Origin of the sequence: Ensifer sp. NPDC090286 (assembly GCF_044769565.1) — a bacterium.
Lineage (GTDB): Bacteria > Pseudomonadota > Alphaproteobacteria > Rhizobiales > Rhizobiaceae > Ensifer.
In genome coordinates, this window is record NZ_JBIVYF010000001.1 from 835,165 (window position 1) to 947,005 (window position 111,841).

At 63.0% G+C, this 111,841-nt stretch carries 108 protein-coding genes and 1 riboswitch (2 of these 109 running past the window's edge); of the genes, 55 read left to right on the top strand and 53 right to left on the bottom strand.

The genetic code is table 11. From position 1 onward, the window contains the following. Positions 1–719: the 5' portion of an ABC transporter ATP-binding protein gene (locus ACIQUG_RS04120; protein WP_402317674.1), read on the bottom strand. Its footprint begins 100 nt before the window's first position; the window shows 719 of its 819 coding nt (coding positions 1–719); it begins with the start codon at positions 717–719; its stop codon lies off the left edge, out of view. A 13-nt stretch (positions 720–732) separates the two neighbouring features. Further along, positions 733–1,860: an MlaE family lipid ABC transporter permease subunit gene (locus tag ACIQUG_RS04125; RefSeq protein ID WP_402320562.1), complete on the bottom strand. Its 1,128-nt coding sequence runs from the start codon at positions 1,858–1,860 to the stop codon at positions 733–735. Between the two features lie 260 nt (positions 1,861–2,120). Here ACIQUG_RS04125 and dgcA point away from each other — a divergent pair, with 260 nt between their 5' ends. Beyond that, the gene (dgcA, locus tag ACIQUG_RS04130) at positions 2,121–3,104 is read left to right on the top strand and encodes an N-acetyl-D-Glu racemase DgcA (RefSeq protein WP_402317676.1); all 984 of its coding nucleotides are present in this window, start codon (positions 2,121–2,123) and stop codon (positions 3,102–3,104) included. Here the strand turns inward: dgcA and ACIQUG_RS04135 are convergent. Both ACIQUG_RS04135 and ACIQUG_RS04140 read right to left on the bottom strand, forming a co-directional pair. Beyond that, on the bottom strand, positions 3,056–4,276 hold the full coding sequence (locus ACIQUG_RS04135; protein WP_402317679.1) for an MFS transporter: 1,221 nt from the start codon (positions 4,274–4,276) through the stop codon (positions 3,056–3,058). The two genes, dgcA and ACIQUG_RS04135, sit on opposite strands and share 49 nt — an antisense overlap. Positions 4,277–4,373: 97 nt before the next feature. Next, the gene (locus ACIQUG_RS04140; RefSeq protein ID WP_402317681.1) at positions 4,374–5,213 is read right to left on the bottom strand and encodes a UDP-2,3-diacylglucosamine diphosphatase; all 840 of its coding nucleotides are present in this window, start codon (positions 5,211–5,213) and stop codon (positions 4,374–4,376) included. A 171-nt stretch (positions 5,214–5,384) separates the two neighbouring features. Between ACIQUG_RS04140 and ACIQUG_RS04145 the strand changes: the two genes are divergently transcribed. The 4 genes from ACIQUG_RS04145 to ACIQUG_RS04160 all read left to right on the top strand — a co-directional run bounded on the left by ACIQUG_RS04145 (position 5,385) and on the right by ACIQUG_RS04160 (position 10,722). Further along, positions 5,385–7,697, top strand: a complete 2,313-nt coding sequence (locus tag ACIQUG_RS04145; RefSeq protein ID WP_402317684.1) for an NADP-dependent malic enzyme — start codon at positions 5,385–5,387, stop codon at positions 7,695–7,697. A gap of 270 nt (positions 7,698–7,967) precedes the next feature. Further along, a complete protein-coding gene (locus tag ACIQUG_RS04150; RefSeq protein ID WP_402317687.1) occupies positions 7,968–8,705 on the top strand; it encodes a LuxR C-terminal-related transcriptional regulator in 738 nt (245 codons plus the stop codon). 140 nt (positions 8,706–8,845) lie between these two features. Next, on the top strand, positions 8,846–9,487 hold the full coding sequence (locus tag ACIQUG_RS04155) for an acyl-homoserine-lactone synthase (RefSeq protein WP_402317689.1): 642 nt from the start codon (positions 8,846–8,848) through the stop codon (positions 9,485–9,487). 152 nt (positions 9,488–9,639) lie between these two features. After that, positions 9,640–10,722: a DUF2865 domain-containing protein gene (locus ACIQUG_RS04160; protein WP_402317691.1), complete on the top strand. Its 1,083-nt coding sequence runs from the start codon at positions 9,640–9,642 to the stop codon at positions 10,720–10,722. 12 nt (positions 10,723–10,734) lie between these two features. Here the strand turns inward: ACIQUG_RS04160 and bluB are convergent, their stop codons facing one another. From bluB to ACIQUG_RS04175, 3 genes are all read right to left on the bottom strand, one after another. After that, a complete protein-coding gene (gene bluB / locus ACIQUG_RS04165; protein WP_402317693.1) occupies positions 10,735–11,430 on the bottom strand; it encodes a 5,6-dimethylbenzimidazole synthase in 696 nt (231 codons plus the stop codon). Positions 11,431–11,475: 45 nt separating this feature from the next. Beyond that, positions 11,476–11,689, bottom strand: a riboswitch (cobalamin riboswitch). 82 nt (positions 11,690–11,771) lie between these two features. Beyond that, entirely contained in the window at positions 11,772–12,584 is an 813-nt protein-coding gene (locus ACIQUG_RS04170; protein WP_402317696.1) for an SDR family oxidoreductase, read from the bottom strand. A gap of 89 nt (positions 12,585–12,673) precedes the next feature. Continuing rightward, complete coding sequence (locus ACIQUG_RS04175) at positions 12,674–13,867, bottom strand: phytanoyl-CoA dioxygenase family protein (protein WP_402317699.1); 1,194 nt, start codon at positions 13,865–13,867, stop codon at positions 12,674–12,676. A 103-nt stretch (positions 13,868–13,970) separates the two neighbouring features. On the opposite strand from ACIQUG_RS04175, the gene ACIQUG_RS04180 reads away from it, so the two are divergent. Then, complete coding sequence (locus tag ACIQUG_RS04180) at positions 13,971–14,990, top strand: LacI family DNA-binding transcriptional regulator (protein ID WP_402317701.1); 1,020 nt, start codon at positions 13,971–13,973, stop codon at positions 14,988–14,990. A 26-nt stretch (positions 14,991–15,016) separates the two neighbouring features. On the opposite strand, the gene ACIQUG_RS04185 is transcribed toward ACIQUG_RS04180, so the two are convergent. From ACIQUG_RS04185 to ACIQUG_RS04205, 5 genes are all read right to left on the bottom strand, one after another. Beyond that, a complete protein-coding gene (locus tag ACIQUG_RS04185; RefSeq protein WP_402317703.1) occupies positions 15,017–16,519 on the bottom strand; it encodes a diguanylate cyclase domain-containing protein in 1,503 nt (500 codons plus the stop codon). Between the two features lie 235 nt (positions 16,520–16,754). After that, positions 16,755–18,491 (bottom strand): ankyrin repeat domain-containing protein, encoded by a 1,737-nt coding sequence (locus tag ACIQUG_RS04190; protein WP_402317706.1) that lies wholly within the window; start codon positions 18,489–18,491, stop codon positions 16,755–16,757. Positions 18,492–18,656: 165 nt separating this feature from the next. Beyond that, a complete protein-coding gene (locus ACIQUG_RS04195; RefSeq protein WP_402317709.1) occupies positions 18,657–19,484 on the bottom strand; it encodes a TolB family protein in 828 nt (275 codons plus the stop codon). 23 nt (positions 19,485–19,507) lie between these two features. Then, entirely contained in the window at positions 19,508–19,843 is a 336-nt protein-coding gene (locus tag ACIQUG_RS04200; protein WP_402317712.1) for a hypothetical protein, read from the bottom strand. A 3-nt stretch (positions 19,844–19,846) separates the two neighbouring features. Further along, on the bottom strand, positions 19,847–21,529 hold the full coding sequence (locus tag ACIQUG_RS04205; protein ID WP_402317714.1) for an NAD+ synthase: 1,683 nt from the start codon (positions 21,527–21,529) through the stop codon (positions 19,847–19,849). A gap of 268 nt (positions 21,530–21,797) precedes the next feature. Between ACIQUG_RS04205 and ACIQUG_RS04210 the strand changes: the two genes are divergently transcribed. The 5 genes from ACIQUG_RS04210 to ACIQUG_RS04230 all read left to right on the top strand — a co-directional run bounded on the left by ACIQUG_RS04210 (position 21,798) and on the right by ACIQUG_RS04230 (position 28,007). Further along, positions 21,798–23,729, top strand: coding sequence for an LTA synthase family protein (locus tag ACIQUG_RS04210; protein WP_402317717.1), 1,932 nt, complete (start codon positions 21,798–21,800; stop codon positions 23,727–23,729). A gap of 187 nt (positions 23,730–23,916) precedes the next feature. Continuing rightward, complete coding sequence (locus ACIQUG_RS04215) at positions 23,917–24,465, top strand: DUF1003 domain-containing protein (RefSeq protein ID WP_402317719.1); 549 nt, start codon at positions 23,917–23,919, stop codon at positions 24,463–24,465. 285 nt (positions 24,466–24,750) lie between these two features. Continuing rightward, positions 24,751–25,173, top strand: coding sequence for a TadE/TadG family type IV pilus assembly protein (locus ACIQUG_RS04220; protein ID WP_043616402.1), 423 nt, complete (start codon positions 24,751–24,753; stop codon positions 25,171–25,173). 1 nt (position 25,174) lies between these two features. Next, a complete protein-coding gene (locus ACIQUG_RS04225) occupies positions 25,175–26,908 on the top strand; it encodes a TadG family pilus assembly protein (protein WP_402317722.1) in 1,734 nt (577 codons plus the stop codon). Between the two features lie 181 nt (positions 26,909–27,089). After that, the gene (locus tag ACIQUG_RS04230) at positions 27,090–28,007 is read left to right on the top strand and encodes a hypothetical protein (protein WP_402320564.1); all 918 of its coding nucleotides are present in this window, start codon (positions 27,090–27,092) and stop codon (positions 28,005–28,007) included. Between the two features lie 3 nt (positions 28,008–28,010). Here ACIQUG_RS04230 and ACIQUG_RS04235 read toward each other — a convergent pair whose 3' ends face one another. The 3 genes from ACIQUG_RS04235 to ACIQUG_RS04245 all read right to left on the bottom strand — a co-directional run bounded on the left by ACIQUG_RS04235 (position 28,011) and on the right by ACIQUG_RS04245 (position 30,597). Next, a complete protein-coding gene (locus tag ACIQUG_RS04235) occupies positions 28,011–28,409 on the bottom strand; it encodes a GFA family protein (protein ID WP_402317724.1) in 399 nt (132 codons plus the stop codon). Positions 28,410–28,594: 185 nt separating this feature from the next. Further along, complete coding sequence (locus ACIQUG_RS04240) at positions 28,595–29,968, bottom strand: class II 3-deoxy-7-phosphoheptulonate synthase (RefSeq protein WP_043616467.1); 1,374 nt, start codon at positions 29,966–29,968, stop codon at positions 28,595–28,597. Positions 29,969–30,333: 365 nt separating this feature from the next. After that, positions 30,334–30,597 (bottom strand): hypothetical protein, encoded by a 264-nt coding sequence (locus ACIQUG_RS04245; RefSeq protein WP_402317727.1) that lies wholly within the window; start codon positions 30,595–30,597, stop codon positions 30,334–30,336. 153 nt (positions 30,598–30,750) lie between these two features. Between ACIQUG_RS04245 and ACIQUG_RS04250 the strand changes: the two genes are divergently transcribed. Next, positions 30,751–31,614, top strand: coding sequence for a LysR family transcriptional regulator (locus tag ACIQUG_RS04250; protein ID WP_402317730.1), 864 nt, complete (start codon positions 30,751–30,753; stop codon positions 31,612–31,614). A 6-nt stretch (positions 31,615–31,620) separates the two neighbouring features. On the opposite strand, the gene gor is transcribed toward ACIQUG_RS04250, so the two are convergent. From gor to rpiA, 3 genes are all read right to left on the bottom strand, one after another. Further along, positions 31,621–33,009, bottom strand: coding sequence for a glutathione-disulfide reductase (gene gor, locus ACIQUG_RS04255; protein ID WP_402317732.1), 1,389 nt, complete (start codon positions 33,007–33,009; stop codon positions 31,621–31,623). Positions 33,010–33,201: 192 nt separating this feature from the next. Continuing rightward, on the bottom strand, positions 33,202–33,750 hold the full coding sequence (locus tag ACIQUG_RS04260; protein ID WP_043616419.1) for a DUF2059 domain-containing protein: 549 nt from the start codon (positions 33,748–33,750) through the stop codon (positions 33,202–33,204). Between the two features lie 120 nt (positions 33,751–33,870). Further along, a complete protein-coding gene (gene rpiA, locus ACIQUG_RS04265) occupies positions 33,871–34,566 on the bottom strand; it encodes a ribose-5-phosphate isomerase RpiA (protein WP_402317735.1) in 696 nt (231 codons plus the stop codon). A 225-nt stretch (positions 34,567–34,791) separates the two neighbouring features. Between rpiA and ACIQUG_RS04270 the strand changes: the two genes are divergently transcribed. After that, positions 34,792–35,466, top strand: a complete 675-nt coding sequence (locus tag ACIQUG_RS04270; protein ID WP_402317738.1) for an HAD family hydrolase — start codon at positions 34,792–34,794, stop codon at positions 35,464–35,466. Positions 35,467–35,506: 40 nt separating this feature from the next. Here the strand turns inward: ACIQUG_RS04270 and ACIQUG_RS04275 are convergent, their stop codons facing one another. Continuing rightward, positions 35,507–37,399, bottom strand: a complete 1,893-nt coding sequence (locus ACIQUG_RS04275; protein ID WP_402317740.1) for a murein L,D-transpeptidase — start codon at positions 37,397–37,399, stop codon at positions 35,507–35,509. Positions 37,400–37,909: 510 nt separating this feature from the next. Here ACIQUG_RS04275 and fumC point away from each other — a divergent pair. Continuing rightward, on the top strand, positions 37,910–39,301 hold the full coding sequence (fumC, locus tag ACIQUG_RS04280) for a class II fumarate hydratase (RefSeq protein ID WP_402317743.1): 1,392 nt from the start codon (positions 37,910–37,912) through the stop codon (positions 39,299–39,301). Positions 39,302–39,493: 192 nt separating this feature from the next. Beyond that, entirely contained in the window at positions 39,494–40,564 is a 1,071-nt protein-coding gene (locus ACIQUG_RS04285) for a GGDEF domain-containing protein (RefSeq protein WP_034795108.1), read from the top strand. A gap of 85 nt (positions 40,565–40,649) precedes the next feature. Here ACIQUG_RS04285 and ACIQUG_RS04290 read toward each other — a convergent pair whose 3' ends face one another. The 3 genes from ACIQUG_RS04290 to ACIQUG_RS04300 all read right to left on the bottom strand — a co-directional run bounded on the left by ACIQUG_RS04290 (position 40,650) and on the right by ACIQUG_RS04300 (position 43,121). After that, positions 40,650–41,435, bottom strand: coding sequence for a M15 family metallopeptidase (locus ACIQUG_RS04290; RefSeq protein ID WP_402317746.1), 786 nt, complete (start codon positions 41,433–41,435; stop codon positions 40,650–40,652). Between the two features lie 54 nt (positions 41,436–41,489). Then, entirely contained in the window at positions 41,490–42,098 is a 609-nt protein-coding gene (locus tag ACIQUG_RS04295) for a pyridoxamine 5'-phosphate oxidase family protein (protein WP_402317749.1), read from the bottom strand. Between the two features lie 114 nt (positions 42,099–42,212). Further along, positions 42,213–43,121 (bottom strand): alpha/beta fold hydrolase, encoded by a 909-nt coding sequence (locus ACIQUG_RS04300; protein ID WP_402317752.1) that lies wholly within the window; start codon positions 43,119–43,121, stop codon positions 42,213–42,215. 47 nt (positions 43,122–43,168) lie between these two features. Here ACIQUG_RS04300 and ACIQUG_RS04305 point away from each other — a divergent pair, with 47 nt between their 5' ends. After that, complete coding sequence (locus ACIQUG_RS04305; RefSeq protein ID WP_043616440.1) at positions 43,169–43,651, top strand: MarR family transcriptional regulator; 483 nt, start codon at positions 43,169–43,171, stop codon at positions 43,649–43,651. 47 nt (positions 43,652–43,698) lie between these two features. On the opposite strand, the gene ACIQUG_RS04310 is transcribed toward ACIQUG_RS04305, so the two are convergent. Continuing rightward, on the bottom strand, positions 43,699–44,073 hold the full coding sequence (locus ACIQUG_RS04310; RefSeq protein WP_402317754.1) for a gamma-butyrobetaine hydroxylase-like domain-containing protein: 375 nt from the start codon (positions 44,071–44,073) through the stop codon (positions 43,699–43,701). A 215-nt stretch (positions 44,074–44,288) separates the two neighbouring features. Here ACIQUG_RS04310 and moaA point away from each other — a divergent pair, with 215 nt between their 5' ends. Further along, positions 44,289–45,338, top strand: coding sequence for a GTP 3',8-cyclase MoaA (moaA, locus tag ACIQUG_RS04315; protein ID WP_402317757.1), 1,050 nt, complete (start codon positions 44,289–44,291; stop codon positions 45,336–45,338). Positions 45,339–45,606: 268 nt separating this feature from the next. On the opposite strand, the gene ACIQUG_RS04320 is transcribed toward moaA, so the two are convergent. After that, the gene (locus ACIQUG_RS04320) at positions 45,607–48,150 is read right to left on the bottom strand and encodes a methyl-accepting chemotaxis protein (RefSeq protein ID WP_402317760.1); all 2,544 of its coding nucleotides are present in this window, start codon (positions 48,148–48,150) and stop codon (positions 45,607–45,609) included. Positions 48,151–48,600: 450 nt separating this feature from the next. On the opposite strand from ACIQUG_RS04320, the gene ACIQUG_RS04325 reads away from it, so the two are divergent. The 3 genes from ACIQUG_RS04325 to mobB are packed head-to-tail and all read left to right on the top strand — an operon-like array spanning position 48,601 to position 50,708. After that, positions 48,601–49,509, top strand: coding sequence for a DMT family transporter (locus ACIQUG_RS04325; RefSeq protein ID WP_402317763.1), 909 nt, complete (start codon positions 48,601–48,603; stop codon positions 49,507–49,509). A 9-nt stretch (positions 49,510–49,518) separates the two neighbouring features. Then, positions 49,519–50,184 (top strand): molybdenum cofactor guanylyltransferase MobA, encoded by a 666-nt coding sequence (mobA, locus tag ACIQUG_RS04330; RefSeq protein ID WP_402317766.1) that lies wholly within the window; start codon positions 49,519–49,521, stop codon positions 50,182–50,184. Further along, on the top strand, positions 50,181–50,708 hold the full coding sequence (gene mobB, locus ACIQUG_RS04335) for a molybdopterin-guanine dinucleotide biosynthesis protein B (RefSeq protein WP_402317769.1): 528 nt from the start codon (positions 50,181–50,183) through the stop codon (positions 50,706–50,708). The genes mobA and mobB overlap by 4 nt, the downstream gene beginning before the upstream one ends. Positions 50,709–50,736: 28 nt before the next feature. Here the strand turns inward: mobB and ACIQUG_RS04340 are convergent, their stop codons facing one another. The 3 genes from ACIQUG_RS04340 to ACIQUG_RS04350 all read right to left on the bottom strand — a co-directional run bounded on the left by ACIQUG_RS04340 (position 50,737) and on the right by ACIQUG_RS04350 (position 55,709). Next, positions 50,737–52,338 carry a tetratricopeptide repeat protein gene (locus ACIQUG_RS04340; RefSeq protein ID WP_402317772.1) on the bottom strand — a complete coding sequence of 534 codons (1,602 nt, stop codon included), beginning with the start codon at positions 52,336–52,338 and terminating at the stop codon, positions 50,737–50,739. Positions 52,339–52,545: 207 nt separating this feature from the next. Continuing rightward, on the bottom strand, positions 52,546–53,289 hold the full coding sequence (locus tag ACIQUG_RS04345) for a polysaccharide deacetylase family protein (RefSeq protein ID WP_402317775.1): 744 nt from the start codon (positions 53,287–53,289) through the stop codon (positions 52,546–52,548). 113 nt (positions 53,290–53,402) lie between these two features. Continuing rightward, positions 53,403–55,709, bottom strand: coding sequence for an OmpA family protein (locus ACIQUG_RS04350; protein ID WP_402317778.1), 2,307 nt, complete (start codon positions 55,707–55,709; stop codon positions 53,403–53,405). Between the two features lie 418 nt (positions 55,710–56,127). Between ACIQUG_RS04350 and ACIQUG_RS04355 the strand changes: the two genes are divergently transcribed. From ACIQUG_RS04355 to ACIQUG_RS04370, 4 genes are all read left to right on the top strand, one after another. Beyond that, the gene (locus tag ACIQUG_RS04355) at positions 56,128–56,910 is read left to right on the top strand and encodes an ABC transporter substrate-binding protein (protein ID WP_034795139.1); all 783 of its coding nucleotides are present in this window, start codon (positions 56,128–56,130) and stop codon (positions 56,908–56,910) included. Between the two features lie 169 nt (positions 56,911–57,079). Beyond that, on the top strand, positions 57,080–57,883 hold the full coding sequence (locus ACIQUG_RS04360; RefSeq protein WP_043624130.1) for an ABC transporter permease: 804 nt from the start codon (positions 57,080–57,082) through the stop codon (positions 57,881–57,883). Then, a complete protein-coding gene (locus ACIQUG_RS04365) occupies positions 57,880–58,710 on the top strand; it encodes an ABC transporter permease (RefSeq protein WP_043624134.1) in 831 nt (276 codons plus the stop codon). The genes ACIQUG_RS04360 and ACIQUG_RS04365 overlap by 4 nt, the downstream gene beginning before the upstream one ends. Before the next feature lie 165 nt (positions 58,711–58,875). Then, positions 58,876–59,142, top strand: coding sequence for an usg protein (locus ACIQUG_RS04370; protein ID WP_043625476.1), 267 nt, complete (start codon positions 58,876–58,878; stop codon positions 59,140–59,142). Between the two features lie 67 nt (positions 59,143–59,209). Here the strand turns inward: ACIQUG_RS04370 and ACIQUG_RS04375 are convergent, their stop codons facing one another. Then, positions 59,210–59,935: a DUF2270 domain-containing protein gene (locus ACIQUG_RS04375; protein WP_043625474.1), complete on the bottom strand. Its 726-nt coding sequence runs from the start codon at positions 59,933–59,935 to the stop codon at positions 59,210–59,212. Positions 59,936–60,139: 204 nt separating this feature from the next. On the opposite strand from ACIQUG_RS04375, the gene ACIQUG_RS04380 reads away from it, so the two are divergent. From ACIQUG_RS04380 to ACIQUG_RS04390, 3 genes are all read left to right on the top strand, one after another. After that, a complete protein-coding gene (locus ACIQUG_RS04380; RefSeq protein ID WP_402317784.1) occupies positions 60,140–60,967 on the top strand; it encodes a methyltransferase in 828 nt (275 codons plus the stop codon). Positions 60,968–61,079: 112 nt separating this feature from the next. Beyond that, a complete protein-coding gene (locus ACIQUG_RS04385; RefSeq protein ID WP_402317787.1) occupies positions 61,080–61,949 on the top strand; it encodes an NAD(P)-dependent oxidoreductase in 870 nt (289 codons plus the stop codon). Further along, positions 61,946–62,641, top strand: a complete 696-nt coding sequence (locus tag ACIQUG_RS04390; RefSeq protein ID WP_402317790.1) for a DNA alkylation repair protein — start codon at positions 61,946–61,948, stop codon at positions 62,639–62,641. Before ACIQUG_RS04385 ends, ACIQUG_RS04390 begins: the two co-directional genes overlap by 4 nt. Positions 62,642–62,654: 13 nt before the next feature. On the opposite strand, the gene ACIQUG_RS04395 is transcribed toward ACIQUG_RS04390, so the two are convergent. The 3 genes from ACIQUG_RS04395 to ACIQUG_RS04405 form a co-directional block, all read right to left on the bottom strand. Continuing rightward, a complete protein-coding gene (locus ACIQUG_RS04395) occupies positions 62,655–63,143 on the bottom strand; it encodes an Lrp/AsnC family transcriptional regulator (protein ID WP_034795162.1) in 489 nt (162 codons plus the stop codon). Positions 63,144–63,208: 65 nt separating this feature from the next. Continuing rightward, positions 63,209–63,847, bottom strand: coding sequence for a uracil-DNA glycosylase family protein (locus tag ACIQUG_RS04400; protein WP_402317792.1), 639 nt, complete (start codon positions 63,845–63,847; stop codon positions 63,209–63,211). Then, complete coding sequence (locus tag ACIQUG_RS04405; protein WP_402317795.1) at positions 63,840–64,427, bottom strand: thermonuclease family protein; 588 nt, start codon at positions 64,425–64,427, stop codon at positions 63,840–63,842. Before ACIQUG_RS04405 ends, ACIQUG_RS04400 begins: the two co-directional genes overlap by 8 nt. Positions 64,428–64,733: 306 nt before the next feature. On the opposite strand from ACIQUG_RS04405, the gene ACIQUG_RS04410 reads away from it, so the two are divergent. Both ACIQUG_RS04410 and ACIQUG_RS04415 read left to right on the top strand, forming a co-directional pair. Then, the gene (locus ACIQUG_RS04410) at positions 64,734–66,269 is read left to right on the top strand and encodes a HAMP domain-containing sensor histidine kinase (RefSeq protein ID WP_043625480.1); all 1,536 of its coding nucleotides are present in this window, start codon (positions 64,734–64,736) and stop codon (positions 66,267–66,269) included. A gap of 3 nt (positions 66,270–66,272) precedes the next feature. Beyond that, complete coding sequence (locus ACIQUG_RS04415; protein ID WP_402317798.1) at positions 66,273–66,830, top strand: GNAT family N-acetyltransferase; 558 nt, start codon at positions 66,273–66,275, stop codon at positions 66,828–66,830. Here ACIQUG_RS04415 and ACIQUG_RS04420 read toward each other — a convergent pair. Beyond that, positions 66,820–67,233 (bottom strand): diacylglycerol kinase, encoded by a 414-nt coding sequence (locus ACIQUG_RS04420; protein ID WP_043625459.1) that lies wholly within the window; start codon positions 67,231–67,233, stop codon positions 66,820–66,822. The genes ACIQUG_RS04415 and ACIQUG_RS04420 overlap by 11 nt on opposite strands. A 228-nt stretch (positions 67,234–67,461) precedes the next feature. Continuing rightward, on the bottom strand, positions 67,462–68,478 hold the full coding sequence (cobT, locus tag ACIQUG_RS04425; protein ID WP_043625456.1) for a nicotinate-nucleotide--dimethylbenzimidazole phosphoribosyltransferase: 1,017 nt from the start codon (positions 68,476–68,478) through the stop codon (positions 67,462–67,464). Positions 68,479–68,724: 246 nt separating this feature from the next. On the opposite strand from cobT, the gene ACIQUG_RS04430 reads away from it, so the two are divergent. The 4 genes from ACIQUG_RS04430 to ACIQUG_RS04445 are packed head-to-tail and all read left to right on the top strand — an operon-like array spanning position 68,725 to position 71,215. Next, positions 68,725–69,513, top strand: a complete 789-nt coding sequence (locus ACIQUG_RS04430) for an adenosylcobinamide-GDP ribazoletransferase (RefSeq protein WP_402317803.1) — start codon at positions 68,725–68,727, stop codon at positions 69,511–69,513. Between the two features lie 35 nt (positions 69,514–69,548). Beyond that, positions 69,549–69,770: a DUF1289 domain-containing protein gene (locus ACIQUG_RS04435; protein ID WP_402317806.1), complete on the top strand. Its 222-nt coding sequence runs from the start codon at positions 69,549–69,551 to the stop codon at positions 69,768–69,770. Next, positions 69,767–70,468, top strand: coding sequence for a TIGR02281 family clan AA aspartic protease (locus ACIQUG_RS04440; RefSeq protein ID WP_402317809.1), 702 nt, complete (start codon positions 69,767–69,769; stop codon positions 70,466–70,468). Before ACIQUG_RS04435 ends, ACIQUG_RS04440 begins: the two co-directional genes overlap by 4 nt. A gap of 57 nt (positions 70,469–70,525) precedes the next feature. Further along, a complete protein-coding gene (locus ACIQUG_RS04445) occupies positions 70,526–71,215 on the top strand; it encodes a permease (protein ID WP_402317812.1) in 690 nt (229 codons plus the stop codon). 13 nt (positions 71,216–71,228) lie between these two features. Here the strand turns inward: ACIQUG_RS04445 and ACIQUG_RS04450 are convergent, their stop codons facing one another. The 8 genes from ACIQUG_RS04450 to ACIQUG_RS04485 all read right to left on the bottom strand — a co-directional run bounded on the left by ACIQUG_RS04450 (position 71,229) and on the right by ACIQUG_RS04485 (position 79,016). Continuing rightward, the gene (locus ACIQUG_RS04450; protein WP_192446301.1) at positions 71,229–71,990 is read right to left on the bottom strand and encodes an ABC transporter permease; all 762 of its coding nucleotides are present in this window, start codon (positions 71,988–71,990) and stop codon (positions 71,229–71,231) included. Further along, positions 71,987–72,913 (bottom strand): ABC transporter ATP-binding protein, encoded by a 927-nt coding sequence (locus tag ACIQUG_RS04455; protein WP_402317816.1) that lies wholly within the window; start codon positions 72,911–72,913, stop codon positions 71,987–71,989. Before ACIQUG_RS04455 ends, ACIQUG_RS04450 begins: the two co-directional genes overlap by 4 nt. Positions 72,914–73,019: 106 nt before the next feature. Further along, positions 73,020–73,505, bottom strand: a complete 486-nt coding sequence (locus tag ACIQUG_RS04460; RefSeq protein WP_402317819.1) for a DUF6691 family protein — start codon at positions 73,503–73,505, stop codon at positions 73,020–73,022. Next, positions 73,502–73,909, bottom strand: a complete 408-nt coding sequence (locus tag ACIQUG_RS04465; RefSeq protein ID WP_402317822.1) for a YeeE/YedE family protein — start codon at positions 73,907–73,909, stop codon at positions 73,502–73,504. The genes ACIQUG_RS04460 and ACIQUG_RS04465 overlap by 4 nt, the downstream gene beginning before the upstream one ends. After that, on the bottom strand, positions 73,906–74,238 hold the full coding sequence (locus ACIQUG_RS04470) for a metalloregulator ArsR/SmtB family transcription factor (RefSeq protein WP_043626019.1): 333 nt from the start codon (positions 74,236–74,238) through the stop codon (positions 73,906–73,908). Before ACIQUG_RS04470 ends, ACIQUG_RS04465 begins: the two co-directional genes overlap by 4 nt. Positions 74,239–74,851: 613 nt before the next feature. Beyond that, positions 74,852–76,090: an extensin family protein gene (locus ACIQUG_RS04475; RefSeq protein ID WP_402320568.1), complete on the bottom strand. Its 1,239-nt coding sequence runs from the start codon at positions 76,088–76,090 to the stop codon at positions 74,852–74,854. A gap of 322 nt (positions 76,091–76,412) precedes the next feature. After that, positions 76,413–76,964 (bottom strand): Kazal-type serine protease inhibitor family protein, encoded by a 552-nt coding sequence (locus ACIQUG_RS04480; protein ID WP_402317826.1) that lies wholly within the window; start codon positions 76,962–76,964, stop codon positions 76,413–76,415. Between the two features lie 237 nt (positions 76,965–77,201). Beyond that, positions 77,202–79,016 carry a methyl-accepting chemotaxis protein gene (locus ACIQUG_RS04485; protein WP_402317829.1) on the bottom strand — a complete coding sequence of 605 codons (1,815 nt, stop codon included), beginning with the start codon at positions 79,014–79,016 and terminating at the stop codon, positions 77,202–77,204. Between the two features lie 272 nt (positions 79,017–79,288). Between ACIQUG_RS04485 and ACIQUG_RS04490 the strand changes: the two genes are divergently transcribed. The 3 genes from ACIQUG_RS04490 to ACIQUG_RS04500 all read left to right on the top strand — a co-directional run bounded on the left by ACIQUG_RS04490 (position 79,289) and on the right by ACIQUG_RS04500 (position 81,036). Then, the gene (locus ACIQUG_RS04490; RefSeq protein ID WP_043626011.1) at positions 79,289–79,678 is read left to right on the top strand and encodes an acyl-CoA thioesterase; all 390 of its coding nucleotides are present in this window, start codon (positions 79,289–79,291) and stop codon (positions 79,676–79,678) included. A gap of 11 nt (positions 79,679–79,689) precedes the next feature. Continuing rightward, positions 79,690–80,280 (top strand): hypothetical protein, encoded by a 591-nt coding sequence (locus tag ACIQUG_RS04495; protein WP_192446308.1) that lies wholly within the window; start codon positions 79,690–79,692, stop codon positions 80,278–80,280. A gap of 120 nt (positions 80,281–80,400) precedes the next feature. Then, on the top strand, positions 80,401–81,036 hold the full coding sequence (locus ACIQUG_RS04500) for a TerC family protein (RefSeq protein ID WP_402317834.1): 636 nt from the start codon (positions 80,401–80,403) through the stop codon (positions 81,034–81,036). Between the two features lie 102 nt (positions 81,037–81,138). On the opposite strand, the gene ACIQUG_RS04505 is transcribed toward ACIQUG_RS04500, so the two are convergent. Next, positions 81,139–81,492 carry a DMT family protein gene (locus ACIQUG_RS04505; RefSeq protein ID WP_402317837.1) on the bottom strand — a complete coding sequence of 118 codons (354 nt, stop codon included), beginning with the start codon at positions 81,490–81,492 and terminating at the stop codon, positions 81,139–81,141. A gap of 484 nt (positions 81,493–81,976) precedes the next feature. Between ACIQUG_RS04505 and ACIQUG_RS04510 the strand changes: the two genes are divergently transcribed. Next, positions 81,977–82,420 (top strand): TIGR02594 family protein, encoded by a 444-nt coding sequence (locus ACIQUG_RS04510; RefSeq protein WP_402317840.1) that lies wholly within the window; start codon positions 81,977–81,979, stop codon positions 82,418–82,420. A 66-nt stretch (positions 82,421–82,486) separates the two neighbouring features. Here the strand turns inward: ACIQUG_RS04510 and ACIQUG_RS04515 are convergent, their stop codons facing one another. Further along, on the bottom strand, positions 82,487–83,002 hold the full coding sequence (locus ACIQUG_RS04515) for a GNAT family N-acetyltransferase (protein WP_402317843.1): 516 nt from the start codon (positions 83,000–83,002) through the stop codon (positions 82,487–82,489). A 72-nt stretch (positions 83,003–83,074) separates the two neighbouring features. Beyond that, positions 83,075–83,572, bottom strand: coding sequence for a GNAT family N-acetyltransferase (locus tag ACIQUG_RS04520; RefSeq protein WP_402317846.1), 498 nt, complete (start codon positions 83,570–83,572; stop codon positions 83,075–83,077). Positions 83,573–83,828: 256 nt separating this feature from the next. Between ACIQUG_RS04520 and ACIQUG_RS04525 the strand changes: the two genes are divergently transcribed. After that, the gene (locus ACIQUG_RS04525; RefSeq protein ID WP_402317849.1) at positions 83,829–85,583 is read left to right on the top strand and encodes an adenylate/guanylate cyclase domain-containing protein; all 1,755 of its coding nucleotides are present in this window, start codon (positions 83,829–83,831) and stop codon (positions 85,581–85,583) included. A 6-nt stretch (positions 85,584–85,589) separates the two neighbouring features. Further along, positions 85,590–87,761 carry a CHASE2 domain-containing protein gene (locus ACIQUG_RS04530; RefSeq protein ID WP_402317852.1) on the top strand — a complete coding sequence of 724 codons (2,172 nt, stop codon included), beginning with the start codon at positions 85,590–85,592 and terminating at the stop codon, positions 87,759–87,761. Between the two features lie 167 nt (positions 87,762–87,928). Here ACIQUG_RS04530 and ACIQUG_RS04535 read toward each other — a convergent pair whose 3' ends face one another. Further along, entirely contained in the window at positions 87,929–88,936 is a 1,008-nt protein-coding gene (locus ACIQUG_RS04535) for a FecR domain-containing protein (protein ID WP_402317855.1), read from the bottom strand. Positions 88,937–89,188: 252 nt separating this feature from the next. Here ACIQUG_RS04535 and uvrB point away from each other — a divergent pair, with 252 nt between their 5' ends. From uvrB to tyrS, 4 genes are all read left to right on the top strand, one after another. Further along, entirely contained in the window at positions 89,189–92,158 is a 2,970-nt protein-coding gene (gene uvrB / locus ACIQUG_RS04540) for an excinuclease ABC subunit UvrB (protein WP_402317858.1), read from the top strand. A 206-nt stretch (positions 92,159–92,364) separates the two neighbouring features. Further along, on the top strand, positions 92,365–93,642 hold the full coding sequence (locus ACIQUG_RS04545) for an AAA family ATPase (protein WP_402317861.1): 1,278 nt from the start codon (positions 92,365–92,367) through the stop codon (positions 93,640–93,642). Further along, positions 93,642–94,481, top strand: coding sequence for a DUF4435 domain-containing protein (locus ACIQUG_RS04550; RefSeq protein WP_402317864.1), 840 nt, complete (start codon positions 93,642–93,644; stop codon positions 94,479–94,481). The genes ACIQUG_RS04545 and ACIQUG_RS04550 overlap by 1 nt, the downstream gene beginning before the upstream one ends. Positions 94,482–94,774: 293 nt before the next feature. Next, complete coding sequence (gene tyrS, locus ACIQUG_RS04555; protein WP_402317866.1) at positions 94,775–95,569, top strand: tyrosine--tRNA ligase; 795 nt, start codon at positions 94,775–94,777, stop codon at positions 95,567–95,569. Between the two features lie 38 nt (positions 95,570–95,607). Here tyrS and ACIQUG_RS04560 read toward each other — a convergent pair whose 3' ends face one another. Next, the gene (locus tag ACIQUG_RS04560; RefSeq protein WP_402317869.1) at positions 95,608–97,239 is read right to left on the bottom strand and encodes an arylsulfatase; all 1,632 of its coding nucleotides are present in this window, start codon (positions 97,237–97,239) and stop codon (positions 95,608–95,610) included. A gap of 180 nt (positions 97,240–97,419) precedes the next feature. Here ACIQUG_RS04560 and ACIQUG_RS04565 point away from each other — a divergent pair, with 180 nt between their 5' ends. Continuing rightward, on the top strand, positions 97,420–98,397 hold the full coding sequence (locus tag ACIQUG_RS04565; protein ID WP_402317872.1) for an AraC family transcriptional regulator: 978 nt from the start codon (positions 97,420–97,422) through the stop codon (positions 98,395–98,397). On the opposite strand, the gene ACIQUG_RS04570 is transcribed toward ACIQUG_RS04565, so the two are convergent. Beyond that, positions 98,342–98,848 (bottom strand): winged helix-turn-helix transcriptional regulator, encoded by a 507-nt coding sequence (locus ACIQUG_RS04570; RefSeq protein WP_402317874.1) that lies wholly within the window; start codon positions 98,846–98,848, stop codon positions 98,342–98,344. The two genes, ACIQUG_RS04565 and ACIQUG_RS04570, sit on opposite strands and share 56 nt — an antisense overlap. 162 nt (positions 98,849–99,010) lie before the next feature. Here ACIQUG_RS04570 and ACIQUG_RS04575 point away from each other — a divergent pair, with 162 nt between their 5' ends. Continuing rightward, positions 99,011–99,892, top strand: a complete 882-nt coding sequence (locus ACIQUG_RS04575) for an NAD(P)-dependent oxidoreductase (protein ID WP_402317876.1) — start codon at positions 99,011–99,013, stop codon at positions 99,890–99,892. Between the two features lie 248 nt (positions 99,893–100,140). On the opposite strand, the gene ACIQUG_RS04580 is transcribed toward ACIQUG_RS04575, so the two are convergent. Further along, positions 100,141–100,728, bottom strand: a complete 588-nt coding sequence (locus ACIQUG_RS04580; RefSeq protein ID WP_192446325.1) for a J domain-containing protein — start codon at positions 100,726–100,728, stop codon at positions 100,141–100,143. Between the two features lie 622 nt (positions 100,729–101,350). On the opposite strand from ACIQUG_RS04580, the gene ACIQUG_RS04585 reads away from it, so the two are divergent. Continuing rightward, on the top strand, positions 101,351–101,563 hold the full coding sequence (locus ACIQUG_RS04585; protein WP_034788487.1) for a cold-shock protein: 213 nt from the start codon (positions 101,351–101,353) through the stop codon (positions 101,561–101,563). Positions 101,564–101,796: 233 nt separating this feature from the next. On the opposite strand, the gene dusA is transcribed toward ACIQUG_RS04585, so the two are convergent. Continuing rightward, entirely contained in the window at positions 101,797–102,894 is a 1,098-nt protein-coding gene (dusA, locus tag ACIQUG_RS04590; protein ID WP_402317881.1) for a tRNA dihydrouridine(20/20a) synthase DusA, read from the bottom strand. Between the two features lie 383 nt (positions 102,895–103,277). On the opposite strand from dusA, the gene ACIQUG_RS04595 reads away from it, so the two are divergent. Beyond that, positions 103,278–104,033, top strand: a complete 756-nt coding sequence (locus ACIQUG_RS04595; protein ID WP_402317884.1) for a hypothetical protein — start codon at positions 103,278–103,280, stop codon at positions 104,031–104,033. A 115-nt stretch (positions 104,034–104,148) separates the two neighbouring features. Here ACIQUG_RS04595 and ACIQUG_RS04600 read toward each other — a convergent pair whose 3' ends face one another. Further along, on the bottom strand, positions 104,149–104,949 hold the full coding sequence (locus tag ACIQUG_RS04600; protein WP_402320571.1) for a glycosyltransferase family 25 protein: 801 nt from the start codon (positions 104,947–104,949) through the stop codon (positions 104,149–104,151). Positions 104,950–105,344: 395 nt separating this feature from the next. Between ACIQUG_RS04600 and ACIQUG_RS04605 the strand changes: the two genes are divergently transcribed. The 7 genes from ACIQUG_RS04605 (at position 105,345) to ACIQUG_RS04635 (ending at position 108,900) form a co-directional block, all read left to right on the top strand. Next, the gene (locus ACIQUG_RS04605) at positions 105,345–105,467 is read left to right on the top strand and encodes a hypothetical protein (protein WP_402317887.1); all 123 of its coding nucleotides are present in this window, start codon (positions 105,345–105,347) and stop codon (positions 105,465–105,467) included. 185 nt (positions 105,468–105,652) lie between these two features. Then, the gene (locus tag ACIQUG_RS04610; protein WP_060520646.1) at positions 105,653–106,045 is read left to right on the top strand and encodes a hypothetical protein; all 393 of its coding nucleotides are present in this window, start codon (positions 105,653–105,655) and stop codon (positions 106,043–106,045) included. 104 nt (positions 106,046–106,149) lie between these two features. Then, on the top strand, positions 106,150–106,386 hold the full coding sequence (locus ACIQUG_RS04615; protein WP_246765000.1) for a hypothetical protein: 237 nt from the start codon (positions 106,150–106,152) through the stop codon (positions 106,384–106,386). 196 nt (positions 106,387–106,582) lie between these two features. After that, positions 106,583–106,819 carry a DUF982 domain-containing protein gene (locus tag ACIQUG_RS04620; protein WP_082006202.1) on the top strand — a complete coding sequence of 79 codons (237 nt, stop codon included), beginning with the start codon at positions 106,583–106,585 and terminating at the stop codon, positions 106,817–106,819. Between the two features lie 326 nt (positions 106,820–107,145). Beyond that, the gene (locus ACIQUG_RS04625; protein WP_043625188.1) at positions 107,146–107,352 is read left to right on the top strand and encodes a hypothetical protein; all 207 of its coding nucleotides are present in this window, start codon (positions 107,146–107,148) and stop codon (positions 107,350–107,352) included. 255 nt (positions 107,353–107,607) lie between these two features. After that, complete coding sequence (locus tag ACIQUG_RS04630) at positions 107,608–108,294, top strand: fumarylacetoacetate hydrolase family protein (protein ID WP_402317892.1); 687 nt, start codon at positions 107,608–107,610, stop codon at positions 108,292–108,294. Positions 108,295–108,369: 75 nt separating this feature from the next. Then, the gene (locus tag ACIQUG_RS04635) at positions 108,370–108,900 is read left to right on the top strand and encodes a gamma carbonic anhydrase family protein (RefSeq protein WP_205238647.1); all 531 of its coding nucleotides are present in this window, start codon (positions 108,370–108,372) and stop codon (positions 108,898–108,900) included. A gap of 50 nt (positions 108,901–108,950) precedes the next feature. On the opposite strand, the gene ACIQUG_RS04640 is transcribed toward ACIQUG_RS04635, so the two are convergent. Genes ACIQUG_RS04640 through ACIQUG_RS04650 form a run of 3 tightly spaced genes read right to left on the bottom strand, consistent with a single transcriptional unit; the run spans position 108,951 to position 111,074 of the window. Further along, positions 108,951–109,346, bottom strand: coding sequence for a Fur family transcriptional regulator (locus ACIQUG_RS04640; protein WP_192446335.1), 396 nt, complete (start codon positions 109,344–109,346; stop codon positions 108,951–108,953). Next, complete coding sequence (znuB, locus tag ACIQUG_RS04645) at positions 109,346–110,176, bottom strand: zinc ABC transporter permease subunit ZnuB (protein WP_205238646.1); 831 nt, start codon at positions 110,174–110,176, stop codon at positions 109,346–109,348. Before znuB ends, ACIQUG_RS04640 begins: the two co-directional genes overlap by 1 nt. After that, the gene (locus ACIQUG_RS04650; protein ID WP_402317897.1) at positions 110,169–111,074 is read right to left on the bottom strand and encodes an ATP-binding cassette domain-containing protein; all 906 of its coding nucleotides are present in this window, start codon (positions 111,072–111,074) and stop codon (positions 110,169–110,171) included. Before ACIQUG_RS04650 ends, znuB begins: the two co-directional genes overlap by 8 nt. A 185-nt stretch (positions 111,075–111,259) precedes the next feature. On the opposite strand from ACIQUG_RS04650, the gene znuA reads away from it, so the two are divergent. Continuing rightward, positions 111,260–111,841 carry the 5' portion of a zinc ABC transporter substrate-binding protein ZnuA gene (gene znuA / locus ACIQUG_RS04655; protein ID WP_402317900.1) on the top strand. 393 nt of this gene lie beyond the right edge of the window, so 582 of the gene's 975 nt are visible here — the first part of the coding sequence; the start codon lies at positions 111,260–111,262; its stop codon lies beyond the right edge, outside the window.

Consider the following 111,841-nt stretch of genomic DNA (forward strand, 5'->3'; position numbering starts at 1 on the left):
ACCAGAACCTTCTTCTTGCCGAGAACCGCGATCCGGTCGCAGACCGAAAAGAGGCTATCGAGGTCGTGAGTCACCATATACACGGTCAATCCCAGCGTGTCGCGCAGCTTGGCGATCAACTCGTCGAACTCGGCCGCCCCGATCGGATCGAGCCCCGAAGTGGGCTCGTCGAGGAAAACCAGGTCCGGATCGAGCGCCAGTGCGCGCGCAAGTGCGGCGCGCTTGATCATGCCGCCGGAAAGCTCCGATGGATATTTTTCCGCCGCCTCCGGCGCAAGACCGACCAGCTCGATCTTCACCCGCGCCAGCTCGTCCATCAGGCTTTGCGGCAGGTCGAGATATTCGCGCATGGGCACCTGGATGTTCTCGCGCACCGTCAGCGCCGAAAACAGCGCCCCGTGCTGGAACAGAACGCCAAGGCGCATGTCGAGCGCGATGCGCTCCCCCTCGGTGATGTTGTCGTAGTCGGCGCCAAGGATTTCGATCTTGCCGGACCGCTTGGCAAGCAGCCTCAGGACGGTGCGCATCAATACCGATTTGCCCGTGCCCGATGCTCCGACGAAGCCGAGGATTTCGCCGCGGTAGATCTCGAGGTTCAGCTTGTCGAGCACGATGTTGGACCCGAAACCGACCGTCAGGTCGCGAACGGAAAGCACCGTTTCCCGCTCGTTCGCCTCGGTCGGCTGGTATTCCTCGTGCCTCTTTTCGACTGGGTTCACGCTGTTCTCCGCATCAGAAATCAATGGCCGCGTAGAACATGGCGAACAGCCCGTCGATCAGGATCACGACGAAGATCGACTTGACCACGGAAGACGTCACGTGGCGGCCGAGCGACTCCGCGCTGCCGCCCACCTTCAAGCCCTCGACGGCTGCCACGACGCCGATGATCAGCGCCATGAACGGCGCTTTGATCATGCCGGCGGCGACGGACGAAAAATCGACGGCCTCCTGCAAGCGGGCAAGGAAGGTCGGGATCGTGATGCCGGAATAGCCCCAGGCGACAAGCGCCGCGCCGACCAGGGCTGCGAAGTTTGCGATGATCGTCAGGAGCGGTAGCGCGACGGTCAGCGCCACGAGGCGCGGGAAGACCAGAACGCCGACCGGGCTCAGTCCCATCACCTTCAGCGCATCCACCTCTTCGCGCATCTTCATCGAGCCGATTTCGGCGGTGATGGCGCTGCCGGAGCGGCCGGCGATCATGATCGCCGTCAGGAGCACGCCAATTTCACGCAGCTGCAGGATGCCGACGAGATCGACCACGAAGACTTCGGCGCCGAAATAGCGCAGCTGGAACGCGCCCTGCTGGGCGATGATGGCGCCGATCAGGAACGACATCAGCGTGATGATCGGAACCGCCATCACGCCCATGCGGTCGATCTGGTGAACGATCGCCGCCGGCGAGACGCCACTGTGCCGTCCAAGCTTCAGCTGCGCGCCGCGCACCGCGGAGCCCAGAATATACATCGCCGCGACGATATCTTCCCACGTCGCCGCCATGACCTCGCCGATCGGGGCGAAGATGCGCTGGAACAGCGGCAGCCGTTCGCCGCTCTTGTCCGGCGAGCGCAGTTCCGCCGGCAGGGCGTCGATCAACTCGACATAGCGCTGCCCGCCCTCGGCGAAATGAACGTTGTCGCGCGACGGGCCAACGATGCGGGTCATGAAGCGGCGGATGATCCAGGCGCCTGCGGTATCCATCGCCGTCACGCCGGACAGATCGAACTGGGCTGCCCCGTCGCCCTTGCGCGCAAGGCCATCGAGCTTTGCCGCCATCGCCTCGGCGGTCTCGTGCCGCCAGGCGCCGGTAAAGACATAGCTTCGCCCGCTGCCACTCTCGGACAGCGCGACATCGGCGGTCATCTTGCGGGCGGCTTGCGACACGTGTCTTCTGTTATCCCGATTTGCCCCTGCAAAACTCGTCCGATCTCGATAGATTTGAGGACAAGATTGTGCAGCAGCCCTAAAGTGTTACCGCGAGCGTTGCGCGTCCGACCGGAGGCAACGACTGTGTAAAGATTCGTAAATCCTTCCACCGTCATAACGGCTCGCACCTTTGCTGTCACCCGAACGTTGCGGCGCTATGACGCCGGGCCAACAGATTACCTGCCGGAGACGCTTTCATGTCACTTTCCCTCGATGCCGCCGTGGAACATTTCCCGATTGCGGGCACGTTTACGATCTCGCGCGGCTCCAAGACGACGGCAAGCGTCGTCACCTGCCGCATAGGCGATGGCGTCCATACCGGCTCCGGCGAATGCGTTCCCTACGGCCGCTACGGCGAAACGCTCGACACGGTGCTGGCCGAAATCGCAGCCATCCGTCCCCGCATCGAGGCCGGGCTTAGCCGCGCCGACCTGCAGCGCGAGATGAAGCCGGGTGCCGCCCGCAACGCCGTCGATTGCGCCCTGTGGGACCTGGAAGCAAAGCAGAAAAACCAACTGGCCCATGTTCTTGCCGGCATTTCTTCACTGGAAGCATTGACCACGGCCTATACGCTTTCGCTTGCCGAACCCGACGCGATGCGTGAGCAGGCAGCTAAGTACGCCCACCGCGCGCTCCTCAAGGTCAAGGTCGGAACGACAGATGATGCCGCCCGGATCCGTGCGGTGCGCTCCGGTGCACCGGAAAGCCGCATCATCCTCGACGCCAACGAAGGCTGGACGCCCGAGACCCTCGCCTATCACTTCGCGCTCTGCGCCGAGGAACGGATCGACCTGATCGAGCAGCCGCTGCCGGCCGGACGAGACGAGGCGCTGGCAACGGTCGCCCGCCCCGTTCCAATCTGCGCCGATGAAAGCGTGCATTCGACCGAGGACCTCGCAGCCCTCGTCGGCCGCTACGATGCAGTCAACATCAAGCTCGACAAGACCGGAGGGCTGACCGAGGCGCTGCGCATGCGCGCGCAGGCAGATGCGCTCGGACTCAAGATCATGGTCGGCTGCATGGTCGGCAGTTCGCTTGCGATGGCTCCGGCGATCCTGGTGGCCCAGGGCGCGGATTTCGTCGATCTCGACGGACCGCTGCTGCTTGCCGAAGACCGTAAGCCCGGCCTGCGCTACGAGGCGTCGCTCGTCTTCCCGCCGGAGCCGCGCCTCTGGGGCTGAAGATACCAGGCGGTTACGGCAAAGCAGCAGCCGGCAAAGGCGACGACCGACATGGAATAGAAGCCGTTGACCCCGTACCAGTTATAGAAATAGCCGGACAGGAACGTGAAGATCGCCGTGAAGATGCCGGTATAGAAGAAGTAGAGCCCCTGGGCCGACGCTTCCTGCGATTCCACCACCCGCTCGACCAGCTTGTGCTGCATGCCGGTGTGCATGATCGCATAGGTGAAGGCGTGGAAGCACTGCAGGATGAAGTATCCGCTGAAGCCGAGATCCATCGGGAAGATGATCCAGCGCACCACCGCGAGAAAACAGCCGGACAGGATCATCACCCAGACGCTGAAACGGCGGCTGATCGCCTTGGCGAAGATGAACATCGTCACCTCGGCCGCCACGCCCGCGCTCCACAGCAGGCCGATCTCGGTACCGCTGTAGCCGATGTGCTGCCAGTAGATCGCCGAGAAGGCGAAGAGCATCGCATGGCTGGCGTTGACCAGCGTCACCCCGATGAGCAGCAGTTGAAGGTCGAGCTGCCGGAGCGACTTCGGCGGCGGCTCGGTCAAGGCCGTGATCGGTGACGGCCGCCGCGGCTTGCCGACCCGTGGCGCGGCATAGGCCATCACGATCGTCAGGCCAAAGCCGGTCGCCATCGCCGGAAGCACCATGTCGCTGCCGAAAATGCCGACCATCCAGCCGCCGAGCATCGTCGCGCCAATGAAGGCGACCGAACCCCAGAGCCGCATATGGGCATAATCGAAGCCCCAGCGCCGCACGCCGGACAGAGCGATCGCCTCGACGATCGGCACATAGGGCGAATAGACGGCCGACTGCAGCGTGTAGATGACAAGCACCGGCCAGAATTCACGGAAGTAGAACAGCACCAGCGCCGTTGCGAGCGACAGAAAACCGGACCAGATCAACACGATCGCCCGCTCGCCGAGCCGATCGGCGATGACGCCGGCGATGGGCGCGGTGATGACGCGCACGAACATCGGCAGCGCCAGCACGACGCCGATCTCGAAGTCGCTCATCGATAGCGTGCTCAGCCACATCGGGAAATACGGCATCGCGAAGCCGTTGACGATCAGCGGCGCACAGAAGAGCAAAGCAATGCGAAGCGCAAAATGGCGCGGCGGAGGGCCCACATAGGCGGGCGCTTGGGAGGGAATCATCGTCTGACCTGATGGCTGTGCCCACTCTCTAGCACGAGCCGGGCGCGCCTCGCCATAACCTAGTTTTCGCGACAGGACTTTCGGCGCGGCGCGACGATCAGGCCGCGCGCTGGGTCAGCAGTTGGGCAAGCAGCTTGTCCGCTTCGCCGGATGCTTCGCCTTCGCTGGCGCCGCCGCGCATCTGGTGCCAGGTGATCAGTTCCATCGTGCCGTCGTGGTGCTCGGCGATCGCCGTGCAGCTTTCGACCCAGTCGCCGGTGTTGATGTAGCGGATGTCGCCGATCTCCTCGATCACGGCATGGTGGATGTGACCACAAATCACGCCCTGAGCATCGTGGCGGCGCGCCTCCTCGGCGACCACCTTCTGGAACTCGCCGATGAAGTTGACGGCGTGCTTGACCTGGAGCTTCGCCCAGGACGAGAACGACCAGTAGGGCATGCCGAGACGCCTGCGGACCGCCGCAAGGCCGATATTGATGGCAATCGCCGTGTCGTAGGCCCAGTCGCCGAGATAGGCGAGCACGCGGGCGTTGCGCACGACGACATCGAATTCGTCGCCGTGCAGCACGAGATACTTACGGCCGTCGGCCCCCGCGTGCATGTAGCGCTGCGCCACCTCGATACCGCCGAAATGCACGCCTGGAAAGTCGCGCAGGAACTCGTCGTGATTGCCGGGGATATAGACGATGCGGGTTCCCTTGCGCGCCTTTCGCAGGAGCTTCTGCACCACGTCGTTGCAATTCTGCGGCCAGTACCAGCTGCGCTTCAGCCGCCATCCGTCGACGATGTCGCCGACCAGAACGATCGTCTCCGCTTCATGATGCCGCAGGAAGTCGAGCAGATAGTCGGTCTTGGCCGCCTTGGAGCCGAGATGGACGTCCGAGATGAACAACGTCCTGAGCTTTCGTACGGAGTTGTCTTGCTGCGCCGCCATCATGCCAGCCTCGTCTCTGGTTACGCTTCGTGCCTTCGTGAAACCAGACTCGTGTTTCAAGAAGATGACATCAACATTGCGTTGCCGGTCTGCCGCCGAAATCAGCACTGCAAAACTGTACCTCGCTTCGAATTCATGCCAAAAGGCACGACCACGAATGAGGAATGTGAGAGCATGAATACGGGCGACAAGACGAAATCCCATACCGGTCCGGCCAGCGGCGACATCGACCAGCAGGCCCTTTTCTTCCACCGTTATCCCCGCCCGGGAAAGCTCGAAATCCAGCCCACCAAGCCGCTCGGCAACCAGCGCGACCTGGCGCTGGCCTATTCGCCTGGCGTTGCCGCCCCTTGCATCGCGATCCGCGACAACCCGGAGCAGGCCGCCGATTTTACCGCCCGCGCCAACCTGGTTGCGGTCATTTCCAACGGCACGGCCGTGCTCGGCCTTGGCAATATCGGCCCGCTGGCGTCGAAGCCGGTCATGGAAGGCAAGGCGGTTCTCTTCAAGAAATTCGCCGGCATCGACGTGTTCGACATCGAAATCGATGCGTCGAGCATCGAGCGTATGGTCGACGTCATTTCGGCGCTGGAGCCGACCTTCGGCGGCATCAACCTTGAAGACATCAAGGCGCCGGAATGTTTCGAGGTCGAACGTCGCCTGCGCGAAAAGATGCAGATCCCGGTCTTCCACGACGACCAGCACGGAACCGCGATCATCGTCGCCGCTGCCATCCTCAACGGCCTCGAGCTCGCCGGCAAGGACATCGCCAAGGCGAAGATCGTTACCTCGGGCGCAGGTGCTGCCGCACTTGCCTGCCTCAACCTTCTCGTGACGCTCGGTGCCAAGCGCGAAAACATCTGGGTCCATGACCTCGAAGGCCTCGTCTACAAGGGCCGCGAGGTGCTGATGGACGAATGGAAGTCCGTCTACGAGCAGGATAGCAGCAACCGCGTGCTCGCCGACAGCATCGGCGGCGCCGACGTCTTCCTCGGCCTCTCGGCCGCCGGCGTCCTGAAGCCGGAACTTCTGGCGCAGATGGCCGAAAAGCCGCTGATCATGGCGCTCGCCAACCCGACGCCGGAAATCATGCCGGAAGCCGCCCGCCAGGCCCGTCCGGACGCGATGATCTGCACCGGCCGCTCGGACTTCCCGAACCAGGTCAACAACGTTCTCTGCTTCCCGCATATTTTCCGCGGCGCGCTCGACTGCGGCGCAAGCACGATCAACGAAGAAATGAAGATGGCAGCCGTGCGCGCCATCGCCGGCCTTGCGCGCGAAGAGCCCTCCGACGTTGCCGCCCGCGCCTATTCCGGCGAGACCCCGGTCTTCGGTCCCGATTACCTGATCCCCTCGCCGTTCGATCAGCGCCTGATCCTGCGCATCGCGCCGGCGGTTGCCAAGGCCGCCGAGGAAAGCGGCGTCGCCACCCGTCCGATCCAGGACTATGACGCCTATCTCGACAAGCTGAACCGCTTCGTCTTCCGCTCGGGCTTCATCATGAAGCCGGTCTTTGCCGCCGCCAAGAACGCCCAGAAGAACCGGGTAATCTTTGCCGAAGGCGAAGACGAGCGCGTGCTGCGCGCCGCCCAGGTGCTGCTCGAAGAAGGCACCGCCCGCCCGATCCTGATCGGTCGTCCGCAGATCATCGAGACGCGCCTGCGTCGCTATGGCCTGCGCATCCGCCCGGATGTCGATTTCGAAGTGGTCAACCCCGAGGGCGATCCACGCTACCGCGACTATGTCGAGGACTACTTCGCCCTCGTCGGCCGTCTCGGCGTCATCCCGGAAGCCGCACGCACGATCGTGCGCACCAACACGACCGTTATCGGTGCGCTCGCCGTCAAGCGCGGTGAAGCGGATGCGCTGATCTGCGGCGTCGAAGGACGCTACAGCAAGCACCTGCGCGACGTATCGCAGATCATCGGCAAGCGCGACGGCGTGCTCGATTTCTCGGCCTTGAGCCTGTTGATCTCGCAGCGCGGCGCAACCTTCTTCACCGACACCTATGTGAGCTACTGCCCGAGCGCCGAAGAGATCGCCCAGACGACGGTCATGGCGGCACAGGAAATCCGCCGCTTCGGCATCACCCCGCGCGCAGCTCTCGTCTCGCATTCGAACTTCGGTTCGCGCGATTCGGAGAGCGCAACCAAGATGCGCACGGCGCTGCAGCTCGTGCGGGAACTTGCGCCCGACCTTGAGGTCGACGGCGAAATGCACGGCGATGCGGCGATCTCGGAAGCGCTGCGCCAGCGCGTCATGCCGGACAGCAGCCTGACGAGCGAAGCCAACCTCCTGGTCTTCCCCAATCTCGATGCCGCAAACATCACGCTCGGTGTCGTCAAGACCATGACTGACAGCCTGCATGTCGGCCCGATCCTGCTCGGCTCGGCGCTTCCGGCCCATATCCTGTCGCCGTCCGTCACCTCGCGCGGCGTCGTCAACATGGCAGCTCTGGCGGTCGTCGAAGCCAGCCATCCGGGTTGAGATGGCAACGCGGAGATCGCCACCGGTCTTCGCTTTAATGGGGCGCCATGCCGGCGCCGGCAAAACCGTATCCGGATGTCGCGCCTGCCACAGGCGCGGCATCGCCGGTTTTACGCATCGCCTGCGAATCAGCCTCCCTCACGCGGCCGATCGGCAGTCGCAATCAAGGCGTGCACAATTGGTATTATACACCAATCGGGAAAGTTTGCGCTGGACAAAAGGTGAACCTCTAACCATGCTGGGGCCTCGGACGAGATTCGGTGTTGTGGCATGACTGAGCAGCAAGCTGTCCTCGACATGCTGGAAATCCTGGAATGCGGCGGCTGCGTAGAGCCCGCTCATTTCTTCACATTGATGCGTCGAACCTTCCGCATTGCCCATCTGCTCTATCTCGAAGCCGAGCCCTATGCGGACGAGCTCAAGGTCTGCCGGCTGCATCACACCTTTGGCGCTTATGCCGCCGAGATCTACCGCGCCCGCAGCCTTCACCGGATCGATCCGATCCTGAAGCTGGCGCTTGGTGGCGTGCGGCCGGTGGAATGGACGATGGCGCGGCATCGATTCCCGGAATGCGAACCGCTGTTCCAGGCGGCCCAGGAAATCGGCATTTCCACCGAGGGCGTCGCCCTGCCGTTGCCCTCGCCTGCCGGGCGCATGGCGCTGCTGGCCATCAACGTCAACATGTCGGCCGGCGAATGGACGACCTATCGCCGCCATCACCTGCGTGATTTCCAGCTGGCCGCCAATCTCTTCCATGCCGCCATGCTGGAGCACGGCGCCATGGCCGGCAGCATTTCGACCCGCGAGATGCGGTTGACCGGGCGCGAGACCGAGGTCCTGACCTGGGCTGCCGCCGGCAAGAGCTATTGGGAGATCGCCACGATCCTCGGCATTTCCGAGCGCACCGTGCGCTTCTTCATGACCAATGCGCGGCGCAAGCTGAATGTCGTTTCCAACACCCAGGCCGTGGCACAGGCCGTACGGCACGCGCTGATCCCCACCGTTTGACACCCGACAACACACCTCCACCGAAACCCCTCGAAATCTAGTGGCAAATATCGCGCATTTGAACTGTCGCTAGCGACAGTTACGCAACCGCCGCGAGCCTGACAGCATCGCCCCATCCCCAAACTCGGATGGAGAAAACGATGATCAGGATCCTGAACGGAAAGACCCGCGCACAACAGCCAGAGGCGGCCGACGACATGTTCCGGCTGCGCAAGCGCGTCTTCCACGACTTCCTGAAATGGGACGTGCAGACCGAAGGCGAGTGGGAAATCGACAACTACGATAAGGCAAACCCGCTCTACGTGCTGTCCTACGCCCCGGATGGCCGCCTGCGTGGATCGCTGAGGCTGCTCCCGACGCTCGGTCCGAACATGCTGGACGACACCTTCCCGATCCTGCTCGGCGACAATCCGGAAATCCGCAGCGCTTCGGTCTGGGAGTCCAGCCGCTTCTGCATCGAGCCGGAGATTTCGCAGGACCGCGCTTCGAACCAGGTGACGGTCGCGGCTGCCGAGCTGATGTGCGGCGTCGGTGAGCTTGGCCTTGCTTCCGGCATCAGCCACATCGTCACCGTGACGGACGTGTTCCTCGAGCGCATGTTCCGCCGCATGGGATGCCCGGGCGAGCGCATCGCCGAACCGCATCGCATCGGCTCGGTCTTCGCGGTTGCCGTTGCCTGGGAAGTGACCCCGGATCTGCTTTCGCGGATGAAAGCGGTCGCTGCAATCGAAGGCACCGTTCTCGACCGCCCGATGTCGCTGGAAACCGCCCGCGCCGCCTAAGCGCGTCCGTCGATCGGCACTGTTAACGCAAACCGTCGCTTGTCGTTGCACGATCACCGACAAGCTCTATGATGGAGGCGAAACAGGAATGCCGCTGGCAGCCACCCGCAGAAGTTGGCGCCGACCTGGCAACAGGAAGAGACTTACGCCCCGTGTTCACGCGCCTGAAACACGTCGCTGCGGCCCTTGTGCCTTTGGTTCTGATCGGTGCCGGTCCGTCACTGGCATCGACGGCCTGCGACCGACTGAACGCCCGGCTCGCGCAACTGCCTGACTACGTCGCCAGCAATGCCGATGCCCGCGACTATGCAAGCGCAATCTCACGGCAGAACATCGAACTGCGGCGGGCGAAGAACGACCGCCGCCGCGCCGGGTGCGGTGGCGGCAACGCCATCGGCTACGACGGCGGCGACCCCGACACCTGCAGCGGGCTCAACGGTCTCATCGCCGAGATGGAAGACAATCTGCGCATGCTGAAGTCCGAGCGCGAGCAGATCGTCGCCGGCGGCAGCGACGACAGCCGGCGCCGCATCCTCGCTGCACTTGAGATCAACGGTTGCTATGGCGACCGCGAGGAGTTCGCAAGCGTCGAGCCGGACGTGCCGGAAAGCCACCGCAACATCGTTGCCGACCTACCGCCGGACGACGCCTACGGCCCGATGCTCGGACACGGCGAAGACGGCTACGCGCCGCAGGAGCGCTACTATAGCGGCACGCTCAGAACCATGTGCGTGCGCACCTGCGACGGCGCCTTCTTCCCGATCTCGTCCGATGCGACGCCGGCCGATTTCCCACGCGACGAACAGGCCTGCCGGGCCCGCTGCCCAGGGGCTGAGACGGAACTCTATTTCCACGAGCTCAACACGGAAGAGAGCGACAGGATGGTCTCGGCCGTGACCGGCCGTCCCTATACCGAAATGCCCAACGCCTTTGCCTATCGCACCCGCGCCGTCGGCAAGCCCGGCCAGTGCGGCTGCCAGATACCGCAGACCGCCGCAACCACGCCGAAGACGACAGGAACGAAGATCGGCGACGACCAGTCGTCGATCATCGTCATCGAGACGAAGAAGCCGGAAGCGGCGGGCGAGACCGCCAAGGCGCCGCCCGAAGAGCGGCCCTATGATCCGTCGAAGAACAAGGTGCGCGTCGTCGGCCCCACCTACCTGCCGCAGGAAGAAACTGCGATCGACCTCAAGCATCCGAAGGGACCGGCCTATCAGCCGGTCCAGAATTGATCGGGCGAGGCCTTACGCCTTCTCCTTGCTGCATCCCCATCCTTCTTCGAAAACCAGGCCCTCGAGCGGAAGGCGCTGGCGCCAGCCCTTCACGGCGAGTTCCGGCTGCTGATAGAGGCGGTCGACATAGCCGAGGCAGAGCCAGGCGACGATCTCGATATGGTCGGGGATGCCGAGGATCGCCTTGATCTCGGCCTCGTGGAAGATGCTGACCCAGCCGACACCCACCCCTTCGGCCCGCGCTGCAAGCCAGAGGTTCTGCACGGCGCAGACGGTGGAATAGACGTCCATCTGCGGATTGTGGGTACGCCCGAGCACGACAGTGCCGCCGCGCGTGCGGTCGCAGGTGACGCAGATGCTGAGCGGCGCCTTGCGAATGCCTTCGAGCTTCAGCGCGCGATACTTTCCCTGCTGTTCCGCCTCGAACATCAGCGCGGCCTCGTCATTGGCGCGGCGAAACGCCTGCCAGACCCGCTCGCGCGTTTCTTCCGCCCGCACCAGCACGAAGTTCCAGGGCTGCATGAAGCCCACGGACGGGGCGCTGTGCGCCGCCGCCAGCAGACGCCTGATCAGATCATCCGGCAATGGCTCGGGCAGGAATTCATCGCGCACGTCTCGACGTGTCTCGATCGCACGGTAGACGGCCTCCCGCTCTTGCAGCGAAAAGGCACCGGCAGCCGCAAGGCCGCCCTTCGGTTCAGTCAGCATCGTTCGATCCCCAACAATGCGAAAACCTCCCGCCGTCCACGCGGGGTTCGGTCTATCTCGCCAGGCCGGTCTTCTGACTTCGGTTCAACCGATCGCCTCACCTTCCCAGATCGATTGAAGATCCAGTGGCAAAACCTTGAATCAATTCAAGGCTCTCTTAGACGCGATCGTCCCCGTCACAGCGTTGGGCACGTTCCGGAATATCGACCGGATTCCCGATTCTCCCGCTTTCGCGGGCACCTGACGACGGCACTAAGTGCACAGGGAATTGAGAAAGACAAGCGGCGCCAACCGGGCGAAACCGGACGCGCCGCTTTCCACCTGCTTCTTTCTGCCTCGCCTCAGAGCGGAGCGACCGGATGCGGCGAGCCGTCATAGGCGCCCCAGATCGACTGGTCGAAGCAGATCACCGATCCGGTCATCAGCCCGGATTCGGCCGACGACAGGTAGGCGCAGGCACGCGCCACCTCGGCCGGATCGACGAGCCGGCCGAAAGGCTGGCTGGCCGCCGCCTTTTCGAGCCAATCGGCAGCCGCGCCGTGAAACTCGCGCTGTATGCGGTCTTCGCCTTCGGACGCCATCCAGCCGATATTCAGCCCGTTGACGCGGATGCGGTTGCGCAGCAGCGCATAGGCCGTGTTCTTGGTCAGCGTTTCGAGCGCGCCTTTCGACGAGCAATAGGCGGCGATGAAGGGCTGGCCGGCCATCGCCGACATCGAGCCGATGTTGACGATCGTGCCTTCGGTCTTCTCGCGCCGCATGACTTTCACCGCTTCCTGCATCAGGAAGAACGGTGCGCGCACGTTGATCGCGAACATGCGGTCGAAGAGTTCGGGCGTGGTATCGAGGATCGTGCCGCGGTCGGTGATGGCCGCGGCGTTGACCAGCGCATCGACCCGGCCGAATTCGGCGTCGCAAGCGGCGACCACCTTGCGGGCGTCGTCCACCTTCTCCAGATCGGCCTCGACATAGACGACTTTCGCGCCATGTGCCGTGCCGATCTGCTCGGCCCTCGCCCGTCCCTTGGCGGCGTTGCGTCCGCATATGACGATACCCTTGGCGCCGCGCTCGGCGAAAAGGCCAGCAATCGTCGCGCCCAGCCCCTGCGTACCACCGGTAACGATGGCGATCTTGCCCTGCAATTGTCCACTCATCGAATTTCTCCCTCGGAAATGTTCGTTTGAAACGGCTGCGGCACCCGGGTGAAACCACGCCGGGAGCCTGTCAAATGGTAGCCCGCGCGTCAGCTCAGCTTGCGCTTCGCCTGCGCCTCAAGCACCGCTAGAAACTCCTCCTCGCCCGTTCCCGCAGTGAGCGCCTCGCGCATCAATTGCGCCTGCGTCTTCGGCGCCAGCCCGCCGATTGGCGGGTCTCGGTCAAGATTGGTCGGGAACGAGTAGCCTTCGGCACAGGAGGCGATGGCATTGGCCGCTTCCGCCTGCGTCAGCTTGCCGTCCGCCAGCAAGGCCTTCAAGGCCGGATAGAGCGTCGCGCTCATCGTCAGTCGATCGACGGTTTCCATGGCGCGGCCGAAGGCCGAATTCACCTGCAGCAGGTTCGCGACGCGCCGAATATCCTGCGAGCGGTTGGTGCCGGCGGCATGGAAGAGCGCCGGATTGAAGAAGACGACATCGCCTTTTTCGAGCGGTAGCTGCACGTGGTGTGCGTCGAAATAGGCGCGGAACTCCGGCCGGTTGAGCGCCAGATAGCCCGGCACATAGGTTTGGCTATAGGGCAGGAAGAGCGTCGGTCCGCTTTCGAGCGGCATGTCGCAATGGGCAACCGCCCCCTGCAGCGTCAGGACAGGCGAGAGCTTGTGGACATGCGCCGGATACTGCTCGATCACGGCCGCGGTCTGGAAGCCGAGGTGATAGTCCCGGTGCGCCGATTGCGCAGCACCGCCCGGATTGACCCGGTTGACCTGCGCCGTCATCTGGTAGTTCGGCCCGAGCCAGGCCTCGCTGACGAGCGCGATGATGGCATTGCCGTAATAGGCGGCGAAATTCTCCGGTGCGTTCAGGCAGTGCTTTTCCAGCGAGTTCCAGATGCGGTCGTTGGCGCCGGGCTTGGCGAAGTGATCGCCGCCACCGCTGTTGCTGCGATGTTGCTCTTCGATGATGGCGTCGAAGACCCCGCTCGCGACGTCGATTGCCGCCGTATCGGCATAGGCGCGTTTGAAGACCGCGACGCCGGGGCCCGTTGCCAGCACCTCGCAGATTTCCGCCAGAACCGAACGCCGCTCCTCGGCATCGCCGCACGCGGCAATCAGCGCGGCGCTGTCATAGATCAGGACGTTTTTTTCGCAGCCGGAGGCATGGGGATAGTCGGACAGATTGGTCTGGCGTTCGACTTCCGCCCGGAACGCCTCGAGATCACAGGCCTCCTCGGTGAGCCAGACACGGTCGATCCGCTGGCGCGCTTTGTTGTCGGTCTTCATCGCGTTTCCTCCTCTGGAACATCCTGATGAACACGACTATAGGCGGCGGAAAAACATGATATAGAGCAAGAATCCATCAAAAATCCATCAGGAGCACGCAACGATGGCCCATCCGTTTCTGGTCAAGGACATCGCCTTTCAGGCCGGACTCAGCACCGCGACCGTCGATCGTGTGCTCAACGAGCGGCCAGGCGTGCGCCGCCAGACGGAGGCCCGGGTTCGCGCAGCCATCGAGGAACTGGAAAAGCAGCAGGCCGGCCTCGACATCCAGGGACGCAAGTTCGCGATCGATATCGTCATGGAGTCGCCGCAGCGCTTCACCGATGCGGTGCGCCATGCGTTCGAGAGCGAGGCGCTGACCTTCGCGCCCACCGTCTTTCGTTGCCGGTTCCACTTTGCAGAGACAATGCGCCCGCAGGACATCGTGCAACTGCTCGACCGGATCCGGCTGCGCGGAACCGACGGATTGGTGCTGAAGGCGCCAGATGTACCCGAGATCGTCGCCGCCGTCGCCCGCTTCGAGATGGGCGGCACGCCCGTCGTGACGCTGGTAACCGACCTGCCCCATTCGCAGCGGACGGCCTATGCCGGCGCCGACAACCGGGCAGCGGGCGAAACGGCCGCCTACCTCCTCGGCGAGCGCTTTTGCCGAGCGCCGGCAACCGTGCTGGTGACCCTTTCGAGCGGCCGTTTTCGAGGTGAGGAAGAACGAGAGATCGGCTTTCGCCGGGTGCTGCGCGAGCACTATCCGGCAATCCGGATCGTCGAGATCAGCGAAGGCCACGGCCGCGACAGTGAAACCGGGCTCCTGGCCCATGCAGCGCTTTCGGCCAATCCCGATATCAACGCGGCCTATTCGATCGGCGGCGGCAACCGCTCCGTGCTTGCAGCCTTCGAGGGCCTCGAACGCTCCTGCGCGCTCTACATCGCCCATGATCTCGATGAGGACAATCTGGCGCTGCTGCGCGAACGGCGCATTCACTTCGTGCTGCATCACGACCTCCGGACCGATGCACGCACCGCCTTTCGCACGATGATGCTGCGGCCGGGCGCCCAGGCGCCGGCGATCGGCCCGCAGCTCTCCGCCGTGGTGGTGATCACGCCCTATAATGTTCCGGAGTAGCGCGACAGCCAGCCGCCGTTGACCGTTCAGGCGGCCGTCTGGCCGTCGTTCTTCTCGGCCGGCAACACCATGTCGTCGGCCGTTTCAAAGCGATTGCGGCCGCGCCGCTTGGCGAGATAGAGCGCTTCGTCGGCAGCCAGCAGCAACTGGCGCGCCGTCTGTCCGTGCCGCGGTGCAAAGGCAATACCGGCACTGCCGCCGACGACGAGCATCTGACCGTTGAAGGCGACCGGCGTCTGCGCGTCGGCAATCAGGCCGGCCGTCAGGCTGCGGGCGTCGGCCTCGCTACAATCGCCGAGAATGACCGCAAATTCGTCACCTCCGAGCCGGGCGACCGTTCCCTTGGGCCCGGCGCGATTGCGAAAGCGCTCGGCCATAGCCACCAGTACGGCGTCGCCGGCGGCGTGGCCGTGGCGGTCGTTGACCTCCTTGAACTGGTCGAGATCGGCATAGACGAGCGTGAAAGGGTGGGTATTCGCCCGCAGAAGCGCCGCTGCCAGCATGTCGTCGAAGCCGCTGCGGTTCATCAGTCCCGTCAGGCGATCGTGCTTGGCCAGGTGCCGGTTCAGCGCTTCGCTTTGCTGCAGGGCGGCAAAGAGCGTCGAGAAGCGCAGCGCCACGAAGGCCATCAGCAGGGCTGCGACGATCGCCATGATGATGACGCTCGGCAACAGTTCCGCGCGCACGAACCCGCCGGGCGATTTCGGCACCCAGGCGGCCACGAGACAGGACGAATCGGTGCAGCGCCCGACGGACGCATAGGCGCTGCCTGCTGGCCGCTCGTTGAGCGGAACAAAGGCCAGTCCTCGGATACCCAGCCGCGCCGCGATCTCGCGCGTCATCTTCGGCGTGACCGGTCGAACGGCGACCATCAGCACCGGATCGCGCCGTTCCGCCGGAACCACTAAAGTCTCCGGGATGACCGCCTGCACCACCGCAACGCTCATGCGCCCGTCGATCTCGCGCAGGTCCACCGCATGGATGCCGGGCACCGCCGGCATGACGGATTGCGGATCCGGCGTCGTGACATCGAGTTTATAGGTGCCGCCGTTGTTCCTGAGCGCATTGTCGTAGCGGCGCTTGGCCTCCTCCACGAGATCGTCGACCTCGTCGAGCGGTACGCGCGCCACCCCGGCCGGGACCGACACGCCGTCCTTGAGCGCCGTCGAAACGTTGCGCGCCGGATCAGTGAAGATGGTCCAGGAGAAGCCGTAGTCTTCCCAAAGCCAGCCCGAAAGCTCGTCGGTGACGAAACTGTCGCTGGCATGCCCGCTCGCCAGTTCCTCGTAGGTCTTGTCCCAGAAGGACACCTGCGCCTGGAACTGAACGACGGCATCCATCTGGTGGCGCAGTTCGTTTGCGACGAGCCGGCGCTCGGCCGAAAGTCCGAAACGATCGGCCTCGGTGACGGACCGGTCGAGCACATAGATGAGGCTTGCAATGATCAGGACCGCGACCAAGGTACAGGCGGCATGGATCGCCCAGACCGTCTTGTCCCGTTTTGCCTGCCGCAACGCCTTTTCCACCACGCCAGTCCCCCTCGTCCGCACCGGCCATGCCGGGCATTCTAGCACTTGTGGAGGTGCGATGCGCAACGATGGCAGCGGATACTGAGGGCACCCTAGCGGCCAATATCGAAGTTTGGCTTAAATAAGCTGGTGATAAAATACTTAACGATTTCAACCGACTGAATCACCCGACAATCAGCGGTCGCAGCGGAGTTCTGGAGGTGCGGGCAGTCGCCCGCGCCTCCTTCTGCACGGCCTATTGCGGAGTGGCGGCCGAAGCGCGCAGCAAGGCGATGATCTCCGCATTGCCTTGCTCTACGGCAAGATCGCGTATCGATGGACCTGCGGCGCCATCCCGCAGGCGCGCATTCGCGCCCCTCTCGAGAAGCAGCCGCGCCGTTTCCGCCTGCCCGTTGATCACCGCGAAGGCCAGCGGCGTCATCCAGTCGTGCTGCGGCTCCGGCCGGCCGCGGCCGCGGAACGTGCCGAATGGCGTTTCGATCAGATCCGGCTGCCGGTCGAGGATATCGGCGAGGCGCGCAGTCACACCGAAGGACGCGGCTGCGAAGACATCGAGCGGCTGATCCTTCAGGAAGGCGACCATCTCGTCCTTGCCGTTGTACTTGGCCCAGCCGATCGGCGGCGCATGATGGTAGGGATCGCGGGCCGAGGCATTGGCGCCGTGATCGAGCAGGCGCCGCGCCATCGCGACATGGCCGTGCAGCGCCGCCTCGTGCAACGGCGTGCGCGAGGTCATGCGGTTGACGTCGAAGCCGAGCGACAGCATCAGCGCCACAGCATCGTGCCGGTCCTCGCCCGCCGCCTCGTGCAGGATAGCCGGGTGCGCGGCCTGGGTTCGGGCCACAAGCGTCGGATCCGCGTCCACGAGTTCCCTCGCCTCATCCGCCTTCTCTTCGCCGATGGCACGAGCCAGCCGGTCGACATCTTCCAGCGGTGCTTCGGTCGCGCCGCGCGACACGAGGTATTGTGCCAGCGCCGGATCGCCGCCGAGCTCCGCCCATTGATAGGGCGTGCGCCCCTTGATCGGGCGATTGACGTCGGCACCGTGCGCGACGAGCAGCCGGACGCGATCGGACATCCGCTTTTCCAGCGCCCAGGCAAGCTGATAGTCGAAGACGCGCTCGCCGTTTTCGACGAGGCCGCCATCGTTGCGCACCAGCCAGTTGTTGCGGTCGTCGGCATTGAGGCCATGATCGAGAAGCAACTGGAGGCAGGAATTGTCCGGCTCGAACATCCGGTTGTAGAGGGCCTGGCTGTCATTGGCCCGGGCACCGGCATTCAGCAGCAGCCGCGCAAAGGCAAGGCAATCCGGGTGCGGCGGCTGCCGCTCCGGCCCTGCCTCGCCCTCACCAAAAACGCCCGTCAAAGCCGTGAAACGATACTGGCCGTCGTCGAGCCAGTAGGCGTTCGGATCGGCACCACGCGCAATCAGGCGATCGGCCGCCGGCAGCGACGAGCGGCCGGGAACGCGGGCATAGGCAGCGTAGAGCAACGGCTCCCAATCGAACGGACCGCCGCGCTTCTCTGCAAGTTTCGGGTCGCCATCGAGAAAGCGGTCGATCGCCGCGGCGTCGCCGAGTGCGGCGGCCACGTGAATGCTGTCCCCGGCAATCTCAGGATGGTCCTTGAGCAGGTCGAGCGCCTGAGCGAACCGCTCGGGATCGGCGGCGATGTCGCCGAAATAGGAGACCGTCGCCAGAGCGAGAAAGCGGTTTGCGACCTGTTCGGTCGACGGCGTGCCGCTCTCGGCCTTCTCCAGATGCCGCTTCAGCCGCGTCCAGCTGGCAAAGCCGAATTCGCGGGCCAGCACCAGCTGGGCATCCTGAAGGCCCATTGCGGTCGGTTCGGAGAAATAGGGAAACGCCCGCTGCCTTGCGCTGGCATCGCCAGCCTTGACGGCCTTCAAAAAAGCCTTGGCCTGCTTGCGGATCGTATCGAGAGTAATGTTCGCGGAAAGATCGCGCGTGATCATGAAAGACCTCCTTTCATTCACGTCCGGTATCCGCGCCCACAGACTGAAAAGAGGTGTGGCAACCAAGTTCAGTGAGACAGGTGGGCCTTGCCCTTCCCGCGGATCGGATGCGCCCTGCGAACGACCGCATGGCTAGCATGGTCCCGATATACTTGTCCAGCGCGGTCAGCTTTCCGGTTCGTAGCGGACGAAGGCGAAACGATCGCTCGACGGCGCCCAGTTCGGAACATTGATCGTTCCCTGCCCGCCAAAGAGCGCGAACAGGATGCGGGCATTGCCGCCGTCCGTGTCCATCAGCCTCAAGCGAACATCGAGGTCTCTTGGGTGATCGAAGACATCGCCGTCATAGGAAAGCACCAGCAGGTGCTTACCATCAGGCGACGGATGCGGGAACCAGTCGCCATAGGGGCTGTCGGTGATCCGCGTGACGTCGCTGCCATCAGGGCGGATCCGCCAGATCTGCATCTGTCCGGTACGGCTGGAGTTGAAATAGATCCATTCGCCATCGGCCGACCAGTCCGGCCCGTCGTTGCGGCCCTCGCCATGGGTCAGCCGCCGCTCCTCGCCGCCATCGACGGAGATCGTATAGATGTCGAAGACTTGGTCGCGGATCCCGCAATAGGTCAGCGTTTTCCCGTCGGGCGACCAGCCGTGCCAATAGGACGGCAGGTTGCGGGTGACGAGCCGCGGCGTGCCGCCTTCGGCCGGCAGCAGGTAGATCGCCGACTTTCCGAACTCGGTCTTGTCGCTGATCGCGATCGTCGCACCATCCGGCGAGAGGCCGTGATCGTTGTTGCAGAGCGTGGCAAAGCCGGTATCGATCTCCACCGGCTCGGAGCCATCAAGATCAAGCCGATAGAGCCTGCCGTCGCCATTGATGATCAGGTGCGAACCGTCGCGCGACCAGTTCGGCGCCTCGACCAGCCTGTCCGTCTGCCAGACAACCCGCGTCTCGCCGGTCACGATGTCATGGATTTCGACCGAACTGCGCATGCTCTTCTCCCCGGACGAGGCCGCTATCTCTTGTCTTCACCGACAGGCACTGTCGCCAATACCTTGGAACAGACCGATTGCATCAGGATGGAATCGTGCCGATCCCGCCAAGTGGTGAGCAGACCCCAGGCCAACAGGAGCAGGATGCAGATGAAGGCAACGCCGACGAGCGTGAGGCTCCCCGTCGCAAGGCCATAGATCCCGAAGATCGCAGGCGTCGCGAAATAGCCGACCTGCGCCGAAAGCTGCCGGCCGGCCGAAACGTCGCTCGCCGACCACAGTCGAAGGAGCCGGATTTCCTCCTCCGTAAATTCTGGACGGCCCTGTCGGCCGTCCGTCTCTTCGGAGCGGGTTTCCACTTCCTAGCCCCGATCGCGGAAGCGATTGGTGATCGGGTAGCGGCGGTCGCGGCCAAAATTCTTCTTGGTGATCTTGACGCCCGGCGCCGATTGCCGGCGCTTGTATTCGGCGATGTAGAGCAGATGCTCGACCCGGTGAACGGTCGCTTCGTCATGGCCGCGGGCGACGATCTCGTCCGTTCCCATTTCCTTTTCCACCAGGCATTCGAGAATGTCGTCGAGCACCGGATAGGGCGGCAGCGAATCCTGGTCCGTCTGGTTGGGGCGAAGCTCGGCCGAAGGCGCCTTGTCGATGATGTTCTGCGGAATGACGATGCCGGAAGGACCGAGCGCGCCCGGAGGAACCGTGGTGTTGCGCCAGCTCGATATCGCGTAGACCTGCATCTTGTAGAGGTCCTTGATCGGGTTGAAGCCGCCGTTCATGTCGCCATAGAGCGTGGCGTAGCCGACCGACATCTCCGACTTGTTGCCTGTGGTCACCACCATCGAGCCGAACTTGTTGGAGATCGCCATCAGGATGGTGCCGCGCGTGCGGCTCTGCAGGTTCTCCTCGGTGATGCCGGACTCCGTACCTTCGAACGTATCGGACAGTGCGCTGAGGAACCCTTCGACCGGCTCGGAGATCGGCACGATATCGTAACGGCAGCCAAGCGCCGCGGCGCATTCCTTGGCGTCCTTCAGCGATTCCTGCGAAGTGTAGCGGTAGGGCAGCATGACCGTGCGCACCCGCTCCTCGCCGAGCGCATCGACGGCGAGTGCCGCGCAGATGGCGGAGTCGATGCCGCCGGAAAGGCCGAGCACCACATTCTTGAAGCCGTTCTTGTTAACATAGTCGCGGAAGCCGAGCATGCAGGCGCGGTAGTCCGCTTCCTCCCGTTCCGGCAGGCGCGACTTCAGGCCGTGCTCGCAATGCCAGCCGCTGTCGCCCTTCTTCCATTCGACGATCGAGATCGCCTCCTCGAACTGGCTCATCTGGAAGGCCAGCGACTTGTCGGTGTTGAAGGCGAAGCTGGCACCGTCGAAGACCAGTTCGTCCTGGCCGCCGAGCTGGTTGGCATAGATCATCGGCAGGCCCGTCTCGATCACCTGCTTCAGCACCACCTGATGGCGCACGTCGACCTTGCCGCGATAGTAGGGCGAGCCATTGGGCGACAGCAGGATTTCAGCACCGCTTTCGGCCAGCGTCTCGCAGACGCCGAGATCGCCCCAGATGTCCTCGCAGATCGGGATGCCGATGCGCACGCCGCGGAAATTGACCGGCCCCGGCATCTCGCCCGGATCGAACACGCGCTTCTCGTCGAACTCGCCGTAGTTCGGTAGGTCGACCTTGTCGCGGACCGCGATCACCTTGCCGTCGTCGAGCACGGCTATCGAATTGTGCCGGCCGGTATTTGCCAGCCGCGGGAAGCCGATAATGACGCCTGGGCCACCATCCGCCGTCTCGGCAGCAAGCTTTTCGACGGCCTGGAGACACGCCTTCAGAAAGGCCGGCTTCAGAACGAGGTCTTCCGGCGGGTAGCCGGAAATGAACAGCTCCGTCAAAAGCAGGAGATCGGCGCCCTGGCGCGCCGCGTCGGCGCGCGCCTCACGCGCCTTGGCCAGGTTTCCGGCGATGTCGCCCACGGTCGGATTGAGCTGGGCAATGGCGATGCGAAGGAGCGAGGGGGCGTTTTTATGGGCGGTCATGAGCGGGCCTGTCGGTCTGTCCTGAACGATTGCAGCTGACTTTCGCAATGTTCTTTAGCGCAATCTGCGGGAAAATACCCACAGGCAATCGCAACGACACGAAAAAAACCGAAAAATTCTGTTTTTCCCGGTCCTTATACTGGGCTGTTCGCGCGGCTTCACGCCACGAAAAGCCACCCTCCATTCCCGTTAAGAAACCATTCATCCCCTGTTCAAAATGACGGGCGTATGACAGTTACACGACGCATTTATGAAATTGGAGAATATGTTGGCCAGTATCGATTCCGCGGTTGCGAGAGGCTCACGTGTCTATGTCGATAGACCGGGCTTCGCCACACGGCACGCCAAGACGCTCGCGGCCACCCGCAGCGCATTCTTCTCCCTCTTCGTCGCAGCCGGTCTGGTATTCCTCGTCGAACTGATCGTGCGTCAGTCGCTTGCCGATAGCATCGCCTACATGCTCGATCCGACGCGCCCGGCGCTGACGACCGTTGGCGCCTTCTTCCTGATCCTGCTCGCTGTCGACGGCATTTTCGGTCGCGAACACAAGTCGGCCGTGGTGATTGCGCCGCTTGCCATCATCCCCGCCGTCGTCTGCCAGCAGAAGCAGGTATTCCTGTCCGACCCGCTCTATCCGACCGACTTCCTGTTCGGCCGCCAGATCATGGAACTGATGCCCGTTCTGGTGAAGGACCGTCCGTGGACGGCCGTCGGCATCGCTGTCGGCCTGGTCGTCGCCGTCGTTGGCATCGCCCTTCTGCTGCGCTTTGCCTGGCGCACCTTCCCGAAGCTCACGACCCGCGAGCGCATGGCCCGCCTCGCCTTCGCGCTGCCGCTGCTCGTCGCCTTCTGGAACATCATGGATTACAACCAGTTCTCCTGGATCCGTGATCGCCTCAAGGTCATCCCGATCATGTGGGACCAGACCGAGAACTATAAGCACAACGGCTTTGCGCTCGCCTTTGCCATCAACCTGCCGATGGCCAACGTCAGCGCGCCCGCCGGCTACATGGCCGACGCGATCGACCGCATCCCGGTGAAGCCGCTTCCGGCCGGCACCTCGCACCGCGGCAAGCCCGACGTCATCGTGCTGATGAGCGAATCCTTCTGGGATCCGACCCGCCTGCCGAACGTCAAGCTGTCGCCCGATCCGATGCCGACGATCCGCGAAATGCAGTCGGGCAACGTCTTCTCGCCGGAATTCGGCGGCATGACCGCCAACGTCGAGTTCGAGGCGCTGACCGGCTTCTCCAACGCGTTCCTGCCCTATGGCAGCATCCCGTACCAGCAGTACATCCGCAATCCGATCCCGTCGCTTGCCACCTTCTTCCGTGGCGAAGGTTATGTCTCGCGCGCCATCCATCCGTTCCAGAGCTGGTTCTGGAACCGGACCGCCGTCTACAAGGCCTTCGGCTTCGACATGTTCAAGTCGGAAGAGAACATGCCGCCGATGCAGAAGCGCGGCATCTTCGCCTCGGACGAATCTCTGACCGACGAGATCATCCGCCAGGCCGACGCGATGGACGATCCGTTCTTCTTCTTCGCCGTCACGCTCCAGGGCCATGGCCCCTATGAGGCCAACCGCTACGCCAACAACACCATCAAGGTCGAAGGCGACCTGCCGGAAGCCGACCGCCAGGTGCTTGCCACCTATGCCCAGGGCATCAAGGAAGCCGACGACAGCCTGAAGAAGCTGATGGACTGGGCCAAGAACCGCGACCGCGAAACGGTCATCGTGCTCTTCGGCGACCACCTGCCGCCGCTCAACACCGTCTATACCAGCACCGGTTTCATGAAGGGTGTGACGGCGGAACGCAAAGGTTCGAAGGAACAGATGAAGGCGCAGCATGAAACGCCGCTCGTCGTCTGGTCGAACAAAACCGGTCCGAAGAAGAACGTCGGCACCATCAGCCCGGCCTTCCTCTCCTACCAGATCCTCAAGCAGTCCGGTTACGAGCACCCCTACTACACCGGTTTCCTCGGCAAGGTGTACGACCAGTACCGCGTTGTCGACCGCTACATGCTGATCCGCAAGAACGGCAAGGAAGTCGCCGAATGGTCGCGCCAGCCGAAGGTGCCGGCACTGCTGCGTGACTACCGCTTCCTGCAGCACGACATGATGTTCGGCGACCGATTCTCGACCGACCGGTTCTTCAAGTCGCACGCGGACCTGTTCGCAAGCGCTGCCGAAACCCACTGACACAAGAAGCCGGACCGGTCGTCGCACCTGGTCCGGCTTCGCGCCTTCCGCCATGGCGGTATTGGCTGACGCCTGAATTCCCCCCACGCCTTAAGCCTTTGATCGTTCGCACGCGGGCAAAGCAGAACCGCTGCGGACTTTTGCGCGACATGCCCTAGATTTCACCCGGCCAACACCGGAGATCCCCATGCCGCATTTCAACGACATTTCGAAACAGCTTTTCGGCAAGCCGATCAGCGAGCTTGGCGAGATCGAGGCCCGCATCCTCGCCCACGCCCGCGATCGCCGCACGCTTTCCACGGATTCCCACGCGGCGTTTGCGGCCGGGCTCTCCTTCGGCGACAGGCTTGCGGACAATATCGCCCGCGTCGGCGGCTCCTGGAGCTTCATCATCGGCTTCTGCGGCTTTCTCGTTGTCTGGGTTCTGGTCAATTCGGTGCTGCTCATCACCGGAGCGTTCGATCCCTACCCCTACATCTTCCTCAACCTGGTGCTTTCGATGCTCGCCGCGCTGCAGGCGCCGGTGATCATGATGTCGCAGAACCGCCAGGCCGAACGCGACCGCTTCGCCGCGTCGAAGGATTACGAAGTCAATCTCAAATCGGAGGTCGAGTTGATCGCGCTGCATCACAAGGTCGATGACGTGCTGCTGCGCGAGATCTCCGAGCTGCGCGCCGACCTGGCGGCGCTCAACCGTCAGCTCGAACATTACCGCGCGCCGCCCGCACAGCAGTAACCGGATACGGGCCCAAGCTGCACTCACTGCCGGCGAGATAACCGGCAGCCTTTGCGCGCATCTCAGAGCCCGCACAAGGCGCGCGCGCAGGCGTCGCAGCAGGGCGAAAACTAGCTCATCTTCATAAACCCTAATTCAACTGTGAATACACATTTTGCAACAATCGCGAAATGCATTGGGATTCAACAACTTATCGGAGTATGAAAAAATTAATATTTGAGGATCACGTTAGGGGTGCAGGGACATTCGAAAAATACAGCAACGTGGGTACGCGGAGATGCTGCAATGTCCAATTTCAAGCGCCTGTTAGGTGGCCGAGACGGGGCCGCTGCGATCGAATTTGCAATAATAGCACCGCTCTTCTTCATGTGCGTGCTGACCCTGATCGCATACGGCGTCTACCTGAGTGCCGCCCATTCCATTCAGCAGATCGCCGCCGATGCCGCCCGCACGGCCATTGCCGGCCTCTCCGAAACCGAGCGTGAACGGCTCGCGACCGACTATATCCGTCGCACGACGATGGATCAGGCCTTCATCAAGTCGTCGCGCATGACCGTCACCGTCAAGGACGACGCCAACAACGCAAACCAGTTCACCGTCCGGATCAAATACGACGCCGGCGACCTGCCGATCTTCAACCTTTTCACCTTTGCCATGCCGAGCGAACAGATCGAGCGCTTTGCAACCATCCGCATCGGAGGGGTCTGATATGCTGTGGAATCCCATGCGCTCCCTCGCCCGTGCCCGTAGCGGCAACATCGGCGTCTCGGCCGCCTTGGCCATGCCCTTGGTCATCACGTCCATGGCGCTGGCGATCGACTACGGCTACCTCACCGTCCAGAAGCGTGAAATGCAGTCGACGGTCGATCTCGCCGCGATCGCGGCCGCGGCCAACGTCTCGTCCGCCGAGAAGGCCGTGCTCAACCACTTCGCCAACAATGGCCTGAACTACGGCGTGTCGACGCCGAACGGTTTATTGACCATCGATGGTAAGACCTTGCCGCCCGGTGACATCAACACCGCCAAGCTTGACGGTGTCGCAACCGTGACGCGCGGGCGCTACGTTCCCGATCCGTCGGTCGATGCCGGCCAGCGCTTCATCAAGGACGCAACGCCCACGGACGCCGTGCAGGTCATGCTCGAAAGGAAGGGCGACATCTTCCTCGCCTCGATCTTCACCAAGGCGCCGGACCTCAGTGTCTACGGCACGGCAGCCAGTTCGAAGATTGCCGCCTTCTCCGTCGGCTCACGCCTTGCAAGCCTCAATGACGGGCTGCTCAACTCCATCCTCGGGCAGATGCTCGGAACGACGATCTCGCTCAAGGTCATGGATTACCAGGCGCTCATCGACGCGGACATCGATATCCAGCCGTTCCTGAAGATCATTGCGACCAGGCTCAACCTCACGGCAGCCTCCTATGAAGACGTGCTCAAGGCAAACCTGACGATGCCGCAGCTGCTTGCCTCCATGCGGCTCGTCCAGGGCCTGTCCGGAACGGTCACGGCCGCACTCAAGAGCATCGAGCTTTCGACCTCCAGCAACAAGCGCACCTTCACGCTCGCGCAGATCCTCAACCTCGACCCGAAGAAGAGCCTGCAGATCGACGCCGGCTCCGATTGGGCGATGCGAGTGAGCGCGCTGCAGATCGTCTCCGCCGCAGCCGCAATTGCAAACGGCGAAAACCAGATCGCGCTGAGTGCAGTGGCTGGCCTGCCCGGGATCGCATCTGCCAAGGTCAAGCTCGCGATCGGCGAGCCGCCGATCGAAACGCCAAGCCATCGCCTCGGAACGCCCGGTGCGGCCGTACGCACGGCCCAGACCCGCCTTGCCGTCGAAGTCAACGTCGACGGTCTGGCTGCCCTTGCCGGCATTCGCATCCGCCTGCCGATCTATGTCGAGCTCGCCTATGCGGAAGCCAAGCTCGCCGATATCCGGTGCTATGGCGGTACGCCCGAAAATGCCTCGGTCAGCGTCGACGCAGTCCCCGGCATTGCCGAAATCGCTATCGGCGACGTCGATCCGGCCGTCTTGTCCAACTTCTCGTCCGACGCCCGGGTGCAAAGAGCCAAGCTCGTCGACGCGCTGGTGGTCAAGATCGATGCACTCGCCCATGTCGAGGCGCAGAACCTCAAGCCGACGCGCCTGAGCTTCAGCCCGTCCGAAGTTGCGGCCCGGTCGATCAAGACCGTCTCGACCAAGGACATCCTGACCTCGACGACGCAAACGCTCCTCAACAATCTCGACCTGAACATCCAGGTCCTGTTCCTGACGCTCGGCAGCCCGACCATCGTGCAGCAGGCACTGGCCCAGACGCTCGGAGCCGTCACCAAGCCGGTCGACGATCTGCTCTACAACCTTCTGCTGCTCGTCGGGGTGCGGGTCGGCGAGGCCGATGTGCGCGTCACCGGCGTCAAGTGCCAGTCGCCGGTGCTGGTGCAGTAGTCTCTTCAACGGGGCGCTCGGCGGCAACCGTCAACGCCCCGTTGAACAAATTCAGTTGCTGACACGTTATGCACAAGGTAGCCCTGCTAGAAGGGTACAGCTGAGTGGCAGCTGGCCGGCGGGGTTCCTGGAGTTCCCTGCCCTCGGCGAGCCGCGCGAGCATTGGGGGTGTGCGCAGCAGATGCGGGTGGTGGCAGAGCAGGAAGGTGCTGCGCAGGATGGCTCGCTCACCTTCACAGCGGAAGGTTTTCTTCGTCATCCGGAATTACGCAACGTGCTCCAGGCGAGCGCGCGCGACCTGATGGCCGCCTACGACACGTTTCCCCGTATCGCCCGCCTTGTTGCCTCCCACCAGAAATGGACCCTCAGCCAGGCTGTCTATGCCCTTCACCTCGAGCGCGAGCCCGGCAATCCTGAATCCGGGATCACGACCGCACGCCTCCTCAAGTTCATCCACGAGACCGGCGGCGCCAGCCGCAACACCGCCGCGGCCTTCATCGCCGAACTCCTGACCTACAAGCTTCTGCGCGATGCGGATGGCGGGCGGGCGCGCAAGAAGATCCGTCCGCTGGAGCCGACGGAAATCAGCGAAGGCGCGATGTTGCGCTGGTTCATGAGCCAGATGGGAACGCTCGATCGGTTCGACGGCCAATGCCGCGTCGCGCGCGTCGACGCCGACCGCACGGTTTTCGAGCGGGCTCAGCCGATCGCCGCCCGCTTGCTGCTATCGGACCGCCGGTGGACCGAACCGCCGGAAGGGGTGGCGGCGTTCGTGTGGACCGAGTGCGGCGGCCTTCTGCTCGACGATCTGATGGCGCGGCCGGAGAGTCTCGACTCGGTGGACGGCAAGGTGTGGCTGGAGGCAAACCTCTCGGACCTCGCCACGCATTACATGATCTCGAACACCCATATTCGGCGCATCTTCACCCGCGCCCAGGACCTGGGCCTCCTTGGAAGAGCCGATGAAGGGCAGCGCGGCCTGTTCTGGCTGAGCGAGCGGCTGATCGCAGAATATTGCCAGTGGCAGGCGGTCAAGCTTGCAGGTCTTGCCAACGGCTTCGAACAGGCCGAGCGGCGAGCGGCAAACCCGCCGGCCTGACCTTCAGACGCGGCCGGCCGCGAATTTCGGCAGGTCGTCCTTGATATCGTAGAAATCGCCCTGGTCTTCACAGAAGATATGGTAGCCGGGCTTCAGCATCGTCGGCTTGTCGAAGGTGCCCGCGAGGATCGAGGTATAATCCGAACCGTCCGCCTTCCAGAACATCGCCGACCCGCAGTGCCGGCAAAAGCCCCGGCTGGCGCTGTCACTGGCCCTGTACCAGGTTACGTTCTCCGCCCCCTCCAGTTCGAAGTCCTGATCTAAAACGTTGGTTGCGGCGTAATAGAGCCCGGTCTGCTTCCGGCATTGGCTGCAGTGGCAGAAGATCAGTTCGCGCAGCTCGCCGCGCGCCTTGAAGCGAATGGCACCACAAAGGCAGCCCCCGTGATGAATGTCCTGCATGGCCCCTCCTGAAGATCACGATCCCTCGATCGTGCCATGGAGCGTGCCGACGCAAGCGACAGCCCGCGCCGCGCCCTGCTCCAGACACGAAAATGCCGGGCCAACTTCTAGAGCCGGTCCGGCATTGTCAAATTCAAAGCATCCAAGCGACGTTCAGAAAACCTGAACGATGCCAGAGATTTAGATCAGCCGTTGACGACCATCTTCTTCTCGTCGCGACCGCCCTTCATGCGTTCGGCGAGCAGGAAGGCGAGTTCCAGCGCCTGGTCCGCGTTGAGGCGCGGATCGCAATGGGTGTGGTAGCGGTCGGCGAGATCGTCGCCCGAAAGCGCACGCGCACCGCCGGTGCATTCCGTCACGTCGTTGCCGGTCATCTCGATATGGATGCCGCCCGGGTGCGAACCCTCGGCACGGTGGATCTGGAAGAAGCTTTCGACTTCCGACAGGATCCGCTCGAACGGACGGGTCTTGTAGTTGTTGAGCGTGATCGTGTTGCCGTGCATCGGGTCGCAGGACCAGACCACCTTCTTGCCTTCGCGCTCGACTGCACGGATGAGGCGCGGCAGGTGCTCGGCGACCTTGTCATGGCCGAAGCGGCAAATGAGCGTCAGGCGGCCGGCTTCGTTGGCCGGGTTGAGCAGGTCGATCAGCTCCAGCAGGCCATCGGCCGTCAACGACGGGCCGCACTTGAGGCCGAGCGGGTTCTTGATGCCGCGGCAGTATTCGATATGCGCATGGTCGGGCTGGCGGGTACGGTCGCCGATCCAGATCATATGGCCGGAGGTGGCGTACCAGTCGCCCGAGGTCGAGTCGACGCGCGTCAGCGCCTGCTCGTAGCCGAGCAGCAGCGCCTCATGGCTGGTGAAGAAATCGGTCTCGCGCAGGCTCGGATGGTTTTCCGAGGTGATGCCGATCGCCTTCATGAAGTCCATGGTTTCGGAGATCCGGTCGGCGAGCTTGCGGTAGCGCTCCGCCTGCGGGCTGTCCTTGACGAAACCGAGCATCCACTGGTGCACGTTGTCGAGGTTGGCATAGCCGCCCATCGCAAAGGCGCGCAGGAGGTTCAGCGTCGCGGCCGACTGGCGGTAAGCCATGATCTGGCGTTCCGGGTTCGGAATACGCTCTTCCTCGGTGAACTCGATGCCGTTGATGATGTCGCCGCGGTAGGACGGCAGCGTCACATCGCCCTGCTTTTCGACGCCCGAGGAACGGGGCTTGGCGAACTGGCCGGCGATACGGCCGACCTTCACCACCGGCTGCTGTGCACCGAACGTCAGGACGACGGCCATCTGCAGGAAGGCGCGGAAGAAGTCGCGGATCGTGTCGGCGCCGTGCTCGGCAAAGCTCTCGGCGCAGTCGCCGCCCTGCAGCAGGAAGCCGCGGCCTTCGGCAACATTGGCAAGGGCACTCTTCAGACGACGGGCTTCGCCCGCAAACACCAGCGGCGGATACTTCGCGAGGCGCGCTTCGGTCGCCTCAAGCGCTGCCAGGTCCGGATATTCCGGCACCTGCTGGATGGGTTTCTGCCGCCAGCTGTTTGGAGTCCAAGTCTGTGCCATTTCGATCACCTGTTGTCTGCCGCGGATCCAACCGCGCGGGTCACGCCCTGACGGCCAATGCGGCCGCCCGGTATTCTGAAATTTCACTCACCATCCGCGCGCCCTGCTCCGGTCACTTGGTCAAGCCTCGTGCCCGCCCAGCCGGAAACGCCGCGGAATGCGGGCTTATAGACGTTAAGGAAACGCTTGGAAAGCCATCCTACCAGAATTCATTGCTTTGCAGGGCGCCCGGCGCGCAACGATATGTCCTGGGGGCGCACGATCCCGAAAGTCCTGCTCCTTATATCGAAAGAACGATGCGCAGTTTCAATGGGATAGTGGCATCTCGAATACGACAGCCGCCGCGAAAATAGGCGACGGTCTGTTCAGCGATCATGCCCGGCGGCTTGCGGCCGGCAATGGCTGGCCCTCGCGTCCCAGCGCGCGCCTGTGCGTCCAGTGAGTGTCGCATCGGAACGCGTCAGGCGCGCGCCCGATCTGCGCCGGTTAAGCAGGAAAGAGAAGACCGGCAGCACCCAGTGCAGGCCGCGCCACTCCGGTCCGTCGAGCGGATCATCCAGGCCGTTGCGTGACCCGCGGCGACGTTCGCGCTGCAGCACCGTCCACATGACTGCCCAATGTTCAAACATGGTCTCGCCTCCTTTGCCTTGAGACAATCGGAGACCTAATGTCTTTGCCGGCAGCGTTGTAGGCGCACCGTTGAAAGACGTCTTTCATCCGCGAATGGAAGCCAAGGCGGATGCTCCGCGTTAGGACGAGACAGTAACCTCCATGGAGGACTTATGGCTGAGGCAGCCTGGGACGATTTGAAACTGTTCTATCACGTTGCGACCGAGGGCGGCTTGAGCGGGGCTGCCACGCGGACGGGCCTGAGCGCGCCGACCATCGGCCGGCGCATGCTCGCACTCGAGCGAGCGACCGGAAGGGTACTCTTCATCCGCAGCCAGCAAGGCTATCGCCTCGCTCACGACGGCCAGATCCTTCTCGAACATGTCCGCGCCATGCAGAATGCCGCCGAGAACATCTCCGACTGGCACCGCGACGCCTTTGCCCTGCCGATCGTGTCGGTCGCCAGCGATGCCTGGCTCGCCGGCTTCGTCGCCGATCATTCAACCGACATCCGCGCCTCGGGCGACGGTTTTCGCTTCTGCTGCAAGCACGCGCATCGCGGCCTCGACCTGACTTTCAGAGAGGCCGACGTCGCCGTCCTGCACGAAAAGCCGCACTCGGGTAACGTAGCAGTGCGCCGCTCGGTCAACATCGCCTATGCCGTCTATCGCGCCGGCAACATGCCGGAGCGCGAGGACTTCCCCTGGATATCGATTGGCACCGAAGTTGCCAGCTCGCCGGCGGAAAGATGGGTCTTTGAAAACCGCGAGCAGCAGATCCATACGTGGACCGACAGTGCCGCGCTTCTCGTGCGGCTGATCCGCAACGGCGCCGGCCGCGGCGTCCTGCCTGCCTTTGTCGGCGAAGGTGATCCATTCCTGAAGCGCGAAGGCGACTTGATCGAGGGTCTGACGCATCCGTTGTGGATCGCGGCAAACGACGACGACCGACGCCGTCCGGAGGTCCGGACGGTCATCGATCGTCTCGCCGATCTTTTTAAACGCGAGGAGGCGCGGTTTGCGGGAGCGTCTGCCTGAGGCGGCTCAGACCCGCTCGCCCTTGCGGATGCGATAGGACGGCGAATACATCGTCACCAGCTCTTCGGCTGCCGTCGGGTGCACCGCCATCGTCCGGTCGAAGTCGTCCTTGGTGCAGCCGGCCTTCAGCGAAATGCCGAGCAGCTGCGCCATTTCGCCCGCGTCATGACCAAGGATATGAGCGCCGAGCACCTTGCGGTCGGCGGCATTGACGATCAGCTTCATGATCATCTTTTCCTTGCGGCCGGAAAGCGTCGCCTTCATCGGCCGGAACTCCGCACGGTAGACTTCGAGTTCGTCGAACCGGCGCGCCGCGTCCTCTTCGGTCAGGCCGACCGTACCGATTTCCGGCTGCGAGAAGACCGCGGTCGCGATCAGGTCGTGGTCCGGCGACACCGGATTGTTCTTGTACTCGGTCTCGATGAAGCACATCGCCTCATGGATCGCGACCGGCGTCAGTTGCACGCGGTCGGTCACGTCGCCAAGCGCATAGATGCCGGGCGCGCTGGTGCGCGAGAAGGCGTCGACCACGATGGCGCCGCGCTCGTCCGTCTTCACGCCGGCGGCCTCCAGGCCGAGGCCCCTGGTGTTCGGCACGCGGCCGAGCGCCAGCATCACCTGGTCGGCGGCGATGTCGCCGTGCTTCATCGTGTGTGCGACGCGCTTGCCGTCGGCGTCGAGCGTGACGGACTGAATGATGTCCTCGCAAAGGATGCGGATGCCCTTCTCTTCCATCGCCACATGCAGCCCACGGCGCAGGTCATGGTCGAAGCGCGACAGGATTTCCTTGCCGCGATAGATCAGCGTCGTCTCGACGCCGAGGCCGTGGAAGACATTGGCGAACTCGACGGCGATGTAGCCGCCGCCGGCGATCAGGATCGACTTCGGCAGCTCGGCAAGGTCGAAGGCTTCGTTGGACGAAATGCAGTGCTCGTGGCCCGGCAGCGCGTCATGCGGGGTCGGATGACCACCGACGGCAATGACGATGCGTTCGGCCGTTACCGTCTTACCGCTGTCGAGCAGGCGTACCGTGTTGGGGCCGACGAGCTCGGCGCGGGTATGCAGGATTTCGGCGCCGGCATTGTTGAGGCCCTTCTGGTAGAGCCCTTCGAGCCGGGTGATTTCCTGCTCCTTGGCGGCGACCAGCTTCTTCCAGTCGAACGTGCTTTCGCCGACCGTCCAGCCGAAGCCGGCTGCGTCTTCGAAGTGCTCGGAAAACTGAGACGCGTAGACATAAAGCTTCTTCGGCACGCAGCCGCGAATGACGCAGGTGCCGCCATAGCGAAACTCTTCCGCGATAGCGACCTTCTTGCCGAGGCTTGCGGCGAGCCGCCCGCTGCGCACGCCGCCCGAACCGCCGCCGATTACGAAAAGGTCATAGTCGAAAGCGGGCATGGGCAGTCTCCTGAAAGCAAGCGGGCCGAAATGGCGATCCTGAAAAGCGGGCCGAACGAACCTTGGCCGACACGCAACCGGGCGCAGCCGATGGCTGCGTCGCAGGCACATATAGTGGAGCCTCCGGGCAAAAGAAAAGCCCGGATCGCTCCGGGCTCCTCGAAACGTGATGAAGGCGCCAAGCGCTACAGCTTATTGGGCCGGCGCCTGAACGGCGCCTTCGGCTGCTGCCGGCTGAGCGGAGCCGACCTTCTCGTCGAGCGACTTGGTGGCTTCCTGGGTCAGGTCGCGCGATACGCCCGATGCCCAGATGTCGGCGGCCTTCAGGAGTTCGCGCGAGGCGATCGGGCCGTCGTTCAGGAGCTTCTTGCCGGCGGCCGAGTTGTAGAACTCGGTGATCGCGTTCAGCTCTTCGAGCGAAAAGGTCTTGGCGTAGATCGTCGCGGCTTCGTTCTCGAGATCGGCGCGGCGGGCGGCAAGGCTAAGCGCCTTATCGTCGACGGTCGCGGTGATCAGTTCCTGATGGTTCGGCGATGCCTGGATCAGCGTGTTCTTCAGGCGCTCGGCCAGGTTCGGCAGAATGTTGTCGAAGCTGTTGGTTACGCCGAGAGCAGCGATCGTCGCGCGCGCCGCCTTGATCTGGTCTTCGGAGACGTCCTGGGCCTTGACCGCCGGAACGGACGCGGACAGCAGAACCGCGGTGGCAGCGAAAGTGCGGACAAGACCTGCGAGTTTGTTCATTTTTACCCTTGCTCCTGTGTTTGTCGCATGCTGCCCGGGCGATTGCCGCCGCCAGGCCCGCATGTATGGAAACCTGTTGTCTTCACCGCTCCTGCCCCTCATGGGGGCAGCGAAGCCGGCTCAGGACGCAGTCAGCGTGCGTGCCCCTTGCGGCCCGGCAATGATTGCCAGCGAAGCGATGCCGATGAAAAGCCCGTGCTCGACGACGCCGGGAATGGCATTCAGCTCCCCCGCGAGCGCATCTGCATCAGGAATACGGCCAAAAGATGCATCGAGAATGAGGTGCCCGCCGTCCGTCAGGAAGGCGCCGTCATGGGACTGGCGCACAGCGATTTCGCCGGAAAGTCCGAGGCGGGAGGCCACCTTTTCGATCGCGATCCGCGTTGCCACCTGACCGAAGGGATTGACCTCGATCGGCAGCTTGAAGGCGCCGAGAACGTCGACCACCTTCGTCTCGTCGGCAATCACGATCATACGGTTGGAGGCGGCCGCAACGATCTTTTCGCGCAGCAGCGCGCCGCCGCCGCCCTTGATCAGCCGCAGCTGGCCATCGACCTCGTCGGCGCCGTCGATCGTCAGATCCAGTTCCGGCAATTCGTCGAGCGACTTCAGCGAAACACCGAGTTCGAGGCAGAGCCGCGCCGTGCGCTCCGAGGTGGGAACGCCTTCGATGCGAAAGCCCGCTGCGACCTTCTCGGCCAGGAGCCGCACAAACTCCTCGGCCGTGGAACCCGTGCCGATGCCGAGACGCATGCCGTCTTCGACATATTCCAGCGCCGCGGCCGCGGCTTTGATCTTCATTTCGCGGGCGTCCATGCGCCGGTCGCTCCCTTGTGATTCGCACGGGCAGCAGACCGCAATCAGCGAACGGCCGCCCGTTTTTCCGCTGTGACACTTACACGCCCCACGGCGCAAACAAAAGTCAAAATGAAATCAGCACTCAGGATTCCGCGTGCTTTGCCGCGCCCGCTTGCCATTGCAATCGCCGATGAGTTCGCCTACCCGATCAGCAACGGTTTTCAGCGCCAAGAGGTTTTCTCCTTGTCTTCTCCCATTGTCGTCTTCGATCTCGACGGAACGCTCGTCGACACGGCGCCAGACCTGGTCGCCAGCCTCAACCATGCGGTTACCCAGGCCGGCGTCGAGCCGGTCACCTACGGCGACCTTACCCATCTCGTCGGCCACGGTGCCCGCGCCATGATCGAGCGCACCTTCGCGATGCGGCAAAAGCCGCTCGCCGAAGACGTGCTGGAATGGCAGCTGAAGGAATTCGTCGATTTCTACCACGGCTCGATGCCGGGCGATTCGCTGCCCTATCCGGGCCTCGTCGACGCGCTCGACCGCCTGTCCGGTGCCGGCTTCAAGCTCGCCGTCTGCACCAACAAGCCGGAAAAGCTCGCCACGCGCCTGCTCGAACGGCTCGGCCTGATCGAGCGCTTCGCCGCGATATCCGGCGGCGACACCTTCGAAGTACGCAAGCCGGACGCCGCGCACCTGCTGCGCACGGTTTCCAATGCCGGGGGCCTGGCGACCCGCACCGTGATGGTCGGCGACAGCCTCAACGACTTCCTCGTCGCCCGCAATGCTCAGGTGCCCTCGATCGCCGTTCCCTTCGGCTACTCCGATGTTCCGGTCGAAAGCCTCGATCCCACCGTCGTCATCAGCCATTTCGACGAGCTGACCCCGGATCTGGTCTCGGGCCTGTTTTCCAAATAGCAGACAAGAAAAAGGCCGCTCGAAGCGGCCTTTTTCTTGCTTATCCTTCCGCCCGGCGCGCGCCGCGCGTCGCGTCGAAGGCCCGGTTCATGTACATGTCGCGGTCGTAGACGTCGTTGAAGTACTCGACCACGCCGTCCTTGTTCGGCCAAGCCGTGAAGTAGGCAACGTAGACCGGAACCTTCACCGGAACCTGCAGCGCCTTGTTGCGGCCGCCGGCGATTTCCTTGCCGACATCGTCGACGCTCGTGCCGAGCACGGCTGCCGCCATCAGGCGCGGATCGGCAAGCCGCACGCAGCCGTGGCTGAGCGCGCGGTTGTCACGCTTGAAGAAGCTCTTCGACGGCGTGTCGTGCATGTAGATCGCGTGGCTGTTGGGGAACAGGATCTTCAACTCGCCAAGCGCATTGTCGCTGCTCGGCGGCTGACGCACGGCAACCGATGCGGTCGAGCCGTTCCAGTTGACCGATGCGGACGGGACCGGGCGGCCACCGACTTCGACCTGGTAGCCCATGCGATCGAGATAGTTCGGGTCGCTCCTAAGCTTCGGCAGCATCTCGTTGACGATGATCGACTGCGGCACGCCCCAGTAGGGATTGACCTCGACCGTCTGGATCTCGTCCTGGAAGAAGTAGGTCTGGTTCGCCTTGGAGCCGACGACGACGCGCATCGAGAATTGCTCGGCGCCCTTGTCGGCGTAGGTGGCGGTAAAGGCCGGCTGGTTGATGAAGACGTAGCGGTCGCCGAGACCATCCGGCAGCCAGCGCGCCTGCTCCATGGCAATCTCGAGCTTATTGATCCTGGCTGCAACCGTGTCGCCACCCGTCAGGATGCGCAGCGAAGCCTGGCCGACAACACCGTCGGCCTTGAGCCCGTGCTCCTGCTGGAACGCCTCGACCACAGTGACCAGCTCCGGCGTGTATTCCGGGGTGCCCTGGTAGGCGGCAAGAACCGTAGCATGGTCGGTTTTCAGCTTTTCCGAACCCTTGAGCCGGATACCCGCGATGATGTTTGCGAGTTCGGGATTGCTCTGGCCCGGCTTCAGCAACGTGCCGGGCGCGATCTCGACGCGTTGCTCGACACCCTGTTCGGCGCGCAGTTTTGCGAGTTCCGCGGAAAGAGCGGCAAACTGCGCACTCTTCGGGCTCTGCTCATTCAAAAGCGCGGCAACGTCGCTGCTCGCCGACATCTTGTCGAGAAGCGGCAGCAGTTCCACCGTCTTGCGCTTGAAGTCGTGGTAGCCGGAGATCTTGTTCGGATCGATGCGGCCGCGCACGGTGTCCTGCGCGTAGCTGAGCGTCGCGGCCGAAAGCGCGATCTCGAACTGCACCAGCTCCTTTTCGCGGGCGATCATGTCGCCGCGGTCGAAGGTGTCGGAGGGCACGCTGACGGCATAATCCTGGGGATCGAGGCCGACCTTGGCAGCGTCAGCCAGAACGGCAACCGCTGCCTTCGCCTTGGCGTTGACGCCTTCAGCGCCGATCCAGATGTAGTCCATGCGGGCGCCGTAATGGGCTTCGACCGCCTTTGCGACATCGCCCGAGGCACGGACGTTGATGCCCGGAAGGAACTGGCGCGCGTCGGCCAGCGGCGTACGCAGCATCGGCGGCAGCGCGTCGTTGCGCACGGAACCGGTAACCAAGGGATCGAGCAGCTTGTCGGTTGCGATCCGGCGCAGCGGCTCGGCCTTGTAGGTATAGTATTTCGGGCCAGTGATTTTCGGCAGCGGCTTGGCTGCCTGCTGCTGCGGATCGACCATCGCGCCGACGCCGGGAAGCGCCTCGTTGGTCGGGGCCTGCTGTGTTTCCGGCTTCTTCCGGCCTGCCCGGATGAAATCGCCAAGTGTGAAGGCCGAAGCCGGCCGCGCGTCCATGGTCGCGATCGCACAGCCGCTCATGAGCGCTACGATCGCTGCCGTCTTAAGAACTCTCATATGAAACTACGTCCCCGTATCGCGTTGTCGCCGAATTCGGCTGAAGCCAGATTCTCGCCACGCCCTCGTGCGCTAAAAGTTATAGAAAAGGATGGTGAATGAAAAGGAAACGCGCCGGCACTGATCGCCATCGGACCTCCTGTCGAAATCTCCCGAACGCCTCATTTTAAAGACGTGCGGAGAGCGATAAAAATTTGATCCCAATGGATTTTATTTCGGCATGCGCGCTTGCGCCGGCAGCAGCAGGCGATCGTCACCGGAAAAGAAGATGGCGTCTGTGACCGAAACATCACAACGCTGCCGGAGGCCCGGCAAAGACCGAATCACGGTGGCGCAGCGTGGACCCGCCACGCCCATGGGGTTTCAAACGATTGTAGCATAGCCAGCCCGGGCCCGCCCCTTTACAAGCTCCGGCCGTCGGGGCAGAGAGAGGCCCGGCACCCTGGAGAGATCCGCCACACGGCCCCTCGCCCAGGCTTCATGAACCGCATGATCAAGGCAGGTATCACGATGACATCGACGCGCACGGAAACAGATACGTTCGGCCCCATCGAAGTGGCGAACGACCGCTATTGGGGCGCTCAGGCCCAGCGTTCGCTCGGCAACTTCAAGATCGGTTGGGAAAAGCAGCCGGCTTCGATCGTCCGGGCGCTCGGCATCGTCAAGCAGGCGGCCGCCCGCACCAACCAGGCACTCGGCCGCCTCGACTCGACCGTCGCCGATGCGATCGTCAAGGCTTCGCAGGAAGTGATCGACGGCAAGCTCAACGACCATTTCCCGCTCGTCGTCTGGCAGACCGGCTCCGGCACCCAGTCGAACATGAACGCCAACGAGGTCATCTCGAACCGCGCCATCGAACTCATGGGCGGCGTCATGGGCTCGAAGAAGCCGGTGCATCCGAACGACCACGTCAACATGAGCCAGTCGTCGAACGACACCTATCCGACGGCCATGCACATCGCCTGCGCCGAGCGCGTCATCCATGACCTGCTGCCGGCGCTGAAGCACCTGCACAAGGCGCTCGAAGCCAAGGTCAAGGCCTTCGACCACATCATCAAGATCGGCCGCACCCACACGCAGGATGCAACCCCGCTGACGCTCGGCCAGGAATTCTCCGGCTACGCGGCGCAGGTCGCCTCCTCGATCAAGCGCATCAAAATGACCCTGCCGGGCCTTTGCGAACTCGCGCAGGGCGGCACGGCCGTCGGTACCGGCCTCAATGCACCTGTCGGCTTTGCCGAAAAGGTCGCCGAAGAGATCGCCAAGATCACCGGCATCGCCTTCACGACCGCGCCGAACAAGTTCGAAGCGCTCGCCGCCCATGATTCCATGGTCTTCAGCCACGGCGCGATCAACGCGACGGCCGCTGCCCTCTTCAAGATCGCCAACGACATCCGTTTCCTCGGCTCCGGCCCGCGCTCGGGCCTTGGCGAACTGTCGCTGCCGGAAAACGAGCCCGGCTCGTCGATCATGCCGGGCAAGGTCAACCCGACCCAGTGCGAAGCGCTGACCCAGGTCTGCGTGCAGGTCTTCGGCAACCACGCCGCGCTCACCTTCGCCGGCAGCCAGGGCCATTTCGAGCTCAACGTCTTCAACCCGCTGATGGCCTACAACTTCCTGCAGTCGGTTCAGTTGCTCGCCGATGCGGCCGTGTCCTTCACCGACAATTGCGTCGTCGGCATCGAGGCACGCGAAGACAACATCAAGGCAGCGCTCGACCGCTCGCTGATGCTGGTGACGGCGCTTGCTCCGAAGATCGGCTACGACAACGCCGCCAAAATCGCCAAGACCGCGCACAAGAACGGCACGACGCTGCGCGAAGAAGCCGTCGGCGGCGGCTATGTGACGAACGAAGAGTTCGACGCGGTCGTTCGTCCGGAAACGATGATCAGCCCAGCCTGATCCATTTTGATACACCACGGCGCCTCCACGGCGCCGTGGCCTTGATGTCGCGAACGCACTGACGATCGGCAAAACCTGCCGCGATCGATCACGATGCGGTGGCGCGACGGCGGCAAATATTAAGACTTCGCAAATCATTTGCCCCTAAAAATAATGACCGATAAGCAGCGTTTCATATTAGGGGGTTTGCACATGCAAACGGCAAGCTCGGGCAAGGCTCAGACGCCCGATATCGCAGCGCAGGTAACCCATGCGATGCGCATGATGGGCGTGGCGCCCATCCCCCGCAATTACGAGCTCTATTACGAAGCCTATCTCGGCTCCAATCCGCAATTGTCGAAGGAACTGGCCGCACTCGGCAGTCGCGCGACCCAGGAAGAGCTGGACGCGATCGGGGCGCAGTATTTCAGCCACATCCATCGCTCCACCGGCATCGAGCGCGCCCACACCACGCTTGCGGCCAAGCTTGCCGAACTCGTGACCCTGTTGCGCGACGAGCAATACGCCCTCGAGAACTACAACAAGGTTCTCGACGAAGCCTATGTCAACATCGTCAGCAAGAGCGCATCGAGCGCCGATATCCTGCGCCACGCGATCGGCATTCTGACCGATGCAACGGCCGAGACGATGAGCCAGGGCAAGGAACGCGTCGAGACCGTCGTGCAGAAGTCCTTCGAGATGGAGGTCATCCGGCAGGAACTCGACGAGTACAAGCGCATCGCCAACACCGATTCCTTGACGCGGCTCGCCAACCGCCGTGCCTTCGACGACAATCTGGCGGCTGTCTACAACAACGAGCACCTGAGAAACTTCACCGGCCTGCTCGTTGCCGACATCGACCACTTCAAGAAGGTCAACGACACCTTCGGCCATCCCGTCGGCGACAAGATCCTGGCGACCGTCGGCGGCGTGCTGCGCGCCAATCTGCGCCGGGAGGCTTTCGTCGCGCGCACCGGCGGCGAGGAATTCGCGATCATCCTCGGCGACAGCAGCCAAGAAGAATGCCTCCAGATTGCCGATCGCATCCGCACCGTGCTGGCCGCGACGCCCTTCCGAAACTCCAAGACCGGCGTCAATTACGGCCCGATCACGCTGTCCGTCGGCGTCTGCATGGCGACGGCTGCCGAAGACCCGGTCGACCTCTACAACAAGGCCGACATCGCGCTCTACTCGGCCAAGAACGCGGGGCGCAACAAGACGGTTCTTTTCGAAGACGGCATGCGCAAGGAATCCGGCCGCAATTGGCTGATCTATCGCCGCTGAGAAGGCGGGGTCTTCCTGAGACAAAACCGACAACGGGCGCCCTTCGCGGGCGCCTTTTGCGTTTCATGGCGAGTACCTGCTGGGACTACTGGCGACACGCATCGGCGCCTGCGGCGCGAGCGATTGCGATCATCTCCGGCCGGTATTCGAAATGCATCGTGTCGAAGTGATACCAACGGCCGCCCCAGACGAAGCCGTGTTTCTCGAAGGCTTGAACGATGCCCAGCGGGTAGCGGTTGCGATAGCCGCCGCGGGCCTTGCCGGCCCAGCGCCAATAGTCGGCAAAGCGCGTGTTGATATCGATGGCCGCACCGAAACTGTGCACCGACAGCGTCGCGGTGCCCGCAATCGGCCGCCAGTTGAAGGTGCCGGCACTCGGGCTGAGATAGCGCCTGAGTGCGGCTTTTCGCGAAAGGTCCGCGGCAACAGCCTTCAGCGCCGCCGCCATCCCGTGCTTCCTCGTTACCTGCAGCCGCTGGCCGAACCAGTCCACGCCAACGAGATCCCGCCGGACGGCTGTGGCGCTGCCGCCATAGAGGCGTTTCAGAAGCGCTTCGCTGCGTATGCGCCCCGGGTCGAAATCGACCGGCGGCGGCGTCGCACAGGCACCGAGCGGATAAATCTGCGACAGGCTGTCCTCGACGTCCCCCGCAGCGAGTTTCTCGGCATGGCTTTTCGTTCGGCCGTCGTCGATGACGATTGGCGGCCCGCCATCCCCAAGGATCAAGGCATTGCCGTCGATGCGCGCGATGGCATCCGGGTAGCTTGCAGCCAGCAGATTGAGCCTTTCCGCCAGCGACGGCTCACCGGCAGACGCCTGGCCGGCCAGGAGGGCGAGCAGGAACGCACCTGTCAGAGCTTGCTGCCGCACCCTCGCCTCCAGCCTCTGTGCTTGCCTGATCGCGCCGATCAGCCGGGGCGCAGCTTACCACATGGTCTTGGCGGCGCGCTCCGGCCATTCGCGGTCATAGGTCTCGCGGTCGAAATCCGCCTTGGCGGCCTTCAGCAGCGTGCCGGGCGTCGGCAGCAATGCCGGATCGAGGAAGCGGTCGGGGTTCCAGAGCTGGGCGCGCATGACGGCGCGGGCGCATTGGAAATAGACCTCGCCAATCGTCACGACGATGACGCTGCGCGGGTGCTTGCCGTCGACCTCGAAGCTTTCCGTCAGGGCGGGATCGACGCTGAGCACCGCCGTGCCGTTGATGCGCATCGTCGTGTTCGAACCGGGGATCAGGAACATCAGCGCCACGCGCGGATCGCGCACGATATTGGCAAGCGAATCGACGCGGTTGTTGCCGCGCCAGTCCGGCAGAAGCACGGTCTTGTCGTCGCCGATCCGCACGACGCAATCGTCGTCGCCGCGCGGTGAGCAATCGAGACCCTCCGGGCCGACGGTCGCAAGCGCGCAGAAAGGCGATGCCTCGATCATCAGCCGGTATTCGGCCGTCAGCGTCTTGGTGACCTTGGCCACCGACGCTTCGCTGACGCCGCCATAGAGCGTGTTGAGTTCCTCGACCGAGGTGATGATCGACATGCCGTCCTCCAATGCTGCCAAAAATCCCGGGAGCAATCTGGATACAGAGAATCCCGGGCCAGCGACCCTTCGGCCGATAGCATGACAGACTGATGACGCGGTCAACGAAAATAGTCAGGCGGCGGCTTTCTGATCTTCCGCGTGTATGAAGGCGTTGATCCGCGCGATCACCGGTGCGGCCGAAACAATGCGCCGGTGGCCAAAGCCGTTTGCCCAGTGCATTTCGACATTCGGCCCGGCCGCCGCATAACGGCGCGCATGGTCGGCGGAGACTTCCTTGTCGTCTTCCGCATGGATGACGAGCGTCGGCACGGCGCGCGCCTGGATCACGTGGGCAGCATCGAAATCCTGAAGTCGGCGGCCGGAGAGACGTTCGACAACGCCTTCGAAGGCCACCTGTGCCTTCGGAGAAAGGCGAAGAATTCTCCCGAAGCCTTTGAAAAGCCAAGTCATCTCGCTTGGCGCACCGATCAGCACCAGCTTCTTCGGCATATGGCTGTGCACGTCGCAGACGATGCCGCCGGCAGCGCAGGCCAGGCTGCCGCCGCCGAAGGAGTGGCCGACACAGACGTCGAAATTGCCGAAGTGCCGCCAGGCCGCGTCGATCGCCCGAACCGCTGCCGGCATGGTCAACGTGCGTCCCGGCGAGCCGCCGTGCCCGGGCCAGTCGAGCGTCACCACCTCGGCGCCGCCCTTGACCAGGCCGTCGATCATCGCTGCCAGATAGTCGCTGCGCGATCCCCAACCGTGCACGAGGAGAATGCGCTTGGTGTTGGCGGCCTCGCGCGGCGCCGCGAACCGGCGCGCCAGCACCCAGCCGCCGGCATAGGAGAGCGTCACCGGCTGGCCCCTGGTGATAACAGGAGCGGCAGCGGCGAGTGCCGCCTTTTCCTTGGCGTTCTTCGGCTTTCTGCCGGGCGTGAGGGTGAACAGCCTGAAAGCGAGCCGCCCGGCCGCCTCGGGTGAAAACGCGTCGACGCCCTTCAGCGCGTTGCGGATGACCTTGATCGCAAAGGATGCCATAGTGGGAATCTCTTGTTATGTTCAATGCTGAACATAATTGTACAACGTTGAACAAAAATCAAGTGACGAGCGAACATCATTTTCCCTGGGACCACCCCCGCTTCCGCAGCTGGATCGCGGTTGCCCGCGCCTGCCAGTTGATGCAGCAGACGGTGACGCGCGAGATCGCCCATCTCGACATCAAGCCGCCGCATCTTGACATCCTCATCAACCTCTATCGCTTCGAAGGCATTTCGCAGCAAGAACTGGCTCGCAAGCTGCTGGTCGGGCGCTCGAACATGAGCATGCTTCTGCCGCACCTGGAAAAGCGCGGGCTCATCCTGCGCCGCGGTGACGAGAAGGATAAGCGTATACTGCGCCTGTCATTGACAGCTGAAGGCCGGACGCTCACCGAGGCGGCGATGGAGATCCATACGGCGCTGATCGAGCGATTGCTGGACGATGAATCGCTGGATGATTGCCTGGTGGTCACCCGATCGATGGAGCGGCTGATTGGCATGCTGCTGAAGGAAGAGAACGAGCTGGCCTGACGAGTGCTGATTTTGCGCGTCTGATGAGACGCGAGGCGCGGTCTTGGTCAGCGCGGCTTTTCCGCCTTGTCTCGCGACATGCCCTTGTCGGCAAGTTCCTGCTCGTAGGCGGCAAAGAGCTCCGCGCCCTTTTCCCCCAGTTCATGCAGATAGCTCCAGGTGAAGATGCCGGTGTCGTGGGTATCATCAAAACCGATGCGCACCGCATAATTGCCGGTCGGCTGCACCGAGATGATCTGCACATTGCGTTTGCCGGGCACCGTCACCCGCTGGCCGGGACCATGGCCCTGCACTTCGGCGGACGGCGAAAGCACCCGCAGCATCTCCGCCGAGAGATCGAAGGACGCTCCGTCGTTGAACGTCACCACAAGCCGGTGGCGATCCTTCGACACCCGCAATTCCGTCGGCCAGAATTCGCTCATTTCGCTGCTTCCTTTCGCGTACGACAAACCGGATGCCGCCCATTCGCCGTAATCTGCGTCCCCCGATGCGGCCTTATTCTGAAGGACGACAATGCACTAGCGCAGAAATCGGCGCGCGAGAATTACCCGTGTCTTCCGATCAACACTTTGCGACAGTATGCGCCTTGACGCGACCATCTTCGACGACGACATTGAAGGGGCTGGGAGAAAGACGTTTGAACACAGCAACGATAGACAGATTTGGCGCTCTGCCGCTGGAGCAGAAGACGGCCCCGATGATCGACCCCTTCGGGCGGGCGATCACCTATCTGCGCGTGTCCGTCACCGACCGCTGCGATTTCCGCTGCACCTATTGCATGGCCGAGCACATGACCTTCCTGCCGAAGAAGGATCTGCTGACGCTCGAAGAATTGCAGCGTCTCTGTTCCGCCTTCATCGGCAAGGGTGTCCGCAAGCTCAGGCTCACCGGCGGCGAACCGCTGGTGCGCAAGAACATCATGTTTCTGGTGCGCGAACTCGGTCGCGAGATCGAGGCCGGCCGGCTCGACGAACTGACGCTGACGACCAATGGTTCGCAGCTCGCAAAATACGCCGCCGAACTCGCCGACTGCGGCGTCAAGCGCATCAACGTCTCGCTCGATACGCTCGATCCGGCAAAGTTCCACCAGATCACCCGCTGGGGCGATCTCTCCAAGGTCATGGAAGGCATCGACGCCGCACAGGCCGCCGGCCTCAAGATCAAGATCAATGCGGTGGCGCTCAAAGGCTTCAACGATCAGGAGATCCCGGACCTGATGCGCTGGGCCCATGGCCGTGGCATGGACCTGACGCTCATCGAAACCATGCCGATGGGCGAGATCGAGGAAGACCGCACCGACCACTACATGCCGCTGTCGGAAATGCGCCGACAGCTGGAAGAACAGTTCACCTTCTCCGACATTCCCTATCGCACCGGTGGCCCTGCCCGTTATCTCGAAGTGGCGGAAACCGGCGGAAGGCTCGGCCTGATCACGCCGATGACCCATAATTTCTGCGAGAGCTGCAACCGCGTCCGTCTCACCTGCACCGGCACGCTCTACATGTGCCTCGGCCAGAACGACGCGGCGGACCTGCGCACCGCGCTGCGCGCCTCCGAAGACGACGCCTATCTCAGCCAGGTGATCGACGAGGCGATCGGCCGCAAGCCGAAGGGCCACGACTTCATCATCGACCGCGAGCACAACCGCCCGGCCGTTGCCCGCCACATGAGCGTTACCGGCGGCTGACCTTTCATCAGGATACCAATCTTGGAAAAACAACCGGCAGGCGGCCCCTCAACCGCCTGCCGGCACCTTCTCCACGCAGATGGGGAGAAGGGAATGTGGGGCACATTTTCATGTCCCCACGTACTCCGCGTGTCAGTGGATAGCGCCTGCATCAGACCTCACCGGCAGGCGGGCACGATCTCCGTGCCCGCCTGCCGGTGAGGTCTGGTCCCCGGATTGACTCCGAGGACATTGAGCTAGCAGAGAGACCAGCCACTCGCTCAGAGGCTCAAGCCGCGTAGCTTCGATGCCCCTGGCCGCGCGCGCCGATGCCATCCGTCCCGGTGCGGAAGCGCTCGATCTTGTCGTTGAGCGCTTCGACCTGCCGGCGCAGGCCGTGGATCTCGGCGGTATTTTCCTCGACCATCGCAGCGTTCTGCTGGGTGATCAGCTCGACCTGATGCACGGCCGAGTTCACCTCATTGAGACCGGTGTACTGGTCTGCGGCCGAAGCCTCGATGTTGCTGACGAGGTCGTGGATCGTGCCGATATGGCTGTTGATCACCGTCAGCGCATCGCCGGTTTCCTGGACGAGAGCGACGCCGCTTCTCACCTGTGCCGAGCTTTCGGAAATCAGCCCCTTGATCTCGCGGGCAGCCCCGGCGCAACGCTGGGCGAGTTCGCGCACCTCCTGCGCCACCACGGCAAAGCCGCGGCCCGCCTCGCCTGCCCGCGCCGCCTCGACGCCGGCATTGAGCGCCAGCAGGTTGGTCTGGAAGGCGATCTCGTCGATGACGCCGATGATCGTGCTGATCTTCTCCGAGGAGCGGTTGATCTCCGCCATGGCATCTATCGCCTTGGCGACCACCTGGCCGGAATGCTTCGCGTAGGAATTGGTCTCGCCGACCGAAACCGTCGTCTTGCGGGCGCTTTCGGCCGTCGCGCGGACGATATCGGTCAACTGCCGCAACGCCCGCGAGCTTTCCTCGAGCGCCGCTGCCTGCTGCTCGGTCCGGCGCGCCAGGTCGTCAGCCGACGCAGCAAGATTGCCGGTGCCGCCAGTGATCTCGCCGGTAACGACGCGCACGTCGGCCAGCGTCGCCCGCAGCGCCTCGACCGCATTGTTATAGGTGCGGGCCATGATCACGTAATCGGCCGGCAGGTCTTCGGACATGCCCTCTTCGAGATCGCCGTCGGCAAGTGCCGCAAGCACGTCGGAGAGCGCGTTCAGCGCCTGCATCTGCTCGGCCTCGATGCGGGCGCGCTCGGCAGCCCGACGCGTTTCCTCTTCCGCAGAAAGCGCACGCGCAGCCTCGGCCTCGCGGCCAAGCCGGACATTCTCGACCGCATTGTCGCGGAAGACGGCAACCGAGCGCACCATGTCGCCGATCTCGTCGCCACGGTTGCGGCCCTCGATGGCAACGTCGAGATCGCCGTTGGCAAGTCGCGTCATCGTTTCCGTCACCCGCTTCAGCGGGCCGCGCAACGTCTCGACCAACATCAGGCCGCCGATGATGGCGAGCAGCGTGCCGGCGATCATCGCCACGATCGAAACATCGGCCGAGCGCTGGCTGTCGACCTTGCCGGCCTCTTGGGCGCTGCTGACAAAGCTCTCAAGCGTCGTGCTGGCGGTTGCGACCATCGTCGCCGCTTCGCTCTTTGCCGCCTGCCAGCGGCCGCCGACGTCGATCAATGCTGCCGTGCCCTTGTCGATGTTCTCAAGCGACGGGCCGAGCTTGCCCGGCAGATCGCGAAGAGCTGCGTTCTTGCCGCCGAGTTCGCCGAGTTTGGCTGCCGTCTCGCGAACCGCCTGGATGTCGGCCATGACCGGCGCCCGGCCGGCGGCATCGAGCGTGCGATGCAGTTCGCTGATGTGCAGCCGCGTGCTGTCGAGGCCCTTGAAGGTGTCGCCCATCAGCGCGATCAGGGTCTTCAGTTGCGAGATCTCGGCATCCATGCCGACGAAGCGCTTGGCGGCCGTGTCGGAATTCTTCGCAGCCTCCTTGGCAAAGTCGGCCTCATATTTCGAGAACTTGCTGAGGATCGGCACCAGCGCGTTCTTCTTCGCCTCGTTGTCCTCGCCGCCGGCAAGGATCGCCTGCACCTTCGTTGCCTGGTCCTTCACTTCGGCAATCGGCGCCTGCACCTTTTCCGAGGCGATCTTTTCGGCTTCTTCGATCTGCTTCATGAGATGCGGCAGAAGCTTTTTCGCCTGGTCGACCTTGGCGTCGGGATTGACGGCCATCGTCACCGGAAGACGGAATTTCTTGATGCGCTCGGCAAGGCCCTGGTAGGCGGCGGCATCGAACAGCAACGCCTTGGCGAAGGCTTCCTTTTCGCCCGATTCCTTGCGGATGATGTCGATCTGCTTATAGGCGCCGTTGCCCTGTTCGGTCATGTCGGCGAGCGCCTTGTCGAGCGACGCCGTTACCTGGTCACGTTCGATCTTGGTCGCCCAGAGCTTGTCCGTCTGCCTGCGCATCGCGCTTCCGAGCGCCAGCACAGAGGCGATCTCCGCCTTGTCCTCGGCACGGCTCAACAGGCCGTCGAGCGCCTTCACGCCGCCTTCCTGTTCGTCGATCTGGCTCGACAGGGCCGTGCGTGTCTCTTCGCTCGGCGCATCGGCAAATGCCTGAAGCGCACCGCGCAGCGCCTGGAAATCCGAGAGATTGTTGATGGTTTCCCGCGTCACGGTCATATGGCCGTTGAGCGTACGGGCGGTGAAGAAGCCGATGAGACCAATGCCGGCGATAAGCGCCACGAGCGGAACCACGAAAAGCAGAACCTTGGTGACGATACGCAGCCGTTGCAGCAAGCGATCGATGAAAGACATTGCGCACCCCTGATTATTCTTATGGGAAGCAGGCCCGCGCGGCGGTTTTTCTTGGTGGAAACACCGATGGGTCGCCCGAAGGCTCTCCCAAGCCTCAAGCAAACGTCCCTGGAATGGCCACCCTGCAAGGTTTATTGCGGCGCCACCCCGCCGATCGCGTCATGCGAATGGATGCGGAATTGCGGCGACGATAGGGAGCGAAACTTAAGATTCCGCGAATAAGCTTATGTTCGAGCGCAGCCGTTTTACCGGCGAACGACAGTCTTTCCTGCACGGGGCGCGGCGCGAAAACGTCCCTTCTACTTGTCGAACAAGAAAAGTCGTCGCGTCATGCGATCCCGTTTGCACAAGGCGGCAGCCAATGCTTAAACATTGGGCGATCCATTCACGGATTCGCCTCCCATTCGCCGGCAGCGCAGCCCGCTCGTCCGGCGCCGCAGGACAGCCAGCATGCAAGCCTCCACCAATTTCCGCGGCATTCTTTTCATGTGCCTGGCGATGGTCACGTTTTCCTGCAACGACGCGCTCGTCAAATCCGTCACCGGTGCGATGAATGTTGGGCAGATCATCTTCGTGCGCGGCCTGCTGACGACGCTGATGGTCGTGCTCGCCGCCTGGCACTTTCGCGCCTTCCGGCCGATCGGAACGCTGATGCGGCCGGTAATCCTCTTGCGCATCGCCATGGAGGCGCTGGCCTCCGTCACCTACATCTCGGCCCTTGGCCAGATCCCGCTCGCCAATGCCTCGGCGATCATGCAGGCGCTGCCCCTGGCGGTCACGCTCGGCGCCGCACTCTTCCTCGGCGAGCCGGTCGGCTGGCGCCGCTGGACCGCCATTATCGCCGGCTTCATCGGCGTGCTGATCGTGCTCCGACCAGGCCCCGAGGGCTTCACGCCGGCGGCGCTGACCGTGGTCGGCTGCGTCTTCGTCACCGCCACCCGCGACCTCTGTACCCGCCGCATCGGCCACGACGTGCCGGCGCTCTACATCACCGTGTCGACTTCGCTCGTCACCACCATCGTCGGCGCCCTGCTCATCCAGCCAATGGGCGGCTGGCAACCGATGTCGACCACCACCTTCAGCCATATCGCTTCGGCGAGCGTTCTTTTGATGCTCGGCTACCAGACGATCGTGCTGGCGATGCGTGCGGGCGACATCTCGGTGATTGCGCCCTTCCGCTACACTAGCCTGATCTGGTCGATTGCGATCGGCATATTCTTCTTTGCCGAGGTACCGGATCACTGGATGCTGATCGGCGTCGCGATCATCATCGGTTCGGGTCTCTACACCTTCTACCGCGAGACGTTGCGTGGCCGCAAAGCCGTCGCCCAGCGCTCGCTGACCGGCCCGCTGGAATAGGAGCCGACAATGCCCGGAAGCCCTCCCTCGCCCCTGATCAGCGCATCCCGGCCCGCCGTCGTGCTCGCCGGCGGATTGTCGCGCCGTATGGGCAGCCCGAAGTTCGGCCTTCCGCTCGGCGGTCAGACGATGCTGTCGCGCATCGTCGCCCGGCTCCGCCCTCAGGTGACGAGCGTCGCCGTCAACCTCAACGCCGATCCGGCTGGCGCCATAGACGAAAGCGTGCCCGTCATCGCCGATACGGTCCCCGGGTTTCTCGGTCCTCTTGCCGGCGTGCTGACAGCGATGCGCCATGTCGCGGCCACCAATCCGGCTGCAAGCCACGTCGTCGTCGTTCCGACCGATACGCCGTTCTTTCCGGACGATCTCGTCACCCGAATGGTGGCCGCCCTGACAGAGCAGCAGCAGATTGCCGTTGCGGCATCCGACGGGCAGATGCATCCCCTGTTCGGGCTCTGGCCGCTCGCCCTTGCCGACGAACTTGAAGCCTTCCTGACCAGCGATCCGAAGCGCCGCGTTCGCGCCTTCATCGAAAGCCACCCGTCGGTCACGGTCGATTTTCCGCTCGTTGCGACGACAAAAGGCGCATTCGACCCGTTCTTCAACGTCAACACGCCTGAGGATCTGATCGACGCGGAGCAATGGTTGTGTTTCTTCGAGGATGACAAGACATGAGCGCCATGAAGATCTTCGGCATCGCCGGCTGGAAGAACTCGGGCAAGACCGGCCTGATGGTGCGGCTCGTCACCGAACTGACGCAGCGCGGCTACGTCGTCTCCACCGTCAAGCACGCCCACCACGACTTCGATATCGACAAGGTCGGCGCCGATAGCTACCGCCACCGCGAGGCCGGCGCCCATGAGGTGACCATCGTCTCCGGCACGCGATTTGCGATCATGCATGAATTGCGCGGCGCGCCGGAGCCAAGCTTCGAGGAGATCCTGGCGCGGCTTGCGCCCTGTGATCTCGTGCTCATCGAAGGCTACAAGCGCGAACCGATCCCCAAGGTCGAGGCCCGCCGGCTGGAGTCGGCGAACCGCGAGCCGTTGGCCCCAACGGATCCGCATATCTGCGCGATCGCCGCAGACCATCCGGTCGCCAACAGCGATCTTCCGGTCTTCGACCTCGATGACACGGACGCGATCGCCGACTTCGTCGAGAAGGTCACGGGTCTCAAGCGCAAGATCGCCGCATCCTGACCAAGGCGAGCGGGCCTGAGGCCTGCAGTCAAGGCTTCGTGGTGTCGCGATACTTCTGCGGCAGCCCGTCTAGCAACTGCTGCGCCTTCTGCACCCCTTGTTTCGCCGCCCTGGCATACCATTCGGCAGCCGACGCAAGATTTTGCTCCACGCCGGCGCCCCTTGCATAGGCGATGCCGAGATTGAGTTGCGCGTCGGCGTTTCCCTGCTCGGCGGCCTTGCGAAACCATCTGGCAGCAGCCGCAGCGTCGCTTTCTACACCGATGGCATTGAGATAGGCCACGCCGAGACTGAACTGCGCCGGTGCGTAGCCCTGATTGGCCGCGAGTTCATAAAGCCGCGCCGCCTCCTTGAGGTTCTTCTCGAGGCCGAGGCCGCCTGCATACATCACCGCCAGATGGAACTGGCCGCGGGGATCCCCACGATCAGCCAGTGCCAGAAACCAGCGGTGCGCTTCCGCGTAGCTTTCTCCGGTGCCGGTCCCCTTCAGGTACATGAGGCCGACGTTCAACTGGGCTTTGGCATCCCCTTGCTTGGCCGCCTTCAGGTAGAGGTCAAAGGCCGCTGCCGGATCCTTCTCCACGCCGCGACCGAGCATGTAGAAGGTGGCGAGGTCCACCTGTGCTGCAACCATGCCCTGGTCGGCCGCCTTGCGGCACCAGTTCACCGCCTCCCTATCGTCGCGTCCGACGCCGAAGGCGCGCACGTAAACGCCGCAGAGCAGGTTTTGCGCTTCCTTATGGCCGGCGTTCGCAACCGGGCGAAGCCAGCGAAGTCCCTCCTGGGCATCGATCCGCCCTGCCTCGCTGTTGAAATAGAGCCGGCCGGCATTCGCTTGCCCATCGACATATCCCTGCTCGGCGGAACGCAGGTACCAGCGCAACGCTTCCGCCATGTTGCGCTCCACGCCGACACCCTTCTCGTACATGAAACCGAGGTTGTACTGGGCACGCGCCTCCCCGGCGACCGCGGCTCGCGACGTCCATCGGTAAGCCTCCGCGTCATTCTTCAGCGTGCCGCTGCCTTGGAAATAGGCGATGGCCAGATTGTGCATGGCGGCCACCAGGCCTTGTTCCGATGCTTTCCGATACCATTCAAACGCCGCGGCCGGGTCGCGCGCCGTACCGCGCCCCTGCTGGTAGAGAAAGCCCAGGTTGAACTGTGCCGCCGCATAGCCTTGTTCAGCCGCCAGCCGGTAATAGGCGAAGGCCTGCGCATCGTCCTTGGCGACGCCCAACCCCTGTTCGTAGATCACCCCGAGACTGTATTGGGCCTCCGGAACGCGCTGCTCGGCGGCGAACCGGAACCATCGTCCGGCCTCCTCATAGTTCTGCTTCACGCCTTCGCCGCCGTTGAAATAGATGGTGCCGAGGTGGAATTGCGCCTTCGCGTCGCCGCTCTCGGCCGCCTTCCGGTACCAGCCGATCGCCTTCAGCAAGTCGCGCTCGACGCCCTCGCCGGTGTGGTAGCGCATACCGAGATCGACCTGCGCCTGGACATCGCCGTCTTCGGCCCGCTCCAGCACCTTGTCGAACGGCGGCAGGCCCGGGGCCGCACCATCCGCGTGGACGGAGGACGAGAACACCGACGACATCAGGGCAACAACGAGTCCGAAGACGACGCGCTTCATCCACACCTCCCAGGCTACCGCTACGCGGAAAAACCCTATGGCGAGGTTTCTTCAACCGAAAATCGATTTCGACAGACGGCTTCAACGCGTCGAGCAGCGGCCGTCAATTGCTGGGCTGCGCACCATGGGCGCCGCCCAATCAACTCCTCGGCCGGGCGCCCGATGTACCTCGGGGATGCCGTGGGCCACGGCCCTGCTGGGTCATCATCAGTTCGTCGCGCCGACGGCCGTTTCATCCGGAATGTCGTTCAGGCGCACAAAGCTGTAGCCCTTGGCCTTGAGGTCGAGGATGCCGCGGGCAACGCCGGCGCCGGCCGAATGGGTCGGCTGGTTGATGTGGGCGATGATGACGTCGCCGTCCTTGGCGGCGCGAATGCGCTTTTCAGCCATAGCGGCCCCCAGCAGTGAGCCGCCGTCGCCGTTCACCGAGTAGCCGGCGATGCGGTAACCCATGGCGCGGATCTGGCTCATCGACGAATGGGTGTATTTGGCCGTCGCGCCGCGAAACCACTTCGGCGCCGGCAATCCATGCGCCTTGATTGCGACAGCACCGCCATCGACTTCGGCCGCGACCGCCGCCTCGGAGCCGGCCGCCGCGATGCCATAGACGGAGATCTTCACGTCGATCGGCGGCACGTGCATCGCGCCGTGGTCCTCGATCTCGAACAGATCGGGATGTGCCTTCATCACCTCGACGACGAGGCCGTTGCGCTTCAGCCAGCGCGCGGTGACGAAGATCGTCGCCGGGATACGGTTTTCGATCAGCGTGCCGAGGATACGCATGTCGGTGGCGCCGCTGCAGGCGTCGAGCGTCAGCGCAACCCGCGGGGCTGCGCCCTTTCCGCCGGGATTGGAAGGCAGACGCAGATCCGGCTCGACGAGCCCAGGCGCAGCGGTGGCCGCATGGGCGAACGTGGTGACGGCAACAAGCGCGAGAACAAAGGCTTTCATGGCAATCCGAGGAAGAATGTCTGGAAAGGAATGTCAAATGACAGAAACCCGCCTTTTGCGAGGCGGGTTTCCGGGATTTAGGTGGGCAGCCCTGCCTGAAGCTTGATCGGCGCTTAACGCTGCGCGACCGGGCGAACCAGCGGCGTCACACGGCGAATGGTGACGCGACGGTTCTGCTGCTCGGCGTCCTGGGTGCGAACCTTCAGGAAGCGCTCGCCATAGCCCTGGGTCGCCAGGTTTTCCGGCGGAATGCCGTAGACCTCGGTGAGCAGCGAGGCGACCGATTCGGCGCGCTTGTCGGAGAGCACCAGGTTCGAGCGGTCCGAGCCGACGGCATCGGTGTGGCCTTCGATGAAGAAGGTTTCACCCGGATCCTTGGCAAGGATCTTCTCCATCGCGGCTGCGACCTTGCGCATGGTCTTGGCCTGCGACATCGACACTTCGGCACTGCCCGTCGGGAAGGTGATGGTGTCGAGGTCGACGCGGCGAACCTTGTCACGCAGACGGGCGGAGTGGCGCACTTCATCCATCGTGTAGACGCGTTCGACACGCTCGACCGGCGGCTCGGCCAGGAACTGGTAGTAGTCGCGATCGGGATCGTCGGAAACGTCGGCGATGTAGTCGCGGACCGGAATGCGCAGGCGCATCGGCGGCAGTTCGTAGCCGACGTCGATGATCGCCGGACGCGGACCTTCGTCACGCTCGGGCGCATAGATCATCAGGTATTCGTTGCCGTCGCGGTCGACACGCGAACGCTGCAGGATATCGCCGTAACGGTTGTAGACGGTGACGATCCGGTAGCCGCCCGGACGAACGATGGTTTCGCGGGTGCGGCCACGCGGAAGCTGATCGTAGTAGGTCTCTTCCGCATCGTAACGCAGGCGCGGACGGTCGTCGCCACGCACGAAGATCTGGTCGCCGACCCCGAGGATCACCCGGTTGTCGATCTGTTCGACGATCTTCACCTCGGTGATGTTGTTGGTGATGTTGTTGACCGTCGTGTTGTTGTTGATCACCGTGTTGTTGATAACGGTGTTGTTGACGATGTTGGTCGTCTCCGGAACCACGAAGACCGGAGCCTCGTCGACGCGCGTACCCTTTTCGTTGAGGTTTGCTTCGATCTTCTGCGGCAGGTCGGCCTGGATCTCGGCAGCGATCGCAGCCTGCGCTGCGGCATCGTCGGCCGGCGGCGGTGCGTCCTCTTCCTTGGCGCGCAGTTCCTCGCGCAGCTTCTGACGCTCTTCGCGCGCCTGGTTGCCGCCGGCATTGTCGGCGTCCTTGTCGCTGTCGAGCACGGCCGCACCGTTTTCGACCGGCAGGACGACAGTTTCGTCGGTCGCAGCCGGATCGTCGGCGATCTTCACCTTCTCTTCTTCGGTACGGGTATCGACCACTTCCGGAGCCGGCTGCTGCACCTGCGGCTGCTCGGCGGTCACCGGCTGCTCGGTGCCGGGCACGGGCTGGCCTTCACCGGTCTGCGGCTGCTCGGTACCAGGCACAGGCTGTCCTTCACCCGTCTGCGGCTGCTCCGCACCAGGCACAGGCTGGCCTTCACCCGTCTGCGGTTGTTCCGTGCCGGGTGCAGGCTGCCCTTCGCCGGTCTGCGGCTGCGGCTCGACGGCAGGAGCGGTTTCGCCACCGGCCTTCTGCTCTTCGGCAGCCTTCTGTTCGTCAGCAGCCTTCTGCTCGTCGGCAGCCTTCTGCTCTTCGGCAGCCTTCTGCTCGTCAGCAGCCTTCTGCTCGTCAGCAGCCTTCTGCTCTTCGGCAGCCTTCTGCTCGTCAGCAGCCTTCTGTTCGTCAGCAGCCTTCTGCTCGTCGGCAGCCTTCTGCTCGTCGGCGGCCTTCTGCTCTTCAGCAGCCTTCTGCTTGTCGGCAGCCTTCTGTTCTTCCGCAGCCTTCTGCTGCTCGGCGGCCTGACGGGCAGCCTCTTCCTCAGCAGCCTTCTGCTGTTCGGCGGCCTGGCGCGCAGCCTCTTCCTCAGCGGCCTTCTGCTGTTCGGCGGCCTGGCGCGCAGCCTCTTCCTCGGCAGCCTTCTGCTGTTCGGCAGCCTGGCGCGCAGCTTCTTCCTCAGCGGCACGCTGCTGTTCGGCGGCCTGGCGTGCAGCCTCTTCTTCAGCGGCACGCTGCTGTTCGGCCGCCTGGCGCGCTGCCTCTTCCTCGGCAGCACGCTGCTGCTGCTCGGCGGCTTGGCGCGCGGCCTCTTCTTCAGCGGCGCGCTGCTGTTCGGCAGCCTGGCGCGCGGCTTCTTCTTCCGCCTGGCGCTGTTGCTGCAGCAGCAGCTCCTGGTCGGATTGGCCACCGCCCTCCTGTGCAACCTCGAATGGCTTCGTCAGGCTGTCGGCCACGGCAGGCGGAACCGCCACGGACACCGACAGCACCGGCAGCGCGACGGTCGCAAACAGCTTGGATCGAATCGACATTTTGTCTTCCTTCCTCTTCCTGGGAGGTCCTGGCCCGCATCCTCTCGTCAACCCATGACACGCTGACGAAGGGAATGCGAACACGAATACTTACGGGGCCTTGACCCAAGGTTTCGGCTTTTTTGTGTTGGCCGCGAGACGCGCGGTCCAATGCAACGCCCAAACCGCGAACCGGTTCCTTGACAAGGGCTAGCGGAGGCAAGATTAACCGCCGCTGAACGCCTCGTTCATGTTTCTCCGGCGCTGAAAAGCACAATCATCGGTCGAATCCCGATTCCCGTTGAGCGCCTTCGCTTTCCTGTTGATTTTTAGTGGAAAAGAGTACGAATATCGCCACAACCGGCGGCAGACGCCCCGGCTGAAATTGGCATCCGCGAAAAACAAGAAAAGCGGATGTCGGCCAACAGAGAGGACTATCATGCGTATTTCCAAGCGGCTGGCAGCCGCCGCATCGGCTGCCGTTTTCGTGCTCATGGCAGGCTCGGCCATGGCCGATGGCGAAAAGGTCGTGATCGGCACGGAAGGCGCCTACCCGCCCTTCAACAACCTCGAAGCGGACGGCACGCTGACGGGTTTCGACATCGACATCGCCAAGGCGCTGTGCGTGGAAATGAAGGCTGAATGCACCTTCGTGACGCAGGACTGGGACGGCATCATCCCGGCGCTGATCGCCAAGAAGTTCGACGCCATCATCGCGTCCATGTCGATCACCGCCGAGCGCAAGGAAAAGGTCGACTTCACCAACAAGTACTACAACACGCCGCCGGCTATCGTCGTACCGAAGGATTCGCCGATCACCGAGGCGACCGCCGCCGCTCTGCAGGGCAAGGCGCTCGGCGCGCAAGGCTCGACCACCCACTCCAACTATGCCGAAGCGCATATGAAGGGTGCCGAAATCAAGCTCTATCCGACGGCTGACGAGTACAAGCTCGACATCGCCAACGGCCGTATCGACGCGGTCATCGACGACGTCGTCGTGCTCTCGGAATGGCTGAAGACCGCTGACGGCGCCTGCTGCAAGCTGCTCGGCACGCTGCCGATCGATCCGGTTATCAACGGCGACGGCGCCGGCATCGCGGTCCGCAAGGGCGACGACGCGCTGCGCGAAAAGTTCAACAAGGCGATCGAGGCGATCCGCGCCAACGGCAAGTACAAGGAAATCAACGAAAAGTACTTCCCATTCGATGTTTATGGCAGCTGATTGACGGTTTCCGGTGCGATTTCCTAGTGAATCATGCCGGAAAAACGTCGGTTGATGCGAAAATTGCAACGGCGGATGGCTTGCCCTTCCGCCGTTTTTGTTTGACAAGAGCCTAAAACAAAGCGCGATCGATACGCATAAGAACAGCGCAAAAGGGGAAATCTCTGACATGAGCGGGTTGTTTGCCGGCTTCTATTCCATCCTCTCCTGGATCGGATCGATCGTCGATCCATTCTGCGGCCCGGTCGGGGTCTTTACCTGGTTCGGACCAGGCACGCTTCTGGCCTGCGGCGACACCGGTTGGGGCGACGATATCGCCCACGGCTTCGTCATTACCGCGAGCCTTGCCATCGCCACGCTGCCCGTCGGCCTGTTGATCGGCTTCTTCATCGCGCTCGGCAAACAGTCCGAAGAACGCACGGTACGGTTGGCCGCCAACATCTATACGACCATCTTTCGCGGCCTGCCCGAACTGCTGACGCTCTTCATCGTCTATTACGGCCTGCAGATCCTCGTTCAACAGCTGCTGGCATCGCTCGGCTACGACGGCCCGGTCGAAATCAATGCCTTCTTCGCCGGCATGATCGCACTCGGTGTCGTCTTCTCCGCCTATTGCTCGGAAGTGCTGCTGTCGGCCTTCAAGGCCATCCCGCATGGACAATACGAAGCCGGTGACGCCCTTGGCCTGCATCGCGGCCGCACCATGCGCCTCATCATCCTGCCGCAGCTCGTGCGCATCGCCCTGCCCGGTCTCGGCAATCTCTGGATGGCGCTGCTCAAGGACACGGCCCTCGTCTCCGTCGTCGGCCTGACGGACATCCTGCGCCAGACCGGCATTGCCGCCCGCGTGACCAAGCAAGCCTTCGAATTCTACGGTGTTGCCTGCGTGCTCTTCCTCATCCTTGCGATGATTTCCTCGATCGTCTTCTCCTACATTGAACGGCGAACCAAGCGTGCGGAGATGGGCCGATGAGTGTCATTGCAACGATCATCCCGCCCCAGGCGCCGCCACCGGTTCCGCCGAAGCCCTATACGCTCACCCGATTCGTCGGCAGCGTTGCGCTCGGCATCTGGCTGGCGCTCGGCGTCGGCATCTTCCTGACGGTCGTCGGCGGCTGGGATCCGGACAAGTTCGCCAAGTACGGCCCGCGTTTCATCAACGGCCTCGGCGTCACGCTGATGCTGGTCGGCCTTTCGATCGTCATGGGCGCCATCCTGTCGCTGCCGATCGCCTTTGCCCGCATGTCCAAGAACAAGGTCCTGTCGTGGCTCGCCTACGGCTATGTCTACTTCTTCCGCGGCACGCCGCTGCTGGCACAGCTCTTCCTCATCTATTACGGCCTCGGCAGCTTCCGCCCGCAGCTCGAAGCGGTCGGCCTGTGGTGGTTCTTCCGCGACGCCTGGAACTGCGCGATCTTCGCCTTCACGCTCAACACCGCGGCCTACCAGGCGGAAATCCTGCGCGGCGCGATCGAGAGCGTGCCGCGCGGCCAACGCGAGGGGGCTGACGCGCTCGGCCTTCCCCAGCGTGTCGCCTTCTGGAAGATCATCCTGCCGCAGGCGATGATCGTGGCGCTGCGCCCCTACGGCAACGAGATCATCCTGATGATCAAGGGCTCGGCGATCGTCGCGATCGTCACCGTCTTCGATCTCATGGGCGAAACTCGCTACGCCTTCTCCCGCACCTTCGATTTCCAGATGTATATCTGGGCAGCCATTCTCTACCTCATCATGGTCGAGATCCTGCGCAACATCTGGAGCCTGCTGGAAGCGCGGCTGACGCGCCATCTGAAGCGCTAGGCTCTCTACGTCGATTTCGAACAGGCTTGGCAGCACTCCCCAAGAGAGGCTGCCAAGCTTTTGTTATTTCACGAGAAAGTTTCACTTCGGGACAAATATTAGCCCTTGATTAACAAATCAGGCGTTTCATCATAGAGACCAACCTTTGCGAGAAGTGAGGTCCACATGACGAACGAGATGGAACTTCAACTCAAGGGCTACGGACTGACGACGGCGCAGATCCTCTACCACCTGCCCGACCATCCGGCCTTCCTCCAAACCTACATCTGGCAGCACTACGACCTGGCACCGGAATTCCCGGAGATGCGCAGCTTCCTGAAATTCTGGGAAGAGAAGCTGGACGGGCCGTTGCATTCGGTGCGCTACGTGCACCGCAAGCTGATCTCGGCCACCGAATGGCGCGCACTGAAGGGCGAGTTCATTCTGCACTGAGGTCGCCAACGGCGACCGCGCTCAGTCGCCAGGCCCCAAGAGCGGCGAGGCGTGACGCCCGGCGCCTTCAGACATGCACCTCCCCATGCGCCAGTTCGCCCTCGCGCGGCTCCTTGTGCAGCGAGCCGTAGAGCACCACCCCATAGAACAGCACGACACCGATGATCACCGGCCAGCCGGGCAACGGACCGAGGGCTGCATTCTGGGCGACGTCCATCCAGGAGCGCACATGGCCGAAGGGCTCCCCATTGGTGGAGATCTTCGGCGAGGAAATCTTCAGCGCCCAGGCGAGCAGCAGGATCAGGTACATCCAGCAGTAATTGCGTTGCAGCCGGCGGCAGACCGCCTCGCGGTAGCTCATCAGGAAGGCGGGCTTGCGCAGGCTCTTGGCGATCGACGCCGCCCAATTGAGGTTCGGCGTGCCGTCGGGCGCCAGGATCTGGGCGAAGTAGCCGCGCTCCAGTTGCCGCACACGGGCGCGGTAGACGTCGAAGAAGCGATAGCGCCGGGCTTCGATCAGCAGCAGCAGCGTGATCAGCAGCATGGCAAAGAGCAGCACGCCATGATGCGACGACGGCGTCGACAGCGACACCGAAAGCAGCGCTGCGACGACAGTGATTGCCCAGTTGGACGTCCGGTCGATGCGGTCGCGCCAGCCGGCCATGCGCCCCATCTCGCCACGATAATAATGCACCACGGCGTTGATCTGTTCCTGCGACGTCTGCGGCAAAGGCGGGCCTTTCGGCTCCTTCGTTTCGGCGCTCAAGATCAGCGGCCCAAGCTCGGCGGACATCGGCATTCCTCCCGTCTTTTCTTATGCTTGCGATGATGACTCCTTTCCTGTCGCCGATAAATCCCGATGACGCCGCATGGCGGCGTTTTTCGTTCAAAAGATCAATGAAATCCTGCCACTGGCCACAGGCACGCCAGACCTGCCGCCGCAAAGCTTTCGCCGACGGCGATTGCCAAAGACCGGCTGCGGACGTAAGAAGCGCCCATGACCCAGAAAAGCACGAAAATCGACGAGGAAGCGCTGGCCGAGGCCTATAATCGCGCCCTCTCCCTGGAAAAGTCCGGCAAGTTCGATGCCGCCGCCGACGCCTATCACGAAGTGCTGGCGCTCGATCCGGAAGACCACGGCGGCGCTGCCGTGCGGCTGGCCTCGATGGGACGCGGCGAAACGCCTGTGAAGGCGCCCGACGCCTATGTCGCCACGCTCTTCGACCAGCATGCTGAAGTGTTCGATAACGTGCTCGTCGACCAGCTCGGCTACTGCGTGCCTTTGCTCGTTCGCGAGCGGCTGCAGGCGCTTGAGCTCGGGCCGTTCGACCGCGTGCTCGATCTCGGCTGCGGCACGGGGCTGACCGGCGGCGCGCTTCGCGACATGGCCGAAGACATCACCGGCGTCGATCTCTCCGAGAACATGGTCGAGATCGCCCATGAGAAAGACCTCTACGAGACGCTCTACGTCGCCGAAGCGGTCGACTTTCTCGACGACAATGACGACGAGCCCTTCGACCTGATCGTCGCCACCGACGTGCTTCCCTATATGGGCGCGCTCGAGGCGCTGTTCTTCGGCGCCGTCGACAACCTCGTGCCGGGCGGCCTGCTGATCTTCTCCAGCGAGACGCTGCCCGCGGAAACCTTCGCCGGCCGCGATTTCATGGTCGGCCCGCACCAGCGCTTCGCCCATGCCGAGAGCTACCTGCGCGACCGCCTCGCCGCCACCGGCTTCGAGATCGTCGAAGTCGGCGACATCACGGTTCGCCTGGAAGAAGGCGAGCCGATTGCCGGACATCTGGTGGTCGCACGCTTCAAGCCCTGATTGGGCCATGACGGCATCATGAGAAGGGAGCATCGCACGATGCTCCCTTCTCTCTTTTCCGCACCCGCGCCATCGGCTACACCAAGGCGAAAGCAATGGGAGTATTCGGAAAATGGCAAAGGTTGCATTCATCGGTCTCGGCGTCATGGGCTACCCCATGGCCGGCCACCTCAAGGTCCGCGGCGGGCACGAGCTGACGGTCTATAACCGCACCTTCGCCAAGGCCGAGAAATGGGCTGCCGAGTTCGGCGGTCGCGCGGCGCGCACGCCGGCGGAAGCTGCCGATGGCGCCGATTTCGTCTTCTGCTGCGTCGGCAATGACGACGACCTGCGCTCGGTCACCACCGGCAAGGACGGCGCCTTCGAGAGGTTGAAGGCCGATGCCGTCTTCGTCGACAACACGACGGCCTCCGCCGAGGTCGCCCGCGAACTTTACGAGGCGGCCAAGGCCCGCAACGCTCACTTCATCGACGCCCCGGTTTCCGGCGGCCAGGCGGGTGCCGAAAATGGCGTGCTGACAGTGATGTGCGGTGGCGACGAAGCCGCCTTCGATCGCGCCAAGCCGGTCATTGAAGCCTTTGCCCGCATGGTCGGCCTGATGGGCCCGGCCGGCACCGGCCAGATCACCAAGATGATCAACCAGATCTGCATCGCCGGCCTCGTCCAGGGGCTCGCCGAAGGCATTCATTTCGGCAAGAAGGCCGGCCTCGACATCGAGAAGGTCGTCGATGTCATCTCCAAGGGAGCGGCCGGCTCCTGGCAGATGGAAAACCGCCACGAGACGATGAACGCCGGCAAGTACGATTTCGGCTTTGCCGTCGACTGGATGCGCAAGGATCTCGACATCGTGCTCGCCGAAGCCCGCCGCAACGGCGCCAAGCTGCCGGTGACCGCGCTGGTCGACCAGTTCTACGGCGACGTGCAGGAAATGGGCGGCAACCGCTGGGATACGTCCTCGCTGCTCGCTCGCCTCGAAAAGTGAGCCTTGGCCCCTCCTCGACCGCGGGCGAGATCATCGCTCACCTGCGGTCGCTTGGCACTGAGGACAATCTTGCCGGCATGGCGCGTTTCGGTATCGTCACCGACGCCGCCATCGGGCTTTCCAATGTCGAGCTGCACAAGATCACCCGGCTGGTGAAAGCTGATCATCGCCGGGCGCTGGAGCTCTGGCAGTCCGGCATTCGCGAGGCGCGCATCCTGGCCGCCTTCACCGCCAATCCGAAAACGCTGACGCTCGACGAGGCGCGCTACTGGGCGGAGGACTGCAATTCCTGGGAAGTGGTCGATACCGTTGCCGACCTTTTCATCGCCGCACGCTTCGAGCGCGAACTGATCCCGGAATTTGCCGCCGACGAACGGGAATTCGTCCGCCGCATCGCCTTTGCGATGATCGCCACGGCTGCGGTTCACCTGAAGAAAGAGCCGGACGCAACGCTTCTCGCCTGGCTGCCGTTGATCGAGCAGCATTCCGGCGACGATCGCAACTTCGTCAAGAAGGCGGTCAACTGGGCGCTCCGGCAGATCGGCAAGCGCAATGCCGCCTGCCACGGCCCGGCGCTTGCGCTGGCGAAGAAACTGGCGGAAAGCGAAAACCGCGCCGCCCGCTGGACGGGCAAGGACGCGGTTCGCGAACTGTCGAACGAAAAGATCCGGGCTAGGCTGGGGCTCGCCTGAGCCTTAGCTGAGGTCAGTCCTCGCTGGACTTCGCCTGATCGATCATCATGTAGTCGAGCGGCAGCTCGGTCGTATACTTGATCTGCTCCATGGCGAAGACGGAGGAGACGTCGCGGATCTCGATCTTGGCGATCATGCGCTTGTAAAAGGCGTCATAGGCCGCGATGTCAGGCACGACGACGCGCAGCAAATAGTCGACGTCGCCGCTCATGCGGTAGAACTCGACCACTTCCGGAAATTCGGACACCACCTCGGAGAAGCGGCGCAGCCACTCCATCGAGTGGGAATTCGTGCGGATCGAGACGAAGACCGTGACCTTGGTGTTGATCTTCACCGGATCGAGCAGCGCGACCCGACGGCGGATGACGCCGTCCTCTTCCATCTTCTGGATGCGCCGCCAGCACGGCGTGGTCGAAAGCCCGACCTTCTTGGCGAGGTCGGCAACGGCCAGCGTGGAATCTTCCTGCAGCAGGCGCAGGATTTTGCGGTCTAAGCGATCCATGAGAGTCCCTCTCGAATTATTTTTCCCTCTATAGCGCGAAATTGGTGAAGATAAAGAAAATTGTTTCAGCTTGCGAGAACGGAAACACGTTCGCGCAGGAAAGGCAGCACGTCCGCCTCGAACCAGGGATTGCGCTTCAGCCAGCCGGTGTTGCGCCAGCTTGGATGCGGCAGCGGCAGGATCGCCGGCACGGCGTTGCGCATGGCGTAGCGCCGCCAGTCCTTCACCGTCTCGGTCATCGATTTCGGACAGTCCGAACCGATATGCCAGCGCTGCGCATAATGGCCGATCGCCAGCACCAGCTCCACCTGCGGCATCTGCTCCATCACCCGGTGGCGCCAGAGCGGCGCGCATTCGCGCCGCGGCGGCAGGTCGCTGCCATGGGCGTCATAGCCCGGAAAACAGAAGCCCATCGGCACGATCGCGAACTTATCCGGATCGTAGAAAGCCTCGCGATCGACGGCCAGCCACTGCCGTAACCGATCGCCCGACGCATCGTTGAACGGCAGTCCGCTGTCATGCACACGCAGCCCGGGCGCCTGCCCGGCAATCAGGATGCGCGCGGCAGTGGAGATCACCGCCACCGGCCGCGGCTCGTGTGGCAGCCGGTCGGCCTCGCCACGCAGCGGATTGTCGCGACAGATGCGGCAGGCGGCAATGTCCGCCCGCAACCGTTCGAGTTGAGAAATCCGGTCGTTAGGCATCGGCGATACCGGAAAAGAGTGCGGTCAGGCGCTCCAGCAGCCAGCCGCGGATCGCGGCAAGCCAACCATCGATGAGGTGCGGCCCCTCGTCGGGATGACCGTTTGTCCGGCGCCACTCCTGCGGCTTCGCGAACTGGCCGGCCCAGAGCCCGCGCTGCTCGCGTTCTGCCCTTGCCTCCTCGGCCTCATAGCGTCCGTAGCTCACCGCATAACCCGAAAGCACCATTTCGCGCCCGACATCGCGGCTGGCCGCATCGCAGACACCGAGCTCGCGGCCGTATTTGTCGCGGCCGTGAAAACGACAGCGAACATCGCCCGCCGATATCAGCGCCCGCAACCGGTCGCGCGCCTCACGGCCGCAATCCCAGGCAACGCCGTCGCGCTGGCAGGTCTGGGCGAGTTCCGGCGCATCGATGCCCTCGATGCGGACGCGCTTCCCGTCAATCCGCAGACTGTCGCCGTCGCTTGCAATCGCCGCGCCCCGTGCTGAACCGGTCGAAGATCGTTCTCCGACCGGCAGCCGGTCGGCGAAAAAGGCGCCGATCGCAAGCAGCAGAAGAATGATCCATCCGCCGGTCATGCCGCCACGTCCGCCGGACGGCGCATGACCGCGGGACCTGCCGCGGCCCTTGGGAAGCCGATATGTCATCCGTCCGAATTTCACGCCTGCCCTAACCTCGTTTGCCCGCACGGTGCCTGACAGACCAGCACGTCATAAACATGGTCGATTCCAAAAGATTAGAGAAGGAATCTCACATGCAGCACGATCTGTTGCGACCTTGAACACGGCTGCGCCACAATGGTTGTCGAATCCTTCACGCACCGCAGCAACTTCTTAAGGATTGCTCACTAGACTGCAACGCAATCGCAACCGTCGCATATGAGCATGAGTATCGCTGCCAGCACATCGACCGATAAGATTATCGTCGACAAATCGCGTAGCCATCGAAACAAGGCTGTTTCGAGGACGGTCCGCGCGACGCGCGAACGGCTGCAGACGGGCTCGTCGGTGCCTTCGGGCTTCGAGCGCGAGATGCTCAATCTCTACATCGACAGTGCGCTGCATGGCGCGATCGCCATCCCGGTGCTCGTCGCGCTGATAACAGCGGTCGGCATCTACCTTTCCGGCAATCTCGGCTTCGTCCTCTGGGCGGTCATGACGCTCTCGGCCCATGCCGTTACGCTTTTCTTTGCGCGCAAGGCACGCCGGGAAGACATGAGCGCCGAGAAGGTTCCGGTCTGGCGTCGCCGCTTCCTGCTCGGGCAGGTGCTGATGGGCCTCTGCTGGGCGACCTTCGTGGCGCAGGATTGCGCCAGCTGCGGCAATGTGCGCTTCGGCTTCTTCGAGGGGACGGTGCTGCTGGTCGCGCTTGCTGCGACCGCTATGGGCACGTTCCTGCTGCGCAACGCGCTCCTCTACACCTTCGCACCGGTCGTCGCCGCCCTCGCCTTCGCATCGCTCACGACCGGCGACCCTATCTATGTCGGCCTCACCGGCATCATCTCGCTGTCGCTGCTCTTCCTGGTGCTGATGACGGACCGGATGAACCGCGCAAGCGTTCACATCCTTTCCGTTCAGTCGGAAAAGGACGACCTGATCGCGGAACTCGAAGTGGCAAAGTCGATGTCCGACGAAGCCCGCCGGCGCGCCGAAGAAGCCAATCTCGCCAAGTCGCGCTTCCTCGCATCCATGTCGCACGAGCTGCGCACGCCGCTGAACGCCATTCTCGGCTTCTCCGAGGTGATGTCGACCGAGGTTCTGGGCCCGCTCAGCAACCCGACCTACAAGGAATACACCAACGATATCCACCGCTCGGGCGAGCATCTCTTGAACCTCATCAACGAGATCCTCGACCTGTCGCGCATCGAGGCCGGCCGCTACGATCTCAACGAGGATTCAGTCAGCCTCGTCGATATCGCCGAGGATTGCATCGGCATGGTGCAATTGAAGGCCCGCGCCAAGAACATCACAATCCACCAGCAGTTCGAACACGGCATGCCCTCGGTCTGGGTCGACGAAAAGTCGATGCGCCAGGTCATTCTCAATCTGCTGTCGAATGCCGTGAAGTTCACCAATACCGGCGGCGAAGTCACCTTCAAGGTCGGCTGGACGGCCGGCGGCGGCCAGTACCTCTCGATCAAGGACAACGGCCCCGGCATTCCCGAGGAAGAAATCCCGATCGTGCTCTCAGCTTTCGGTCAGGGTTCGATCGCCATCAAGAGCGCTGAACAGGGCACCGGTCTCGGCCTGCCGATCGTCCAGGCGATCCTTGCCAAGCACAATGGCGAATTCATCCTGCGCTCGAAGCTGCGCGAAGGCACTGAAGCCATCGCCATCCTGCCGGCCCGCCGCGTGCTCGAAAGCCTGCCGGCGATCGAGGATGTCGCAGCCCCGGTTCGCCGCCGCAAGAGCTTCGCCTGATCCATGCACGTCGAGACGCAGCGCCTAAGGCTTCGGCCCTGGGAAGAACGCGACATCGCGCCCTTTGCGCTTGCCAACGCCGATCCCGAAGTCCGGCGCTACTACTATCCGGCCATTCTGACGCACGACGAAACGGCGGCGATGATTGCCGACTGCGCCCGCCACCTCGCCGACCGCGGCTTCGGCTTCGTCGCCGTTGAACGCAAGTCCGATGGGGCGCTGGTTGGCGGTCTCGGCCTTTCGGAGGCTGGAGACGAAATCCCCGGCGGCCCGCATGTCGAAATCGGCTGGATCCTCGCCCGCGCCCACTGGCGGCAGGGTTATGCGCTGGAGGCGGCGAGCGCCTGCCTGGACCATGCGTGGCGCACACTCGGCCTTGCCGAGGTCATCGGTTACACCTCGCGCATCAACCAGCCGTCGCGGGCACTGATGGAACGATTGGGCATGCGTACGGATCCAGCCGAGGACTTCGACGACGTCACGGTGCCCGTGGGCAACCCTCTGCGTCCGCACGTGCTCTATCGGGTGAAGGCGCCGGCCGGCTGGCCAATTAGTTCATGAAGCCGTCGAAGATCACGACATAGGCGGCATAGACGCCGTTGGCGACGATCAGGCAGAGGCAGGCGAAGGATCCGAGATCCTTGGCGTTCTTGCCCATTTCCGAGATTTCGGGAGAAACGCGATCGACGATTTCCTCGATGGCCGTGTTGATCGCCTCGAAGGCCATCATCAGCAGGAAGAGGATCGCCATCGCCACATATTGGAAGAAGGTTGCGCCGACGACGATGAAAGCGACCATCGCGGCGGCAAAGGCGATCAATTCGTGGCGAAAGGCCGCTTCGCCGATCAGCCGCTTGGCGCCGCCGAGCGAATAGCTCGCAGCGGCAAAGAGATGCCGAATGCCGGTCTGCTTTTCGACAGGACCCGTCTGTCCAATGCGGTGCGTGGTGTTCTTGGCGTCCATTTCGTCTCGACAGGGCTTGAAACCGTGCTTGCTTCGACATCGTGATTGAGGCGAATGCAAGGCGGTTTCGGTTGCAGGCACCCAAGACTATAGCTAGGGCGCGCATTTGCGCTTTGGATAGGCGAGAAGGACGCATCCATCAAGGCCCGGCACACGACGGCGTCACGCCCGTGACAGGCCTTGGACAGAAACCGGCCGGTCTTCCTGCAAAGACCGGCCGAAACTTCACTATTCCTTGTTGCTGACGCCGGCCTGGGCAAAGGTCGCCATGCCGCTGTGGCAGGCGGCTGCCGCCTTGACGATGCCGGCGGCGAGCGCCGCACCCGTGCCTTCGCCGAGCCGCATGCCGAGCGCCAACAGCGGCGTCTTGCCGAGCTTCTCGATTGCGCGCAGATGCCCCGGCTCGCCCGAGACATGGCCGATCAGGCAATGGTCGAGCGCGGACGGATTGGCCGCCCTCAGGATCGAGGCCGCGGCGGTCGCCACATAGCCGTCGATGATCACGGGCACCTTCTGCACGCGCGCCGCCAGGATGGCGCCGGCCATGGCCGCAATCTCGCGGCCGCCGAGGCGGCGCATCAGTTCAAGCGGATCGGACAGGTGGTCGCGATGCAGCGCCACGGCCTTTTCGACGGCAGCGATCTTGCGCTTCAGCACCTCGCCTTCGGAGCCGGTGCCCGGGCCGACCCACTCCTCGGCCGTGCCACCATAAAGGCCGAGATTGATCGCGGCCGCGATCGTGGTGTTGCCGATGCCCATTTCGCCGATGCACAGCAGATCCGTGCCGCCGGCAATTGCCTCCATGCCGAAGGCCATGGTCGCCGCGCAATCGCGCTCGGAAAGTGCCGCTTCCTCGGTGATGTCGCCGGTCGGATATTCGAGCGCCAGGTCGAAGACCTTCAGCCCGAGGTCGTGGCTGACGCAGATCTGGTTGATTGCAGCACCACCGGCAGCAAAGTTTTCCACCATCTGCGCGGTAACGGACGACGGGAACGGGGTCACGCCCTGACGGGTGACGCCGTGGTTTCCGGCAAAGATCGCCACCAGCGGCCGGTTGACGGCCGGCGCCTTGCCGGTCCAGGCGGCGAGCCAGAAGGCGATTTCCTCGAGGCGACCAAGCGCGCCCGGCGGCTTCGTCAGCTGGGCGTCCCGCTCCCGTGCGGCAACAAGTGCTGCCGCATCCGGGCCCGGCAGGTTGCGCAACAATTCGCGAAAGTCATCAAACGGCAGGCCGCTGGCACTCATGGGAGGAATCCTTGCATCATCGTGAAGCTCTATCTACGCCCCTCATAGAGGTCGCTGAAAATTCGGGCAACGACATTTGCGCCAATCGGCGTCGCCGCCTCGATCCGTCAGCGGCTGCAGACGGCCGGTGAAAGGTCTTGGAAAAGTGTGGCCGGTACGCACAGGCGAGCCCGTCCGGCTTGCGAGACTCGCCGCAGTCGGTAGTTTGGCAAAGGCCGGCTCAATGGCCGCAACCTTGGAGGAGCCATGGGCTTCGTTGGCGATTTCTGTGACGATGTGGCGCGGTCGATCGGCTTCTTGAGCCGCATCCCCATGCCCGCGCGCCACTTCGAAGGCTATGACGGGCGCCTGAGCCGCGCCGTGCGCGCCTTCCCGCTTGCCGGCCTGCTGATCGCCTTGCCGTCGGCCGCCGTCGCCATGGGCCTCGTGGCGTTGCAGGTGAGTTCGCTCTTTGCCGCCTTTGTCGTCGTCGCCATCCAGGCGCTAGTCACCGGCGCGTTGCACGAAGACGGGCTTGGCGACACGGCCGATGGCTTTGGCGGCGGCCGCGACCGCGACGCGGCGCTTGCGATCATGAAGGACAGCCGCATCGGCACCTATGCGGCCGTCGCCCTCATCCTCTCCTTCGGCCTGCGCGTCTCGGCGCTCGCCTCGATCCTGCCGCTCTTTTCACCGCTCGGCGCTGCCATGGCCATCCTTGGTGCCGCGTGCCTCAGCCGCGCCGCCATGGTCTGGCACTGGTCGTCGCTGCCACCGGCACGCAGCGGCGGTGTTGCGGCAGCAGCCGGCGCGCCCGAGCCGGCGGCCACGCGCTTCGCGCTCGCCTCCGGTGTTCTTGCCGCGATGCTGCTCTTCTATTTTGCGCAGGTTCCAGCGCTCGGCCTCGTCGCAGCGCTCGTCGCATTCCTTGCCACCGTCAAGGGTTTTGCTCGGCTGGCAATGCGCAAGATCGCCGGACAAACGGGCGACACGATCGGAGCCACGCAGCAACTGACCGAAATCGCCGTACTCGGTGCCCTTGCGCTGACGGTTTGAAACATCGATATATCAAGGGAAAACTGAGCACGCCCATGGAATCTCCCTGCATTCTCGTCTGTTCGATCGATGACAAGACCGGCTACTGTTTCGGCTGCGGCCGCACCCGCGACGAAGTCGGACGTTGGACGCTCTATTCCGATGCCGAACGCCGGGCGATCATGAGCGCGTTGCCTCAGCGCCTCGAGACCGTCGAACGCAAGCCGCGGCGTGAAACCCGGCGCACGCGCATGGCGAGGGAACGCGGCGAAGCATGACCCGTCTTGCCATCCTGCTCTCGATCCTGGCCATCGGTCTCGTCCTGTTGATCGTCAACCACGACACAGGCCGCACAATGGGGCTTGCCAACGACCAGTTCGGACAACTGGTTTCGCTCGGCGCCATCGCCACGCTGATCGGCGCCGGCATCCTGCAAAGCCGCCACCGCTTCGGCGAAGGGCTGCGCCAGATCGCCATCTGGCTCTTCGTCGTTCTGGCGCTGGTCTCGGCCTATGTCTACCGCTTCGAGCTGCAGGGCTTCGGCAACCGCCTGCTCGCCGGCCTCATCCCCGGCCGCGCCACCATCATCACCGACAGCGAAGGCCAGCAGGAAGTGGTGCTGCAGAAGATGCTGAACGGTCATTTCGAGACCACCGCGACGGTCGACGGCAAGGACATCAGCATGCTGGTCGATACCGGCGCCAGCAGCATCGCGCTCACCTATGAAGATGCGGAAAAGATCGGCCTCGACCCGGCCAACCTCAATTACATCGTCACCGTCATGACTGCCAATGGCCGCGCGCAGGCAGCCCCGGTGATGCTTCAGGAGATTTCGATCGGCCCGATCACGCGTCGCAACATCGGTGCGACCGTTGCAGCCGAAGGCAAGCTCGACCAGAGCCTGCTTGGCATGAGCTTCCTGTCGACGCTGGAGATGCTGCAGATGCGCACCGACGAGCTGCGCCTGCGCGACTGACCGCACATCCGGCCGGTCACTGCTCCGGCCCGATGAATCTTGGCAGAGGAGCCGCTCATGGATTTCATGCGACTGCTGAAGTCGATCGAAGAGCTGCTCTACGAGCTCGTCTGCTGGCTGCTGTTCTATCCGCTGACCCTGTGGCGCACGCTGCGCCACCCGCAGGCAATGATGCGCTATGCCGACGTCGAGCTCGGCGACGACGTGCCGGACCAGTATTCGGATGCGCTGAGCCCGCCGCTCTTTCTGCTGATCACGCTGCTTCTGGCACACGCGCTGGAGCTTGGCCTCGTCAGGCAGGCTGTTCCGTGGACCGCGACGTCGCTGCTTGCCTCCGATTCCAACCTGCTGATGTTTCGCGCCGTCGCCTTCAGCATTCTACCCTTGCTGATGGCGGTGAAGCTCCTGCGCAGCAAGGGCGAGAAGCTGACGCGTGACACGCTGCGTCCGCCCTTCTTCAGCCAGTGCTATGTCACCGCGCCCTTCGCTTTTGCCATCAGCCTCGGCGGCCAACTGCTGCTTGCCGGGCATAACGCCTTCACCTCCGTCGGCGTCGTCTTCGTCGTCGCCTCGATCGTCTGGTACATCGTCGCCGAAACGCGCTGGTTCATGGCCGACCTCGGGCTTTCCGCCGTGCGGTCGTTCTTCCACGTCGTAATCACGATTCTTCAGGCGCTGCTTGCGATGGCCGTCGCCAGCACAATCATAGCCTATGCCAGCGGAGCTGTGCCGGCGCCGACACCCTGACGACCGGCGGCCGTCAGTTTCTCAGGCGGTAGCCGGTGCGGAAGATCCAGGCCAGCACCGACATGCAGACCGTCAGGAAGGCGACGATGATCACGGCGCTGAAGATCGGGCTGACGTCGGAGACCTCGAAGAAGCTCCAGCGGAAACCGCTGATGAGATACAGCACCGGGTTGAAATGGCTGACCGCCTGCCAGAAGGGCGGCAGCATCTTGATCGAGTAAAAGCTGCCGCCGAGGAAGACGAGCGGCGGAATCACCAGCATCGGGATCAGGTTCAGCTGCTCGAAATCCTTGGCCCAGATGCCGATGATGAAGCCGAACAGGCTGAAGGATATGGCCGTCAGCACGAAGAAGAAGACCATCACGAAGGGATGAGCGATGGTCAGGTCGACGAAGAGTGACGCCGTCAGCAGAATGATCGTACCGATCATCATCCCCTTGGTCGCCGCCGCGCCGACATAGCCGAGCACGATCTCGACCATCGAGACCGGCGAGGACAAAACCTCATAGATCGTGCCTGTGAATTTCGGGAAGTAGATGCCGAAGGAGCCGTTGCCGATGCACTGCGTCAGCAGCGTCAGCATCATCAGGCCGGGCGTGATGAAGGCGCCATAGGAGACGCCGTCGATCTCCTGGATGCGTCCGCCGATCGCCGCCCCGAAGACGATGAAATAGAGCGAGGTGGAAATGACCGGCGACACCACGCTCTGCAGCAGCGTGCGGCGGGTGCGGGCCATCTCGAAGAAATAGATCGACTTGATCGCTTCGATGTTCATCGCCCTGCCCCCACGATTTCGACGAAAATGTCTTCCAGCGAGCTCTGCCGCGTGGAAATGTCCTTGAGCCTGATACCGGCCTCGGCCAGGGCGGCAAGCAGGGTGGTGATCCCGGTCCGCTCCGCGCTGGTGTCGTAATCGTAGATCAGGCAATGACCATCGCCCTCGAGCGTCAGGTTGTAGCCCGAAAGCACCTCGGGCACGCCCTCCAGCGGATGGGCGAGATCGACGCGCAACTGCTTGCGACCGAGCTTCGACATCAGCGCCGCCTTGTCTTCGACCAGCAGGATCTCGCCGCCATTGATGACGCCGATGCGGTCGGCGATTTCTTCCGCCTCTTCGATGTAGTGCGTCGTCAGGATGATCGTCACGCCCGAGGCGCGCAGCCGCTCGACCACGTCCCACATGCTCTTGCGCAGGTTGACGTCGACGCCGGCCGTCGGCTCGTCGAGGAAGAGTATCCGCGGCTCATGCGACAGCGCCTTGGCAATCAGCACGCGCCGTTTCATGCCGCCCGAAAGCTCGCGCAGCATGTTGTCCTTCTTGTCCCAGAGCGACAGGTCCTTCAGCACCTTCTCGATATGGGCGGGGTTCGGCTTCTTGCCGTGCAGCCCGCGGGAGAAGGAGACGGTGTTCCAGACGGTCTCGAAGGCGTCGGTGGTCAACTCCTGCGGCACGAGCCCGATCATCGCGCGGGTCTCGCGGAAATCGCGCACCACATCGTGGCCCCCGACCATCACCGTTCCGCCGCTCGGATTGACGATGCCGCAGATGATGGAGATCAGCGTCGTCTTGCCGGCGCCGTTCGGCCCGAGCAGCGCCAGGATCTCGCCCTCCTCGATATCGAGGCTGACGCCCTTCAGCGCCTTGAAGCCGGAGGCATAGGTCTTCGACAGATTGGAAACGGAAACGATTGGCGCCATGAAAACTGATCCGGAAGCAGGGGCAGAGTCTTGAGGTCCCGCCCTATATGGGACAATTCATTCCGATTTGCAGCCGGCTGGAATGAAAAAACAAGATGACTGTGCGTCAACGCGGCTGAGACAGTCGCGAACCGGTGCCCGCTTCGGCCGTTGTCTGCCTCGGGAGCTTGCGGTCGACCAGCCGGTCATGGACCAGCATCCCGGCCAGCATTGCCACCACGAAGAGCACCGTTGCCGGCAAGCCAAGCGACAGCGAGGCGAGCGCCGGACCTGGGCAAAGCCCGACCAGCCCCCAGCCAACGCCGAAGATCGCCGAGCCGACGATCAGGCGCCGGTCGATGACCTGGTTGTTGGGCAGATGAAAGCTTTCGTCGAACAGCGGACGCTTCAGCCGGCGCGTCACGAGAACGCCGAGCGCCGAAACGACGACGGCTCCGCCGAGCACGAAGGCAAGGCTGGGGTTCCAGTTGCCGGTGATATCTAGGAATGCACGCACGCGGGCCGGATCGAGCATGCCGGACAGCGAAAGACCGAACCCGAATACGACGCCGGAGACGAGCGTCGCGGCAAGGCGGAGCAAGGCGCTGTTCATGCGAAGAAACCCGTAACGAAGACGGTGACGATCGCCGCTGCCATGAAGGTGGCGACCGCTGCGATCGAGCGGCGCGACAGCCTCGCAAGCCCGACGACGCCATGACCGCTGGTGCAGCCCGAGCCCATGCGCGAGCCGAAACCCACCAGCAGGCCGCCAACCACGAGAAGCGGCCAGGAAGCCGTCACGGTCACAGACGGCCAGGCATCAAAGACGAGGCGATAGAGGACCGGTCCGGCGATCAGCCCCAGCACGAACAATGCGCCCGACGACGCCTGTACGCCCTGCAGCAGGCGCCCTGCTATGCCGCTGATGCCGGCCACCCGGCCATTGGCCACCATCAGGATCGCCGCCGACAGGCCAATCAACAGCCCGCCCGCCAGCGCATTCCCGTATTCATTCATGCTTTAGAACCATCCCGACAGAAGATCTGATAGAGCGCGCCGACGAGACGCGCCACCTTGTCGTGACTCAGCCGATAGAAAACCTGCTTGGCCTGCCGACGGGTCGAGACAATGCCGGCATCCCGCAACACCGTCAATTGCTGCGAAAGCGTGGGCTGGCGAATGCCCAGCATTTCCTCGAGCGCTGCGACAGAATGCTCGCCTTCGAGCAAGGCGCTCACGATCAGCAACCTGTTACGATTGGCAAGTGTCCTGAGGATTTTTGAGACTTCAGCGGCGTGCACAGCCATATCGCTGCGCATTCCCGGAAATTGCATGACCGTTCCCATTTCGTCCTCCTGTGGCGTCAAGGAGTGAGTAGGGCCCCCAATGCTTGTAGCGGCCAACCAGACACTATCCAAGATTGTTATATGAACTAATATAATATCGTATTACTTATTACAAAACCAGACGAAAGGGAAAGATCAGCACGGCCCCGGCATTCCGATATTTTGTAGCGTGCAGAAAATTAGATAGAAAATTCAATTGGTTATAACAAGATCCGGAAAAGTCGCGAATCGCCATATTTGGGGCAACCGTTCGGAACAAGCGCCAGATGACTAAAACCTAAAGTATAATACTACTTAATTAGAGAATCGGCGCGGTCCGCAGACCTTCGCCGGCAGCCGGCCAGCAACGCATTCGAACGAAAGCCGGCGCAAGATTTCCCCGGCCGACCACAGCAATTGTGCCCGGCTGTCACGAAACCGTGACGCTCTTCGATCAGTTTGCAACGCGCGGGCCGCGACATCGCCCTTTGATTTGCGCTCGTGATTTGCACGCCGGAGCCTCCCCCTTTTGCTCCGGTCGTTGGGCCGGCCTCCCCGCCGGCCTCTTTTTTTGCCGGCTTCCGAGCTTCGGTAGCCGGCGGCTCGAAAGCACAACTGCTGACCGACCGAACCACTAATCGCAGTGCCGATAGCCGGTCTTGCGGGTCCTCAGGTCGAAGTGGAAGTGGTCCTTGTGGAATGGGTCGCTGCCCGGGCCGAGCACGGTGTTGAAGTACTTGCAGCTGTCGGAACGCACGGCCTTCAGCAGCGCCTTCTCGCGGAAGGCGAAAAATCCCGGCTTGCGCACGTCGATTTCCTTGCCGTTCTTCAGCACGAACTTGCCGACATCGATGGCGTTGCCGCGCGCATGTTCAGACATCGGATTGCCGCGACGCGAATTCATGGTGCGGCAGGAATAGCCGCCGAGCGGCTTGATCGTCTTGATGCCGGACCAGTAGCGGTAGCGCGACGACGGCGCGAGTTCGTACTTCACCCACTTCGCAAAAGCCTCGGTCACCTCGCAATTGAGCTTGACCGCCGGCTTCACGCCGATGCCGCCGGAGAGGCCACTGAGTTCGATCGGATAGTCGATGCCGCAGGACGGACCGTTGCTGATGCGCGGAATGTCGCGAAAGGTGACGCCGAGCTTTTTCAGGCGCTGGCGGCAGGCGATTTCGGAACCGGGCATCGCGCCGGTATCGTCGGGCGTCGACATCGGATTGTTGGCGCGCGGCAGGAAGGCGACCTGCTGTGGCTCCTGCGTGCGCTGAAGGGCGCGCTGCCGTTCCATGGCGCGGGCGCGCTGCGCCTCTTCGGCGGCCATCTTGTCCGGCGACAGCGGCGGCAGATCCGGATCGTAGCCGAGGTTCGCCTCGGCCGGTGCTGCGCTGTTTGCGCCGCCGAGCTGACGCACATTCTCGTCCCCAATGCCGCCGACCACCGGCTGGCTGGCATTGCCCTCGGCAATGTCGTTGCTCTGCTCTTCCGCGAGCCCCACCACGGGCTGCTCGACGCCGAGCATCGCATCCATGTTGACGCCCTCTTGCGGAATGGGGCTCGAGCCGGCGCCTGCCGGTTGCGCGCCCGTGGCCACAGCCTCGTCGCTATCGAGCATCGGAAGCGCGCGACGCGTCTGCTGGGGCGCTGCATGCTGCGGATTGGCCTGGAAGGTCGAGGGTTGCGTGGCGGCGGGATAGGCGGCCACCTCATCTGCCGGCACAGCATCGACAGGAACCGGCCCGATCGACCCGACCCGCGCCCCGCCATCGATGCGGCCGGGCGGCGACAACGCGTCACCGGTCGAGCAGGTGACGAGCGAAAACGAGAGAACGAGCGCCGTCAGCGGGCGATGGAGACGAGTAACATAGGCCATACCGAACTGCGCCTTCCTCCAGATGGCCAGAAAGACCACCGTCATCGCCCCGCTGCCCCTGCAGCCGCCTTGCGCTCGATTGGCACGCAATGGTTGCTGCAGCACCTGCAATTGCTGCCTTTTGCCTGTGTCGCAAACCGGGCACAGCGGTCAAAAAGGCTGATTTGTCTGGGATTTTATTCAAATACGGTAAACGAAGGCTTGCGCGTCACTTGCAGGAAATCGGGTGCGCCGGGCGAGAACCGGCCGCTATATGATGAAAAAAGAGCCCGCGTCCTCATCGGACGCGGGCTCGCATGCTCAAGACTGGATAGCGCGGGGGTTAGCGGCACTCGCCGCGATGGATGACCTGGAAACCGGCACCACCCGCTTCGCAGGCGTTGGAGAAGGTTTCGATGCGGCCGCCACGCTGGCCGCAGACCGGGGCGTATTCGCGGGTGCAGAACTGGCCCTCGGACGGACGGTCGTCCTCCCTGCGGCATTCGCCGCGACCGATCACCTGGAAGCCCTCGGAACGCGCCTGGCAGGAATTCGGGAAGGTCTGCATGCGACCGCCGCGCTGGCCGCAGACCGGCATGTATTCCATGGTGCAGGCCTGCGGCTCGCGGTCCGGCGGACGGTAGTCCGGGCGGCACTCGCCGCGGTGGATGACGTTGAAGCCATCGGCGCGCGCCTGGCAGGAATTCGGGAAACTGCGCGTGCGATTGCCGCGCTCGCCGCAAACCGGCGCATATTCCATCGTGCAGGCCTGCGGGCGCGTGGGCCTCGGCCCGGGCCGCGGCTCATCGACGACCACGGTACAGGCGGAAAGAAAACCGAGCGCCAGCATCAGCAAGGCAATCGGCCGGGTCAGAAGTAGTTTGAGAAGTGCCATGGTGTCCCCTCTAGTGCAGCGGCCGGCAACCGGAGCGACGCCCCGTCGAACACCACCCGCTTCTCGCGTATCTATCCCCGGCGGTGCTGAGGTCAAGACGGAGAATGTCTCCGTACACGACAACCGGCGTGACGACGGCGGCACCTAAACAGCGATCCTTGCGACAGCATTGTGGTCAGACCCGCATGAAAAACCCGCGCGGCGTACCGCGCGGGTCGCAATCGAAAAGCCTATGGATCAGGCGGCGCGGCCGTAACCGGCGTGCGAGCCTGAAGGCTGCAGCCGGAACTTCGTCAGCAGCGACTTCAGCTCGCGGCTTTCGGCCGCCAGCGTCTGGCTCGCTGCCGTCGTCTCCTCCACCATCGCGGCGTTCTGCTGGGTCATCTGGTCCATGCTGTTGACGGCGACGTTGACCTCCTGCAGCCCGGTCGCCTGCTCGCGGGCGGCCGTCGCGATCGAGGCCACCTGCTCGTTGACGCGGTTGACCTGCGCCTCGATCTCCGAAAGCGCCTCGCCGGTGGAGCGGACCAGGTCGACGCCGGCGCCGACCTCGCGCACCGAGGCGCTGATCAGTTCCTTGATCTCCTTGGCGGCACCGGCCGAACGCTGCGCCAGCTCGCGGACTTCCTGGGCAACGACGGCAAAGCCGCGGCCCGCCTCGCCGGCACGCGCCGCCTCGACGCCGGCATTGAGCGCCAGCAGGTTGGTCTGGAAGGCGATCTCGTCGATGACGCCGATGATCTGGCCGATACGGCCGGAGGAGCTTTCGATCCGCCCCATGGCGTCGATGGCGTTGCGCACGATGCCACCGGACTTTGCGGCGCTGGTCTTGGTCTGATCGACCATCGCACGCGCCTCGTTTGCCCGCTCGGAGGCGTGGCGAACCGTCGAGGTGATTTCGTCCAGGGCCGCGGCTGTCTCTTCAAGGGCGGCTGCCTGCTGCTCGGTGCGGCGGGACAGATTGTTGGCGGCCTCGGAAATGTCGCCGGCGCTGGCGGTGACGATCTCGGTCGAATGCGAGATCGAGCCGATGACATCGCGAAGCGCCGCGACGGCGGTGTTGAAGTCGTCCCGCAGCTTGCCGTATTCCGGCGCGATGTGGCCGATCTCGGCGGTGAGGTCGCCGCTCGCCAGGAGTTCGAGCGCCGCGCCGACGGTTTCCATCGTTTCGGTCTGCGCCTCGGCCGTCGCCCGCTGGCGCTGCTCGTTGCCGCGTCGTTCAGAGCTCAAGCGCTCCTGCTGTTCTGCCTCGCGCGAGCGCAGCTCCAGCCGTTCGCGCACCGAGTCGCGCAGCACCACGAGGACCTTGGCCATCTGGCCGATCTCGTCGCCACGGTCGGTTTCCGGCACCTCAGAGGAAAGATCCTCGTCGGCGATCGCCCGCATCGAAGTCTTCAGCTTTTCGACCGGCTTGACGACGCTGCGCACGATCGCCAGCGCCGCCATCAGGATGGCGAGCGCGGCGGCGGCAAGAATGCCGGCAACCTGCCAGGCGCGCTCGCGGAACATCGCCGCGAGATCGTCGGCATAGACGCCGGTCCCGACCACCCAGCCCCAGGGCTTGAAGCCGGCGACGTGGGAATATTTCAGCACCGGCGCGTCGGCACCGGGCTTCGGCCAATAGTAATCGACGAAACCCTGGCCACTCTTTTCGACGGTCTTGACGAACTCGACGAAGAGCTGCTTGCCGTTGGGATCCTTGTTTTCGGTCAGGTCCTTGCCGTCGAGTTCCGGCTTGATCGGATGCATCACCATGGTCGGATGCATGTCGTTGACCCAGAAATAGCCGCTGCCCTGGTAGCGCATCGCCTTGATCGCTTCGAGCGCGCGCTTCTGCGCTTCCTCGCGCGACAGCGTGCCGGCCACTTCCAGCTTGTGATAGGCGTCGAACACGGCGATCGCGTTCTCGTCCATCGCCGCGAGCATCGCCTTGCGTTCGCCGACGAGCTTTTCCTGCGCCTGGAACAGACCGAAGGTCAGCGCCGCCGCCATGGTCAAAAGCGCGAATGCCACCAGCGCGTAGAGACGCGCCGAAATCCTGAATTTCTTCATTGCCAATCCCCTGCCCCTCGGCGCTCCCCGCGCCGCCCCAAATCTGGCCGCCGCGGCATAGCCGGCAGGCACTCCCAGAGCCTGCAGGTTAGGGTGAGGTCTTTGCAAAGCTCCTAACGAGCACCCCCTAAATTTGACAAATCTCAATCAGCTTATGCGAAAGTCTAACGAGATGGCAGTTCAAGGACCGCGCCGGCATTTGTGCGGCGCCGGGTCTTCCCTCTAGAAGCGCGCTCGGGTTACATCTTGTCTCCAACAGGGAGACAGGCTGCATGACCGAACAGACGAGACCGACCGGCGAACTCACCTTGCGCACGCTCGCCATGCCGGGCGATGCCAATGCGGCGGGCGATATCTTCGGCGGCTGGGTAATGGCGCAGATGGACCTGTCCTGCGGCATCCGCGCGGCGGAACGGGCGCGCGGCCGCGTCGTCACGGCGGCGGTCAAGGAAATGGCCTTCGCGCTGCCGGTCAAGATCGGCGACACGCTCTGCATCTATACGGACGTGGTCAAGGTCGGCCGTACCTCGATGACGCTCAAGGTCGAGGCCTGGGCGCAGCGTTATCTCTCGCATCTGATGGAAAAGGTGACGGACGCGATCTTCGTGATGGTCGCGCTCGACGAGAACGGCAAACCGAAGCCGGTGCCGGCGGAAGAATAGGAGCGCGGCGCATGGAGCCTGCCCATACAGACCCGGAGATCTTCTCGCATATCCGCGTCGTCATGGGCATGATCGTCAGCCTGAGCCTCGCCCGGCTGTTGAGCGGCATTGCACTCTTCGTCCAGCATCCCGGCAAGACGCGCGTCTACTGGATCCACCTCGGCTGGGTCCTGTTCATGTTCGTCTTCCTCGTGCACTTCTGGTGGTGGGAGTTCCACCTGCATTCGCTGGCGGTGATCGATGTCAGCGTCTACCTGTTCGTCGTTCTCTATTGCTGCGTCTTTTTCTTTCTCTGCGTCATGCTGTTTCCAACGACGCTCGACGACTACAGCGACTACGAACATTATTTCATGTCGCGCCGGGCCTGGTTCTTCGGCGCCCTGGCGCTTGCCTTCGCCGTCGATCTCGTCGACACCGCGCTGAAGGGAAAGGCCTATTTCGCCTCCTACGGCCTTGAGTATCCGGCACGCAACGCCGTCTACATCCTGCTGTGCATCGCCGCCGCCTGGACCCCGAACCGGCGCTTTCACGCGGTCTTCGTCGTCGCGGCCGTCGCCTACCAGCTCGTGTGGATGTACCGCGCTTTCGATCTTCTCGATTGAGGCCCGGCAAGGCCGTCGTTGAGGATTTCCGCCCGGCGGTCTTGATCCAGCGGCACGGCAGTGCTTTATCCGTTAGTCATATCTATATCTCGCATATGCAGGTCGGGGGACTGTTGCATCATGGAAATCTTTACCGCTGCCGGCTTGGCGGCGCTTCTTCAAGTCATCGTCATTGACCTCGTTCTCGCCGGCGACAACGCCGTCGTGATCGGTCTCGCTGCCGCCGGCCTGCCGACGGACCAACGCAAGAAGGTCATTCTCGTCGGCATCATTGCCGCCACCGTACTGCGCATCGCGCTCGCCAGCGTCACGGTGCAACTGCTCGAAATCATCGGCCTGCTGCTCGCCGGCGGCATTCTGCTGCTCTGGGTCTGCTGGAAGATGTGGCGTGAAATTCGCGAGCAGCAGGCAGCAAATGCTGCGGGCGAAAACGGACAAGGCTCCGAGGCGCCCAGGAAGACCTTCATGCAGGCGGCCCTCCAGATCGTCGTCGCCGACGTCTCGATGTCGCTCGACAACGTGCTTGCCGTAGCCGGTGCTGCCCGCGAACATCCGACGATCCTGGTGATCGGCCTTGCGCTTTCGATCGCCATGATGGGCATCGCCGCCGGCTTCATCGCCCGGCTGCTCAACCGCTATCACTGGATTGCCTATATCGGTCTCGCGATCATCCTCTATGTCGCGCTCGACATGATCTATCGCGGCTGGGTCGAGGTCTGGCCGCATGTCGCGCCGGCTGTGGCCGCCCTGGTCTGACACCGGCGCCCCGACAGAAGCCGTCGACAATGAAAAAGGCAGGGCCGAGGCCCTGCCTTTTTGTTTGCTAACGACTCGATCGCTGCAGCGCGACGGACGTCATCACCCCTTGAAGATGAACGACGCGCCGGCCGCGATCAGCGCGAAGCCGACCAGATGGTTCCAGCCGATCGACTCCTTCAGCCAGAACACGGAGAAGGCTGCAAAGACGATCAGGGTGATCACCTCCTGCATCGTCTTCAACTGCGCCGCCGAATAGACCTGGTGGCCGATACGGTTTGCCGGCACCGCCAGGCAATATTCAAAGAAGGCAATGCCCCAGCTCGCGACGATTGCCATGTAGAGCGGCGACGACGTGTACTTCAGGTGCCCATACCAGGCGAAGGTCATGAAGACGTTGGAGACCAGGAGCAGCAGAACGGGCCAGAGATAGGCAGGAGAAAGGGTGAACGACATGAAGAACCTCGGCGTGCGAATCACGCTGAGACGATGCGCCGCCGCCCCATAGGCGCGCAAGTGCCGCCGCTTCTCCGGCGTAAAGACCTGCCTCGGAAGGTGCCGACCCACTATATTTTTGATGTCTGGCCCGGCGAATCGCCGTTTCGCATCAGCTATTTCGGCAATAAGCAATCCCTGCCCTAATATTTTACGGGTTTTGCCACAATTTTGCACCGGCGCATGGTGAATGAAGCTTTGCTGCCCGACGGGGCAGACAGGGGAATACCACACTTCGATACGGCAGTTGCCGTGAAGCTGGCTCCGCGTTTTACCGCGGTTCGCCGACGTGCCCGATGCGGCGTCTTCTCGACGCCTGCACGCGTGCGCCCGCTGATATCTCCCCGCCCAACATTGGAAACCGTTGAGCAACCGGGTGCCATGCCGGCGATTGCCAGGCCGCCCCAACCGTTCGCACCAAGCAACTTGTCAAGGAGACGTGACCATGAAGGTCCTGGCGTTTCTTGCGGCTGCCTATGTCGCGCTTCTAATACCTGATCTCGCCAGCGCGGGCATGCTTGCCCAGGCGCAGCAGTACAAGGGCCTGCACGAGGTCAAGAACAACAAGACCCTTCGTGCAGCGCTCGGCATCAACCCGGCACGCACACCCTGGTGCGGCCACTTCATGGGCATGGTCGCCCGCAAGGCCGGCCGCAGCCCACCACAGAGCTTCGGCATCGCCCGATCCTGGCTGCGTTTCGGCGCACCTGTGAAGCTAGCCTATGCGCGCCCCGGCGACGTCGTCGTCGTCCGCACCGGCCGCGGCTATCACGTCGGCATCCTGTCCATGCTGTCGAAATCGACGGCCCAGCTGATCGGCGGCAACCAGTCCGGCGGCGTCAGGGTCTCGCAGTTCGCACGCGGCCAGGTGGTCGCCATCAGGCGGTAGCGCGGCCACACCGCGCCCGAACGAGCATCTTTCAGCGCCGGCTTTCCGGAATGCGGACGCGCGCCCTCAGGCGAGCTTCAGCCGCATGGCACAGCGTCGCTCTGCCGGCAGCCCATGCGCCGCCTCGTTGGCAAGGATTTCGGCAAGACGCGGATCGAGTTCGCCCGCATCGAGCGTCACGAAGCCGAGCTTGCGATAGAAGTGCTCGTTCCAGGCAAGATCGCGGAACGTCGTCAGCGTGACGGCGGCAAGCGATGTCACGCGCGCATGCGTGATTGCCGCCAGCATCAACGTGCGCCCAAGCCCCTGCCCCTGACGTTCCGCCTCGACGGCAAGCTGCCAGATGTGCATGGCATCGTCGGCAACCGTGGCGCAAAGAAAACCGATCGGCCGATCGGAGGCATCGACGATCACCACCGACAATCCGGTTCGCAGGAACGCGCCATGGGCTTCCGCCGATTGCACGTCGTCGTCGGCAATCCAGGCAAGCTCAGGGATCGTGCGGAACGCCTCACCGGAGGAGCGCTCGATATCGGGCAGAAGGGAAAGGTCGCTTTCGCGTGTCGGTCGAATCAGGGGCATGATGGCGCCATCCTACCGCCGCGCGGCGCGAGGTCGACCCCGCTTCGCGTTCCCTGGCGGATAGTCAGACGCTTAAAGCGACAAGGCCATCAACATCTCGTCGAAATAAACATCGTCGACCCGCAACGCGCGCTGTTCCAGGCCGTATTCGACAAATCCTGCCTTCCGGTAGAGGTTGAGGGCAGCAGCGTTCGACGAGACGACCGTCAGCAACAGCCGCTCCACCTTGCCTCGCGCCTCCGCGATGATCCCGTCGACCAGCAGCCGCGAAAGCCCGGTGCCCCGCGCCTCCGGCAAGACATACATGCCCCAGAGCGTGCCCTTGTGCCTTGCCTTTGCAGCCGTCGGGATCGCGAGGCCAGCAACACCCATGAGCCTTTCATCGCCATCGAAGGCGCCGAGGACGAAGCCGCTAACAAGGCGTTCCGCTGTGACCGCGATCGGCCGGCCGGCCTCGTCCTCGTAGGACGCACCGAAGGCTTCCGGATGCTTCAGCAGCCCGTCCAGCCGAACGGCCCGGTAGGCCTCGGCATCACTGGAGTTGAGCCGGCCAACGGAAAAAGGCGCCATCACTGTTGATCCCATGTGCGAAAGAGGTGCCGGCCCGAACGAGGTGCCCCGGCAGGAAGACTGCGAAACTTGCACGATCGGCCGCCCCGGGGGAAGCACCCGCGAGTACAATCTGTCGTAGAAGCAGCGCCAAGCATTTTTGCGCATTGTGCAGCGTCTTCAGGCCCGATCCGGGCGATTTACGCTTCTCGGACTTTCTAATTTAAGTTACGCTTAATTTCCTTCTGACCAGATGCCGCAGGAGGGGCCCGCCGCCTTGGAACGGAAGCTCGCCGTGATCCTTGCTGCCGATGTCGCTGGCTACAGTCGCCTCGTCGCGATCGACGAGGAAGGCACGCTTGCGACCCTGGCCACCTACTGCGAGACGATATCCGGCCTGGCTGCGGAGCACGGGGGGCGCGTCTTCGGCGCAGCCGGAGACAGCCTGGTCGCGGAATTCCAGAGCGCCGTACAGGCCGTGCGGGCGGCGGTTGCAATCCAGCGGACGCTACAGCGCCGCAACGCCGATCTTTCGCCGGAGCGGCGCATGGAGTTTCGCATCGGCCTCACGCTCGGCGACGTCGTCGTCGACGGCAGCAACCTGCTCGGCGACGGCGTCAACGTCGCCGCCCGACTGCAACAGGTTGCACAGCCGAACGACATCTGCATTTCCGGCGCGCTGCACGACCAGATCGAAGGCAAGCTCGAGTTTCCGATGCAGCGGCTGGGCGAGCGTGCGCTGAAAAACATTCCGCGCCCGGTCCTGGTCCACCGTGTCGACTGGCGCGAGGATCCGGTCGGCGGGGACCTGCCCGGCATGCCGCTGTCGCTGCCCGACAAGCCGTCGATCGCCGTTCTGCCCTTCGTCAACATGTCCGGCGATCCCGAACAGGATTTCTTTGCCGACGGCCTGACCGAGGACATCATCACCGCGCTGTCGCTCTACCGCTGGTTCTTCGTCATCGCCCGCAACTCCTCCTTCGCCTACAAGGGCCGCGCCGTCGACGTGAAGCAGATCGGCCGGGATCTCGGCGTGCGCTACATCGTCGAAGGCAGCGTGCGCCGCTCCGGCTCGCGGGTGCGCGTCACCGGCCAGCTGATCGAGGCGGAGACCGGCAACCACCTCTGGGCACAGCGCTACGAGCGTGAGTTCGCAGATCTCTTCGCCATTCAGGACGAAATCACCCAGCATGTGGTCGCCGCGATCGAGCCTGAGATCCTGATCGGTGAAAACCGCCGCGCGCAGCTGCGGGGCACCGACAATCTCGGCGCCTATGAATGCCACATGCGCGGCACGCTGCTGCACAACGCGCAGGATTCCGCGGCCCATTTCGACGAAGCGATCGAGTGGCAGCGGCGCGCCATCGCTCTCGACCCGGAATTCGGCCGCGCGCACATGATGCTCGCGCGCTCGCTGTTTGCCCGCTGCTTCTTCGGTTTCAGCAAGGACATCGACCGCGACAGCGCCGAGCTGCAGGCGGAGGCCGCGCACGCCGTGGTGATCGACGACCACGACCCCTATTGCCACTATGTCATGTGTCTCGCCAACTTCGCGGCCCAGCGACCGCATGCAGCTGTCGAAGAGGCGCAGCACGCGATCGACATCAATTCCAACTTCGCGCTCGCCCACATGGCGCTCGGCTGGGCGCGCATCTACATCGGCCGTTTCGCCGAGGCGCTGGACCCGTTGCACAAGGCGTTGAGGCTGAGCCCGCACGATCCGCTCACCTATCTCTTCCTCAACCGCATGGCGCTCGCCCACTACCATCTCGGCAACTATGACGAAGCCCTGCGCTGCGCCGAACGGGCGCTGCTCTTGCGCCGCACCTATTTCAACCTGGTCATGCTGATCACCTGTCTCGGTCAGCTCGACCGCATCGACGAGGCGCGCAAGCTGCTCCCGGAAGCAATCGCCAACGCACCAAGCGACGTGCCCCGCTACTGGCGCTTCTTTACCGCCTATGTCGATCCCGCCGACCACGCGCATTTCAACGACGGGCTCGTCAAGGCGGGCCTGCCCATGGTTCCGTAGGCCGCCATGACACGATCGCAACTGTTCGGGGTTCTGATCGGCATGACGGTGGTGGCGTTCTTCACCATCCTGCGCGCCCAGGATCCGCAGTTGCTGCGCCAGGCGCGCGACGTCACCTTCGACGAATACCAGCGCGTAGCGCCACGCCAGTTCGAGCCGATGCCGGTCAAGATCGTCGATATCGACGAAGCGTCGCTGCGCGAGCTCGGCCAATGGCCCTGGCCGCGTGACCGGCTGGCGAAGCTGACCAACCGCCTGAGCGAGATGGGGGCCGCCGCAATCGCCTTCGACGTGCTCTTTGCCGAGCCGGACCGCTTGTCGCCGCGCACCGTCGTGCGCGATGTCGGTGGCGTCGATCCCTCCTTCCTTGCCGCCCTGCCCGACAATGACGAGATCTTCGCCGAGGCGATCCGCGACAAGCCCGTGGTGCTCGGCTTCGGGCTGACCAACGAAGGCAGCTACCTGCCCCCGGTCAAGGCCGGCTTTGCCCTGACCGGCGAAAGCGCCAACGAAGCGCCGCCCCGCCTGCGCGCCGCCACGCCGCTGAGGCCGCAGCTCGAGGCCAATGCCGCCGGCCTCGGCCATATCAGCCTCAATCCCGGCTCGTCCTCGGCGGTGGTGCGCACCGCGCCGCTGTTCCTGAGCGACGGCCAGCAGTTCTACCCGAGCCTCGCCATGGAGGCTCTGCGGGTGGCTCAGGGGGCTTCGACCTATGTGCTGGCCGCCGCACCCGACGTCGCCAACACGCTGACGGCGGTCAAGATCGGCGACTTCGTCGTGCCGCTGATGTCGACCGGCGAGGTCTGGCTCTATGTGACGCCAGACACGACGGAGCGCTATATCTCCGCCCGCCGCATTCTTGCCGATGGCGAGCCATCGCCGGATATCCGCGCCGGCATCGAAGGCAGCATCGTCTTCATCGGCACTTCGGCGGCCGGACTGCAGGATGTGCGCACCACCGCGCTCGGCCAGAACGTGCCCGGCGTCTCGATCCATGCGCAGATCGTCGAGCAGATCCTGTCGGGTCGCTATCTTTCGCGCCCGGACTGGGCGAACGGCCTCGAAATTCTCTCGATCGCGCTTGCCGGAACGCTGCTGGTGCTGCTCACCACCTTCGTCAGCCCAGTGGTCGCGCTTGTCTGCGGCCTGGCGGTGACTGTGCTGGCGCTCGTCGCTTCCTGGACCGCTTTCTACTATGGCGGACGGCTTTTCGATCCGCTGGCGCCGATCCTCGCCGCCTCGATCACCCATTTCGCGGCCACCGCCTATCGCTTCCTCGTGACCGATCGCGAACGCCGCGAGGTGCGACAGGCCTTCGGCCGTTATCTCTCGCCGTCGCTGCTCTACCGCATCGAGCATACGCGCAATGCGCTCAGCCTCGGCGGCGACGACCGCGAGCTGACGGTGATGTTCGTCGATGTGCGCAGCTTCACCGAGATGAGCGAGCGCATGACGCCGACCGAGGTCGTCGCTTTTCTCAACACGCTGCTCGATGCGCTGAGCCGGCATGTGCTGGCCAACGAAGGCACGCTCGACAAGTTCATCGGCGATTCGATCATGGCCTTCTGGAATGCGCCGGTCGACGTCGCCAACCATCCGCAAAAGGCAGTGCGCGCAGCGCTTGGCATGCGCGAGACGTTGGCGAGGCTCAATGCCGACAATGCCTTCGGCTTCGGCGCCGACCAGGAAGTGCGCATCGGCATCGGCATCCATACCGGGCTCGCCTGCGTCGGCAACATGGGCGCCGAGACGCGGTTCAACTATTCCGCCGTCGGCGACACCGTGAACATCGCCGCACGCATCGAAGCGGCCTGCAAGGACGTCAACATCGACATTCTAGTGTCCGAGGCGACCGCCCAGTCGCTGCCGGACCACGCGATGCTCGACGCCGGCGCCCTGGGGCTCAAGGGCAAGACGACGAGAACGCGGGTCTATGCCGTCGCCGGCGACGAAAACCTCGCGGCCTCGCCCGCCTTTGCGGATCTGCGCGGCCTGCACGATCGGCTGGTCGCCGCGCTCGCCGCCCGCACGCAGACAAGCCGCAGCATCGTCAACGCCGCCAAGCTGAAGGCGGCGGCGCTGACGCCGGCGCTCGCCGGCTTCTACGCCCGGATCGGCCGCCGCGCCGACCACTTCGCCCAGGCGACCGACGAGAACACCAAGCGTCCGGCCGAATGAGCTTTCCCGCGGCCGCTCGAATGCCACCTCACAGAACACATGCGGAAACGACCGCAGCTTTCTGATTCAGAGCTATTTTCGTGAAAATTCGCCGTCAGGCAGAGCGACCGAGTGCGCGCGCTCGGCATACAAATCAGCCGCACACCAGCAAAGCTGCTGCCGCCCCTTCAATCGTGGCTTTCGCCCTCGTGCTGCTGCGTTCCCTGGTCCTGGCTCGGCTGGTCGCCGCCGCCGCCCGTCTGCGGTCCGGGATCGCCGGGGTTGTCGTTGCGTGGACCGGGGTCGCCGGGCTGCTCGGTTTGCGGGCCGGGGTCGCCAGGGTTGTTCGGCTGCGGCCCCGGATCGCCCGGATTATGCGGCTGCGGTCCGGGATCGCCGGGGTTCTCCGGCTGCGGGCCCGGATCCCGGGGCTTTTCTTCCGGCGGCGGTTTCTGTTCGCGCGGCTTTTCTTCAACGCGGGCCGGTTGCTCCGGGACGGTACGGGTGGTGCCCTCGAACTGGGCCGCGCGCAGGCCGCAGCCGCCCCCTACCCAACCGATCGCGCCGGTCAGGCGTTGCCCGCCAGAGAGAAAAGGCAGCGCCTGCGCATTGCCGAGCGCCTTGAGCGTCGTGCGACTGACCCGCGTCGGTGCGGTGGCGCGACGCCCGGGCTTGGCGACGACGCAGTCGCAACGCTGCGTCAACTGCCGGCAGCCGCCGGCGCCGCAGAAATCCGCCGCACCGCTGAGCAGCACCACCGCAGTGGTTCCATCCGGGCCGACGAAGAAATCAAAGGCTGTGCCGCGCACGCCGATCGTGCCCGCCGGCGTCACGATTTCATAGGCGGAATGGCCGGATTTGCCGCTGATCCAGCGGAACGTGCCCTTTGCGGCCATGATCGTCAGCTTTTTCACCGACTTCTTGTCGTCATAGACGAACTTGTCGATGACCACGGAAGAGCCCCAGCCGACGGCAAGCTTGGTGCCATCCTCGAAGACGAATTGGCCGAGGCCGGACTTCGAGGTCGAAATCCGTTCATCCCGGTAAACAGGGTCTCTGACCGCAATCGCACCGCGCGCACCGCTGACGGCCGTCCGGATTTCCACCGCCTTGCCGACCGGTTCGGCGGCAGGCGCAGACAACGGGCCAAGGACCACGGCACAAAGCACGAATGCGGCACCACGCAAGCAGAACATGGCACCCTCCAAAGAACTATTGTTATCACGTGGCGGGCTTTGGTGTCTTCTCGCCCAATCGGGGTAACGCAGCGTCAAGTGCGCAACCGTAAGGGTTAGGCGGCGACGGTTTCTCGGCCAGCCTTGGTTGAAAACCGATGATTTCATGCGTGAACGGCGCTTCCGGCGGCTGACGCGTGAGCTGCGAAATGTTGCCTTTTTGTACTCCCTCGCCCCTTCACTTTCCGCCGGACTCTCTCCATATTCCCCGCCATGACCAAAGCTCCGAAGAATGCCCCGCCGAAGCCCTCCACGCCGTCCGGTTTCGAAGAAGCGCCCCAGGCGCCGTTTTCCGGCGCGCCTCTGTCCGGCAATGTCTCCGACTGGGTGAAGCAGCTCGAGGCGGAAGCGGAATCGTCTGCATTCGAGACCCAGCGCGAGATCGCCTCCAAGGCCGGCAAGCACCGCAAGACGGTGGAGATCGCCGCCTCCAAGGCCGCGCGCAAGGCAGCGGGCGCCGATGACGAGGCGCAGCCGAAGAAGGCGGGCAAGAAGGGCAAGGTCGAGATCGTCGGCAGCAAGTCGGCGCGCGGCACCTCCATGGGCGGCTCGACCGACCCGAAGACGCGCGCTGCCGCCGGCCTCAATCCGGTGGCCGGCCTCGACGTCTCCCTGGAAGACGCCGCCAAGCTGACCTCCACCTCTGGCGTCACCGCCACCGTCGAAGCGCTGTCGGCGCTGATCGAGAGCGGCAACCCGCTGTTCAAGGACGGCAAGCTCTGGACGCCGCACCGGCCGGCGCGACCGCCAAAATCGGAAGGCGGCGTCGAGATCCGCATGGCGTCGGAATACCAGCCCGCCGGCGACCAGCCGACGGCGATCGCCGATCTGGTCGAGGGCCTGTCGTCCGGCGAGCGCAGCCAGGTGCTGCTCGGCGTCACCGGCTCGGGCAAGACCTTCACCATGGCCAAGGTGATCGAGGCGACGCAGCGTCCCGCCGTCATCCTCGCGCCGAACAAGACGCTCGCCGCCCAGCTCTATTCCGAGTTCAAGAACTTCTTCCCCGACAACGCGGTCGAGTACTTCGTCTCCTACTACGACTACTACCAGCCCGAGGCCTACGTGCCGCGCTCGGATACCTTCATCGAGAAGGAATCGTCGATCAACGAGCAGATCGACCGCATGCGCCACTCGGCCACCCGATCGCTCTTGGAGCGCGACGACTGCATCATCGTCGCCTCGGTCTCCTGCATCTACGGTATCGGCTCGGTCGAGACCTACACCGCCATGACCTTCCAGATGAGCGTCGGCGACCGGCTCGACCAGCGGCAGCTGCTCGCCGACCTGGTGGCGCAGCAGTACAAGCGTCGCGACATGGATTTCCAGCGCGGCTCGTTCCGGGTGCGCGGCGATACCATCGAGATCTTCCCGGCCCACTTGGAGGATGCCGCCTGGCGCATCTCCATGTTCGGCGACGAGATCGACGCCATCACCGAGTTCGACCCGCTGACCGGCCAGAAGACCGGCGACCTGAAATCGGTCAAGATCTACGCCAACTCGCACTATGTCACCCCGCGCCCGACGTTGAACGGCGCCATCAAGGCGATCAAGGAAGAGCTGGTGCATCGGCTCGCCGAGCTGGAGAAGGGCGGCCGCCTGCTGGAGGCACAGCGCCTGGAACAGCGCACCCGCTATGACATCGAGATGCTGGAGGCGACCGGCTCCTGCGCCGGCATCGAAAACTATTCGCGCTACCTCACCGGCCGCAATCCCGGCGAGCCGCCGCCGACGCTGTTCGAATACATTCCCGACAACGCGCTTCTGTTCATCGACGAGAGCCACGTCTCCGTCAGCCAGATCGGCGGCATGTATCGCGGCGACTTCCGCCGCAAGGCGACGCTGGCCGAATACGGCTTCCGCCTGCCCTCCTGCATGGACAACCGCCCGCTGCGCTTCGAGGAATGGGACGCGATGCGCCCGGATACCATCGCCGTTTCGGCTACCCCCGGCAGCTGGGAACTGGAACAGTCCGGCGGCGTCTTTGCCGAACAGGTCATCCGCCCGACCGGACTGATCGACCCGCCGGTGGAAGTGCGCTCGGCCAAGACCCAGGTCGACGACGTACTTGGCGAAATCCGCGAGACGGCCGCCGCCGGCTACCGCACGCTCGTCACCGTGCTCACCAAGCGCATGGCCGAGGACCTCACCGAATACCTGCACGAACAGGGCATTCGCGTGCGCTACATGCACTCCGACATCGACACGCTGGAGCGCATCGAGATCATCCGCGACCTGCGTCTCGGCGCCTTCGACGTGCTTGTCGGCATCAACCTTCTGCGCGAAGGCCTCGACATTCCCGAATGCGGCTTCGTCGCCATTCTCGACGCCGACAAGGAAGGGTTCCTGCGCTCCGAAACGTCGCTGGTCCAGACCATTGGCCGCGCCGCTCGTAACGTCGACGGCAAGGTCATCCTCTACGCCGACCAGATCACCGGCTCGATGCAGCGCGCCATGGACGAAACCAGCCGCCGCCGCGAGAAGCAGATGGCCTACAACGAGGCCAACGGCATCACCCCGGAATCGGTAAAGGCAAAGATCTCCGACATCCTCGACTCGGTCTACGAAAAGGACCACGTGCGCGCCGACATCTCCGGCGTCGCCGGCAAGGGCTTTGCAGACGGCGGCCACCTCGTCGGCAACAACCTGCAGGCGCACCTCAACGCGCTGGAAAAACAGATGCGCGACGCCGCCGCCGACCTCGACTTCGAAAAGGCCGCGCGCCTCCGCGACGAAATCAAGCGCCTCAAGGCCGCCGAACTGGCCGCGATGGACGACCCGATGGCACGGGAAGAGGCAAGGTCGCAAGAAGGCGCGCGAGGCGCCCAAGGCGGCAAGCGCTCCGCCAAGGGCCAACCCAGCGCAATCTCCCCCCATGTGGGCGAGATGTCCGGCAGGACAGAGGGGGGTACTGCGCCCTCCTCCGACGGCTACTTCCAGAAACCCCACCTAGACGACATGGGCCGCGACATCGCCACCCCCGCCGGCGCCGACAAATCCCTGTTCCGCCGCAACACCCTCGACGAAATGACCGTCGGGCGGACGGAAAAACCGGTAACGGGTCATGTGCCGGAAAAGCCGCTCCTGACGCGGGCGAAACCGGGCGTGGGGTCGTATGAGGATCCGGCGGACGAGAAGCGGCAGAAGGGGCGGACGAAGGGCAAGACGGGGCGGCCGGGGCGGTGAGCCATATCTACGGCAAGGCACAAAGATTGCAATTGGCGCTAGATTAGTCGCCTATCACTTCCGCACTATTAACTTGCATGGCGCTCGCAGTATTCTTCCCAGAACACAGGAAAAGCAAAAACCGCCGCACGGCATTATGCCGCCAACAAAAACATAGGTTGCAAAAATAATACTAGTGTCTACTGATATAGAAGATGGAGATTCTTATGGTAGCAAAATATGTAGATAGCATGAGGATTACCAACTTCATTGGAAAAGGGGACGTTTACGTAGTTTTCGATGATAGTATTAATTTTATTATTGGATTAAATGGAACAGGGAAGACGACCCTAATAAATCTACTTCGGGCCTCTCTGAATTGTGACTCTCACGCGCTAAGAGAGATCGAATTTGCTGAAGTTCAGATCACTTTTCTCCCAGCCGCCGGGAAGGCAAAACCGATATTAACGATTAAGAAAAACGCCGAAAGCCAACGCGGGTCAATATCATATCAATATAAAGAAAATTCGAGAGCGCCTACAGTAGAATTAGTATCGCACCTAGAAAGCAGGACAGGACTATCAAGGTGGCAAATTTCTACATTAAATCTATTTGGAAGCGAAGAAGAAGAACATGAGAGTAACCCAATCTCTGAGTTTCTGCCCAAGTCCATCTGGCTACCACTCCACCGAGGCTTACTTTCTCAGAAGCTTGGAATCGGAGAAAGCTCAAACCCGATTGACAGAAAAATATCTCAACTTGTTGTTACAACTACAAAATACTTATCGTCCCTGGATACAATTTACTCAAAGCAACTTGAGGAATTCCAGCAAAATTATTTTCTCTCTCTACTCAATGCGACCGTTGAAAAGATAGATGACGCATTCCAATTGGATATGGATGAAGAACAAGCAAATATAGAACAAATATTCAAGGTGTTATTTAAGGATGATGTAAAATACAAAAAACACATTTCAACCCACTTTGACAAAGCAAAAAAGTCAATATCTACGTTCAAAAATGAAAAAGCTCTAAAGTATAACGATTTCATTGCTATCTCAGACACGATAAGGCTTCATAAACTCATAGAGAATTGGAAGGAGTTACAACAAGATAGGGTTGAAACCTTTAGACCGAAAATCGACTTTTCGAATCTACTGAATGATTTACTTGTAAATAAGAAATTCAGATTCGACGAAAGAAATCAGCCGACATTCACTGCAGGCAAGAAAACGGTCGACATCGCCGAACTTTCTTCGGGCGAAAAGCAACTTTTCATCATGCTGACAACGTCTCTTATACAGGAGAACAGCCCATTCGTTTATCTCGCGGACGAGCCCGAGCTTTCGCTGCACATTGAATGGCAGAGACGGCTCGTAGACAACCTGAAGAGCCTCAACGCCAGTGCACAGATTATATTTGCCACACACTCTCCGGATATCGTCGCGGGGAACCAGCGGCAGGTGATACGAATGGAAGACCTCCTGCGCGGAGAGTCTAGATAATGGCAGTGTTCGAACGGTCACCTGATGGCATAGCTAATCGAGCCTTGTTCTTTGATGTCGATTATGTCGCATATCACGAAGGCTCTCACGACGATGAGTATTCTCTTGATTTTCTTTTCTGGTCGAATTTGTTTAAAGCTATAAAGCCGAACACTAACGTTAAGTTTCTCGCAGCAGGTTCTAAGACTGATATTATTGAGATTGCGGATAATATAGATAAAAATCCAAAGAGCGTCTTATTTTTACTTGACAGAGACTACGACGACATCGTCGGTGTAATGAAATTCGATGAAAGCATCATCTACACGTATGGATACAGTTTTGAGAACGATATAGCTACAATTAAAAATTGCGCATATTTTATTTATCACGCATTTCCAGTTTCTGGAATTAAAGATCGTCTTCATGAAGAATTTAATACATACATAGATAATAATAAAAATTCTCTGCAGCTAATTGCAGTCGGAGATCAGAAATCAAAAATGAACGGCGTTGCCGGAATCGGTACAGCTAATTTCCAACGGCTTTACGTTGATTCTAGATTGGGAAGCACTCCAGACATTTCGCATAAAAACCTGGAAGCCGAGCTTCAAAAGATTTCAGATTTGCTGAAACAAGAATGTCAGTCGAGCGATGATTGGGGCAGACGCCTAAATGGACATTTTTTACTTGATGTATTCTATAGGATATTTACAAAATTCGCGAGAACTCTCGATACCAAATTTCGAATTGATAAGAAATATTTCTGCAGAGCGCTCATTTCTACTCATTTCCACGATTACCATCAAAAAGAAACGAATGAAATTCACTACTATAAAACTGTTTTGGGTAAAATCTAAGGGAGGATTTGTTCTGAATGAAGCGTCCGGATATTAAGGCGTCGCGATCCGTATAACTGGGAATGGTCACTGAATTTGCGCGGACCACCAAGACTGACTGCGAACGGTAACTTGCCGCCTCCCCCATTCCCCGCTACAACCACCGCATGATCAAGACCGCACTCATCGCCGCCAACTATTATGCGACGTCCCCATAGGGAGCGGCGCGTTTCGATCATGCCTTGAAACAAGCCGCCGTCAGGCGGCTTTGTCATTTTCAGCGCTCCCTGGCGGCATCAGCCATGGAGCACCCGATGACACCTTCCGATAATCCAGCCGATGCCTTCCAGCCGCGTTCGACCGTCGCCCGGACGCTGGTCGCGCGCGGCTATGTCAACCAGGTGACCGACCTTGCGGGCGTCGATCGCGCCTTTGCGGCCGGCGTCGTGCCGGTTTATGCCGGTTTCGATGCGACGGCAGACAGTCTGCATGTCGGCCATCTCATGCCGATCATGGCGCTCAGGCGGCTGCAGCAGGTGGGCCACAAGCCGATCGTGCTGATCGGCGGCGGCACCACCCGCATCGGCGATCCCAGTTTTCGCCCGGCGGCGTGGCCGATGCTGTCGGAAGAGGAAATCGCGGCCAATGTCGCCGGCATAAGGAAGGTGTTCGAGCGGCTGCTGACTTTTGGCGACGGGCCGACCGATGCTGTTTTGGTCAACAATGCCGACTGGCTGGACAGGATGGCCTGGGTCGACATGCTGCGCGATGTCGGCAAGCATTTTTCCGTCAACCGCATGCTTTCCTTCGACAGCGTGAAGTCGCGGCTGGAGCAGCAGGAGAACCTGAGCTTCCTCGAATTCAACTACATGATCCTGCAGGCGGTCGACCTCCTCGAACTGTTTCGCCGCACCGGCTGCCGGGTGCAGCTCGGCGGCGGCGACCAGTGGGGCAACATCGTCGCCAGACGAACGAACTCGCGACGCTCTTCCATTGCCGACACCTCTCGCCAGGGTTGGCATGTACCTTCACCTCCAGCCCCGCCTCTGAAAGGGAAATGCTCGCGGGTCGATCGACGGCGGGGCCGTCGCCGCTTGCCCCCGGGTTAGCGCGCCCCGATCACGATCGGGACGCGCTATTGAAGCCGCTAATTCCCGCCGCTCGAGTTCTGCAGGTTATCCATCACCTGGTCGATCGAGAAGCTGCCGGGCTTCTGCCTGGGCGGATATTCCTTGAAGGTTTCGAGGAACTTGGCGACATAGGCCTGGGCCGGGACCATGACGAACAGGTGCTCGACGCGCCAGCGCTCGTAGTCCATGCCTTCATGGTCGGCCGTCTCGAACGGATCGGAGCGCAGGTTGAAGAGTTTCGGCAGGCGCAGCGGCACGAAGGGTTCCTGCCAGACATCGAGCCCTTCGGCCCGCTGTTCGGCAAAAACGATCTTCCACTGCTCGTAGCGCAGGCCGACCAGCGTTCCGTCATCGACGAAGTAGATGAACTCCTTGCGCGGGTCTGGCCCATTGCCGCTGAGGTAGTCGGTGATGTCGTAGCCGTCCAAGTGGACCTTGAAGGTCTTGGACGCGGCCTCGTAGCCGGAGAGCAGCTTGTCCTTGACCTTTGGCTCGCCGGCGGCAGCGACCAGTGTCGGGATCCAGTCCTCATGCGCGACGATATCGTTGTAGACCGTTCCCGGCTTGATGGTGCCCGGCCAGCGCACGGCGCAGGGAACGCGGAAGCCCCCCTCCCAGTTGGTATTCTTCTCACCGCGGAACGGAGACTGGCCGCCATCCGGCCAGGTGAACTTTTCGGCGCCGTTGTCGGTCGAGTACATGACGATGGTGTTGTCGGCGAGGCCGAGATCATCCAGCGCCTTCAGCATCTGGCCGACCATCTCGTCATGCTCGACCATGCCGTCCGGATAGATGCCGAGCCCGGTTTTGCCCTGACTTTCGGCCTTGAGGCGCGTCCACACATGCATGCGTGTCGAATTCCACCACAGGAAGAACGGCTTGTTCTCCTCCTTGGCGCGTTTCAGGAAGCCGATGGCAGCGTCGGTGACCTCCTGGTCGATCGTCTCCATGCGTTTCCTGGTCAGCGGCCCGGTGTTCTCGATGCGGCCGTCCGCATAGGAATGCAGCACGCCGCGCGGTCCGAATTTCTGCCGGAACTCCGGGTTCTTGGGATAGTCGGGGTGTTCCGGCTCGTCCTCGGCATTGAGGTGATAGAGCGAACCGAAGAACTCGTCGAAGCCGTGGGCGGTCGGCAGGTGCTCGTCGCGATCGCCGAGATGGTTCTTGCCGAATTGCCCCGTCACATAGCCGTGTGGCTTCAAAAGCTCGGCAAGCGTCGGATCCTCCGCCTGCATGCCTTCCTTGGCGCCCGGCAGGCCGACCTTCAGCAGACCGGTGCGATAGGGTGACTGCCCGGTGATGAAGGCGGCACGGCCGGCCGTGCAGCTCTGCTGGCCGTAATAGTCGGTGAACAGTCCGCCTTCCCGGGCAATCCTGTCGATGTTGGGCGTTTTGTAGCCCATCATGCCCTGGTTGTAGGCGCTGACGTTCCAGTAGCCGACGTCGTCGCCCCACAGGATCAGGATGTTCGGTGGCTTCGTGCCGGTTTGCGCCCGCGCCGACCGGATCACCACCGGCGGCGCAAAGGCTGCGGCGGCAAGTGCAGTGCCCCCGAGCAGCAGAAGGCTCCGGCGGCTGAGACTGCTGCGTTCCGGTCTGCCGTTGACCGATCGAGCCTCGGTGACGTCCCTGTTGATGTCCTTGCGCATGTCCTTCCTCCTCTGCAGGCATCCATGGGGCCACGGGCCTTGATGACGGGCGCGCTGGCCGCAGGACATCCGAGAGTTTCATTTGTGCCGATACTGATGGGCTACTTGATTCCCGCAAAAATCAGCCGCAGACTGCCGCCCAACAGCAGGATCAGGGGCGAGGAGCGCAGAAATCAGCCCATGGACGCCGTCAGCACCCATCCGCTCGCTCGCTTCCCGCATCTGACGACTACCGATCCGGAGGAACTTCTGGCCCGGATCTCGGGCCTGTTTTCAGTTCGCTCGATAGATTTTCCCGGGCGCGAGCGCGATTTCGATGCCCAGCTCAACCATTGCCAGATCAACGATGTGGGGCTGACCTACGCGCACTATGGCGCTGCAATGCATGCTGTAGTCGAGCAGTCGGATCATTTCCTGCAGGGCTTTCCCCTGCGGGGCAATGGCGACGCCAGCATCGATCGGGCGTCGGGCACACTGGCCCGCAACCGCGGTGTCGTCGGCGGGCCGGGAGCGCGCTTGAATCTGCGCTACTCGGGGGATTTCGAGCATCTGATCCTCAGGATCAGTCCGGATGGCCTGGTGCGGAAACTTGCGAGCCTGATCGGCGGCCCGGTCGACCCGCCGATGCGGCTGATCGCCGATATCGCACCGAACGACGCGCTGTTCCGGCTGGTCGAGTTCATTGCCGGCGAACTGGGGCGTCCAGATGCTCCGATGCCGCCGCTGCTCGTCGTCGAAATGGAGCAGGCGATCATGGTCGCTTACCTCTGCCATTCACGGCACAACTATTCCCAGGTGCTGGAGGGCCATGCGCCGGCCACCGCCCCCTGGCAGGTGCGGCGCGCCGAGGAATACATCCGCAACAACTGGGACAAACCGTTGACGATCGAGGCCCTGGCATCGGTCGCCAATACCAGCGCACGGAGTCTCTTCCATTCCTTCAGGCGGGCGCGCGGGATCTCGCCCATGGCCTTTGCACGAAGAGTGCGGCTTGCCCAGGCGCGCGCCATGCTGGCCGCGCCTGCGCCCGGAACAACCGTCACATCGGTGGCGTTCGAGTGCGGCTTCGGCAATCTCGGCGCCTTCGCGCGCTACTATCAGCTCAGCTACGGCGAGTTGCCCTCCGAAACCCTGCGGGCGGCGCAACTGGGCCACTAGCCCATCGCGCAGCCCCGCTGGCGTGATGCGGCTCGGCGATCGTCGCAGCAACCCGCTCCGAACGCGCGGCAGCCGACGCGACCTCAGGGGATGAAGCCCCGCGTCGCAGGTCGCCGGAGCCTCCCTCGCCCGCTGCTGCGTTCCGCCCGAACATCTCGCCCCACTTGCAGAGTCCTTCCGCGGCTATGTTCAGCGCGGCGCCGCGTTTGGTCAGCGAATAGACCACCTTTGGCGGCGTTTCGGCATAGATGGTGCGGCTGACGAGGCCATCGGCCTCCAGTTCGCGCAGCTGCTGCGCCAGCATCTTCTCGCTGATGGCGGGCATCGCCTGGCGCAGGCGCCCGAAGCGGCGCGCCGCCTTGCCGAGTTCGCAGAGGATATCGACCTTCCACTTGCCCTCGATCGCCCGCAGCGCGGTCATGAAACCGCAGTTCTCCATCGCATCCGTCACGTCTTCCTCCCTTACGCCGGGGTAACCACTTACCCCCGGGTGCGTATTGCGACCCGGTTACCCCACCTTACGTCTCAGCCGCGACGACAATCCCGTCGCGTCGAACAATCGAAGCGGGATGCGCACCAGCGCCGACCCGCGCCATGGATATGGAGACTGGACATGCAACCTGCAATCAGCGTTTTGGGAATGGGGCGAATGGGATCGGCACTGGCGCATGCGCTGCTGAAGGCCGGACACCCGACGACGGTATGGAACCGCACGCCGGCAAAGGCGGCGCCGCTCGCCGCTGCCGGAGCCGAGGTGGCGGCCAGTGTCCGCAACGCCGTCGCCGCGTCCGACATCGTCATCGTCAATGTCAGCGACTACGCGGCGACGCAAAGCATGCTGCGCGCCCCCGACGTCACTGTCGCCCTCAAGGGCAAGCTGATCGTCGAGCTGACCTCCGGCACGCCCGATGGCGCCCGCGAGGTGCAGGATTGGGCCGGGCGACATGGCATCCGCTACCTCGACGGCGCAATCCTGGCGACGCCCGATTTCATCGGCACCGAAGTGGGCACGCTGCTCGTCTCCGGGCCGGCCGCAGCGTTTGAGGAAAGCCGCGCGGTGCTCGGCGCGCTCGGCGGCAATGTCCAGCATATCGGGGCCGACCCGGGCCTTGCCAACGCGCTCGACAGCGCCGTGCTCGCGCTGATGTGGGGCGCGCTGTTCGGCGGACTGCAGGCGATTGCGGTTTCGCGCGCCGAGGCGATCGATCTCGAAACGCTCGGCAAGCAATGGTCGGCGACCGCGCCCGTCATCGATGGCCTCGTCGGCGACCTGATCAAGCGCAGTGCCGCCGGGCGCTATGCGGCCGACGGCGAGACGCTTTCCTCGGTCTCGCCGCACTATGGCGCCTTCCACCATCTGGTCGAGCTGATGTCCGCCCGCGGCATCGACCGGACGATCACCGACGGCTACGAGGCGATCTTCCGCCGCGCCATCGACGCCGGCCACCTGCACGACGATTTTGCGTCGCTGTCGCTGTTCATGGGGCGTCGATAGCGCGTAAGGCGAAGGGGCGCGCGCTGTCACCTGCGCCGCCCCGCACCACAACTTTTGGAACCAATGCCTCGCGCTTCAAGCCCTTGATCCAAGGCCGCGTTCCGCTTGCGCCGGCGGGCACTCGCCTCGATCCGGCACGCCGCTCTTGAGTCCGCCAATAACGTCGGCCGTGCGCCAGCTGTGCGGAGCATGGCTGTTGCCACCACCCCGACGCGCTTGGCAATGGGAAGACGTCGAGACGGCGCCGCCTATTCCGCCGCGTGGGCGTTCACCGCCAGCGCCTCCAGCTCGTAGGAATAGCCTTCCAACATTTCATAGGCCTGCTCGATCGTCTTGATCTGCTCGTCGGTGTTCTTGATCGCCTCGGCGATCGAGCGCGAACGCGCGCGTAGCATCGAGCCGAGCACGTCGGTCTCCGGCCGGCGGCCGAGGCGATCGAGGTGCTTGCGCACGCGGGCGCGGTGACGCTCCAGCTCGAGGATATGGAAGCGGCTCTTGACGATATCGTCGGAAAGCTTGCGCCGCATGGCGGCGACGGGATCGAAGCTGCCGGGCTCGCGCTCGTCGAGGATGAACTCGTTGACCAGCGTCTCCAGCATCATCAGGCCCTTGAGATCGCGCGCGTCGGCCAGCTGCGGATCGTAGCCGGTGTCGTCATAGACCTTGCGACGGACCGGATCCTTGAGCAGCTCATAGGCCACCTGTAGCCGGGCAAACTGTTCGGGATCGCCGCCGGAATCCGGATGCGCGGATTTCGCCGCCTTGCGATAGGCGTTGCGGATTGCCTGATTGTCGGCGTCGCGTTCCAGTCCAAGCAGTTCGTAAGGGTCGATCACGCTGTCCCTCTCCGTATGTCACTCCCACCGCAGGCCAAGGCCGTCGGCGCATTCTTCAGGCACGTCACGCCGTCCCGCTTCGCGCGGCCGGCAGGGCATCGCTAAGCCATTGCCGGCCAAGACGGAACCAACCTTCGGTAAAACCTGCGCGTTATCCTGGGGATGCGCAAGTCTTATAGCGAGGCGCAAGCCCACCAACAGCAGTCCGCCCCAAGACGCGAACGCCCGTTGGCGGCGCGCACGTTCGGTCGAGGTCGGGACGAAATTGTGTCCGCAAACCGGCCGTCCCCGATTTTTCTCCCGGCCCGGAAACCGACGATCGAGAACCGGCCAAAGCCCTGCAAAGACAGAGGCCGGACGGCTTCCCGCGGCGCACAAGGCGCTTGCCTTTTTCTGCAAATCCTGTCACTTCTTCCGCCGTTCGGGCGATTTCTATCCCGGAGACTGGACTTTCAACTGCGCCCGGCCTTGTGTCGGGACCGCCGGCAGCGGCACCGTAGACGTCTTTTCCCCGATATCGTGACCACTCGACGCCTTTCCGCTTGCAAGCGGAAGACGAGATGCCCACATCCCCCAGGGGGCGCGGGCAACGCAAATTGACTGAAGGAAAAGGACTTCTTCCATGGCCACCAAGGGCATCGTAAAATTCTTCAACCAGGACAAGGGCTTCGGCTTCATCACGCCGGATGGCGGCGCGAAGGACGTGTTCGTACACATCTCCGCCGTTCAGGCCGCTGGCCTCGCTACCCTCAAGGATGGCCAGCAGGTCACCTTCGACACCGAGCCGGATCGCATGGGCAAGGGCCCGAAGGCCGTCAACATCCAGGCTGCCTAAGCCGGATCGTCCAGTCGGACATTCATTTTGAGAACGGCGCTCCGCAAGGGGCGCCGTTTTCGTTTGGGGGATCGGTTGAGCGCAGCGCGCCACGCCTCCACGCCCAGCTTCATGCTCGGGCTTGACCCGAGCATCCAGAACCGGGCACGCCCCGCTTATTCGGAGGTGTTGAAGATCTACTACCCTAGGGTCGCCGCGCATCGCGCCAGCCACGATCCGCCCGTGCTCGTCGCCTACTCCGCCGCCTGCTTTGCCGCCGTCGCCTCGAACACCGCCTCGAAGGCCGCGTGGATCACGTCCGGACCCGCGCCCGGGTGGGTCGCATCGGAAGACAGGATCTGGCGATAGCGTCTGGCGCCCGCCCAGCCCTGGAACAGGCCAACCATATGACGGGTCACGTGGATCAGCCGTCCGCCATTGGCGATATGCACGGCGGCGTGGTCGGCCATGGCGTCGCGGACGCCGGCCCAGAAATCAAGATCGAGACGATGGCCACGTTCGGAGAAGGCGGCGCCGTCTTCGACGATAGGCTCGACCCCCGTCAGCGGATGCGGGAAATGGCGGTCGGCCGCCGTCAGCATGGCGCTGTCGTGATAGGCGGCGCGGCCAAGCATGACGCCGTCCAGATGCTGAAGCTGTTCAAGCGCCTGGTCGAGGGTCTGAAGACCACCGTTGATGCCGATGAAAATGTTGGGGTTTTCCTGCTTCAACCGATGCACGAGACCATAATCGAGTGGCGGGATCTCGCGGTTCTCCTTGGGGCTCAGGCCCTGCAACCAGGCCTTGCGGGCATGCACCCAGACGGCATCCGTGCCGGCATCGACCACCTGCGCGACGAGCGTGCGCAGCGCCACTTCCGGATCCTGATCGTCGACGCCGATCCGGCACTTGACCGTGACCGGGATTTTTACCGCCGCCTTCATCGCCGCAACGCAGGCAGCCACCGTCGCCGGCTCCTGCATCAGGCAGGCGCCAAACGTGCCGGATTGCACCCGGTTCGACGGGCAGCCGACATTCATGTTGATCTCGTCGTAGCCGAAGGCTTCGGCGATCCGTGCCGCCTCCGCCATCTTCGCCGGATCATTGCCGCCGAGCTGCAGCGCGACGGGATGCTCCGATGCATCAAAGCCGAGCAGCCTCTGCCGGTCCCCCCGCAGGATCGCCTCAGCGACGATCATCTCCGTATAGAGCAGCGCATGCAGCGACAGCTGCCGCGCGAAAAAGCGATAATGCCTGTCCGTCCAGTCAATCATCGGCGCAACGGCGAAAACAGGTGCGTTGAAGTACCTGCACTCACCCACGCTCTCAACCGTTTGCGCTGTCTTCATCATCTCTTGTCAGCTCTTGCTTGAGCCCTGCTCTGACCGCCGTCGCTGGGCGATTGCTACATTGTAGCAAGTGGTCCGGGGCTTGTCGTAAATCCATAGGCAGCATCGTCAGGCCAATGCACCCCAATGGGCCGGCGTCATATACCGCGTGGAACCGCAGAATGCGAGAGGGCAAACAGTCCAAGGTTAGAAGACGTGGCAGACCGGACAGAGTTGAAGGCCCCGACCGCTCTCACCAGCGTGCTCGACCGACATCTGAGGCAGAGCAGTCTTGCCGGGCGCACGAAGGCGCAGACGCGAGAACGACGGCACGCTCGAACGTCTCTAACTCGTTTACAAACCACAATTTTTGTTTAGTTAGAGCTGACCGTCGCAATGAGGGATTGATGTCGAATATTGTCAACACAGTTTGGATCGGCAAGCAGCTCGGACCTGTCCATGCCGCTTGTTTGCGGTCCTTTCTCCGCAACGGCTATGATGTCGTTCTGCACGCCTTTGGAACGCCCGAAGATGCGCCTGAGGGCGTCAGATTATTCGATGCAAGCAAACTGATGTCCGTGCAGGAAGTTGAGATTTTTCGAGAAACAAACAGGTTGGCTTTTGCCTCAGACATCTATCGTTACCGTATCCAGCGGGAGAGCCTGGGCCTCTACGTCGACTGCGATGTGTATTGCCTGAAGCCTTTTTTCGAAGACGAATATGTATTTGGCTGGGAAAGTTCCAAGCTGATCTGCAATGCGGTTCTCAAGATGCCGTCTGGGAGCCATTTGCTGAAGAATATTTTGAAAGCTTCAGAGGATATCTACTTCATTCCTCCTTGGATCCCCTCCCGCAAGAGAAACAAGATGACACTGCGGAAAAAGCTCGGTTTTCCGGTGCATGTCGCAGATCAGGCTTGGGGCGTCATTGGTCCGCAACTTTTGACGCATCACGTGCGTGAGATGAACCTGACGAACCACGCGTCCAGTATCGATGCCTTCTACAATCTGCATTTCGAATGCACGGGCCTGCTGTACGAACCTGGGCTTTCCGTTCGCGACCTGGCGACCAGCCGGTCGTCCTTTCTTCATCTCTGCAACTCCCGCCTGAAGCCAAGTGGCGTCCCGGCCGGCAGTCCGATGCATGAAATTCTGAATGCGTGACGTTGGATGACGTCAGAAAGAGCGGGCCCGGATGAAGATCGCCCTGCCCGCCTTTCGGCCGCAGAAACAGCAGCGCAGATGAGTGATGAAGCCGCCAACGTGGCCAGCGCCAGGCTTAGCCGAACGGCACGGCCGTCCAGCGGTAGCGAATGCTGCGGAAAAGGAACGGCGGCAGGGCCGCTAGCTGCAAGGACAGGCGCTTGCACTCGCGCCAGAGCTTCTGGTGTATCCCGAGCTTTGGCTTCACGCGGATCGTTGCGCCGGCCGGCTTGCGGATCGTGCTTCCATGCGCGGGGTCGGCGCTGTCGAGCAGCATGCCCTGGATGCAGACAGCCGGATAGAGCTGATGGATGCGGCAGTCCTCCGGCCGCGGCACCTCGTCGTCGAACATGAAATGATCGACGGGGCATGGAAACGCCGCTTCCGAGAGCTCGAGCAGCCTTTTTGCATAGTCCCGAGAGATGACATAGCCGCCCGTGCCGACATGGCAACCCCGCAACGCGTGGATCGAGCGGCCGGCATCGGCGAGCACACGAGCGCGGCTGAGAAACACCTTTTGCCGGAAGGTTTCGATCTTCAGCAGCCCCACTTCGGCTGGGATCCAATCCGATGACGACAGCGCATGGGTGGCGCTCGGCGAAAAGAAGACATCGTCCTCGATCACCGCGCCATAGGCATCGTTCCCTTCCGCAATGATGGCCCAGCACGTCCGATGGCTCATGAAGCAGGCGATCTCGGCCTTGTTCATCCTCTTCCACTGCTTCGACGCCGGCTGCATCGCCAGAACGGCGTCATCGAGCTGACGCCCGTCAACGGCAGCGACGCGCTCGAAATTCAGGCCGAGGGTGGAAAACTGGCAACCGATATGGATCAGGCGCTCAGGGGAACGGTCGAGATTGATCACCAGGCAGCGCATGGACACCCCTGCTTCCTTCCATCTTGGCGTGTGTGGGTCGAAGGCGCACGCCGCATGGCGTGCGGCACGCGCCCGAACACCGGAACTACGAAAAAACGCTCCGAAATCAACGGCAGTGTGACCGAACGCATCATCGGGATTCGTACAACTGCGCGACGAGCTATCACGGATCGCCCAGCGTCACAACGATCAGCCCTGCGGCGACAAGCTGCTGCGCGACAACGACGTCTGCGAGCTCCTCGCGATACGGGCTGACGGGACTACCGGCTGGGTTCCGTCAAACTGCCCCCAATGCGAGCGTCGCGCCGGCGCGCGCCCATTCGGGCATGGTTTCCATTTTGTTAAGCAAAATCACCGATTGTGCCGCATCGACTGGATCGTCATCGGAGCGAAACATGAGCTACGATTGGAGCGGCGCACGGCGCCGGCGGACAATAGCGACCGTCATCGGCGCCGCATTTCTGCTGCTGGCACTGGCGGCCACGGTGGCAGCATCGGTTGGCACGAACCTTTTCTGAGCGACAGGCACTTTTTTACGGCTTTGAACGACAGAGGACGAGCGTGTGATTGCCAACGGGAAGAAGGCATATGATCGGCCCGCCTCGCCCTCTCTGTTCCCCCTCACGGGCTTGACGACGCCCGCGGACAGGACTAGGGCAGCGTTCCTGTATCGTTACCGGTCACAGGAATAAGGACGGACGGCATGAAACGCGCGATCGCGGCACTTCTCACACTTCTCTTGGCCGGATGCCAATCGATGGAGTTGGAGGCGCCCGAAATCGCAAAGCCCCGACCGACTGCCCCGTCCGTTCCGACGCTGTCGGGCGATGCGCTCCAGGCCTTTCTCGTCGGCAAGACGCTCCGCTACAATCTCAACGGCGTCAATTCCACCTTCTTCCCCGACGGCCGCTACGGCTATCGCGACTACGAGGTGCGCGACGGCGGCAGCTACACGATCACTGGCGACGAGGTGTGCATCACTTTCGAGGACGGCGGGCGTCGCTGCGACCAGTATGCGCAGATCGGTTCCGACTATTACCGGATCGAGGAGGGCGGCCGCCGCACCAAGGTGGACCGCGTCGTCCCGGCGGCCTGACTCGAGCACAACGGGCGCCTGTGTAACCCCTCATTCCCGAGGGGTTCAATTCGCCGGCCTTCTGCCATAGTGCGCGCGGGAATGCGACCTTGTGGGAGGGACGGGTGGCCCCATTGCGAGCGACACAATGCCTGGCGCTGTCGAAGGTCGACATGGCGAGGCTGCAACGCGTCTTCGACGCGCTTTGCATCGAGCAGGGCTGGGCACGCGACGGGGAGCCGGCGCGGCGCCATGCCAGGATGCTGATCGACGACTATCTCGCGGGCAATACGAGCGAGGGGCGACTGCTCATTGCCGGTCGCGCATTTGCCGAAAGATTGCAGCGCGATATGCCCCGATAACGACACCAGCGACATTCGCACGACATGGCTTCGCCACCGCCGCTGGCAGCCGGCCCTGCCATAGCCGAAAAGCTGCTTACAAAAGCAAACTCCTGCGCTACATTAGCAAGATCGACTGTCGGCGCTCTCGAGAGGAGCCAGACGCCGGCGGTCGCAAATGCCGATGTTCATTGAGATGATCTCGAGGAGGAGACGCATGCAATTAGTCTGGAAACAGCCGATCGAACTCGACTTCGTTAGCGGCGATTGCCGCACCGTCAAAGGCCCCTCAGACGCCCTCGCCTGCCTTGCAGACCACTGGCCTCGCCGCGGACCATTCTATGTCGCCGCCCGCAGTGCCTGCCGTGCCGCCATCGACGGCCGTCGCACCGCCGAGGAAGCCCGATCGCTGTTCATCTCGGCCGCCGAAGAAGCCGAGCTGCATACGCACTGACGCGCCAGCCGGCGCAGAATGGAAGATGCCGCCGTCAAGGTGGCGAGCGCTTGCCATCGGGCAAGCGGCACAATGATTTTTTGATTGAAAAGCACGGCCTCTGATGGCCGTTTACGATTGTTCAAGCTCCCGGCATTCGCCCGACAAACGCATCATTTCAGCACATTACTGCCCAATCTCGGGTGATTTTTCCAGAAATGGCCCGATTTCTGTCGTGAAGCATTCATTTCTTTCTACTATATTCTGAGGTGCCTCACAAAAACCCATTTCGGAGCGCCTTAGTCCCCGCAAGGGAATTCAAAAAAACGATATACGGGAGAGAACATATGAGCGAGAGCAATCTCTATCGCATCGTTGAAGTCACCGTGAAGCGTGAAGGTGGCCGTCGTGATCTCGGCATCATGACCGTGCGCCAGGCCCTTGAGCTTCCCCAGGTCCCCAGCCTCGAATACAGCCATCCCGAGCTCAATTCGCGTTCGGACGGTCGGTTCCTGACCCGCGACCAGCTTCAGGCCTACGCGCAGTGCGCCTGACTTTGCCGATGATGGCATCCTTGCGGATGCCGTGATCGCGCGCGCCCGGCCGGGCGCGCCTCAACCAAAATCTTCTTCCTCAACCCTTGTTCCTAATTTTTCTGCAGATCGATTCCGATTCGCGGATTTATGCAGTAACGTCCGGATTCTCTCCCGCCTCGCTGGAACCGAAATCGGCCAACAGCGAGCGCACAACACACGCGCGGCGCTCTTCCTGTCGGTTGCGATTAGGCGGACGCCCAAGACCGGACGATCATGGAAACAATCATCCCCCCACCGCTTCCCGTGCTGCTGCCGATTTCCGGCAGCCTCGTCGGCTTTCCGGTCCGCCGGGTCTATTGCGTCGGCCGCAACTATGCCGCCCATGCCATCGAGATGGGCCACGACCCGGACCGCGAGCCGCCATTCTTCTTCCAGAAGAACCCGGACAACCTGCTTGCCGCCGGTAGCGCCTTCCCCTACCCGCCCTTGACCACCGACGTTCATCACGAGGTCGAACTGGTCGTGGTGCTGAAGCGTGGCGGCAGCAACATCACCGTCGAAGACGCGCTCGATTGCGTCTACGGCTATGCCGTCGGCATCGATTTCACCCGCCGCGACCTGCAGGCGGAAGCGAAGAAGGCTGGCAAGCCCTGGGCCGCCGCCAAGGCGTTCGAGCATTCCGCCCCGCTCTCGGCGATCGCATCGGCTGAAACGATCGGCCATCCGGTCAACGGCAATATCTGGCTGAAGGTCAACGGCGAACTGCGCCAGCAGGGCGATCTCGACCAGATGATCTGGAAAGTGCCGGAGATCATCGCCGAACTCTCCAAGCTCTTCACACTGGCCCCCGGCGACGTCATCATGACCGGCACGCCCTCTGGCGTCGGACCGGTCGCGCGCGGCGACGAGGTCACCTGCGGCGTCGATGGCGTTGCAGCACTCTCCGTCAGCGTCGTCTGACCGGATCACTTCCGGCAGGTGGTCCGCCGCCTGCCGCCCGGCCGCAATCGGCCATGTTGCGAAAGGACAGAATGGATGCCGCTTTACGCCCTCGGATCACTTCGCCCACAGACGCCGCCGAAGGGTAGCTATTGGGTGGCCCCGGACGCCAATGTCGTCGGCCAGGTCGAGATCGGCGACGAGGTCGGCATCTGGTTCGGCGTAACTCTGCGCGGCGACAACGAACCCATCCGGCTCGGCGCCCGCACCAACATCCAGGAAAACGTCGTTATCCATGTCGACCCCGGTTTCCCGGTGACGATCGGCGAAGGCTGCACCATCGGGCACGGCGCCATCATCCATGGCTGCACCATCGGCGAGAATTCGTTGATCGGCATGGGCGCAACCGTGCTCAACGGCGCCAAGATCGGCCGCAACTGCCTGGTCGGCGCCAATGCGCTGGTCACCGAAGGCAAGGAATTCCCGGATAATTCGCTGATCGTCGGCGCGCCGGCCAAGGCGATCCGCACGCTGGACGAGGCGGCGGTGGAAGGCTTGAAGCGCTCGGCGGCGCATTACGTCAAGAACTGGCGGCGCTACGCCGCCGATCTCACGCGGCTGGATTGATCGTAGGGCAGTCCAGGGAGCGCTTTCCGGCCGCCCTGAAGCAACCGCCCTTACGCGCAGCTCTGGCAGTGGCCGCGAATCTCGATCGTCGTCTTTTCGGTCTTGAAGTTCTGCGCCCGCGTCAGCGTCGAAAGCCGCTGCTCGATTGCCTCGTCATGAAATTCGGTCACCTGGCCACAGCCTTCGCAGATGGTAAAGGCGGTGACGCCATGGTCGTGTTCGTGATCGTGCGGGCAGGTGCAGGCAACGAAGGCATTGATGCTCTCCAGCCGATGCACGAGACCGTATTCGAGCAGCTTGTCGAGCGCCCGATAGACCTGCAGCGGTGCGCGAAATCCATGATCGCGCAGCTTGTCGAGGATGGTGTAGGCGCTCATCGGCCCTTCGGAATGGCTGAGCGCATCCATCACCAGCGTCTGGTTCTTGGTCAGTTGCGGCGTAGCCATTAGTGGTGCCCTCCAGGCGTGGAATGATGCGCCGCCTCGATCGGGCGGCGGCCGATCGGTAGCAGACTCAGAACGAAAAGCCCAACCGCGGCAACGACGATAGACGGTCCCGACGGGGTATCCCAGTGCAGCGAGCCGAAAAGCCCGCCGGTGACGGCGAGCGCGCCGATGACCGAGGCAAGCACCGCCATGATTTCCGGCGAGGTCGAGAAGCGCCGTGCTGTTGCTGCCGGGATGATCAGCAGCGAGGTGATGAGCAGGATGCCGACGATCTTCATGGCGATCGCAATCACCAGCGCCATCAACAGCATGAAAAAGAGCCGCGTGCGCTCGGGTTTCAGCCCCTCGGCTTCCGCCAACTCCGGATTGACGGTCGAGGCCAGGAGCGGCCGCCAGAGATAGACGATCGCAAAGATCACCAGAATGCCGCCGCCCCAGATGATGTCGATGTCGGATTCGGAGACCGCGAGAATATCACCGAAGAGGAAGCCGACGAGATCGATGCGCACCCAGGTCATGAAGGCGACGATGACGAGGCCAAAGGACAGTGCCGAGTGTGAGAGGATGCCGAGCAGCGCATCGGTCGATAGCGCCCCGCGCCGCTGCAGGAAGAGAAGCAGCACCGAGACGACGGCCGCAACGATGAAGACGCTGAGCATCAGGTTGAGTTCGAGCAGTAGCGATAGCGCCACGCCCAGCAGCGCCGAATGGGCCATGGTGTCGCCGAAATAGGCCATGCGCCGCCAGATGACGAAGCAGCCGAGCGGCCCGGCCATGACGGCAATGCCGACGCCGGCGATCAGCGCGCGCACGAAGAAATCGTCAAGCATCGCGCTTCTCCTTCACGTCATAGCCATGCAGTCGTGAATGGTGGCCGCAGCCGCAATCCTCGCCGTGGTCGTGCACATTTTCCTCGTCGTCGTGGTGATGGCCGTCGCCAGGGTAGCAATGTTCGGTGATCGAACCGTCCGCATGCAGCACCCGGCCGTCGGGCAGATGGGTGTGGTCGTGGTGGTGGCTGTAGACCGCAAGCGTATTGGCGGCCCGCCTGCCGAAGAGTTTCTGGTATTCCGGGCTCTGGCTGACCGCCTGCGGCGTGCCGCGGCAGCAGACATGGCCGTTCAGACAAACGACCGTGTCGGTCTCGGCCATGACGATGTGCAGATCATGCGAGATCAGCAGAATGCCGCAGCCGGTACGGTTGCGGATCTGCTTGATCAGTTCGTAGAGCGCGATCTCACCGCTGAAATCGACCCCCTGCACCGGCTCGTCGAGCACCAGCAGATCGGGCTTGCGGGCAATGGCGCGGGCGAGCAGCGCACGCTGGAACTCGCCGCCGGAGAGATGCTGCACCTCGGCTTTCGCCAAATGCAGCACGCCGGTCGCCGACAGCGCCTCTTCGATCTCCCGCCCCTCCAAAGGACCGGTCAGCGTCATCAGCCGCTCGACCGTCAAGGGCAGCGTCCAGTCGATGCTAAGCTTCTGCGGCACGTAGCCGACCTTGAGGCCTGGCTTGCGCTCGACATAGCCCTCGTCCGGCTTGAGCACCCCGATCGCCGTCTTCGCCGTCGTCGATTTGCCCGAACCGTTCGGCCCGATCAGCGTGACGATCTCGCCGGGACTGATCGAGAATTCGACGCCACGCACCAGCCAGCGGCCGTTGCGGCGCACGCCGGCATTGCTGAGATTGACCAGCGGCAGCGTATCTGGGGAGCGGACATTCAACATGAAAAAATTCCGGTTTGCATGGTTGCCACTGGCTATCGCACACGTTATAGCATAACGCAATTGATGTAATAACATTACATGATGACTTCAAGGCCATCACCGGCCTGCTGAAGCGAGAGATTTGCATGCCCGACAGTACCTCTGGCCGATGCGGACAGGGGCGTCAATCAAGCCCGGAGAACCCGATGAAATCGACATCCGCCCTGCTCTTTGCCTCCACCATGCTTCTTGCGGCACCCGCCGCGGCCGACAGCCCCAATGTGGTGGTTTCGATCAAGCCGATCCACTCCCTTGTCGCCTCGATCATGCAGGGCGTCGGCGAGCCGTCGCTGATCGTCGAGGGCGCGGCCTCCCCGCATACCTACAACATGAAGCCCTCGAACGCCTCTGCCCTGCAGGCGGCGAAGGTGGTCTTCTGGGTCGGCCCCGGTCTCGAGGCTTTCCTCGACAAGCCGCTCGACGCATTAACAAGCGGCGCAAAGGTGGTGGAACTCAGCGAAGCACCCGGTATCGAGAAACTGAAGTTCCGCGAAGGCGGTGCGTTCGAGGCGCATGACCATGGCGACGAAGGCCATGGTGAGGAAGGCCACAAGCATGCCGAGGGCGAAGCCGGGCATGACCACGATCACGGTCACGGCGACACCGACCTGCACATGTGGCTCGATCCCATGAATGCGAAGGCGATGGCGGCCGCGATCGAAAAGACGCTCACCGAGGCCGATCCCGACAATGCCGGCGCCTACAAGGCCAATCTGGACGCGCTGAAC

Excerpts from the sequence above, each read along its gene's own strand:
- ACIQUG_RS04125 (WP_402320562.1), bottom strand. The coding sequence starts at position 1,860 with ATGACCGCCGATGTCGCGCTGTCCGAGAGTGGCAGCGGGCGAAGCTAT.
- dgcA (WP_402317676.1), top strand. The coding sequence starts at position 2,121 with ATGTCACTTTCCCTCGATGCCGCCGTGGAACATTTCCCGATTGCGGGC.
- ACIQUG_RS04135 (WP_402317679.1), bottom strand. The coding sequence starts at position 4,276 with ATGATTCCCTCCCAAGCGCCCGCCTATGTGGGCCCTCCGCCGCGCCAT.
- ACIQUG_RS04140 (WP_402317681.1), bottom strand. The coding sequence starts at position 5,213 with ATGATGGCGGCGCAGCAAGACAACTCCGTACGAAAGCTCAGGACGTTG.
- ACIQUG_RS04145 (WP_402317684.1), top strand. The coding sequence starts at position 5,385 with ATGAATACGGGCGACAAGACGAAATCCCATACCGGTCCGGCCAGCGGC.
- ACIQUG_RS04150 (WP_402317687.1), top strand. The coding sequence starts at position 7,968 with ATGACTGAGCAGCAAGCTGTCCTCGACATGCTGGAAATCCTGGAATGC.
- ACIQUG_RS04155 (WP_402317689.1), top strand. The coding sequence starts at position 8,846 with ATGATCAGGATCCTGAACGGAAAGACCCGCGCACAACAGCCAGAGGCG.
- bluB (WP_402317693.1), bottom strand. The coding sequence starts at position 11,430 with ATGCTGACTGAACCGAAGGGCGGCCTTGCGGCTGCCGGTGCCTTTTCG.
- ACIQUG_RS04170 (WP_402317696.1), bottom strand. The coding sequence starts at position 12,584 with ATGAGTGGACAATTGCAGGGCAAGATCGCCATCGTTACCGGTGGTACG.
- ACIQUG_RS04175 (WP_402317699.1), bottom strand. The coding sequence starts at position 13,867 with ATGAAGACCGACAACAAAGCGCGCCAGCGGATCGACCGTGTCTGGCTC.
- ACIQUG_RS04180 (WP_402317701.1), top strand. The coding sequence starts at position 13,971 with ATGGCCCATCCGTTTCTGGTCAAGGACATCGCCTTTCAGGCCGGACTC.
- ACIQUG_RS04190 (WP_402317706.1), bottom strand. The coding sequence starts at position 18,491 with ATGATCACGCGCGATCTTTCCGCGAACATTACTCTCGATACGATCCGC.
- ACIQUG_RS04195 (WP_402317709.1), bottom strand. The coding sequence starts at position 19,484 with ATGCGCAGTTCGGTCGAAATCCATGACATCGTGACCGGCGAGACGCGG.
- ACIQUG_RS04205 (WP_402317714.1), bottom strand. The coding sequence starts at position 21,529 with ATGACCGCCCATAAAAACGCCCCCTCGCTCCTTCGCATCGCCATTGCC.
- ACIQUG_RS04215 (WP_402317719.1), top strand. The coding sequence starts at position 23,917 with ATGCCGCATTTCAACGACATTTCGAAACAGCTTTTCGGCAAGCCGATC.
- ACIQUG_RS04220 (WP_043616402.1), top strand. The coding sequence starts at position 24,751 with ATGTCCAATTTCAAGCGCCTGTTAGGTGGCCGAGACGGGGCCGCTGCG.
- ACIQUG_RS04225 (WP_402317722.1), top strand. The coding sequence starts at position 25,175 with ATGCTGTGGAATCCCATGCGCTCCCTCGCCCGTGCCCGTAGCGGCAAC.
- ACIQUG_RS04230 (WP_402320564.1), top strand. The coding sequence starts at position 27,090 with ATGCGGGTGGTGGCAGAGCAGGAAGGTGCTGCGCAGGATGGCTCGCTC.
- ACIQUG_RS04235 (WP_402317724.1), bottom strand. The coding sequence starts at position 28,409 with ATGCAGGACATTCATCACGGGGGCTGCCTTTGTGGTGCCATTCGCTTC.
- ACIQUG_RS04240 (WP_043616467.1), bottom strand. The coding sequence starts at position 29,968 with ATGGCACAGACTTGGACTCCAAACAGCTGGCGGCAGAAACCCATCCAG.
- ACIQUG_RS04245 (WP_402317727.1), bottom strand. The coding sequence starts at position 30,597 with ATGTTTGAACATTGGGCAGTCATGTGGACGGTGCTGCAGCGCGAACGT.
- ACIQUG_RS04250 (WP_402317730.1), top strand. The coding sequence starts at position 30,751 with ATGGCTGAGGCAGCCTGGGACGATTTGAAACTGTTCTATCACGTTGCG.
- gor (WP_402317732.1), bottom strand. The coding sequence starts at position 33,009 with ATGCCCGCTTTCGACTATGACCTTTTCGTAATCGGCGGCGGTTCGGGC.
- ACIQUG_RS04260 (WP_043616419.1), bottom strand. The coding sequence starts at position 33,750 with ATGAACAAACTCGCAGGTCTTGTCCGCACTTTCGCTGCCACCGCGGTT.
- rpiA (WP_402317735.1), bottom strand. The coding sequence starts at position 34,566 with ATGGACGCCCGCGAAATGAAGATCAAAGCCGCGGCCGCGGCGCTGGAA.
- ACIQUG_RS04275 (WP_402317740.1), bottom strand. The coding sequence starts at position 37,399 with ATGAGAGTTCTTAAGACGGCAGCGATCGTAGCGCTCATGAGCGGCTGT.
- fumC (WP_402317743.1), top strand. The coding sequence starts at position 37,910 with ATGACATCGACGCGCACGGAAACAGATACGTTCGGCCCCATCGAAGTG.
- ACIQUG_RS04285 (WP_034795108.1), top strand. The coding sequence starts at position 39,494 with ATGCAAACGGCAAGCTCGGGCAAGGCTCAGACGCCCGATATCGCAGCG.
- ACIQUG_RS04295 (WP_402317749.1), bottom strand. The coding sequence starts at position 42,098 with ATGTCGATCATCACCTCGGTCGAGGAACTCAACACGCTCTATGGCGGC.
- ACIQUG_RS04300 (WP_402317752.1), bottom strand. The coding sequence starts at position 43,121 with ATGGCATCCTTTGCGATCAAGGTCATCCGCAACGCGCTGAAGGGCGTC.
- ACIQUG_RS04310 (WP_402317754.1), bottom strand. The coding sequence starts at position 44,073 with ATGAGCGAATTCTGGCCGACGGAATTGCGGGTGTCGAAGGATCGCCAC.
- ACIQUG_RS04320 (WP_402317760.1), bottom strand. The coding sequence starts at position 48,150 with ATGTCTTTCATCGATCGCTTGCTGCAACGGCTGCGTATCGTCACCAAG.
- ACIQUG_RS04325 (WP_402317763.1), top strand. The coding sequence starts at position 48,601 with ATGCAAGCCTCCACCAATTTCCGCGGCATTCTTTTCATGTGCCTGGCG.
- mobA (WP_402317766.1), top strand. The coding sequence starts at position 49,519 with ATGCCCGGAAGCCCTCCCTCGCCCCTGATCAGCGCATCCCGGCCCGCC.
- mobB (WP_402317769.1), top strand. The coding sequence starts at position 50,181 with ATGAGCGCCATGAAGATCTTCGGCATCGCCGGCTGGAAGAACTCGGGC.
- ACIQUG_RS04340 (WP_402317772.1), bottom strand. The coding sequence starts at position 52,338 with ATGAAGCGCGTCGTCTTCGGACTCGTTGTTGCCCTGATGTCGTCGGTG.
- ACIQUG_RS04345 (WP_402317775.1), bottom strand. The coding sequence starts at position 53,289 with ATGAAAGCCTTTGTTCTCGCGCTTGTTGCCGTCACCACGTTCGCCCAT.
- ACIQUG_RS04350 (WP_402317778.1), bottom strand. The coding sequence starts at position 55,709 with ATGTCGATTCGATCCAAGCTGTTTGCGACCGTCGCGCTGCCGGTGCTG.
- ACIQUG_RS04355 (WP_034795139.1), top strand. The coding sequence starts at position 56,128 with ATGCGTATTTCCAAGCGGCTGGCAGCCGCCGCATCGGCTGCCGTTTTC.
- ACIQUG_RS04360 (WP_043624130.1), top strand. The coding sequence starts at position 57,080 with ATGAGCGGGTTGTTTGCCGGCTTCTATTCCATCCTCTCCTGGATCGGA.
- ACIQUG_RS04365 (WP_043624134.1), top strand. The coding sequence starts at position 57,880 with ATGAGTGTCATTGCAACGATCATCCCGCCCCAGGCGCCGCCACCGGTT.
- ACIQUG_RS04370 (WP_043625476.1), top strand. The coding sequence starts at position 58,876 with ATGACGAACGAGATGGAACTTCAACTCAAGGGCTACGGACTGACGACG.
- ACIQUG_RS04375 (WP_043625474.1), bottom strand. The coding sequence starts at position 59,935 with ATGTCCGCCGAGCTTGGGCCGCTGATCTTGAGCGCCGAAACGAAGGAG.
- ACIQUG_RS04380 (WP_402317784.1), top strand. The coding sequence starts at position 60,140 with ATGACCCAGAAAAGCACGAAAATCGACGAGGAAGCGCTGGCCGAGGCC.
- ACIQUG_RS04385 (WP_402317787.1), top strand. The coding sequence starts at position 61,080 with ATGGCAAAGGTTGCATTCATCGGTCTCGGCGTCATGGGCTACCCCATG.
- ACIQUG_RS04395 (WP_034795162.1), bottom strand. The coding sequence starts at position 63,143 with ATGGATCGCTTAGACCGCAAAATCCTGCGCCTGCTGCAGGAAGATTCC.
- ACIQUG_RS04400 (WP_402317792.1), bottom strand. The coding sequence starts at position 63,847 with ATGCCTAACGACCGGATTTCTCAACTCGAACGGTTGCGGGCGGACATT.
- ACIQUG_RS04405 (WP_402317795.1), bottom strand. The coding sequence starts at position 64,427 with ATGACCGGCGGATGGATCATTCTTCTGCTGCTTGCGATCGGCGCCTTT.
- ACIQUG_RS04410 (WP_043625480.1), top strand. The coding sequence starts at position 64,734 with ATGAGTATCGCTGCCAGCACATCGACCGATAAGATTATCGTCGACAAA.
- ACIQUG_RS04415 (WP_402317798.1), top strand. The coding sequence starts at position 66,273 with ATGCACGTCGAGACGCAGCGCCTAAGGCTTCGGCCCTGGGAAGAACGC.
- ACIQUG_RS04420 (WP_043625459.1), bottom strand. The coding sequence starts at position 67,233 with ATGGACGCCAAGAACACCACGCACCGCATTGGACAGACGGGTCCTGTC.
- cobT (WP_043625456.1), bottom strand. The coding sequence starts at position 68,478 with ATGAGTGCCAGCGGCCTGCCGTTTGATGACTTTCGCGAATTGTTGCGC.
- ACIQUG_RS04430 (WP_402317803.1), top strand. The coding sequence starts at position 68,725 with ATGGGCTTCGTTGGCGATTTCTGTGACGATGTGGCGCGGTCGATCGGC.
- ACIQUG_RS04435 (WP_402317806.1), top strand. The coding sequence starts at position 69,549 with ATGGAATCTCCCTGCATTCTCGTCTGTTCGATCGATGACAAGACCGGC.
- ACIQUG_RS04440 (WP_402317809.1), top strand. The coding sequence starts at position 69,767 with ATGACCCGTCTTGCCATCCTGCTCTCGATCCTGGCCATCGGTCTCGTC.
- ACIQUG_RS04445 (WP_402317812.1), top strand. The coding sequence starts at position 70,526 with ATGGATTTCATGCGACTGCTGAAGTCGATCGAAGAGCTGCTCTACGAG.
- ACIQUG_RS04450 (WP_192446301.1), bottom strand. The coding sequence starts at position 71,990 with ATGAACATCGAAGCGATCAAGTCGATCTATTTCTTCGAGATGGCCCGC.
- ACIQUG_RS04455 (WP_402317816.1), bottom strand. The coding sequence starts at position 72,913 with ATGGCGCCAATCGTTTCCGTTTCCAATCTGTCGAAGACCTATGCCTCC.
- ACIQUG_RS04460 (WP_402317819.1), bottom strand. The coding sequence starts at position 73,505 with ATGAACAGCGCCTTGCTCCGCCTTGCCGCGACGCTCGTCTCCGGCGTC.
- ACIQUG_RS04465 (WP_402317822.1), bottom strand. The coding sequence starts at position 73,909 with ATGAATGAATACGGGAATGCGCTGGCGGGCGGGCTGTTGATTGGCCTG.
- ACIQUG_RS04470 (WP_043626019.1), bottom strand. The coding sequence starts at position 74,238 with ATGGGAACGGTCATGCAATTTCCGGGAATGCGCAGCGATATGGCTGTG.
- ACIQUG_RS04475 (WP_402320568.1), bottom strand. The coding sequence starts at position 76,090 with ATGGCCTATGTTACTCGTCTCCATCGCCCGCTGACGGCGCTCGTTCTC.
- ACIQUG_RS04480 (WP_402317826.1), bottom strand. The coding sequence starts at position 76,964 with ATGGCACTTCTCAAACTACTTCTGACCCGGCCGATTGCCTTGCTGATG.
- ACIQUG_RS04485 (WP_402317829.1), bottom strand. The coding sequence starts at position 79,016 with ATGAAGAAATTCAGGATTTCGGCGCGTCTCTACGCGCTGGTGGCATTC.
- ACIQUG_RS04490 (WP_043626011.1), top strand. The coding sequence starts at position 79,289 with ATGACCGAACAGACGAGACCGACCGGCGAACTCACCTTGCGCACGCTC.
- ACIQUG_RS04495 (WP_192446308.1), top strand. The coding sequence starts at position 79,690 with ATGGAGCCTGCCCATACAGACCCGGAGATCTTCTCGCATATCCGCGTC.
- ACIQUG_RS04500 (WP_402317834.1), top strand. The coding sequence starts at position 80,401 with ATGGAAATCTTTACCGCTGCCGGCTTGGCGGCGCTTCTTCAAGTCATC.
- ACIQUG_RS04505 (WP_402317837.1), bottom strand. The coding sequence starts at position 81,492 with ATGTCGTTCACCCTTTCTCCTGCCTATCTCTGGCCCGTTCTGCTGCTC.
- ACIQUG_RS04510 (WP_402317840.1), top strand. The coding sequence starts at position 81,977 with ATGAAGGTCCTGGCGTTTCTTGCGGCTGCCTATGTCGCGCTTCTAATA.
- ACIQUG_RS04515 (WP_402317843.1), bottom strand. The coding sequence starts at position 83,002 with ATGCCCCTGATTCGACCGACACGCGAAAGCGACCTTTCCCTTCTGCCC.
- ACIQUG_RS04520 (WP_402317846.1), bottom strand. The coding sequence starts at position 83,572 with ATGGCGCCTTTTTCCGTTGGCCGGCTCAACTCCAGTGATGCCGAGGCC.
- ACIQUG_RS04530 (WP_402317852.1), top strand. The coding sequence starts at position 85,590 with ATGACACGATCGCAACTGTTCGGGGTTCTGATCGGCATGACGGTGGTG.
- ACIQUG_RS04535 (WP_402317855.1), bottom strand. The coding sequence starts at position 88,936 with ATGTTCTGCTTGCGTGGTGCCGCATTCGTGCTTTGTGCCGTGGTCCTT.
- uvrB (WP_402317858.1), top strand. The coding sequence starts at position 89,189 with ATGACCAAAGCTCCGAAGAATGCCCCGCCGAAGCCCTCCACGCCGTCC.
- ACIQUG_RS04545 (WP_402317861.1), top strand. The coding sequence starts at position 92,365 with ATGGTAGCAAAATATGTAGATAGCATGAGGATTACCAACTTCATTGGA.
- ACIQUG_RS04550 (WP_402317864.1), top strand. The coding sequence starts at position 93,642 with ATGGCAGTGTTCGAACGGTCACCTGATGGCATAGCTAATCGAGCCTTG.
- tyrS (WP_402317866.1), top strand. The coding sequence starts at position 94,775 with ATGACACCTTCCGATAATCCAGCCGATGCCTTCCAGCCGCGTTCGACC.
- ACIQUG_RS04560 (WP_402317869.1), bottom strand. The coding sequence starts at position 97,239 with ATGCGCAAGGACATCAACAGGGACGTCACCGAGGCTCGATCGGTCAAC.
- ACIQUG_RS04565 (WP_402317872.1), top strand. The coding sequence starts at position 97,420 with ATGGACGCCGTCAGCACCCATCCGCTCGCTCGCTTCCCGCATCTGACG.
- ACIQUG_RS04575 (WP_402317876.1), top strand. The coding sequence starts at position 99,011 with ATGCAACCTGCAATCAGCGTTTTGGGAATGGGGCGAATGGGATCGGCA.
- ACIQUG_RS04585 (WP_034788487.1), top strand. The coding sequence starts at position 101,351 with ATGGCCACCAAGGGCATCGTAAAATTCTTCAACCAGGACAAGGGCTTC.
- dusA (WP_402317881.1), bottom strand. The coding sequence starts at position 102,894 with ATGATGAAGACAGCGCAAACGGTTGAGAGCGTGGGTGAGTGCAGGTAC.
- ACIQUG_RS04595 (WP_402317884.1), top strand. The coding sequence starts at position 103,278 with ATGTCGAATATTGTCAACACAGTTTGGATCGGCAAGCAGCTCGGACCT.
- ACIQUG_RS04600 (WP_402320571.1), bottom strand. The coding sequence starts at position 104,949 with ATGCGCTGCCTGGTGATCAATCTCGACCGTTCCCCTGAGCGCCTGATC.
- ACIQUG_RS04605 (WP_402317887.1), top strand. The coding sequence starts at position 105,345 with ATGAGCTACGATTGGAGCGGCGCACGGCGCCGGCGGACAATAGCGACC.
- ACIQUG_RS04610 (WP_060520646.1), top strand. The coding sequence starts at position 105,653 with ATGAAACGCGCGATCGCGGCACTTCTCACACTTCTCTTGGCCGGATGC.
- ACIQUG_RS04620 (WP_082006202.1), top strand. The coding sequence starts at position 106,583 with ATGCAATTAGTCTGGAAACAGCCGATCGAACTCGACTTCGTTAGCGGC.
- ACIQUG_RS04625 (WP_043625188.1), top strand. The coding sequence starts at position 107,146 with ATGAGCGAGAGCAATCTCTATCGCATCGTTGAAGTCACCGTGAAGCGT.
- ACIQUG_RS04630 (WP_402317892.1), top strand. The coding sequence starts at position 107,608 with ATGGAAACAATCATCCCCCCACCGCTTCCCGTGCTGCTGCCGATTTCC.
- ACIQUG_RS04635 (WP_205238647.1), top strand. The coding sequence starts at position 108,370 with ATGCCGCTTTACGCCCTCGGATCACTTCGCCCACAGACGCCGCCGAAG.
- ACIQUG_RS04640 (WP_192446335.1), bottom strand. The coding sequence starts at position 109,346 with ATGGCTACGCCGCAACTGACCAAGAACCAGACGCTGGTGATGGATGCG.
- znuB (WP_205238646.1), bottom strand. The coding sequence starts at position 110,176 with ATGCTTGACGATTTCTTCGTGCGCGCGCTGATCGCCGGCGTCGGCATT.
- ACIQUG_RS04650 (WP_402317897.1), bottom strand. The coding sequence starts at position 111,074 with ATGTTGAATGTCCGCTCCCCAGATACGCTGCCGCTGGTCAATCTCAGC.